This is a genomic window from Amycolatopsis sp. NPDC004747 (assembly GCF_053601335.1).
The window spans coordinates 339,634-452,559 of record NZ_JBSGBQ010000002.1 but is presented as its reverse complement, the minus strand read 5'-3'; the positions used below and the strand labels follow the sequence as shown (position 1 = coordinate 452,559).

Here is a 112,926-nt window from a genome sequence, read left to right as displayed (position 1 = left end):
GGCTTCTCGGCGGTGGGGATGCCGGGTGCCGCGCCGGTGACCAGCGTCGGCCGAGGGTTGCCGACCCGCGCGGCGAAGCCATCGTGCTCGAGGAGCCGACCCGCGTCCAGAGCGTCGATGCGGCCGCTGTCGTACCTCCCCGAGTATTTGACCACCACGCCGACCAGCAGGTTGGACGATTCGGAGAGCACCGGCCCGCCGGACAGGCCCACCCACTGGGTGCTCAGCTTGCCGCTCTGGTCGTAGACGTCCCGCGGTGCTCCGCCGCCCGGTAGCGTCAGCCCCAGATGTCCGGCGAAAGCCGTACCAGCATGAAGCTCCCACCAGTGTGGAGTGGGCTTCTTGTTGATCGCCGCGGCGTCGACCGCGGGATAACCCCACGTCTGCAGCCTCATCAGCGCCGTGTCCGCCACCAGGCCCCAAGGCCAGTTGGAGTAGGCGAGCGAAGACGAGTGAACTTCGACCAGGGCGAAATCGAGTTCCGGGTCTTTGAGCACGGTGTGAGCCGGAATCTCATCTTCGTCCACCAAGACCGTACAGTATTTGCCGGCGACGTGAAACGCGGTGAGGACCAAGTTGGCCTGGATCAGGAAACCGGTTCCGGTCAGTTCTCCACGTACTTGCACAACCCTTCGGGCAATGTGCTCGAATCCGCGTTCGGTCATCTGCCGAGCATGATCTGTTCTGGATCGGCGAGCGACATGTCACGCGGTTTCAGCTTGAGCCGGAGGCGGTGCGTGGCGGATCGCTCGTTCGCGCCGCTGCCGCCGACCGAAACCGCCCACATCTTGACATTGCCGTTCGCAGAGCGCGTTTTCTTGGCGACGATCTCCAGTTCGACCTCCACCGACTCCGGAACGAACCGGATCCGCTCGTTTTCGCCGGCGACCATTGCTTCCTGGAGTTCGGCGCGCAGCCGGGAGAGGGCGACCTCGAGCGACACACCGTATTCGTCCATCGCCAAAGGCTCGTCGAACTCAGTCTCGGTCATGCGCGAACTCCGTCCCTGGCAGACATCCGTAACCCGTACCCGTTACCGTCTCGAAAACGCGGGCTGGTGTTACAGCGAGTTCGCAACCGGGACAATCGGATCCCGGTGACAGCTCCACCGGCTAACAGTGGCCGGGTACGGTCAGGTCAGTCCCGGCGGTCCTCCGGCTCCACGGCCAGTTTCAGGCCGACTTCGACCAGCCGCCAGCCCAGCTGCTGCTTCCGCGTTCCCGGGTGGCGGCTGGGCCTCGCGCGGCCCGGTGGGCGGTTGCGCACGCCGTGGCGCAACTCGTTCTCTCGTTCGTGGACCAGGTCCTCGGCCATCAGAAAGTGCACCGGATCGCCCCCTGCGTCGATGTTCGGTGTCGGTGGTCCCATCGTCGCCGAGGGTGGCCGCCGGGGGCCACCGGTTTTCCGCACCGCGAACACAGGGTGATGGCCGGGCAGCGCCTAGACTCGCGGGATGGAGTCGACCTCGGTGGTGAACGCCGGCGAAGCGCTGTTCCGGCCGGTGCGCACCGGCAACGCCTTCGAGGAGACCGTCGAGCGGCTGCTGCAGGCGATCCGGCTGGGCGTCGTCGGCGCGGGGGAGCGGCTCCCGTCCGAGCGCGAGCTCGCCGAGCGGCTCGGCGTCAGCCGCGTCACGCTGCGCGAGGCCATCCGGGCGCTCTCCGACGCCGGTTACGTCGAGTCACGGCGGGGGCGGTACGGCGGCACGTTCGTGCACGACACCCTGCCCGCCCCGCCCGAGCCCGGCGGCAAGGTCGACTCCGTCGCGCTGGAAGACGCGCTGAGCCTCCGCTACGTCCTCGAGACCGGCGTCGCCGAGATGGCCGCCGCGCGGTCGCTGAGCCCGGCCGACCGGCAGCACCTCACCGGCACGCTCGCCGAGGCCGCCGGCGCGGACCTCGACGACTACCGCCGCAAGGACTCGCGGCTGCACCTGGCCATCGCCGAGGTGACCGCGTCCGGCTCGCTGACCACGGCGATGGCCGACGCCCGCACCCGCGTCAACCAGCTGCTCGACCGGATCCCCCTGCTCCCGCCCAACCTGGAGCACTCGAACGCCCAGCACGAGGCGATCGTCGACGCGATCCTGGCCGGTGACGCGCCCGCCGCGCGCCGGGCGATGGCGGAGCACATCGAAGGCACCGCCTCGCTGCTGCGCGCGTTCCTGTCCTGATTTCGACAGATTCAATCTTCACGGGATTCGAACAACCCTCCGCCGAACTTTCTCACCCGTCCGGCCGTCATCCATTCGTGACCTTGCCGACCGAAGAAACCGCGGAAGCAGCCGAACCCCGCCCGCCGAGGTGGCGCCGCGCCCGGCGCATCGCCGGCTGGACGTTCGGCGTCCTCGTCGGCGGCCCGCTGATCGCCTTCTGGGTCGCCTACCTCGTGCTCGACGTCCGCAGCCCCCAGGAGGTGCTCGCCGGGCTCGGCAAGACCGTCGTCCTGAAGTACGCGGACGGGTCCGAGCTGCTCAAGGTGATCCCGGCCGACGGCGACCGGACGTTCGTCCCCTACAGCCGGGTGCCCGCGAAGCTGCGGGACGCCATCATCGCCACCGAGGACCCGACCTTCTGGGACAACCAGGGCTTCGACCCGACCGGCATCGGCCGCGCGTTCCTCACCGGCGTCGGCGGCGGGTCGGGGATCACCCAGCAGTACATCAAGAAGTCCACCGGCGACGAAGAAGCCACCCTCTGGCGCAAGTTCGCCGAGCTCGTGCTGGCCACGAAGATCACCCAGGAACAGGGCAAGGAGCAGATCTTCGAAAGCTACGTCAACATCATCTCCTTCGGCCGCGGCACGTTCGGGCCCGCGGCGGCGATGAACGCCTACTTCGGCCGGAAGCTCGACGACTCGATCACCTGGAGCGAGGCGGCCTTCCTCGCCGGGATGATCCAGTCGCCTTCGGTGCACGACCCCGCCGCCTCGGGCGACCTCCACGCGGCCCGGCGCTGGCAGTACGTGCGCGACAAACTCGTCAGCCGCGGGTACGTCCAGGCCGGCGAGCCGATGGCCTACCCCGGTGCCGGGATCCAGCCGCCGTCGGAAACCCGCGCGGGCCGCGTCACCTACGACGAGTTCCACGTCAAGCAGCAGGTCCTGGCCGAGCTGGAGCAGGACGGGTTCCCGCTCAGCCGGCTCCAGCAGGGCAACATGACGGTCGAGACGACGCTGGACCGCAGCCGGCAGGACGCCGCGAAGAAGGCCCTGCGGGACAGGCTCGAGAAAGAGCCGAAGGAGTTCCGCGGGGCCGTCGTCGCGGTCGACCCGGCGTCCGGGGCCGTCCGCGCCTACTACGGCGGCGACCAGGGCGTCCGCGACTACGCTGGTACCTCGCACCCGCTCGGCACGGCGTTCCACCCGTTCACCCTCGCCGCGGCGCTGAGCCGCGGCTACGTCCCGGACCAGCCGATCCCGTCGCCGGCGAAGCTGGAGTTCCTCGGCGAGAACTTCCAGTACCCGGACGTCTGCGGACCGAAGTGCACCCCGCGGTCGGCGATGGCGGCCCACGCCGACGGCCCCTTCATCGGGCTCGCGAAGCGGCTCGGCCCGGAGGCGCTGAGCGACGCCGCCCGCCGCGCCGGCATCCCGGACGCCGTCGACGGCGTCCCCACCCTGCGGGAAAAGGACGGCTTCCTGATCGGGGCGGGCATCGCCATCGGCCGCTACCCGCTGCGGCCGCTGGACGTGGCCGGGGCGTACGCGACCTTCGCCGCCGAAGGCCGGCGTGCCACCCCGCACCTGGTCGCGAAGGTGCGCGACGAAAGCGGCTCGGTCGTCTGGGAACACCGGGACACCTCGAGCCCGGCCTTCGGCGACGACGACACGAGCCGCCGCGTCGCCGTCGAAGTCACCGAGACGCTCCGCACCGGCGGCGGCCCGGCCGCGCTGCGCACCGGCGAAGCCGAGCACGGCAACAGCCCGGACTTCCAGGACGCCTGGGCCGTGGGCTACACCCCGCAGCTGGCGACGGCGGTCTGGATCGGCTCCGACGACGAGCGGCGGCTCAAGGACGCGGCCGGCCGGAAGCTGACCGGCGACGTCGTCCCGGCCGACGTCTGGCGCGCGTTCACGGCGGCCGGGCGGCCGCCGCGCTGACTCACCGCACCAGCGCCAGCACGAACCCGTCGTGGCCCTTGCCGCCGACCGTCTGGACCGCGGTCGCGTCGATCCGGCCTTCGGTGGCCAGCAGGTCGAACATCTCGCGGACACCGCGGACGTTCGGGTCGTCGCTTTCCGGGTCGGTCACCCGGCCCTGCCGGACGACGTTGTCGACGACGATCACCGTGCCCGGCCGCGCCAGGGCCAGCGAGGCGCGCACGTAGTTCGCGAGGTTGGCCTTGTCGGCGTCGACGAACACGAAGTCGAACGGCCCCGTCAGCGTCGCCAGCGTGTCGAGCGCGGCGCCGACGCGGATGTCCACGACGTCCTCGCCGAAGCCGGCCCGAGTCAGGTTGGCCTTCGCGACTTCGGCGTGTTTCGGCTGGTATTCGCAGGTCACCAGCTTTCCGCCGGCCGGAAGGGCGCGGGCGAGCCAGATGGTGCTGTACCCGCCGAGCGTGCCGATCTCCAGGATCGTGCGCGCCCCGGCGAGCCGGGCCAGCAGGTGGAGCAGCTTGCCCTGGTTGGGGGCGACGGCGATCTGCGGCAGCCCGGCGGCGTCGGCGTCGGCCAGCGCCGAGTCGAGCACCGGGTCGGGGGCGAGCAGCGCGCCTTCGAGGTATTCGTCGACTTCGGTCCAGGTCTTGTCGGTCATGGCACCTCCACTGCCAATTTAGCCCTGATGGGATCATGCCGGTCGAAGAGAATTCCGGCGGAAAGGCAGGCATGGACGACTACCGCGTCGTCGCGGACGCCATCGCCGCCGACATCGAGGCCGGCCGCCTGCGCCCCGGTGACCGGCTCCCGCCGCAGCGCCGGTTCGCGCGGCAGCGCGGGATCGCCGGCTCCACCGCGGCCCGCGTCTACGGCGAGCTCGTCCGGCGCGGCCTGGCCGTCGGCGAGGTCGGCCGCGGCACGTTCGTCCGCGCGGCGAAACCACCGCCCGAACCCGCGCTCGCCGAACCCGGTGGGGCCCGCGTCGACCTCGAGCTCAACTTCGCCGTGCTGCCGGCGGAGTCGGCGCGGCTGGCCGGTGCGCTGGAACCGTTGCTGCGCCCCGACGTCCTGACCGCGGCCCTGCACCCGATCGGCGCCGCGGGCACCCGGGCGGCCCGCGAGGCGGCGGCCGGGCTGCTCGCCCGCGGCGACTGGCGCCCGGACCCGGCGGCGCTGCTGTTCACCGGCAGCGGCAGGCAGGCACTGGCGGCCTCGATCGCCGCGTTCGTGCCGGTGGGCGAGCGGCTCGCGGTGGAATCGCTGACCTACCCGGTGGTGAAGGCGCTCGCGACCCGGCTGGGCGTGGAGCTCGTGCCGATCGAGACCGACGAGTCCGGGCTGGTCCCCGAAGCGCTCGCCGCGGCCGGACCGGTGCGCGCGCTCTACGTCCAGCCGACGCTGCACAACCCGCTCGGCACGACGATGCCGCCGCGGCGGCGCGCCGAGCTCGCCGAGGTCGTCGCCCGGCTGGACCTGCCGGTGGTCGAGGACGGCATCTACACGTTCCTGCGCGACGAGGTCCGCCCCTTCGCCGCATACGCGCCGGAGCGCACCGTGTTCGTCGACAGCCTGTCCAAGCGGGTCGCGCCGGGCCTGACCGCAGGCTTCCTGGTGCCGCCTCCGGCCTGGACGGCCCGGCTGGCGTCGTCGGTGCGCTCGGGCGCCTGGGCCGCGTCCCGGTTCGCCGTCGAGGCGGCGACGCAGTGGATCGTGACGGGCACCCTGGCGGAGATCGAGGCGGCGAAACGCCGGGACGCGGCCGCGCGCGCGACCGTGGTGGCGGAGAAGCTGCCGGGCCTGCGCGGCGATCCGGCGTCCTACCACCGCTGGTGGGAGCTGCCGGAGCGGTGGCGGGCGGAGACGTTCGTCGCGGCGGCGGCCCGCCGGGGGATCGCGCTGTCCCCGGCGGCGGCGTTCGCGGTGCTGCCGGGCCACGCGCCGAACGCCGTCCGGCTCGCGGTGTCGGCCCCGCCGGTCGAGACGCTGGCTTCGGCGCTGGACGTCCTGGCCGGGCTGGCGAGCGGCAGCCCGGACGACCTGCTGGCGGACTGACAGCGCCTGCCAGTGGGGTGCCAGCTCCGTGTGCGGTCCGCGCCAGCGATCTTCGCCAGCCTTCGGGTGTCGCACTCCCAACCCGAAGGAGCTCCCATGCACGTCACGATCATCGGCGCCGGCCTCGGTGGCCTCACCCTCGCCCGCGTCCTGCACGTCCACGGCATCCCGGCCGTGGTGTACGAAGCCGAGTCCTCCCCGATGGCGCGGATGCAGGGCGGGATGCTCGACATCCACGACTACAACGGGCAGGTCGCCGTCGAGGCGGCCGGGCTCGTCGACGAGTTCCGAAGCCTGATCCTCGAGGGCAGGCAGGCGATGCGGGTGCTGTACCCGGACGGCACCGTGCTGGCCGAGCGGCCCGACGACGGCCGGGGCGGCCGCCCCGAGGTGCAGCGCGGCGAACTGCGGCGGATGCTGCTGGACGCGCTGCCGCCCGGCACCGTCCACTGGGGACACAAGGCGACGGGCGCCCGCACCCTCGGCGACGGCCGCCACGAGGTGACCTTCGGCGGCGGCGGCACGGTCGTCACGAACCTGCTGGTCGGCGCGGACGGCGCGTGGTCGCGGATCCGGCCGCTGCTGTCGGCGGCGAAGCCCGAGTACGTCGGCGAAGCCTTCGTTGAGTGCTACCTGTTCGACGCCGACACCCGCCACCCGGCCGCCGCGAAGACGGTCGGCGGCGGCTCGATGATGGCACCCGCCCCGGACCAGGGGATCCACGCGCACCGCGAGAGCGGGGACACGCTGCACACCTACGTGTCGCTGACCCGGCCGATGGCGTGGTTCGAGGCGATCGACTTCACCGACCCGGCCGCGGCCGCCGCGCGGGTGGCGGCGGAGTTCGACGGCTGGGCTCCCGAGCTCACGGCGCTGATCACCGACAGCGACGCCCCGCCGGTCCTGCGGCCGCACCACACCCTGCCGATCGGGCACCGCTGGGACCGGGTCCCGGGCGTGACGCTGGTGGGCGACGCGGCCCACCTCATGCCGGCCAACGGAGAGGGCGCCAACCTGGCCATGCTTGACGGCGCCGAGCTCGGGCTCGCGCTGGCCGCCCACCCCGGCGACGCCGAAGCCGCTTTCGCCGAGTACGAGCGGGCGATGTTCCCCCGCAGCGCGAAGGTCGCCGCCGAAGGCGCCGAATTCGGCGACCTGCTGGCCGGGGTGGCGAAGGAGGACACCGCGCGGGTGCTGCTCGACGCGTTCGCGGCGTTCACCGGCGCCGTGCGGGAGTCCTAGGGTGCGTACTTGCCGACGAAGCTGCCGCAGGTCACCACCCGGCCGGTGAGCCGGGCCTGGATCGCCTTCTCCAGGCCCAGGTAGTCGAACACCGGCGTGTCGGGCGGGATCGACTCCGGGACCGGGCCGCCGGTGGCGAGCGTCCGGATCGAGTCCGTCTCGAACAGGACCAGGTAGCCGCCTTCGCGGTTCAGCTCGTCCGCCTTCGCCAGCATGCGCTCGGGCGCGTCGCCGACGATCTCCAGTGGCAGCGGCCATTCCAGGGGGAACGGGTTGCGGAGGCCGAACGCCGGGTAGGCGAACGGGCTGTCCGGCAGGATCGCCGTCCGCGCGGCCGGGAAGCGGTCCAGGCAGCCGCGGATCTGCCGGACGAAGGTGAACGTCGAAGGGTTCGTGCGGATCCCGGCCATCGCCGGGGTGACCGCGCCGAGGTCCTCGGTCAGCCGGTCGTGGCCGAGGTCGAGGTAGGCCGCCTGGTCGTGGCGGGCGACGACGACCCAGCCGCAGACCGCCACCGCGGTCAGGCCGGCCGTCGCCGTCACCCAGCGGCGGACCGGCCGCGGGCGGGGCGGGACCAGGTCGCCCAGCAGCAGCAACGCCGTCAGGGCCAGGGTGCCGGTGAGCAGCGTCGGGGTGTCGTTGCCCCACGACAGGCTGGTCATGAACCCGGTCGCGAGCACGAGCAGGCCCGCCCAGGGGACCTGCCGCCGCACGGCCGCGTTCACCGGCACGCCGACCGCGACGATCCACCACAGGACGTCGGCCCAGCGCGAGGAGCCGGTGAACCGGCCGTCGACGACGGTCCACACCACCGCCGCGGCGCCGGCGAGCACCAGCACCCAGGACGCCACCCGCCCGATAGGCCCGAGCCGGTCGCCGGTCAGCCGGACGGCCAGCAGCACCACGGCGATCGCGGCGAAGAAGGCCAGCTCCCGCACGGGGGCCTTGGTCAGCACCTCCGGGTCGTCGAGCCACAGCCCGAGCAGCCGCTCGCCGTAGGCGGGCACGCCGCCGGTGAGCTGCTGGACCATCTCCGTGAAGCCGCCGCCGAGGCTGACCCACGTCACGTACGCCAGCCCGGGCGCGCCGAGCGCGAGCAGGTCGAGCACCAGCCGGACCGCGCGGCGCGCGCCCGCCCGCGTCGCCGGGTGCAGCAGCAGCCAGCCGACGCCGATCACCGCGGCCAGCACGAAGCTCTGCTTGACGAACACCGCGCAGCCGAGCAGCGCCAGCCCGCCGCGGCGGGCGAGGGCGTGCTCGCCGCGCAGGCCGGCGTCCAGTGCCCAGGCGCCGCACGCGGTGAGCGCGATGCCGTCCACGGTGTGCCAGGCCATCAGCGGGAAGGCGTTGAGGTTGATCAGCGACGCGGCCGCGACCAGCGCCGTCATCCCCGGGCCCCACTCGAGGACCCGGCGCCGGGTGACCAGCGTGGCGAACGCGATCGTGGCCACGATGATCTCGGCCATGGACAGGAAGCTGGAGCCGAAGAACAGCGGCATCGGCAGCGCGAAGTCGGCGACGTGCAGCACCGCGGACCCCAGCGGGCGGGCGGAGATGATGTCCGCGTGCGGGACTTCGCCGTGCAGCACGCGCCACGCCTGGGCGAGGATGAAGCCCTGGTCGGAGGGGTGGAAGCCGAAGCGGCCGACGCGGAGTTCAGTGGCCAGCGCGAGTGCCAGCACCCAGCCGGCGTGGATGCCCCAGCGCAGCCGCGGCCGGGCCGGTCTGCCGGGCGCCGGCGGGGTGGCGACGTGCGCCGGACTCGCCACGTCCACGCCCCGCCCGCCTTCCGCTCCCGATCACACCCGGGAAGCGATGGTAGCGGCGCGGTGCGCACCCGGCCCCGTGGACCGGTGCGAACGCCACCCCGGAAGCCCGGGGCGGCGTTCGCCGGACGTCACCCGAGGGTGCGTCTCGCGGTGCCGATCACGGCCGTTTTGTCGGTCGCGGCGCTGCGTTGCCCCGCGCTGGATACGCTGAATACCGGCATTCCGAACTCCCCAGTTGAAGCCCGTACGGGTGTACGGGACTGGCGCGAGGGTAGAAGTACCGTCGCCGGCGTGCCACCGTTTCGGCGGAATTCGCTCCGGATCAGGCACGACGGCGCCAGATCAGCCGGGTCACCGTCGCCGCGACCGACGACGGCGCGGACCGGCGGGGCAGGCCGCGTGCCTCGGGTGCGGACTCCGGCATCGCCCGGTAGGCCAGGTGCGCCGCCAACCGCGCGAGGCGGGGCGCGGCGAGCGTCGCCAGTTCGGCGGCGCGCCCTTCGGGGAGGCTGAGGATCTCCGGCCGTTCCTCGCACGCCTTCACCACCAGCGCCGCGGCCCGTTCGGGGCTGCTGGACGGGATCCCGCGGTAGCCGGTCGGCGCGATCATCGGCGTCCGCACCAGCGGCATCCGCACCGAGGTGAACGTGACGCCGTCCGAAAGCGTCTCGCGCCCGGCCGTCAGCCCGAACTCCTCGAGGGCCGCCTTCGACGCCAGGTAGGCCGAGAAGCGCGGGGTGTCGGTCTGCAGGCCCTGGGTCGTCACGTTGACGACGTGGCCGAACCGGCGCTGCGCCATCGACGGCAGGAAGCCGAGGATCAGCCGCACCGGCCCGAAGTAGTTGATCGCCATCGTGCGCTCGAAGTCGTGGAAGCGTTCGGTGGACAGCGCGACCGAGCGCCGGATCGACCGGCCGGCGTTGTTCACCAGCACGTCCACCGCGCCGTGGTCGCCGAGCACGTCCTTGACCAGCGCGTCGACGGCGTCGCCGTCGGTCAGGTCGCACGGGTACGCCGCGGCGGTGCCACCCGCGGCGAGGATTTCCGCCCGCACCTCTTCGAGCTCCGAAGCACGGCGGGCCACGAGGATCACCTTCGCGCCCTTGCGGGCCACGGCGAGCGCCGACGCGCGGCCGATCCCGGAGGACGCGCCGGTGACCAGCACCGTGCGCCCGGCCAGGCCGTGGGTGCGGCGCGCCCGGTCGGGGTCGAGGTGCGCCTGCCAGTACCGGTAGAGCGGCCCCGCGTAGTCCCGCAGCTCGGGGAGCTCGATGCCGCTGCCGAACAGCGCGGTCGTGGTGCGGGCGGTGTCGAAGTCGACGGCCATGGTCAGGTGCGGCAGCACGGCCAGTGGCACGCCGAGCTCCTCGAGCACGGCCGCGCGGGCGCCGCGGCCGCCGGGCACGCGGTCGATCCCGGCCGCGGCCGCGTGCGCGAGCCGGGTGCCCACCCGCCGGACCGCGCCGGACGGCCTCTTCGGCAGCACGGCCCGGATCACCGGACCGCCCGCGGCGCGCGCGAAGGCGTTGTAGACCGAGTTGAGCGGCTGCGGGCGCGCGGCGGCGAGGTGGTAGGTCGTCCCCGAAGGCGCGTCCCGGTGCATCAGGAACTCCATCGCCTCGACGACGTAGTCGACCGGCACCAGGTTCGTCGCGCCCAGATCGGGGGCGGCCAGCGGGAGCCGTCCGGGCAGGGCCGCCAGCCGCGAAATGGCGGGCAGGAAGTAGTAGGGCCCGTCGACCTTGTCCATCTCGCCGGTGCGCGAGTCGCCGACGACGGCCGAGGGCCGGTAGACGCGGAAGGGCAGGGACTGCTCGCGGACGAGCTTCTCGGCCTGGAACTTCGTCGCGTGGTAGGGCGAGCCGAAGCGCTGGCCGAGGTCGAAGTCGGTTTCGGTGAACCGCCCGGCGTGGTCGCCCGCCACGGCGATCGACGACACGTGGTGCACCAGCCCGGCTCGCGCGGCGGCGGCGAAGGCCAGCAGGTGGCGGGTGCCCTCGACGTTGGCGCGCCGGTTGGCGTCTTCGTCCGCGGTGAGGTCGTAGATCGCGCCGAGGTGGACGACGTGGTCGAGGTGGGGCAGCTGCGCGGGATCGGCGCCGAGCCGGGGTTCGGCGAGGTCGCCGAGCACCGGGTGCAGCTTGTCCGCGCCCGGCCGGTCATGGGCCAGGGCAGCCAGCCGCTCGCGGGACGTCTCCCGCACCAGCGCGTAGACCGCGGAGGTCTCCGGCCGCTTCAGCAGCCGCGCGACCAGGCGTTTCCCGATGAAGCCCGTCGCGCCCGTCACGAAGTAGGTCGTCATGGCCGGTCCCTTCTCGTCGGGGCCGACTCTAACCTACTGGAAAGTAGGAACGATAGTTGTCAGTGTTCCGAATCGTCCGCCGTCGCCACGACGGCATCCCGCAGGGCGGCCCGCAGCCGTCCGACGTCGAGCGGCCCGAGCACCGCCGCTTCGCCCGGCGGCGCGACCAGCACGACCTTGTCGTTGCTGACGAACACCGTCACGTCCCTGCGCCTGCCGGCCAGATCCCGGCAGCCGATCGACCACTCGCCCCGACTCATGGTCGCCGCCCTCGCTTCCTTGTCGCGGTCGTGCTCCGTGCGAGGGTGGGAGCGGACCCCGGCGGCGCTATGACGCGGGTTCACCCGATCTGCCTACTCGCGGGTTTTGTCTTGCGCTTTCCGGGTTTTCGGCGTAGTCCACGGGTCGTGGCGCGGCCGGTTCGGGAGTAGCGTCCGGATCAAGAGCCGTTTCTGGGAGGTATGGATGTCGGAACCGCGGAAGATCGTCATCGTCGGTGCGGGCCTCGGTGGGGCGTCCGCGGCGGCCGCGGTGCGCGAACGCGGTTACAGCGGCGAAATCCTGTTGCTGGGGTCGGATCCGCACCGCCCGTACGAGCTGCCGCCGCTGTCGAAGGGCGTGCTGCTGGGCAACGCCGACGAGCCCGACTGGGTGCACGAAGAGAAGTTCTACGCCGAGAAGGACATCAGCTTCAGCTCCGGTGTCACCGCAACCCGGATCGAGCTCGGCGCGCGCCTGGTGCTCGACGACGCGGGCGGCGAGCACCGCTACGACCGCCTGGTGCTGGCAACCGGCTCCCGCCCGCGCCTGCTGCCGGTGCCCGGCGGCGACCTCCCCGGGCTGTACACGCTGCGCACCCTCGACGACGCGCTCAAGCTGCGCTCGGCGTTCGCGGCGGCCGACCGCGTGGTGATCGTCGGAGCGGGCTGGATCGGCTCCGAAGCGGCCGCGGCGGCCCGCACGCACAACGCGGAGGTGACGGTCGTCGACCCGGTGCCGGTCCCGCTGGCGAACGTCCTGGGCGAGACGGTCGGCGGCGTGTTCCGCGACCTGCACGTGTCCCACGGCGTGCAGTACCGCCTGGGCGAGCAGGTCGCGGAGATCACCGGCGGCCCGGACGGCGTCCGCGGCGTCCGGCTGGGCAACGGCGACGAGATCACGGCGGACGTGGTCCTGATCGCGGTCGGCGCCGCCCCCCGGGTGGAGCTGGCCCACGCGGCGGGCCTGGAGCTCGCCGACGACGGCGGGGTGGCGGTGGACGCGGGCCTCCGCACGGCGGCCCCGGACGTGTACGCGGTGGGCGACATCGCGGCCCACTTCCACCCGCGGTACGGCCGCCGGGTCCGCGTGGAGCACTGGGCGAACGCCAAGGACCAGGGCGCGCACGTGGCGCAGAACCTGCTGGGCGAGAACGAGCCGTTCCTGGCTTCGCCGTACTTCTTCACCGACCAGTACGACCTGGGCTGCGAGTACCGGGGCCTGGCCGACCCGGCGTCGGACGAACTGGTGGTCCGGGGAGATTTGGCAGCCCGCGAGTTCACGGCGTTCTGGCTCCGCGACGGCGAAGTGGCGGCGGCGATGAACGTGAACATGTGGGACGACGGCGACGCACTGGGAGCCCTGGTGGACGGCCGCACGAAGGTGACGGCGGACCAGCTCAAGACGGCCGACCTGGCTTCGCTGGTGTAGGGCCGGCCAGCCTTCACAACCGGGCTGCGGGGTGGCGGCAACGCCGGCTCACCCGAGCCGCTCCCGCAACAGGCCATCAAGCCGCCGCCATGCGGGCGAAGACGCGTTGACCGCGCCCTGCACCAACGCCGGGATGGCGGAACCCCGGTCGTACGAAGGAAGTTCCGCGCCGTAGCGTGCCTGCGTGGCCGAAACGAGCCGGGAGGCCAAGGCGTCGACGCGCGGGTCACGCGGGTCGAGATCATGCACCCGGTCGTACTCGAGGACCAGCGAGAGCAGCGCCGGTTCGTCGAGCATCGCCGACTGGTCCCGGAAGTTCGTGCGCGCCGCTTCCGGCTGGGTGGCGAACACCAGCAGCCACAGGTCGCTCTGCAGCGTCACCCAGCGTTCGCTGAACCCGAGGCCCGGCAGCCGGCCGAGGTAGGCCACCACCTCGTCCGGCAGGGGTGACAACCGGCCGGAAGCCAGCTGCCGCAGCCGCGAGCGGGTGGCCTGCAGGGCGTCGATCCGCGCGGCGAGGTCGTCGTCGATCTGCCGGAGCGCCGTCGCGAGCCCGCCGCCGGAGCGGAGTTCGCGGATCCGGGCCAGCGGGACGCCGGCCTCGGCGAGCGTGCGGATCTTGATCAGCTCGACCGCGTCGGCGGCGCGGTAGCGGCGGTAGCCGGACGAGTCGCGCTCCGGCTCGGGCAGCAGCCCCTTCGCGTGGTAGACGCGGATCGTCTTGGCCGTCACCCCGACGTACCCGGCGAGCTGTCCGATGGTGAGCACCCGGCCATCCTCGCACTTGACCTTGCCCCAGGGGCAAGGTTGCACCCTGACCGCATGACCGATCACGAGACGCTGCGCGCGCTGGCCGACGAAGGCAACGAAACCGCCCTGGACCGGCTCGCCGACCTCGCCGACGCCCGCGGAGACGTCGAGGAGCTGAGCGAACTGCTGGACGAAGGCTGCGACCGCGCCGGCGAACTGCTCACCCGCCGCGCGGTCGCCGCGAAGGACCTCCTCGAGCTGCAGCGCATCGCCGACGCCGGCCACGAACCGGCCGGCGACGAGCTGGAGCGCCTCCTGTCCGGCAACAGCGGGCTCTAACCCGCCTTGCCGCTCACCAGGGCCGGCCGGGTCAACGTCAGGTAGGCCGCCATGGCCAGCACGGCGAACCCGGCCATGGTCGCGGCCATCGGCACCGCCGTCCCCGGCCCGCCGAGGCCGACCAGCGGTGTCGCCGCCGCGCCCACCACGAACTGCAGCACGCCCAGCAGCGCCGAAGCCGCGCCGGCCGAGCTGGAGTGGGCGGCCAGTGCCAGCGAACTCGCGTTCGGCATCACCAGGCCGAGGCTCGACACCAGCAGGAACAGCGACACCAGCAGCAGCGCCAGCGGCGCCCGGAAGAGCACCGAAGCCAGCACGGAAGCACCACCGGCCACGCCGAGCAGCAGGCCGGCGAACAGCAGCGAGCGTTCCCGGACCCGGCCGACCAGGCGGCCGTTGAGCTGGCCCGCCAGCACGATCCCGACGCCGTTCGCGCCGAACACCACGCTGTACTCCTGGGGGCTCAAGCCGTACACGCCCTGCAGCGCGAACGACGACCCCGAGATGTAGGCGAACATCGACGCGAACAGCAGGCCCGCCGCCAGCGCGTACCCCGCGAACGACCGGTCGAGCACCAGCCGCCCGTAGGTGCGCATCACCCGGCCGAGCCGCAGCGGGGACCGCGAAGCCGACGGCTCCGGCAGGAAGAACGCCACCACGGCCAGCAGCAGCGCGCCGAACGCCGTCAGCACGACGAACACCCCGCGCCACGACGTCCAGTTCAGCAGCTGGCCGCCGATCAGCGGTGCCAGGATCGGGGCCAGGCCGCTGACCAGCATCAACGTCGAGAAGAACTTCGTCATCGCGGTGCCGGAGAACAGGTCGCGCACGGTGGCGCGCGCGATCACGACGCCCGCGGCGGCGCCGAGGGACTGCACGAGCCGGGCCGCGACCAGCAGCCAGGCGTCCGGGCTCACCGCGCACAGCACCGAGCCCACCACGTACAGCACTAGCCCCACCAGCAGCGGGCCACGGCGGCCCAGCGCGTCCGACAGCGGCCCGAGCACCAGCTGGCCCAGTGCCAGTCCGGCGATGAACGCGCTGAGGGTCAGCTGGACCGTGCTGTCCGCCGCGTGCAGGTCGGCCGCCATCCGCGGCAGCGCGGGCAGGTACATGTCGATCGACAGGGGCCCGAACGCCGTGAGACCGCCCAGGACGAGGACGAACTTCAGCTGCGCCCGCCGGCTCGGCGCGGTACGTTCCGCCGTGGTGGTCATCCGCGTCCTTTCGTGCCCCCACCGGGGACCAGCGGGAAGAGCGCCGGTGCTATTCCGGCTGTGACCGGTGACACCCCGTGGTCGTCTGAGGGGGCACCGACACTGATCCGATCAATTTTGCGACCGATTCGGCGATGACTCTGGATCGGCGGTCACGACTGCGATATACATCGGATGTCTGGTCGGTGTTGCTTGTGAAGGGAAACATCCGTGCAGCTTGTGCGTCTCGGCGAGCCGGGAAGTGAGCGCCCGTTCGTGCGTGCCGATGATGGCACGACCTACGAGCTGGGCGGTCTCACCGCCGACATCGACGGCGGCTTCCTCGCCGCGGACGGGATCGCGCGCACCGCCGCCGCGCTCGCCGCGGGAGAGCTGCCGGAGGCCGACGTGGCCGGCCTGCGCGCCGGCTCGCCGATCGCCCAGCCGGGCAAGGTCGTCTGCATCGGCATGAACTACCGCCGCCACGCCGAGGAGACCGGCGCGACGCCACCGACCGAGCCGGTCGTCTTCATGAAGGCACCGGACGTCGTGGTCGGCCCCGGCGACGACGTCCTCATCCCGCGCGGCTCCACGAGCACCGACTGGGAGGTCGAGCTCGGCGTCGTCATCGGCAAGACCGCCCGCTACCTCGAAAGCGTCGAGGAAGCCCTCGACCACGTCGCCGGCTACGTCGTCTCCAACGACGTCTCCGAGCGGGAGCTGCAGTTCCGCACCGCCCAGTGGGACAAGGGAAAGTCCTGCGAGAACTTCAACCCGCTCGGCCCCGCGCTGGTCCCCGCGAGCGAGGTGCCCGACCCGCAGGACCTCGGCCTGCGGCTGTGGGTCAACGGCGAGAAGAGGCAGGACTCCTCGACCAAGGACATGATCTTCAGCGTGGCCGAGATCGTCCACCACCTGAGCCAGGTGATGGTGCTGCGGCCCGGCGACCTGATCAACACCGGCACCCCGGAGGGCGTCGCGCTCGGGCAGCCCGACCCGAAGCCGTACCTGCGCGACGGCGACGTGATCGAGCTCGAGATCGACGGCCTCGGGCGGCAGCGCCAGACCGCGAGGCAGGCCTGACCATGGCGAAGATCATCGGCATGGAGGTCCTCGACGTCCGCTTCCCGACGTCCAAGGAGCTCGACGGCTCGGACGCGATGAACCCCGACCCGGACTACTCCGCCGCCTACGTCGTGCTGCACGCCGACGAAGGCCCGGACGGCTACGGCCTCGCGTTCACCATCGGCCGCGGCAACGACGTCCAGGCCGCCGCGATCCGCGCGCTCGCCCCGCACGTCGTCGGCCGGGACGTTCCCGAGGACGCGGCCGCGCTCGGCGACCTGTCCCGCACGCTCGTCGGCGACTCGCAGTTCCGCTGGCTGGGCCCGGAAAAGGGTGTCGCGCACATGGCCGTCGGGGCGGTGGTCAACGCGGCGTGGGACCTCGCCGCCCGCCGCGCCGGCCTGCCGGTCTGGCGGTTCGCCGCGCGGATGACGCCCGAAGAGCTCGTGTCGCTGGTCGACTTCCGCTACCTGAGCGACGCGCTCACCGAAGCCGAGGCCCTCGACATCCTGCGCCGCGCGGAACCCGGCCGCGCCGAACGCGCCAAGCGGCTCGAAGAGCAGGGGTACCGCGCCTACAGCACATCTCCCGGCTGGCTGGGGTACGCGGACGCGAAGCTCGTGCGGCTGGCCGAGCAGGCCGTCGCCGACGGCTTCGAGATGATCAAGCTCAAGGTCGGCGGCAACCTCGAGGACGACGTCCGCCGGATGAAGCTCGCCCGCGAAACCGTCGGCGCGGACGTCCGGATCGCCGTCGACGCCAACCAGCGCTGGGACGTCTCCGCCGCGGTCACCTGGATGACCGCGCTCGCGCCCTACGACCCGTACTGGATCGAGGAGCCCACGTCCCCGGACGACGTCCTCGGCCACGCGGCGATCGCGAAAGCGCTTGCGCCGATCAAGGTCGCCACCGGCGAGCACGTCCAGAACCGCGTGGTCTTCAAGCAGCTGCTGCAGGCGGACGCCATTTCCGTGCTGCAGCTGGACGCCGCCCGCGTCGGCGGCTTCAACGAGAACCTGGCGATCCTGCTGCTGGCCGCCAAGTTCGGCGTCCCGGTGTGCCCGCACGCCGGCGGTGTCGGGCTCTGCGAGCTCGTCCGGCACCTGTCGATGTTCGACTTCGTGGCGGTGTCCGGCACCGACACCGACCGCACCATCGAGTGGGTCGACCACCTGCACGAGCACTTCACCGACCCGGCCGTCGTCGAGCGCGGCCGCTACCTGGCCCCGACCGCACCCGGGTTCTCCGCGCGCATGCACGACGCCACGCTGCGCCGCTTCCGCTTCCCGGACGGTCCCGAGTGGACGGAGACCGCAAGTGAGTGAATTCGAGGGCCTGGTGGCCGCCGTCACCGGAGGCGCCTCGGGCATCGGCAAGGCGGCCGCGGACCTGCTGGCCGAGCGCGGCGCGCAGGTGGCCGTGCTGGACCTGAAGCCGGGTGACGACGGCATCCGCTGCGACGTCTCTTCGGACGACGAAGTGCGCAGTGCGATCGACGCCGTCGTGGAGCGCTTCGGGCGCCTCGACATCCTGGTCAACAACGCCGGGATCGGCGCGCAGGGCGACGTCACGGGCAACGACGACGACGAGTGGCACCGCGTGTTCGACGTCAACGTCGTCGGCATGGTCCGGCTCGCCCGCGCCGCGCTGCCGCACCTCAAGAACTCGCCGTCCGCGGCGATCGTCAACACCTGCTCCATCGCGGCCTGGGCCGGCCTGCCCAACCGCGCGCTCTACTCGGCCACCAAGGGCGCGGTGCTTTCGCTGACCCTGGCCATGGCGACCGACCACCTGCCCGACGGGATCCGCGTCAACTGCGTGTGTCCCGGCACGGCGGACACCCCGTGGGTGGGCCGGCTGCTCGACGCCGCCGAAGACCCGGCGGCCGAACGCGCGGCGCTGGCCGCGCGCCAGCCGATGGGCCGGCTGGTCACCGCCGGCGAGGTCGCGAACGCCATCGCCTACCTCGCCAGCCCCCTCTCCGCCTCGACCACCGGCACCGCCCTCGCGGTCGACGGCGGCATGTACGGCCTGCGTCCTCGCGGCCCCGTGAACCACGACTGAAAAGACTTTCCGCCGTCATCAAGGAGGATGCTGTGCGCACGAAGGTGATCAAGGTGGCCGCCGTCGCCGCCTGCGGCCTGGTACTGGCCGCCTGCGGGTCCACAAAGGACAACGCGGCGGCGCCCGCGGCGGGTGGCGGCGCGGGCGGCAAGGTCGGCGCGACGCTGCCCCTGCTTACTTCGCCGTTCTGGCAGGCCTACAACAACTACGTGCCCAAGATGGCCAAGGAAGAGGGCGTCGACGTCCTCCCGACGGTCAACGCCGACAGCGACCCCGCGAAGCTGATCACCGACATCGGCACCTTCCTCAACCAGGGCGTCAAGGGCCTGGTCGTGACGCCGCTGGATTCCGCCGCCATCGTCGCCGGGCTCAAGCAGGCGGAGAACAAGGGCGTGCCGGTGGTCGCGGTCGACGTCGCCCCCGAAAGCGGCAAGGTCGCGATGGTGGTGCGGGCCGACAACAAGGCCTACGGCACCAAGGCGTGCGAAGCGATCGGCGAGAAGGTCAAGTCCGGCAAGGTCGTGCAGATCATGGGCGACCTGGCCTCGGTCAACGGCCGCGACCGCTCGGAAGCCTTCCGCGACTGCATGAAGTCCAAGTATCCCGGCATCCAGGTGCTGGAGATCCCGGCCGAGTGGAAGGCCGACAAGGCGTCCTCGGGGCTGGACAGCATGCTGACCGCGAACCCGGACATCAAGGGCGTCTACATGCAGGCCGGCGGCGTCTACCTGGCGCCGACCGAGCAGGCGCTCAAGCGCAAGAACCTGTTCTTCCCGGTCGGGGACCCGAAGCACATCGTGCTCGTCTCCAACGACGGCATCCCGCAGGAGCTGGCCGCGATCCGCGCCGGCGAGCTGGACGCCACGGTGTCCCAGCCGGCCGACGCGTACGCGAAGTACGGCCTGTACTGGCTGAAGAAGGCCATGGCGGGCGAGACGTTCAAGCCGGGCCCGACCGACCACGACAGCACCATCGTCGAGATCAGCCCCGGCGTCCTCGAGGACCAGCTGCCCGCGCCCGTCATCACCAAGGCCAACGTGGACGACAAGGCCCTCTGGGGGAACAACCTGTGACCGCGCTGCCCGCCGGCGAAACCGCCGTCCCGGTGGTCAGCGCGGTAGGCGTCGGGAAGCGCTACGGCCCGACCGTGGCGCTCCACGACGTGAGCCTCACCGTGCACCCCGGCGAGTCGCACGCGCTCGTCGGGCGCAACGGGGCCGGCAAGTCGACGCTCGTCTCCATCCTCACCGGCCTGTCCGCCACGGACACCGGGCACGTCGAGTTCGGCGGCGAGCCGGCCCCGCCACTGTCCAGACAGGACGAGTGGAAGGCGCGCGTCGCCTGCGTGTACCAGCACGCGATGGTCGTCCCGCAGCTCACCGTCGCCGAGAACCTGTTCCTCAACCGGCAGGCCGGCGGCGGGTTCTCGATCGGCTGGAAGTCGTTGCGGCGCAAGGCCCGCGATCTGCTCGACTCGTGGGACGTGCACGTCGACGTCGACACCCCGGCCGGGGACCTCTCGGTCGAGGACCGGCAGTTCGTCGAGATCGCCCGCGCGCTGTCCTACGGCGCCCGGTTCATCGTCCTCGACGAACCGACCGCGCAGCTCGACAGCCAGGCCATCGAGCGGCTCTTCGACCGGATGCGCCAGATGCAGGCGGGCGGGGTGACGTTCCTGTTCATCTCCCACCACCTGCACGAGGTGTACGAGGTCTGCCAGGCCGTGACCGTGCTGCGCGACGCGAAGCACGTGCTCACCGCGCCGGTCGCCGAGGTGGGCCGCGCGGAACTGGTCGACGCGATGACCGGCGAGCCCGGCGGCCTCTCGGTCCGTGACGCCGCTTCCCGCGAGGCGCTCGACGCGGAAGCCACGGAGATCCTTTCGGTGGACGGACTGTCCGGCGACGGCTTCCGGGACGTCTCGTTCCGGCTGCGTCGCGGCGAGGTCGTCGGGCTGGCGGGCAGCAACGCCAGCGGGAAACACCAGGTCGCCGAGACGGTCTACGGCCTGCGGACGCCGTCCGCGGGCACGATCCACGTCGACGGCTCGCCGTTGCGGCCCGGTGACATCCCGGCGGCGCTGCGAGCCGGGATCGGCTGCGTGCCCCGCGACCGGCACCACGAGGGCCTGGTCCTCGAGCACTCGATCGCCGACAACGCCACGATGTCCATCCTGGACAAGCTGGGCCGCGGCGGGATCGCTTCACCCTCGACGCGGTACGCGAAAGCGGCGCAGGCGCTGAAGGACTACGACATCGTGGCCGCGGGCGCCGACCAGCCGGTGTCGGACCTCTCCGGCGGCAACCAGCAGAAGGTCGTGCTGGCGCGGGCGCTGCTGAGCGACCCGCGGGTGGTCGTGCTGATCAACCCGACCGCCGGGGTGGACGTGAAGTCGAAGGAGGCGCTGCTCGCGGTCGTGGACCGGGTGCGCGCCGAGGGCAAGGCGGTGCTGATCGTCAGCGACGAGCTCGACGACCTGCGCCTGAGCGACCGGGTCCTGGTGCTGCGCGCCGGGGCCGTGGTCGCCGAACACCAGGCCGGGTGGTCCGACGGCGACCTCGTGGCCGACATCGAAGGAGTCGAGCTTTCGTGACCGACGTGATGACCTCTCCCACGACGCAGCTGCCCGCGCCACCGCGCCGGCGCAAGGCCGTCTGGCTGCGTGAACTCGCGCTCCTGCCCGCCCTGGTCGTGGTGTTCGTGATCGGCGGCCTGGTCGACGACACGTTCGTCGGCTGGAGCAACATCGTCAGCATCCTGACCGCGTCAGCGGCGCTCTCGCTGGTCGTGCTCGGCGAATCGCTGGTGCTCATCACCGGGAAGTTCGACCTGTCGCTGGAATCCACGATGGGCCTGGCGCCCGCGCTGGGCGCGATGGTGGTGATCCCGGCGGCTTCGGCCGGCTTCGGCGTCGAACTGCCCGCCGCGCTCGGCCTGTTGATCATCCCGCTGTGCGGGGCTTTGGTCGGGTTCGTCAACGGCTTCCTGATCGTGAAGCTGAAGCTGAACGCCTTCATCGTCACCCTGGCCATGCTCACCGTGCTGCGTGGGGTCCAGGTCGGCTCGACCAAGGGCAAGACGCTGTTCAACCTGCCGGACTCGTTCACGAACCTGGCGACGACGACGTTCGCCGGGCTGCCGATGTCGGTGTGGCTGGCGGCGCTGCTGTTCGCCGTGGCCGGCTGGGTGCTGCGCTACCACCGCGTCGGCCGCGCGCTGTACGCGATCGGCGGCAACCGCGAAGCCGCGCGGGCGGCCGGCGTGCGCGTCGACCGGATCGCGTGGGCGGTGTTCGTCGTCGCCGGGATCCTGGCGGCGATCGGCGGGCTCGCGTACACCGGGTACGTCGGGGCCTTGGGCGCGAACCAGGGATCCGGGATGATCCTGCAGGTGTTCGCGGCGGCGGTGATCGGCGGTGTCTCGCTCGACGGCGGCAAGGGCACCCTCGTGGGCGCCCTCACCGGCGTCCTGCTGCTGTCGTCGGTGTCCAGCCTGCTCAACTACGCGCACGTGACGGCGGAGTGGCAGGGGGCGATCTACGGCGCCATCATCCTGGTCGCGCTGATCATCGCCCGCTACGCGGGTGGAAAGCCCCAGACCTGATGGTCACGCCGTGATCATCGGATCACTGTCAGGAAGCAGCCGCGGCCGGCCCGTCGTCCGAATCGGGCACGGTCGGGTCGTCCGCGGTGCCCAGGGCGTTGCGCAGCCACTGCTCCACGCCGGCGACGTGCACGGTCGCCCACGAGCGGGCCAGCTCCGGCTCGCGCGCGGCGATGGCCTCGTAGATCGCCGTGTGCTGCTCGCGGGTCTTCGCGACCGCGCCCTCCTGCGTGAGACCGCGCCAGATCCGGGCGCGGGCGGTCGGGCCGGAGAGGCTGTCGAGCAGCGAGCAGAGCACCGGGTTGCCGGAGCCGTCGGCGATCTTGCGGTGGAACTGCAGGTCGTTGGCGACCAGCGCTTCCACCGTCGGCGAGTCCTCCAGCTCGCTGAGCAGCGCGCCCAGCTCCGCGATGTCGGCGTCGCTCATGTGCAGCGCGGCCAGCGCGGTCGCGGCGGGCTCGAGGATCCGGCGCACGGCCAGGAAGTCCAGCACGGTGTCGTCGCGGTGGAAGTCGACCACGAACGTCATGGCGTCGAGCAGCAGGTTGGGCTCGAGGCTGGTGACGTACGTGCCGTCGCCCTGGCGGACGTCGAGCACCCTGATCAGGCACAACGCCTTCACGGCCTCCCGCAGGGAACTGCGCGAAAGCCCGAGCCGCTGGGCCAGCTCGGCCTCCTTCGGCAGCCGGTCGCCCGGCGCCAGCTCGCCGGAGATGATCATGTCCTTGATCTTGTCGATCGCGACATCGGTGACGGGCATCGCGTCCGCCTTCCCTGCAACAGACCTCGGATGTTTCGGTGGTGGTCCCCAGCGTGCCATGTCCCGGCGGAGGAGGGGGCGATGACCCACCGGCGCCCACCGGAACGGGTGGCCCCGCACCCCCGGGCCGGACCCGGGCGTAACGGTCCCGCCCCGTTCCACGTCCTCGAAGACGACTGCTCCGGCGACGACACCGGCCCCGGAGGGGTCTGGGAACCGCCGGTGAAGGAGTGACCGCGTTGGAACTTCCCCTGTCCCCGCTGGGTCTCGGCTGCGCGCAGCTGGGCAACCTGTACCACGCGATCAGCGACGAGACGGCCGCCGCGACCGTCCGTCGCGCGTGGGACGAGGGCGTCCGCTACTTCGACACCGCACCGCACTACGGCCTCGGCCTGTCGGAGGCCCGGCTGGGCGCGGTCCTGCGTTCCTACCCCCGCGCCGAGTACGTGGTCTCGACGAAGGTCGGCCGCGTGCTGGAACCGAACCCCGGCGGCGCCGGCGACCGGGACGACCAGGGCTTCGCCGTCCCGGCGGCGTACCGGCGCCGGTGGGACTTCAGCCGCGACGGCGTTCTGCGGTCCCTGGACGACAGCTTGACCCGGCTCGGGCTCGACCGCGTCGACATCGTCTACGTCCACGACCCCGACGACCACTTCGAGGAGGCGGTGTCCGGGGCGTTCCCGGCGTTGCGCGAACTGCGCGAGCAGGGCGTGATCGGCGCGTTCGGCGCCGGGATGAACCAGACGCCGATGCTGGCCGAGTTCGTCCGCCGCACCGACCTCGACGTCCTGCTGGTGGCCGGCCGCTACACGCTGCTCGACCAGCCCGCGCTGGACGAGCTGTTCCCGCTGTGCGCTTCGCGGGACGTCCGCGTGGTGGTCGGCGGCGCCTTCAACGGCGGGATACTGGCGACCGCCGAACCGGGCCGGGTCTACGACTACGCCGAAGCGCCCGCGGAGCTGGTCGAGCGGGCCGGGCGGATCGCCGGGATCTGCGCGCGGCACGGCGTCGAGCTGCCGGAAGCGGCGCTGGCGCTGCCGATGGCGCATCCCGCGGTGGCGTCGGTGGTCGTCGGCGCGCACGATCCGGACCAGGTCACCGTGAACGCGCGGCGGGCGCGGGCGGTGGTGCCGCCGTCCTTGTGGACCGAGCTGGTCGACGCGGGCCTGCTGCGCGCCGACGTCGTCATCGCCGAAGGAGTCTCATGATCGACGCGCACCACCACCTGTGGGACCCCTCGCGGCGCGAGTACCCGTGGATGGCGGGGACGGCGATGGACCCGATCCGCCGTCCGTACACCGTCGACGACCTGCGCGCGGTGACCAAGGCGGCGGGCGTGCACGCGACCGTCCTGGTCCAGACGGTGTCTTCGGAAGAGGAGACGGCGGAGTTCCTCGCGACCGCGGCCGCGGAGCCGGTGATCGCGGGCGTGGTCGGCTGGGTGGACTTCACCGCCGCAGACGTCGCCGACCGGCTGGCGGCGCTCGACGGTCCCCTGGTCGGGATCCGGCACCAGGTCGAGGGCGAGCCGGACGACGACTGGCTGCTGCGCCCGGAGGTGGTCGCCGGGCTGAGCACGGTGGCCGCGGCGGGATTGGCGTTCGACCTGCTGGTCCGCCCCGCGCAGCTGCCGGCCGCGGCCGAGGTGGCGCTGCGCCTGCCGGAGCTGCGCCTGGTCCTCGACCACGCGGCGAAGCCCCCGATCGCGGCGGGGGAGTGGGAGCCCTGGGCGTCCGGCGTGGCCGCGCTCGCGGCGCGCGAAAACGTCGTGTGCAAGCTGTCCGGGCTCGTCACCGAAGCGGACTGGTCGGGCTGGGAGGTGGGGCACCTGCGCCGGTACGTCGACCACGTGCTGGACGTGTTCGGCCCGGAGCGCCTGCTGTTCGGCTCGGACTGGCCGGTGTGCGAACTGGCGGCGTCCTACGAGGTGGTCCTCGACGCGGCGATCGCCCTGACGGGCTCGTTGTCCGACGCCGAGCGCCTGGCCGTCTTCGAGCACAACGCGCGCACGGCGTACCGGCTGGACGCGGGCGGGGCCACCTCCTCCAGGGGGTAAAAAAGGTCACCCCGCCCGCCCGCCGGTGTGGTCTGCGTCAGAACTCGTCGTCGTGGATCATGCCGCGCAGCCGGGTCAGGGCGCGGTGCTGCGTCACGCGGACGTTGCCCGCGGAGATCCCGAGCGCTTCGGCGGTCTCGGAGGCCGAGAAGCCGACGGCGATGCGCAGGGTCAGGATCTCCTGCTGCACCCGGGGCAGGGAGGCGAGCAGCCGGCCGAGGCGGGCGCCGAGGTCGAGGTGCAGCGCGTGGCTCTCGGGCTCGTTGCCGGCCACGTGCGGGCTCTCCGGGAGCTCGGGGACGGGCTCGGAGCGGTCGCGGGCGACGGCGCGGTAGGCGTCGGCGACCTTGTTGGCCGCGATCGCGTGGACCAGGTAGAGGAAGGAGCCGCCGCGGTCCTGGTAGTCGGGCAGGGCCTTCAGCACGGCGAGGCAGACCTCCTGGGCGACGTCGTCGGCCGACAGGTAGGAGAGGTCGCGCCCGCCCATGCGCGCGCGGCAGTAGCGGACCACCACCGGCTCGATCATCTGCAGCAGCGAGTGGATCGCCGCCGGGTTGCCCTCGCCCGCGTCCTTGACGAGGGGGTCGAGGTCCTCCTTGGTGAGCCGGCCGCCCGGGCGGGGCAATGACTCCGGAGTGCGATAATCGCGAAGGCTGGAAGCGGATTCTTCGGTGGTCCTCGGCGGTGCTGTCATGGTCGTCTCCCCGGCCGACCCTCGACCGTCGCTGCCGGGGGTTCAACACTCCGTAACTGATCCATCGCAGATGCTCCGGTGGATCGGGGCCGATCTGCGGTCCGTGCGACGCAGGGTAATCGTAAGCACCTCCAGGCGGGTCAGTCCAGATTTCAACGACCAATACCCCGTTAGCAGTATCGACCGTGATGTTCCCGCGACCCGCGCCCGCACATTGCGATTAATCGGTTTCAGGATGTGCCGAGTTCACTCGTCAGTGGAAGACGACCACGGAAGCGGCCGTCATGGTCACGGCGAGCGACGCGATTGCGGGGAGCAAGGGGCTCGGCGGCCCTGGTTCGGTGGCGCGCAAGGCCCGTTCGCGGTGCCTTCCGATGGCTGCGAGCAGGGCAGATGTCGCGGCGGCGAGCAACACCGGGACCAGCGTGCCACCCCAATGGCGCTGGGCGGCGGAGTGCAGGAGCAGTACCGTGCAGGCGGCGGACGCCAGTGCGGTTCGCCGCCAGGCGAGCCCGGTGCGCTCGGCTTGGGCGCCGCCGGGGGTGGTCACGGCCGGATCTCGGCGGGTGTGTCGGTACTTTTGACGTCACGATAATCGCGAACCAGCGGTATTCGCGTCCGGCCCGGCCTCTCGTCCGGAGCAGGCCACGTGGCTCGGCGGGAAGGCCGGGCGGACGGGCCGTTTTTCCCGGCCGTCACCGTCCGCAGCCTTTCGTGTCACTCACGAGAGCACCAGCAGCACGGCCGCGGCGACGATGAGCGTCAGCAGGCCGCCGGTGAGCGCCAGGATCATCCGGCTCGGCGGCAGCGGCCGACCGGCTCGCATCGCGATCTGCACCCGCCGCCACCGCGGGTACGCGGTCGCGGCGAGGACGGCGGCCAGCGCGACGCACAGCCCGGCGAGCACCGCGCTCGCCGGGGCCGGCGACGGCACCAGCTGGTGCACCGCGACGCCGCCCGCGAGAAGGCCGAGGGCCGTGCGGAGCCAGGCGAGGAAGGTGCGTTCGTTGGCCAGCGTGAAGCGGTAGTCAGGTTCGGTGCCGCCCGCGTGGGGCTTGATGCCGTCCCGCTCGGTGTCATCCCGCTTCGTGTCATCCCGCTTTGTGTCGTCCCGCGCTGTCTCGTCCGAGGCCACGCCCGCAGACGCTAGCCGGTGTGGGCGGCCGCGGCCGGTCCGGTGCGGTGCGCGAAGACCCACCAGCGCAGCACGGCGAACCGCACGAACCCGCCGACCAGGCTGGCCAGCAGTAGCGTGCCGGTCTCCTCCCACGACGTCGGCCGGTCGACGAAGGCGTCGAGCAGCGCCAGCACGGCCGAGCCGTACCCGGCGTAGAAGGCGAAGGTGAGCAGGTCCTGCAGGTGCCGCTTCCCGGCGTTGCTCGGGCGTCCGGCGAAGGTGACGCGGCGGTGGAACTCGGTGTTCCCGACCGTGGTGAGCGCGATCGCGACCAGGTTCGCCACCTGGGAGCCGAGCTCGTCGCGCAGGAGGAGGAACAGAACGGCCTGGACGCCGGTTGTCACTACGCCGGCCACGACGTACCACGCGGCGTGCGTGCCGAGCTCGTGGTGCCGGTCCGGGTCGGTGGCGAGCAGCCGGTGGTCCGGTGCGCACCTGGTGGTGGCCATGATCCCAACCTACCTCGCGTTCACAAACTTGTGAATGTGTTAAACCGGTTGAAGGAATGTGATCCCGGTGACACCGCCGGGTTTCGCGGGCCGCCCGGCCGGGGTAGGTCACCGGCGACGGCAATTTCCCGATGGGCCAGGAGGGCCAGTGAGTGACCGTGACTCGGCCGAACCGCAGAGCTTGAGCCCCAGCGAGGCGCTGGACGAGGACGAACTGCGCGTGGACTCGCTCGAAGAGGGCATCGAGCCGCCCGAGCACTGGAGCGCCGCGAACCGCTACGGCACGACACCGCGGGAGATCCGCGAAGGCGAGCCGATGGACCAGCGCCTGGCCGAAGAGGTGCCGGACGCCGAACCGGAGCCGGTCCCGGAGCGCCCGCTCGCGGCGACGCCCGCGGCCGAGCTCGACGAGACGATCGAGGACGCGCCACCGGACTTCGAGCCGGTCGTCCCGGAGGAGTCGGTGCCTCGTCGTCACTCGAACCAGGGCCGCCGCGAGACGACGGACTACGCGGGCGAATCGGTGGCGGACGCCATTCGCGCGGCGCGGCAGGGCTGATCCGCTCAGACTGCACGTCCGTTCGGGGGCCCCTAGCGTGGGGAAAACATCGGACCGCGACGAAGGGAAGGCCGAAAATGCTGACCGTGACCGAAGCCGCCGCCGAGGCGATCACCGCGTTGACCAGCCAGGGCGAGGGGGAAGCCGGACTCCGCCTGGCGGTCCAGAACGCCGACGGCGAAAGCGCCCAGCTGGCGCTGTCAGTGGCCCCCGAGCCGGCGGAGGGCGACAGCGTGCTGGGTGCCGAGGAAGGCCCGAAGGTGTTCCTCGAACCCCAGGCGGCAGCGCTGCTGGACGACAAGGTGCTCGACGTCCAGGAGGACGAAGCGGGCGGCGTGGCGTTCGCGGTGCTGCCCCAGCACACGAGCTGACCGCGGCGGACGGGCCTTTCGCTCATCGGGTGCGGAAGGCTCGTTCGCTCGCGGGGCTCTAATCGCCGTTCTCCTGTCCCGCTTCGCTCCAGGGCGAATCGTGTGCCGTGGTCACCCGTCCTGCCAAGCGCGAACCAGCTCCGCGGCACGGGCCCGAAGCAACTCCGCCGCATGCTGCCGGGCATAGTCCAGCGAAGGCGCGTGGTCGATCAACGCGCTGCTCCCCACCACCCCCAGCCGCGCCAGGCCGGCCGCGTCCAGCTGGATCCGCCCGGCCAACGCCAGCAACGGCACCCCGCGCGGCCGCGCCCGGTCGGCGATTCCCGCCGGGGCCTTGCCGTGCAAGCTCTGCTCGTCGAGCGATCCTTCGCCCGTGATGACCAGATCCGCGCCTTCGAGCGCCGCGTCGACCCCGGTCAGTCCCGCGATCAGGTCGAACCCGGACTCGACCGACGCACCCAGGGCGATCGCCGCCGCCGCGACCCCGCCGCCCGCGCCCGCCCCCGGCACCCGGCTGACGTCCGGCGCGCCGCCCACCTGCAGCGCGTGCGCCCACCGCCCCAGGCCCTCGTCGAGCAGCGCCACCTCCGACGGCCCCGCCCCCTTCTGCGGCCCGAACACCGCCGCCGCGCCTTCCGGGCCCAGCAACGGGTTCGTCACGTCGGTCGCGACCGCCACCTGCACGCCGTCCAGCCGCTCGCGCACCGGGGTCAGCTCCGTCGACGCCACCCGCGTCAGCGTTCCGCCGCCCAGGCCGACGGGCGCGCCGAACGCGTCGAGCACGCCGGCGCCGAGCGCGCCCAGCATGCCGGCCCCGCCGTCGGTGCTGGCCGTGCCGCCGACCGTGAGCACGAGCCGCTTCGCGCCGTGCACCACCGCGTCCGCCAGGAGCTCGCCGACGCCCCAGGTGTGCGCGGCCAGCGCCGTCGCCGGCGAAGGATCGACGAATTCGATCCCGCACGCGCGCGCCGACTCGATGTACGCCGTGCCGTCCAGCACCGCGTACCGCGCCTTGACCTGTTCCTCGAGCGGCCCGCGCACCGACAGCCGCACGACCCGCGCGCCCGCGGCTTCCAGCACGTCCAGGGTGCCTTCGCCGCCGTCGGCGACCGGGCACGTCACGATCTCCGCCGCCGGCAGGGCATCGCGCACGCCGAGCGCGATCGCCTCCGCGGCCTCGACCGCGGTGAGACTGCCCTTGAACTTGTCGGGCGCGATGACGACCCGGGTCACGGCTTCACCTCCGTCAGCGGGGGACGCCCGGCGAGCACCGCCGCGACGTTGCGCGCGGCCAGCACGGCCATCGCGGTGCGGGTCTCGACCGTCGCCGAGCCCAGGTGCGGGCTGAGCACGACGTCGTCCCGGCCGAGCAGCCGCGGTTCGACCTCGGGCTCCTTTTCGAACACGTCGAGCGCGGCGCCGGCGATCTCCCCGGCTTCCAGCGCATCGGCCAGCGCGGCTTCGTCGACGACCGGGCCGCGGGTCGTGTTCACCAGGTACGCGCCCGGTTTCATGGCGCGCAACGCGGCGGCGTCGATCAGGTGCCGCGTCTCGGGCGTCAGCGGGCAGTGCAGCGAGACGACGTCCGAACGCGCCAGCAGCTCTTCGAACGACACGTACTCGGCGTCTGTGTCCTTTTTGGATCGTCCCGAGTAGACGACCGGCATCCCGAACGCCGATGCCCGGCGAGCCATCGCCCGCCCGATCTGCCCGAACCCGACGATGCCCATCGTCTTGCCCTGCAGCCCGGAGCCGAGCAGGAAGCCGAGGTGGAACGACCACGGCGTGCGCGAGCGCAGCAGCCGTTCGCCCTCGCCGAGGCGCCGCGTGACGGCCAGCAGCAGCCCGAAGGCGAGGTCGGCGGTGGCGTCGGTGAGCACGCCTGGCGTGTTGGTGACGACGACGCCGCGCGAAGCCAGCGCCGGGACGTCGACGTTGTCGTACCCGACCGCGACGTTCGCGACCACCTTCAGCCCGGGACCGGCGGCGTCGGCCAGCGCGCCGTCGAGCCGGTCGTGCAGCATCCCGACCACCGCCGACGCGCCGGCGGCGAACTCGTGCAGTTCCGCAGGCGTCAGCGGACGATCGGCGGGGGAGACCTCCACGTCACCTGCTTCGGCGAGGAGCTTCACCGCGTCGTCGGGAATCCATCGGGTCACCGCGATCTTGGCCACGACGACAGCCTAAATCACCCCACCGACAATTCACGCCACGCGCGTCAGCCGCACCACCGCACTCGCGTACCCGCTTCCCGGCAACGAGACGTCGAGCCCGTGGCTCAGCAGCACGGCCCCGTGGTGCACGACGCCGTCCTGATCGCGGTACTGCCCGGCCGGATCCAGCCCCGCGAGCCGCGGCGGGGTGACCGGCCGCGCGAACTCCGTGGGCCGTCGCCAGAAGAAGACGACCACGGAACCGCCCAGCACGTACTGCACCGCCGTCAGCGCCGCGACCGCCGGATCCGCCAGCCGGTACAGCGTGCCGTGCTGCACCACGGGCCGGATCTCCTTGTACAGCGCCACGAGCGACGCCGCTTCGGCCAGTTCGTCCGGGGTCCAGCGCGGCAGGTCGCCGCCCAGGCCGAGCACGCCCGCCATCGCCACGTGGAACCGGAAGCTCAGCGGCGCCTCCCGGTGGGTGGCCGGGTTCGGGCTGTCGGTCACCCAGGCCGACATCGTGCCCGCCGGGTAGAGCTGGCCGTAGCCGTGCTGGATGGTGATCCGGTCGGCGGCGTCGGTGTTGTCCGACGCCCAGATCTCGTCGGTGCGCGCGAGGATGCCGAGGTCGGTGCGCCCGCCGCCGCCCGCGCAGCCCTGGATCCGCAGGTCCGGGTGGTCGGCGCGCAGCCGGTCCAGGATCGCGTACACCGCCCGGATGTGGCCCACCCACAGCCGCTGCGCGTCCGGCCCGGCTTCGGGCCAGCCCGCCTCGGTGAACGCGCGGTTCATGTCCCACTTGAGGTAGTCGATGCCGTGCTCGCGGACCAGGCCGTCGAGCCACTTGTGGGCCCAGTCGGCGACGTCGGGGCGCGCGAAGTTCAGCACGAGCTGGTTGCGCAGCGTCGTGCGTTCCCGGTTGGCCATGTGCAGCACCCAGTCCGGGTGCGCGCGGTAGAGGTCGCTGTCCGGGTTGACCATCTCCGGCTCGACCCACAGCCCGAACTGCATCCCGTGCGCGTGGACCGCGTCGGCCAGCGGCCGCAGCCCGCGCGGGAAGCGCTGGTCGTTGGCGATCCAGTCGCCGAGGCCGGCCGAGTCGCCGGTGCGGGCGCCGAACCAGCCGTCGTCCATGACGAACAGCTCCGCGCCGAGCTCCGCGGCCGCCGCGGCCAGGTCGGTCTCCGTCTTTTCGTCGACGTCCCAGCCGGTCGCCTCCCACGAGTTGTAGACGATGGGCCGCAGCTCGCTCGCGTGCGGCTGGACGAACTCGCGGACGTACGCGTGCCACCGACGGCTGGTCCCGCCGAAGCCGTCGGCGGCGTAGAGCCCGGCGAACACCGGCGTCTCCCACGTTTCGCCCGGCTGCAGCCGCCAGCCGACGTGCTCGTGGCCGAACCCGCCGGTCCACGTGACGCGGCCGGTGTGCGTGCGCTCCACGGTGATCCGCCAGCTCCCGCTCCACGCCAGCGCACTGCTCCACACTTCGCCGTCGGTCTCGGTGGCATCGCCGTCGTCGAGCATCACCCAGGGGTTGACCTGGTGGCTGGAGGCCCCGCGGCGGCTGGTGAGCGTGGTTTCGCCGACCGGCAGCGGTTCGCGCAGCACGCGGTACTCGCCGTTCCACGCGCCGGAGGTGTGGCTCAGCCGCGCGCCTTCGCGCCGGGGGAGTGTCCACGACGCGGAATCCGTGCGCAGCAGGGCGATCGGCTCTTCCAGGCCGGTGTGCCGCAGCGACGTCCAGCGCTCGACGACGTCACCGCGAACGCGGTAGTGCAGGGACAGCTCGAGGGGGTAGTGCCGGTCGGCGAGCCGTACGACGAGCGTGTCGTCCTCGAGCGCGAAGCCCTCGTAACGCCACTCGAGCGCCGAAGTCCCGTCGGCGTACCGGACGGCCAGCGCCGAGACGCCGAAGAACGCGCCGCCCTCGGCCGGGAGTTCCTGCCGCTCGTCGCCGGGCTCGTCGAAGCTGCTGTCGGCCGGGTTGCGGCGCTCGGCGACCTGCGTGGCCTGGGCCAGCGTGAGCGGCAGGCCCCAGTGGACGTGCCGCGGGCGGTCGTCGGCGTCCAGCCGGAAGGCGTACGAGCTCTCGGGGGTGCGCAGCAGCCAAAGCCGGCGCGCGGGGTCGTGTTCGACGAGCGACATGACCGACAGCGTAGAGCCGACCAGCGGGAAAATAAATTCTTGACGAAGTTAATTAAATCTCCCTACTCTTCCGCCATGCCTCGCAGTGCACCGGCAAGGGCGCCGATCACCAGCCCCGCGGCCGCGACCGTGTTCACCACGGTCCTGACCGAAGGGCCGGTGTCGCGCGTCGACGTCGCTCGCCGGACGGGGCTGTCCTCCGCCGCGGTCACCAAGGCGGCCCGGCCCTTCATCGAAGCCGGCTACCTCGAAGAACTCGCCTCCGGAGGCCGCACCGCGCCGGGGGCGGGCCGCCCGGCGAACCCCCTGGCCATCCGGCCGGACCGCGAGTACTTCGTGGGCGTCAAGATCACCGGCGACGACCTGATCGGCGTGGTCACCGACCTGCGCGCCGACGTCCGGGCCAGCGCCCACCACGCACTGGCGAGCCACGACGTCGAGCACGTCGTCCGCGCCCTGGCCGACCTCGTCGGCGAGCTGCTGACCGGCGACCTCCGCGAGCGCGCCTACTGCCTGGGGGTCGCGGTGTCCGGCGACGTCGACCGCGCGTCCGGCGTGGTCCGGTACTCGCCGTTCCTCGGCTGGCGGGACGTCTCCTTGGCGGCCCTCCTCGAAGACGCCACCGGGCTGACCGTGACCCTGGAGAACGACGTGAAGGCCCTCGCCGTCGCCGAGCAGTGGTTCGGCGAAGGCGTCGGCGCGTCGTCGTTCGCGTTGGTCACGGTGGGGACGGGGATCGGCAGCGCGCTCGTGGTGCACGGTGACCTGGTCCGCGGCGCGCACGGCGTGGCAGGCGAGATCGGGCACGTCCCGGTCGCCGACGGCGGGCCGCCCTGCCACTGCGGTGGCCGCGGCTGCGTCGAGGCGATCGCGTCCACCGAGGCCATCCTGACCCTCGCTCGCGACGTCTCCGGAGAACCCGCCCTGACCATGGAAGACGCCGTGGCGCGCGCTCGCGGCGGTGACGAGCCGCTGCGGGAGGTCTTCGCCGGGGCCGGGCACGCGATCGGGCTGGGCCTGGCCGCGCTGGTCAACCTGTTCGGCCCGGAGCGGGTGGTCGTGTCCGGGGAAGGCGTCGCCACCTACGACCTGTTCGAGGACCAGATCCGCCGGACCTTCGCGGTCCAGGCGTTCGGCAGCGCCGCCCGGTGCGGCCTGGTGATCCGCCCGCTGCCGTTCGAGGAGTGGGCGCGGGGCGCGGCCGCCGTCGCCATCCAAAGTCTTTTCGTCGCCGAGAGCGTCTAAGGAGTGAGCCCTGTGAGCCCCATGAATCGTCGAAGCTTCCTGGTCGGTTCCGTCCTCTTCGCCGGTGGTGCCGCCCTCGCGGGCTGCACTTCGGACCCGCTGAACAAGAACGCCTCCTCTTCGGGGGCGAAGGTCACGCTGCAGCAGTGGTACCACGCGTACGGCGAATCCGGGACACAGCAAGCGGTCCAGCGGTACGCGCAGGAGTTCACCAAGGCCAACCCGGACATCGCGATCAACGTCAGCTGGATCGCCGGCGACTACGAGACCAAGCTCAACTCGGCGATGCTCACCGCGCAGGCGCCCGACCTGTTCGAGCTGGGCGACTTCCGGTACCAGAACGTCAAGAACGGCCTGCTCGCGCCGCTCGACGACGTGGTCGGGCCGGTCAAGGGCGACTTCAGCCCGGCCGCGCTGGACACGGTGACCGTCGACGGCAAGGTCTACGGCGTCAAGATGATCGACGACGTCATGATGCTGTACTACCGCAAGAGCGCGCTGCAGGCCGCGGGTGTGCAGCCGCCGCAGACGTTCGCCGAGCTGCTCGAAGCCACCCGGAAGCTGAACAACGGCAAGCAGAAGGGCCTCTACGTCGGCACCGACGGCGTCGGCGAGGCGGCGACGCTCCTGCTCTGGTCGTCCGGCGGCGACTTCTTCGACTCGAGCGGCAAGAAGGTCGCCTTCGCCTCGCCCGAGGCGATCGCCGCGATCGGCGGGCTCAAGCAGCTGCACGACACCGGCGGCCTGCTCCAGGGCTACCCGACCGACTGGTCCGACCCGGGCGCGTTCGCGAACGGCGCCACCGCCATGCAGTGGGGCGGCCTGTGGTCGCTGCCGGACATCAAGAAGGCACTGGGCGACGACTTCGGCGTCGTCGCGTGGCCGAAGTTCGGCGACGCGGGCAAGCAGGTCGCCCGCGTCGGCGGCTGGTACCAGCTGGCCAACGCCAAGAGCCAGAACCTCGACGCCGTCAAGAAGTACCTCGACTGGCTGTGGATCAAGAACGCCGACCTGCAGAAGGACTGGTGCGTCAAGTACGGCTTCCACATCCCGGCCCGCAAGGAGGTCGCGGCGCAGACGACCGAGTTCTCCAGCGGGCCCGCGAAGGACGCCGTGACGATCTCGCAGCAGTTCGGCAAGTCCTACTCGGGGCTGTGGAACAAGGCTTCGGCGACGCTGTTCCTGCAGGCCGCGACGAAGATCGCGAACGGACAGGCCGACCCGGCCGCCGAGCTCGGCGACGCGGCGAAGAAGGCGCAGGCCGAAGTCGACAAGCAGCTGGCATGACCGCCGTGGTGGAGGCGCCGGCGGCCTCGGTGGCGCCCGCGAAGAAGCGTCGGCGGCGTCGCGACTGGCGGGCGATCGGCGCGTTCGCGGTGCTCACCGGGCCGGTCGTGGTCGGGCTGGGGCTGTTCAAGTACGTCGCCATCGGCTGGAGCTTCCTGCTCAGCTTCAACGACGCCCGCGGCACCATCACGCTCGGGAACTGGATCGGCTTCGGCAACTACGCGTTCCTGCTGGGCGACGACGCGTTCCTGACATCGTTGACGACGATCGCGGTCTTCACGGTCTTCATCGTGCCGATCACCTTCGTCGCTTCGCTCGGTCTCGCGGTGCTGATCAACAGCATCAAGCGGGGCAAGGCGTTCTTCCGGACGGTGTTCCTCATCCCGGCCGCGGTGTCCTATGTCGTCGCGGCGCTGGTGTGGAAGATGGCGCTGTTCAACGGCCTGCCGTCGGGGGTCGCGAACGTCGTCGGCGGGCTGTTCGGCGCCGACCCGGTGCCGTGGCTGTCGACGACGAGCCCGCCGGTGTACTGGGTCGCGGTCGTCACGCTGCGGCTGTGGCTGCAGGTCGGGCTGTACATGATCCTGTTCCTGGCCGGGCTGCAGGCGATCTCGCCGTCGCTGTACGAAGCCGGCGAGCTGGACGGCACGACGAAGTGGCAGGCCTTCCGCTACATCACGCTGCCGCAGCTGCGGAACACATCGGTGGCGGTGCTGCTGCTGATCCTGATCGCCGCGTTCCAGGCGTTCGACGAGTTCTACAACCTCTTCGGCACCGGGCTTTCCGGCACGGCGACCGCGCCGGTGAAGCCGCCGCTGGTCTACCTGTACGACTCCGCGCTCGGCGACCAGAACTACGGTGTCGGCTCGGCGGGTGCGTTCCTGCTCACCGTGATCATCGTGGTGATCACCCTGCTGCAGGGCCGGTTCGTCGGCTTCGGGAAGAAGGACTGATGGCCGTCCTGCCGGTGTCGCGGAAAGCGCCGAAGTACGTCCTGGCCTCGGTGCTCGCGGTGGTCTTCCTGCTGCCGTTCTACATCATGCTGCGCAACGCGCTGATGACGCGGCAGCAGGTCAGCTCGCCGGACTGGGCGTGGCTGCCGGACCCGCTGTCGTGGGTGAACTTCGGCGACCTGTTCGCCGACGCGTCGGTGCCGATGGCGCACGCTCTGTGGAACTCGTTCCTGGTCGCGGTCGTCACGGCCCCGGTCGGCACGCTGTTCGGCTCGATGGCGGGCTACGCGCTGGCCCGGATCAACGTGCCCGGACGGCGTTTCGTCTTCACCTACGTGCTGGTCACGCTGATGATCCCGCAGTCGGTGACGTTCGTGCCGACGTTCGTCGTCGTCGGCTCGATGGGCGGGGTCAACACCGAGTGGGGCATCATCGCGCCGAACCTGTTCAGCGCGTTCACGGTCATCCTGTTCCGCAACTTCTACCTGCGGTTCCCGGCCGAGATCGAGGAGGCCGGACGGCTGGACGGGCTCGGCTACCTCGGCGTCTACCGGCGCCTGGTCCTCCCCAGCTCGGGCAGCATGATCGCCTCGCTCGGCGCGCTGATGTTCATCGAAAGCTGGAACGCGTTCCTGTGGCCGCTGGTGATCGGGCAGGACCCGTCGTCGTGGACCGCGCAGATTGCGCTCTCGACGTTCCTGACCGCGCAGTCGGTCAACCTGCCGGCGCTGTTCGCCGGCGCGCTCGTCACCATCGCGCCGCTGGTCGCGATGTTCCTGGTCGCCCAGCGGTTCATCGTCCGCGGGATCGCGGCGAGCGGGCTCAAGGAGTAGGTCCCCCTTACCGAGGAGTGTTCGATGAAGCGCCTCCTTTCCGTTTTCCTCGCCGTGCTCGGGCTTTTCTCCGTGGTGGTCCCCCCGGCCGACGCGCGGACGCCGTTCGCCGAGCCGTTCATGGGCTGGAGCAGCTGGAGCCTGGAGTCGTCGACCCGCGCGGGTTACGGCACTTCGTGGCTGAACGAGTCGCACATCCGCGACGCGGCTTCGGCCATGGCGTCGAAGCTGAAGCCGGCCGGCTACACCTACGTCAACATCGACTCGGGCTGGAACGCTTCGCAGGCCTGGGTGTTCCACACCGACGTCAACGGCATCCCCGACCCCGATCCGACGCGGTTCCCCTCCGGGATCCCGGCGCTGGCCGCCTCCGTGCATTCGCTCGGGCTCAAGCTCGGCCTGTACGCCGTGACCGGGCTCGAGAAGGAGGTCTACGACAAGAACGCGCCGATCCTCGGGACGTCGTGCCACGCGCAGGACATCGCGTACCGGCCGCTGACGCCCTCGAACGGCTGGGGCGGCAACTGGAAGGTCGACTTCACCAACCCGTGCGCGCAGAAGTACTACGACTCGATCGTGGCCCGGTTCGCGTCCTGGGGCGTCGACTTCGTCAAGGTCGACGGGACCACCGCGGACAACGTCGCCGACATCGCGGCCTGGTCCAGGGCGATCGACCACTCGCGGCGGCCGATGTGGCTGACGGCGAGCGCGTGGCCGGTGCCGCGGTCCATCGGCTCTTCCCTGGCGCCGTACGCGAACGGCGTGCGCGTCGACACCGATGTCGAGTGCTACTGCGAGACGGTGTCCACCTGGGACAGTTCGGTGAAGGCGCGGTGGGCGGACCTGCCCGCCTGGCTGGGCGTGTTCGGGCCGCAGTACCGGCCGGACCTGGACTCGATGCCGATCAGCAACAACACGGGGTCCGGCATCCAGGACGGGATCTCCGACGTCGAGCGGCAGAGCGTGATGACGTTCTGGTCCATGGCTTCTTCGCCGCTGTACGTCGGCGGGGACATCTACTTCCTGGACGCCTCCGCGGTGTCGATCCTGACGAACCCCGAGGTCATCGCGGTCGACCACGCCGGTTCCTATCCGACGCGGGTGGCCGGTGGCGAGCACCAGGTGTGGACCAAGCGTGCTCCGGACGGCCGGACGTACGCCGCCGTCTACAACCTGGGTGCGACGCCGGCGGACATCACGGTGGACTTTCCCGGGGCGCGGCCGGTGCGTGACCTGGTCGCGCGCACGGACCTCGGGCGGTTCCGGGGTTCGTGGACGGCCACCGCGGTGCCACCGCACGGCTCGCGGCTGGTCCGGATCGGCTGACGTTCTTCCCGAAGGGGGCTTTTTCCGCCTGAGCGGGCGGGAAAAGTCCCCTTCGACGTGCGTACGTCATCCATTGGGTGGAAGACACCTGGTCGGGCCGCCGGTCACCGTGCTATGTTCGGTTGCAGAACGAGTGTGCGTGATGCGAACGGATTCGGAGCGTGGGATGGCGGAGCTGCTGTCACTGGAGGAGGCCGTGGCCCGGCTGGTGCGCGACGGCGACACCGTCGCGCTCGAAGGGTTCACGCACCTCATCCCGGTCGCGGCCGGGCAGGAGATCATCCGGCAGCGCAAGCGTGACCTCACGCTGGTGCGGATGACCCCGGACATCGTCTACGACCAGCTGATCGGCGCCGGCTGCGCGCGGAAGCTGATCTTCTCGTGGGGCGGCAACCCGGGTGTCGGCTCGCTGCACCGGTTCCGCGACGCCGTCCAGCACGACTGGCCGGTACCACTGGAGATCGAGGAACACAGCCACGCGGGCATGGCGAACCGGTACGTGGCCGGCGCGTCCGGCCTGCCGTTCGCGGTGCTGCGCGGCTACACGGGCACCGACCTCCCGGCGCAGACGGCCACGATCAAGCCGATCACGTGCCCGTTCACCGGCGAGAAGCTGACGGCGGTCCCGGCGCTGAACCCGGACGTCGCGATCATCCACGCGCAGCGCGCCGACCGCGACGGCAACGTGCAGATGTGGGGCATCACGGGTGTCCAGAAGGAAGCGGTCCTGGCGGCGAAGCGCTCGATCGTGACGGTCGAGGAGATCGTCGACGAGCTGGAGCCCCGCCCGGGCGCGGTGGTCCTCCCGGCGTGGGTGGTCACGGCGGTGGCCGAGGTGCCGGGCGGCGCGAAGCCGTCGTACGCGGCGGGGTACTACGAGCGGGACAACGGGGCGTACCAGGCGTGGGACAAGGTCGGGCGCGATCGCGAAGAGTTCACGAAGTGGCTGAACGAGCTGACCGGGGTGAAGGCATGAGCGCGGAGTACTCCGCCGACGAAATGATGAGTGTCGCGGCGGCCCGTGCCCTCGGCGACGGCATGTCCTGCTTCGTCGGCATCGGCCTCCCGAGCAAGGCGGCGAACCTCGCCCGCCGGGCGCACGCGCCGAACCTGACGTTGATCTACGAATCCGGCTGCCTGGGCGCCAAGCCGTCCCGCCTGCCCCTGTCCATCGGCGACGGCGAGCTGGCCGACACGGCGGACGCGGTGATCAGCGTCCCGGAGGTGTTCAACTACTGGCTCCAGCCGGGCCGCATCGACGTCGGTTTCCTGGGCGCGGCCCAGCTGGACAAGTTCGGCAACATCAACACGACGGTGATCGGCTCGGACTACCGAGACCCGAAGGTGCGCCTCCCGGGCGCGGGTGGCGCCCCGGAGATCGCGGCCTCCTGCGGCGAGGTGTTCATCGTCCTGCGTCAGAACCCCCGGGCCTTCGTGGAGAAGGTGGACTTCGTGACATCGTTCGGCCACGGAACCGGCAAGGGCGACCGAGAGCGCCTGGGCCTCCCGGGCCGCGGGCCGACGCTGGTGGTCACCGACCTGGGCCTCCTCCGCCCCGACCCGGAGACGGCGGAGCTCACCCTGACCGAGCTCCACCCGGGCGTGGAGCTGGACCAGGTCATCGCGGCCACGGGCTGGAAACTGAAGGTGGCGGCCGACCTGAAGACCACCCCGGCGCCGACCGAGCAGGAGCTGACGGTCCTCCGAGACCTGGAGAAGGCCAGCACATGACCACCCCCGGCGGGCGGCTGCCGTGGCAGGGTGAGCCGATGACCACCAGCGGCCCGCGGCCCTCGTCACGAGCGATCCCCGCCGCGCCGAACCTCCTCCTCCCGACCACCCCGCCGACCCGGAAGGCGAGCGCATGACCGACGTCTACATCCTCGACGCGATCCGCACCCCGTTCGGCCGCTACGGCGGCGCGCTCGCCGGCGTCCGTCCCGACGACCTCGCCGCCGGCGTCCTCAAAGCACTCCAGCAGCGCAACGACCTCGACCCATCCACAGTGGACGAAGTCACCCTCGGCGACGCGAACGGCGCCGGCGAGGACAACCGCAACGTCGCCCGCATGGCCGCCCTCCTCGCCGGCTGGCCGACCACCGTCCCGGGCAGCACCGTCAACCGCCTCTGCGGCTCCGGCCTCGACGCGGCCATCCAGGCCAGCCGCGCGATCCAGACCGGCGACGCCTCCCTCGTCGTCGCCGGCGGTGTCGAGTCCATGACCCGCTCACCCCTGGTTATGCCGAAGCCGGAGAAGGCGTTCCCCGCCGGCAACCAGACCCTCTACAACACCGCCCTCGGCTGGCGCATGGTCAACCCGAACATGCCCGCCCAGTGGACGATCTCCCTCGGCGAGTCCACCGAGCAGCTCGCCGAGCGCTACGGCATCGGCCGCGACGAGCAGGACGCCTTCGCCGCCCGCAGCCACGTCAACGCCGCCAAGGCGTGGGACGAGGGCTTCTACGACGACCTGGTCGTCCCGGTCGAGGGCGTCGACCTGACCCGCGACGAAGGCATCCGCCCGGACTCCAGCCCCGAGAAGCTCGCCAAGCTGAAGCCGGTGTTCCGCAAGGAAAACGGCACCGTCACGGCCGGCAACGCCTCCCCGCTGAACGACGGCGCCTCGGCCCTCCTCCTCGGCGACGAAGCGGCCGCGAAAAACCTGAACAAGGCCCCGCTTGCCCGCATCGCCGGCCGCGGCGCGGCGGGTGTCGACCCGGACGTCTTCGGCATCGGCCCGGTACGCGCCGCGGAGATCGCCCTCGAACGCGCCGGTATCGGCTGGGACGACCTGGCCGCGGTCGAGCTCAACGAGGCCTTCGCCGCGCAGTCGCTGGCCTGCCTGCGCGACTGGAAGGACCTCGACCCGGAGATCGTCAACACCCACGGCGGCGCGATCGCCATCGGGCACCCGCTCGGCGCGTCCGGCGGCCGGATCCTCGGCACCCTGGCGCACGACCTGCACCGCCGCGGCGGGGGCTGGGGCCTGGCCGCCATCTGCATCGGCGTCGGCCAGGGCCTGGCCGTCGTCCTCGAAGGCCGGTAAAGGAGAACAGCAATGGCCACTCCGACCGAATTCAGGCTGCCGCGCTATGGGGAAGACCCCGAAGGCACCCACCCGCCCCTCGACTCCGCCGGCTACCGCTCCACCGCGCTGCGGCACCCGAAGCAGGACCTCGTCCTGCTCCCGCAGATGCTGACCGAGGTCACCGGCCCGCTGCTCGGCCCCGGCCGCCTCGGCGAGCACGACAACGACCTCACCCGGCAGCACGCCGGCGAACCGCAGGGGCAGCGCATCATCGTCACCGGGCGGCTCCTCGACGGCGATGGCCGTCCGGTGCGCGATTCGCTCGTCGAGATCTGGCAGGCGAACGCGGGCGGCCGCTACCGGCACACCGGCGACCGCTGGCCGTCCCCGCTCGACCCGAACTTCGACGGCGTCGGCCGCACTCTGACCGACAGCGACGGCCGCTACACCTTCACCACCATCAAGCCGGGTGCGTACCCGTGGAAGAACCACGACAACGCCTGGCGCCCGGCGCACATCCACTTCTCGGTGTTCGGCTCGGCGTTCACCCAGCGGCTGGTCACCCAGATGTACTTCCCGGACGACCCGCTGTTCTCCCAGGACCCGATCTTCAACTCGATCCCGGACGAGAAGGCCCGGCAGCGGATGGTCTCGCGCTACGACCACGACATCACGCAGGCCGAGTGGGCGCTGGGGTTCCAGTTCGACATCGTGCTGCGCGGGCGCGACGCGTCGGTGTTCGAAGAGGAAGAGGACGAGGACGAATGACCAAGCTGCTGCCCACCCCTTCGCAGACCGTCGGCCCGTACCTCTCGATCGGGCTGCCCTGGCCCGACGGACCGTACGTCGTGCCCGAGGGCACGCCGGGCGCGTTCTGGATCCGCGGGACCGTCCGCGACGGCAACGGCGACCCGGTCCCGGACGCCATGATCGAGACCTGGCAGGCCGACACCGAGGGCGGCTTCCGCCACCCGGACGACCCGCGCGGCGCGGCGAACGGCGAGTTCCGCGGCTTCGGCCGCTGCCCGACGGAGACCGACGGCACGTACGGCATCCTCACCCTGCTCCCGGGCGTGGTCCCCGGCGAGGGCGGCGCCGTGCAGGCCCGGCACATCGACGTCTCGGTGTTCGCGCGCGGCCTGCTGAACCGGGTCGTCACGCGGATCTACTTCGAGGATCAGGACAACACGGCCGACCCGGTGCTGGCGACGGTCCCGGAGGAGCGGCGCGGCACGTTGATCGCGGCGAAGACCGAGGACGGCTACCGCTTCGACGTCCGGCTGCAGGGCGACGGCGAGACCGTCTTCTTCCGGGTGTGAATGCCGTGAAACCGCACTGGGTCTCAGATGGTCCCGAGGACGGGCCGGTGGTCGTGTTCGGCGGATCCCTCGGCAGCGACCTGCGGATGTGGGAGCCCCAGGTCGCGCCGCTGGCCGAACGCGGGTTCCGGGTGGTCCGGTACGACACGCGCGGGCACGGCGCGTCGCCGGTCCCGCCGGGGCCCTACGAGCTCGAAGACCTGGGTGCCGACGTCCTGGAGCTGCTCGACGAGCTCGGCGCCGAGCGGGTGCACCACGTGGGCCTGTCGCTCGGCGGCATGACCGGGATGTGGCTGGGCATCCACGCACCGGAGCGGATCGCGAGCCTGGTGCTGTGCTGCACGTCCGCGAAGCTCGGCCCGCCGTCGATGTGGGCGGAGCGGGCCCGCACGGTCCGCGCCGAAGGCACCGCCGCGGTGGCCGAGGCGGGGGTGACCCGCTGGCTGACGCCGGGGTACCGCGAACGCCACCCGGACCGGGCCGAGTTCCTCCGCGCGATGATCGCGGCGGTCCCGGCCGAGGGCTACGCGGCCTGCTGCGGCGCCATCGAGCGGATGGACCTGCTGGCGCTGCTCCCGAAGATCACCGCGCCCACGTTGGTCGTCGCGGGCGCGGAAGACCCGGCGACGTCGCCGGCCGAGCACGCGCGGCCGATCGCCGAGGGCATCCCCGGCGCGCGGCTGGAGGTCGTGGCGGACGCCGCGCACCTGGGCAGTTACGAGCAGCCGGGGGAGTTCACCCGGCTGATCCTGGACCACTTGGAGCGAGGGTGACGGACCGTCACGAGCAGGGCATGAAGGTGCGGCGCGAGGTGCTCGGCGACGAGCACGTGGACCGCGCGGTCGCGAGCACCACGGACTTCAGCCGCCCGTTCCAGGACTACATCACCGAGGGCGCGTGGGGTTCGGTGTGGGCCCGCGACGGCCTGGACCGCCGCACCCGCAGCTGCGTGACGCTGGCGGCGCTCACCGCGCTGCACGCGCACAACGAGCTGGCGATGCACGTCCGGGCGGCGGTCCGCAACGGGCTGACGGCGGCGGAGATCGGCGAGGTCCTGCTGCACACGGCGGTCTACGCCGGTGCCCCGGCGGCGAACGCCGCGTTCGCCATCGCCCAGCGCACCCTGGCCGAGCTCGGTGAGCCGAGCGCCCTGCCCGCCGACGCCGGATAGGGTGCCGGGCATGGACGTGACGAGGCCGCCGATCGACGTCCGGCTGGACGGCGAACCGGCGCACCGCGGTGCCCACCACGTGCAGTCGCTGGAGCGCGGGCTGGCCGTGATCAAGGCGTTCCACGCGGGCGCGTCCGAGCTGACGTTGAGCGACGTGGCCCGCGCGACGGGCCTCACCCGCGCGGCGGCGAGGAGGTTCCTCCTGACCCTGGCCGACCTGGGCTACGTCCGCACCGACGGCAAGTACTTCTCGCTGACGGCCCGGGTGCTGGAGCTGGGCTACGCGTACCTGTCGAGCATGACGCTGCCGGAGGTCGCCCAGCCGCACCTGGAGCACCTGTCGGCGAGCGTGCACGAGTCGAGCTCGGTCTCGGTGCTGGAGGGCACCGACATCGTGTACGTGGCGCGGGTGGCGGTGTCCCGGATCATGACGGTGAGCATCAACGTGGGCACCCGCTTCCCGGCGTACGCGACCTCGATGGGCCACGTCCTCCTGGCGGGCCTCACCGACGCGGACCTCGAGGCGTACTTTCGGGTGGCGAGGCTGGACCGCTTGACCGACCACACGGTGACGGCCCCCGCCCACCTGCGCACGGAGCTGGCCAAGGTGGCCGGCCAGGGCTGGGCGATGGTGGACCAGGAGCTGGAGGAAGGCCTCCGATCGGTGGCCGCCCCGATCCGCGACCGCACGGGCCGCGTGGTGGCGGCGGTCAACCTGTCGACCCACGCAAGCCGCACGACGGCGGAGTCGGTGCGGAAGGACCTCGTACCCCCGCTGCTGGAGACGGCCCGCGCCATCGAGGCGGACCTGGCGGTCGGCGCCCCGCAGAGTGCCCGTGGCTGAGCTGCCCGTTGCCGGGCTCCTTCTCGCCGCCGGGGCCGGGCGTCGCTTCGGCGGCCCGAAAGCCCTCGCCCAGGTCGACGGGGAACCGCTCGTCCTCCGTGCCCTCCGCACCCTCGCCGCCGCCGGGTGTGCGCCGGTGGTGGTCGTTGTCGGGGCCGCCGCGGAGCAGGTCCGCGCCCTGCTGCCCGATTCCGCCCAAGCCGTCCTCGCCGAAGACTGGGCCACCGGCATGGGCGCCTCCCTGCGCGCGGGCCTCGGCTCCCTCGGCGGAACCGACCGGGCCGCCGCGCTCGTCCACCTCGTCGACCTCCCGTGGGTCGGCGCCGACATCCTCACCCGCGTCACCGCGCACGCCGGGCCCGAAACCGTCGCCCGCGCGGCCTACGACGGCGTCCCCGGCCACCCCGTGCTGCTCGGCCGCCGCTGGTGGGGCGAGGTCGCGGAAAGCGCCCGGGGCGACCGCGGCGCCCGGGACTGGCTCGCCACCCGCGAGGACCTCACCCTCGTCGAGTGCGGTGACCTCGGCAGCGGCCGGGACGTCGACCGCCCCGGTGATCTGGCGGGCCCGGCCTGAGCACCTACGATCGACAGCGTGACGGACTCGCCCGAAGAACTCGCCGCCGCGCTCGAAGCGACCGGCTACCTCGCCGATGACGGGCTCGCGACCGCCGGCTTCCTCGCCCTGCGGATGGGGCGCCCGCTCTTCTGCGAAGGCGAGCCCGGTACGGGCAAGACGTCCCTCGCCCTGGCCCTGGCCACCGCGCTGGAGCGGCCGCTCGTCCGCCTCCAGTGCCACGAAGGCATCGACGCCGCCCAGGCCCTCTACGAATGGGACTTCCCGCGCCAGCTGCTGCACCTGCGCGCGCTCGAGGCGGCCGGCGACGGGCACCTCGACGTCGAGGCCGCGGAGCGGTCGCTCTACACCGAGCGCTTCCTGCTGGCCCGGCCCCTGCTGCAGGCCCTGATCAGCGCCCCGTGCGTCCTGCTGATCGACGAAATCGACCGCGCCGACGACGAGTTCGAAGCCTTCCTGCTGCAGCTGCTCGACGAGCACGCCGTGACCATCCCCGAGTACGGCGAAGTCCGCGCCGAGCACCCGCCGTTGGTGGTCCTCACGTCCAACCGGACCCGCGAGGTGCACGACGCCCTCAAACGCCGCTGCCTGTACCACTGGCTCGAACACCCGGACCTGGTGCGGGAGGTGGAGATCCTGCGCCGTAGGATCCCGCGGGTAAGTGCAGCTCTGGCTCGGCAAATCGCTGAAGCGGTGCATCGGCTCCGTGAAATGGACTTGCTGAAACCACCGGGAGTGGCGGAGTCGCTCGACTGGGCGCGGGCTCTCCTGACCCTTCAGCGTGACGAGCTCGATGCGGCAACGGCGGCGCGAACACTCGGGGCCGTCCTGAAATACAGCGAAGACCTCGACCGGGTCAGGGCCAAACTCGACGCCTTGTTCGCCTGATCGCCCGGTCGGGGGGCCGGTTGTGGTCGAAGCGAGGGAGAACCTGCGGATGAGCGTGGCGGAGACGACGGGAACGAGGCCGCCGTCCGAGACCGAGCCGGATCGGCCGGGGCCGCCCGGGCCGGCGACCGCGCGGCGGGAGTGGCGGGGGAAACTCGCCGCGGTGGCCGCGGTGCTGGGCGGCACCGCGCTGATCGCCGTGCACGCCGCCCTCTACGGCCACTGGCTGATCGACGACTCGGCCATCACGTTCGCCTACTCGCGCAACCTGGCCGACGGCTACGGGCCGGTGCTCCAGCCCGGTGCCGCGCCGGTCGAGGGGTACTCCAACCCGACCTGGATGGTCCTGATCGCCCTCGGCAAGCTCGTCGGCCTCTTCGACCACGGCACGCTCTTCGGCGTCAACGACCAGATCCTCTTCCCGAAGGCGCTCGCGCTGCTCTGCTGCGCCGCCATCCTCGTGCTGTTCTACTTCGGAGCGAAGGTGCTCAGCCGCCGGCCGGCGCTGATCACCTTCGCCGCCGGGGCCGCGCTCGCCGCGATCCCGTCGTTCGTCATCTGGTGCTTCTCCGGGCTGGAGAACTCCTTCTACGCGCTCAGCGTCGCCGCGCTCGCGGTGGTGATCGTCCGCGCGGTCCACCGCGGCCGGTTCCTCGACACCCAGGTCGCCGTCGGCACCGGGCTGATCGCCGTGCTCGCCGCGCTGACCCGGCCCGACGGGATCATCTACGCCGGCGCGTACCCGATCGCCGTGCTGCTGTTCCTCAAGCGGGACCTGCTCGGCCGCAGCGTCCGCGCGGTCGTCCTCTCGGTCGCCGCCTTCGCCGTCCCGTACGGCGCCTACCTCGTCTTCCGGTGGTTCGAGTTCGGCCGCCTGGTCCCGAACACCGCCGTCGCGAAGGGACAGGAGCCGCCGACGCTCGAGGACCTCGCGCGGCCCGGCGAAATCGTCTCCTACGTGGGTTGGCTGATCGTCGCGGTCGCCGTCGCGTGCCTGGTGCTGCTGATGGTCCGGCCGTCGCGGCTGCGCACCGGGCTGGTCGCCCTGATGGTGCCGTTCGGGCTCACCGTGGCCGCCTACATCGTGCTCGAGTTCGACTGGATGGGGCAGCTGCGGTTCGCCACGCCGGTCTGGACGCTCGGCGCGTTCGGCGGCGCGATCGTGGTCGTCGAGGCACTGGCCGCGGCCCGCCTGCGCGGCCGGATCGTGCTCGCCTGCCTGCTCGTGGTGGCGCTGGTCAGCTCGGTGAGCGGGCTCTACGACCAGGGCACGTCCTACCGCGCGAACGTCAAGACGGCGTTCTGCATCGTGGCCGAGCGCGACGCCCGGACCATCAACGGCCTCGCCGACATCCTGAAGCTGCCCGACTCGGCCCAGGTCGGCCTGATCGACCTCGGCGGGACGTCGCTGGGCAGCCGCCTGCGGGTGCTCGACCTGGCCGGCCTTGGCTCCAAGCAGGTCGCCGACTACCTGCACGAGTCCGATGTGACGGGGGTCCGCAACTACGTCTTCGACCAGGCCAAGCCTGAGCTGGTCACGTTCATCGGCTCGTGGATCACCACGCTGGGCTTCGACCAGGACCCGCGGTTCGAGCGCGAATACGCGACGATCTTCGTCAACCCGCCGATCGGGAACCTGACCGTCGATTCGCGCAACTGGGTCAGCTACCACGTCCGGCGCGACCTGATCGACGACGCGAAGCTCGCGGAACTCAAGGCGTACACGCAGAAGACGCTGCCGCCGCTGCTGGAGCTCAACAAGACGGCGGGGCTGCGCGGCTGCGCGAACATCCAGCCCGGCTTCAAGACCACCGCCTGACCGCAGTACCCCCGGCGCCCGCCTCGACTGTCTACAAAGGACAGGCGAGGCGGGCGTTTTAATTGCGTTGCCGCTCCCGGCGGACTCGGGCATCCTTTCTCTCAGCACAGCACGCCACACCGAGAGGAGGAGATCGTGACCCGACGGCAAGCCCGGAACCTCTGCGGCGCGATCTCCCGCGTTCGCTGAAATTCCCTTTTCTTTCCGAAAGCTCTTCGCGCCCACCCGCCGCTACCTTGGGTCGGCCGCGGCGAAGAGCGCGGTCTGCGCGCCCGTCCGGGGAGGGACGTGTGCGCAGACCGCCCTTGTCCCGGTAGCTCAGCTGGACAGAGCGCGGCACTACGAATGCCGAGGTCCGAGGTTCGACTCCTCGCCGGGACGCCGACAGTGCCCATGCGAAAACAGGCGCACAATGGAGACATGACCACGGTCTCCGACCCCGTCGCGGGGTACGTCGGGTTCGCCGCGGCGTTGCGCGAAGCCGGCGTGGCGTGCGACGCGCACCGCGTGCAGGCGTACCTCACCGCCGTGGCCGAGATCGACGTCGCGGAGCCCACTCAGCTGTACTGGGCCGGGCGGCTGACGCTCTGCTCCAGCCCCGACGACCTCCCGTGCTACGAAGAGGCCTTCAGCCAGTGGTTTTCGATCGAGACGACCACCCCGCGCCGCGCGAAGGCGGCCGCCCCCAAGAAGGCCAGGATCGCCCCGCTCGCCGCGGCCGAAGGCGCGGACGGCGAGGGCGGCGAAGGCCACGACCAGCTGAAAGTCGCCGCCAGCGCCCACGAAGTCCTGCGCCACCGCGACCTCGCCGAACTCACCACCGCCGAACGCGAACACCTCCGCGAGCTGCTGGCCACGCTGAAGCCCGTGCTCCCGAAGCGCCCGGCCGCCCGGCGGACGCCGTCACGGCGCGGGCGGCTCGACCCGTCGCGCACGCTCCGCGCCATGCTCGCCCGCGGCGGCGAACCCCTCAAGCTCGTGCACGCCCGCCGCGGCCGCCGGCCCCGGCGGGTGGTGCTGCTCATCGACGTCTCCGGCTCGATGAGCCCGTACGCCGACGCCCTGCTGCGGTTCGCCCACGTCCTGACGCGGTCCGCGCCGCCGTCGGTCGAGGTGTTCACCCTCGGCACCCGGCTCACCAGGGTGTCGCGCCAGCTGCGCCAGCGCGACCCCGAACGCGCGATGCTCGCGGCGGGCTCGGCGGTGCCGGACTTCGCCGGCGGGACCCGGCTGGGGGAGACGCTCCAGGCGTTCCTCGACCGCTGGGGCCGGCGTGGCGTGGCGCGCCGCGCGGTGGTCACGGTGTTCTCCGACGGCTGGGAACGCGGCGACACCGGCCTGCTCGGCGAGCAGCTCGCGCACCTGCGCCGGCTCGCGCACGCCGTATTCTGGGTGAATCCGCACGCCGGCCGCGCGGGGTACGCGCCCGTCCAATCGGGCATTGTCGCCGCGCTGCCCCACATCGACCGGCTGCTGGCCGGGCACACCCTGGCCACATTGGAACGACTGCTCGGGGAGATTTCCGATGCGTGACGTACTGGACGACGTGTTCCGCCGCTGGTCGGCGGGAGAGACCGTGGGGCTCGGCACCGTGGTCGCCACCTTTTCCTCGGCGCCGCGCGCGCCGGGCGCCGCGATGGTGGTCGCGCCGGACGGCACCGTTGCCGGCAGCGTGTCCGGCGGCTGCGTCGAAGGCGCGGTCTACGAGCTCGCGCAGGAGGTCGTCGCCGAGCGCAAGCCGGTGCTGCAGCGCTACGGCGTCAGCGACGACGACGCCTTCGCGGTCGGCCTGACCTGCGGCGGGATCATCGACATCTACGTCGAGCACGTCGACCGCGAGTCGATGCCGGAGCTCGGCGACGTCGTCGCGTCGGTGCGCGGCGGCGAGCCGGTCGCGGTCGTCACGATCATCGAGCACGAGCGGGAGGGCCTGGTCGGCGAGCACATGATCGTCTGGCCGGACCGCACCGCGGGCTCGCTGGGCTCGTCGCGGATGGACGACGCGGTGGCCGACGACGCGCGCGGCCTGCTGGCCAGCGGCCGCACCGGCACCCTGCACTACGGCCCGGACGGGCAGCGCCGCGGCGAGGGGATGGCGGTGTTCGTCAACTCCTTCGAGCCGCCGCCCCGGCTGCTGGTCTTCGGCGCGATCGACTTCGCCGCCGCGATGGCCCGCATGGGCGCCTACCTCGGCTACCAGGTCACGGTCTGCGACGCGCGGCCGGTGTTCGCCACCACCAGCCGGTTCCCGGACGCGCACGACGTCGTCGTCGACTGGCCGCACCGGTACCTGCAGGCGGAAGCGGACGCGGGCCGCATCGACCAGCGGACGGCGATCGCGGTGCTGACCCACGACCCGAAGTTCGACGTGCCGCTGCTGGAGGTCGCGCTGCGCCTGGACGTCGGGTACGTCGGCGCGATGGGGTCCCGCAAGACCCACGACGACCGGTTCGCGCGGCTGCGCGAGGCCGGGATCACCGAGGCGGAGCTGGAAAGGCTGTCGTCGCCGATCGGTCTCGACCTCGGGGCGCGCACGCCGGAGGAGACGGCCGTGTCGATCGCCGCGGAGATCATCGCGCTGCGGTGGGGCGGCGGCGGCAAGCGGCTCGCGGAGCTCTCGGGACGCATTCACGGCTGACTCATCCACATGGCCGACAAAGTTCACCCATCCGGAACTCCGCACATACGGAGTTGCCGGCCTGCGTCGGCACGCAGCTGCGGAACAGGTAGTTGAACGTGTGACATCAGGGCTTGAAGGCGCGAAGGTCGCGTAGCACGCTCGGGGTCTGTGAGCCCGATCACCCTCGGGCAGGCCGTTCCCGAACCGGCTTTTGGAGGCCTGATGCGCATCACCGTCACCGTCGACGGGACGAAGTACACCGACGAAGTCGAACCCCGCACCCTCCTCGTGCACCACCTACGGGAAAAACTCGGGAAGGTCGGCACCGTCGTCGGCTGCGACACCAGCAACTGCGGCGCGTGCACCGTCCACCTCGACGGGCACAGCGTGAAGTCCTGCTCCGTGCTGGCCGTGCAGGCCGACGGCTGCGAGGTCACCACCGTCGAGGGCCTCGCCCGCGACGGCAAGCTGCACCCGGTGCAGCAGGCGTTCCACGACAACCACGCGCTGCAGTGCGGCTTCTGCACGCCCGGCATGATCATGCAGTCGATCGACCTGCTGGCCGACAACCCGGACCCGGACGAGCAGGCCGTCCGTGAGGGCCTCGAAGGCAACCTCTGCCGCTGCACCGGCTACCAGAACATCGTGCGCGCGGTCCGCGACGCGGCGAAGCACATGAGCCCCGGCGCCGGGCCCGAAGCCGAGCGGATCGCCGAGAACAAGCACGTCGGCGTGGGTGGTGACTGATGACCGCCACGATCGAACCGGAGGTCGGCAAGTCCCGCCGCCGCAAGGAGGACGAGCGGCTGATCACCGGCCGCACCCGCTGGACCGACAACATCACGCTGCCCGGCCTGCTGCACATGGCCGTGCTGCGCAGCCCGTTCGCACACGCCAAGATCGTCTCGATCGACACGGCCGCGGCGAAGAGCGCGCCCGGCGTCATCGCCGTCTACACCGCCGCGGACCTGGACCCGGACGGCGCGGTCGGCATGCCCTGCGCGTGGCCGATCACGCCGGACATGAAGGCGCCGCGTCGCCCGGTGCTCGCCGCCGGAACGGTCAACTTCGCCGGTGAAGGCGTCGCTGTCGTCGTCGCGCGTTCGTCCGCCGAAGCGCACGACGCGCTGGAGGAGATCGACGTCGAGTACGACGAGCTGCCGGTCGTCCTCGACATGGAAGCCGCGATCGCCGACGGCGCCCCGCTGGTCCACGAGGACCTGGGCACCAACACGAGCGCGGTCTGGAAGTTCGACTCCGCCGAGGCCGGCACCGGCGGCAACGTCGAGGACGCGATCAGCTCGTCGGAGGTCGTGCTCAAGCGCCGCTTCCGCCAGCAGCGGCTCGTCCCGGCCTTCATGGAGCCGCGCGCCTGCGTCGTCGACCCGACCGGCACCCAGATCACCATGTGGTCGGCCACGCAGATCCCGCACATCCTGCGCGTGATGTCGGCGCTGACGCTCGGCATCCCCGAGCACAAGCTGCGCGTGATCGCCCCGGACGTCGGTGGCGGCTTCGGCGGCAAGATCGGCGTCCTGCCGGAAGAGATGATGTCGCTGCTGGTCGCGCAGAAGCTCGGCAAGCCGGTCAAGTGGAACGAATCGCGGTCGGAGACGATGCTCGCCGCGCACCACGGCCGCGACCAGATCCAGGACATCACCATCTCCGCGACCCGGGACGGCCAGGTCACCGGCCTCAAGGTCGAGCTGCTGGCCAACCTCGGCGCGTACAACGGCCTGGTCGGGCCGGGCGTGCCGATCCTCGGCGCGTTCATGTTCAACGCGATCTACAAGATCCCGGCGTACCACTTCGCGTGCACCAACGTGTACACGACGACGACGCTGACCGACGCCTACCGCGGCGCCGGGCGTCCGGAAGCGACGTTCGCGATCGAGCGGATCATGGACGAGCTCGCCGTCGAGCTGGGCATGGACCCGATGGAGCTGCGCGAGAAGAACTGGATCAAGCACGAGGAGTTCCCGTTCACCACGGTGTGCGGGCTGACCTACGACTCCGGCAACTACGAAGCCGCCACCGAGAAGGCCAAGCAGCTCTTCGACTACGACGGCCTGCGCGCCGAGCAGGAGAAGCGCCGCGCGTCGAAGGACAAGGTCCAGCTCGGCATCGGCATTTCGACGTTCACCGAGATGTGCGGGCTCGCGCCGTCGCGGGTGCTCGGCTCGCTGGACTACGGCGCGGGCGGCTGGGAGTACGCCTCGATCCGGATGCTGCCCACCGGCAAGGTCGAGGTCACCACGGGCGCGTCCGCGCACGGCCAAGGCCACGAGACGGCGTGGAGCCAGATCGTCGCCGACCAGCTGGGTGTGGCGTTCGAGGACGTCGAGATCCTGCACGGCGACACGCAGTCGTCGCACAAGGGCATGGACACCTACGGGTCGCGCTCGCTGGTGGTCGGCGGGATCGCGATCGTCAAGGCCGCGGAGAAGGTCGTGGCCAAGGCCAAGCCGATCGCCGCGCACCTGCTCGAATGCGCGGAGGACGACCTCGAGTTCGCCGGCGGCAAGTTCACGGTGAAGGGCACCGACACGTCCACGACGCTGGGTGACGTCGCGCTCGCGGTGTTCGCGGCGCACAACCTGCCCGACGGGGTCGAGCCGTCGCTCGACTCGGACGCGACGTTCGACCCGGAGAACTTCTCGTTCCCGCACGGCACGCACCTGTGCGCGGCCGAAGTGGACACCGAGACGGGCCGGATCAAGCTGCGCTCGTACGTCTGCGTCGACGACGTCGGGGTCGCGGTGAACCCGCTGATCGTCGAGGGCCAGGTGCACGGCGGGCTCGCGCAGGGCATCGCGCAGGCGTTGTTCGAAGGCACCGAGCACGACGAGAGCGGCACGCTGACGACCGGCACGTTCGCCGACTACCTGCTGCCGTCGGCGGCCGACCTGCCCTCGTTCACCACGGATCGCACGGAGACGCCGTCGACGACGAACCCGCTCGGCGCCAAGGGCGTCGGCGAGGCGGGCACCATCGCGTCCACCCCGGCGGTGGTCAACGCGGTGATCGACGCGGTGCGCCACTTCGGCGTGAACGACATCGAGATGCCGCTGACCCCGATGCGGGTGTGGCACGCCATCCAGCACGGCACCACCGACGCGGGCGGCCCCGGCCGTGCCGAGGCCGGCGGCGGTCTGGGCTCCATCGACGCTTCCGGAGGTGCGCAGTGATCCCGGCTCCGTTCGACTACGTCCGCCCGTCCACGGTGGACGAAGCGGTGCAGGCGCTGGCGGCGGCGGGCGAGGACGCCAAGGTGCTGGCCGGCGGGCAGAGTCTGCTGCCGGTGCTGCGGATGCGCCTCGCGGCGCCGACGACGCTGATCGACCTCGGGCGCGTCGCCGAACTGCGCGGCGTCCGCGAGGAGGGCGCCGACCTGGTGATCGGGGCGATGACCACGCACTACGACGTCCAGCGGGACGCGTTGGTGGCTTCGCACGCGGCGCTGCTCAAGGAGGCCACGGACACGGTGGCCGACCCGCAGATCCGCCACCGCGGGACGTTGGGCGGCGCGATCGCCCACGCCGACCCGGCAGGCGACCTGCTGGCGCCGGTGCTGGCGCTGGAGGCGTCGCTGGTGGTGGCCGGACCCTCGGGGCGGCGCACGGTGCCGGCCGCGGAGTTCTTCCGCGACCTGTTCACCACCGCGCTGGCGCCGGACGAGCTGCTGGTCGAAGTCCGCATCCCCAAGCACACCGGGTGGCGGGCGCACTACGAGAAGTTCAACCGGGTCGCCCAGGCGTGGTCGATGGTCGCGGTCGCGGTCACGGTCCGCACGGAGGCGGGCGTCATCGAGGAGGCGCGGGTCGCGCTGACGAACATGGGCTCGACCCCGGTCCGGGCCTCCGGTGTCGAGGCGGCCCTGGTGGGTGTCCAGGCATCGGCGGAGGCGATCACCGCGGCGGCATCGCACGCGGCGGAGGGCACGAACCCGCCGGTCGACAGCAACGCGGACGTCGAATACCGCCGTCACCTGGCCCAGGTGCTGACGGGCCGCGCAATCGCCGCGGCGGCCGGCGCCTGAGGCACCCCGGTTCGTCACCCTGGCCGTCACCCCGGTGGCGGCTAGGGTGGGCACCGGCCCGTCCGTTTTCAGGAAGGAGGTCGGCCCGTGCGGCTCGACCACGAATTCACCGTCCCGGCTCCGATCGGCGAGGTCTGGCAGGCGGTCGTCGACCCGGAGCGCGTCGCCCCGTGCATGCCGGGCGCCACGCTGACCAAGGTCGAAGGCGACAGGTTCAGCGGAACGGTGAAGGTCAAGCTCGGGCCGATTTCCCTGCTGTACAAGGGGAACGGCGAGTTCCTCGAGAAGGACGAAGAAGCCCGCAAGGTGACGATCAAGGCATCGGGCAAGGATTCCCGCGGAGCGGGCACGGCGGCGGCAACGGTGACGCTGACGTTGACGGAGACGGACGGCGGAACCCGCGGAGCGGTGGCCACCGACCTGGCGATCACGGGCAAGCCGGCCCAGTTCGGCCGCGGGTTGATCAGTGAAGTGGGCGGCAAGATCCTGGACACGTTCGCGGGGTGCTTGTCGGGCAAGCTGGCCCCGTCGGAGGAGGCGGCACCCGCGAAGACCGCCCAGGCAGGGGGTGCGGCTGGGGCTGCGGCCCCGGCTGGGGCCGCGGCGAAGGGCGCTCCGGCTGAGGCTGGCGCTGCGGCGAAGGGTGCTTCCGCTGGAGATGCCCCGGCGCAGGGAACTCCCGCGAAGGGCGCCCAGGCAGGGAAGGCCGCGGCTGCCCCCGCGGAGGCGGCCGCCGCCGCACCGGTGGCCGAACCGGCCGCGGAGCCGGTAGCGGACAAGGGCGCGCCGGCGGCTGGGCCGACGGCCACCTCCGAGCCGGTGGCCAAGCCGCAGCCGGCGGTCAAGCCGGCGCCGACCACCCCGGAGATCAACACCGAGCCGAAGGCCAAGCCGGCCGACCGCCCGGCGTTGCACAGCGTCCCGGCGCCCCCGGAGACCGAGGCGATCGACCTGCTCGACTACGCGGGGCAGTCGGTGCTCAAGCGGGTGGTCCCAGTGCTGGTCGCGATCGCTGCGGTGGTCGGCTTGGTGGCGATCGTCCGCGCCCTGCGCAAGTAAGCCGGCTCCCCGAGGACGGCTCCAGGCCGGGTCTCGGCGGCGATTCACGTGCGGAGCGCGTGAGCCGGCTCGCGCCGAGGCCCGCTCGGTGCGCCCCGGTGGCGATCGGCTGTGCGTGCGTTGCCGTGTCCACGGTCGTGATCCGCTCCCAAGGCGCTGAGCTGCGTTTTTCTACCCTGTGCGGGTCTTTGGGCCGGGGTGTCGCGCGCAATTCGCCCGGACTGGCGACGCGCGTCGCCGGAACGGCTACGCTGGGCTACCTGGTCGGCCGAACTTCGCGCAAGGGGTACGTCACGATGCCGGTTCGTCACGTCTGTGACCTCGGCTCTTGAGAGCGCAGGCCGCCGTGCGCCGGGAAGCGCTTTCCACCTGGCCGGGCTGGCCTGCGCGATGGGTGATGTGGGGCGGGGCGAAGACCCGCTGGATCGCCTATGCCCTCGGCTGCGAACTGCTCGCCGTCGTCGCCACCGGGACCGCGCTGGCCACCGGGTTCGGCGGCCCGGTGCGTCCGGGGTGGTTCGCCGTGCTCGTCGCTCTTGGCGTGGCGCAGGCCGAGATGTCGCGCCGCATCGAACGGTTGCGGCGGTGGATGAGCGGGCAGACGCACATCAACGTCACCTCCGTCTGGTACCTCGCCGGTGTCGTCCTGCTCCCGCCGGCGTGGGTGGCGCTGCTGGCCGTCGTGCTCTACACGCACCTGTGGGTGCGAGTGTGGCGACAGGTCCGTACGCGACCCGCACACCGCTTCGTGGCCAGCACGGCTTGGGCGATGCTCTCCTGTTTCGCTGCTTCCTCCGTTCTCGCGATGCTGGGGCTGCACGGGACGCCGTTGCAGACGCCGCGCGGGTTGTTCGCGCTCTGCCTCGCGGCCGCGGTGTTCGAGCTGGTGAACATCGGCCTCGTAGCGGCCGGCATCTACCTGTACACCAGCCAGCGTTCGGCGGCCGACCTGATCGGCACCTGGGAGGACAACGCGTTCGAGCTGGCGACCCTCTGCTTGGGCGGGCTCGCCGCCCTGGCCCTGGTCGAGCAGCCGGTGCTGGTGGTGTTCGTGGTGGCGCCGTTGCTGCTGCTGCACCGGTACCTGCTGTTGAAGCAGCAGCTTCAGGTCGCGGCCGTCACGGACGAGAAGACCGGGCTGCTCAACACCGCGGGCTGGCACGAATCCGCGACACGCGAGCACACCCGCGTGCAGCGCCGCGGCGCCGGCGGGGGCTTCGCGGTGCTGATGATCGACCTGGACCACTTCAAGCGGATCAACGACACGTACGGCCACTTGACCGGTGACGACGTGCTGGCGGCGGTCGCGGTGGCGATCTCCGGTTCGGTACGCCAGGGCGACACGGTGGGCCGGTTCGGCGGCGAGGAGTTCGTGGTGCTGCTGCCGGGCATCGGCCGCGCGGACGTGCTGGCGATCGCCGAGCGGGTGCGGGTGGCGGTGGGTGAGCTGAACGTGGTCATTTCGACGGGTTCGGGAACGGTCCGGGTGAGTGGCCTTTCGGTGTCGATCGGGGTCGCCCGGCACCCGGACGCCGGGCCGACGCTCGACGACGTCCTGCGCACCGCCGACGCGGCGCTGTACCGGGCCAAGGAGGCCGGCCGGAACCGGGTTGCAGTCTGAGTCGGTGCGGGTGTTGTGGTGGCTCGCGTCGGCGGGGCGGAGCGTGGGTGGCGGAACTCGGCCGACGCTGGATCGGTGGCCGTTGCGAAAGGCGGGGCGGGACCGGGCTGCGTTCCGAGTCGGGGTGCTGTGGTGGCCCGCGTTGGTGGGTTGGCGGTGAAGGGTGGGTGGCGGCACTCAACCGCAACCGGATTGGCCGCCGCTGTGATGTACGGCGCGAAATATGCCGCCGCCGACGTCGTTGCACTGCTTATGAGCGGCGCGGATCACGAGACGGATGTGGTGGTCGTCGGGGCCGGGCAAGCCGGGTTGTCCGCTGCCTATCACCTGCGGCGGGCCGGGTTCGCCAACCGGAGCGGGTTCGTTGTGCTCGACCACGGGAAACGGGCCGGTGGTGCCTGGCAGTACCGGTGGCCTTCGCTGGTTCTCGGCAAGGTTCACGGCATCCACGACCTCCCCGGGATGGCTTTCGGCACCCCGGACGTGACGCGCCCGGCCTCCGAAGTCGTCTCCGAATACTTCGCGCGCTTCGAAAGCGTTTACGACCTTCCCGTTCTCCGGCCCGTGGACGTCCAGTCCGTGACGCGGGCGGGGGACCGGCTGATCGTCGCCAGCCCCGCCGAATCCTGGGCCGCGCGGGCCGTCATCAGCGCCACCGGAACCTGGGACCGGCCCTTCTGGCCGCGCTATCCCGGCCAGGAGACCTTCGCCGGGCGGCAGCTGCACACCGCCGACTACGCCGGACCCGAGGACTTCCGCGGCCTGCGGGTGGTCGTGGTCGGCGGTGGGGCGTCCGCCGTTCAGCTGCTCATGGAGTTCGCCCCGCTCGCCCGCGCGACGGCCTGGGTCACGCGCCGGCCGCCCGTGTGGCGCGACGAACCCTTCAGCGAGAACTGGGGCCGCAACGCCGTCGCCAAGGTCGACGAGCGGGTGCGGGCCGGGCTCCCGCCCGAAAGCGTTGTCAGCGTGACCGATCTGGCCGTGACACCCGAGGTGCGGGCCGCCCGGGCCGCCGGCATCCTCGACCGGCGGCCGATGTTCGAGCGGATCACGCCCGCGAGTGTCGTCTGGGCGGACGGCGAGCGGTTCGACGCCGACGTGATCCTCTGGGCCACCGGCTTCCGCGCGGCGATCGATCACCTTGCGCCGCTGCACATCCGCGAACCCGGTGGTGGCATTCGCATGGACGGCACGCGGGTGGTGCTCGAGCCACGCCTGCACCTCGTCGGGTACGGGCCCTCGGCGAGCACGGTCGGCGCCAACCGGGCCGGCCGGGCCGCGGTGGCGGAAATCCGGAAACTGCTGCGGTGAAGGTCTTCGCCGGACGGTGCCGGCCTGGGCGGTAGGCGTCATGCAATCCAAGCTACCGAACATTTGTGCGAACACCATCGCTGGATCGGGTGATCATCGGAAGCCGTTGCCCCGCAACGGAATCCTCAGGTAAGCGCCATCCCCGGCACGCGGGCCCGGATCGCCGCCATGGTCGCCTCGTCCGAGACGCCCTGCCAGTCGTACCGCGGCGTGTAGGGCGCCGTGAGAGCGCGCACGTCGTCCTCGCTGAGCGAGACGTCCAGCGAAGCCACGGCGTCGTCGATCTGCTCGATCGAACCGGCGCCGACCAGCGGAGCCGTGACGACCGGCTGCCGGTGCAGCCAGGCCAGCGCGATGGACGCGCGGCTCACGCCATGGGCCGCCGCCACCTTCCCGACCGCCTCCACGATCGCGCGGTTCGACGCCTCTTCCGCCGGCGAGTACAGCAGGTCCGCATACGCCCCGTCGGTGCCGGACCGGGCCGTCGACTTCGCGTCGTCCCAAGCGCGCGCCAGGCGGCCGCGGGCCAGCGGGCTCCAGACGATCGTGCCGACGCCCTCGTCCAGGCACAGCGGGATCATCTCGCGTTCTTCCTCGCGCGCCAGCAGGTTGTAGTGGTCCTGCATGGACACGAACCGCGCCCAGCCGTGCTGCTTCTGCAGGTGCAGGGCCTTGGCGAACTCCCACGCGAACATCGACGACGCGCCCAGGTACCGCACCTTGCCGGCCTTGACCAGGTCGCTGAGTGCTTCGAGGGTCTCTTCCAGCGGCGTGTCGTGGTCGTTGCGGTGGATCTGGTAGAGGTCGACGTAGTCGGTGTCCAGCCGCCGCAGCGAATGGTCGATTTCGGTCATGATCGCCTTGCGGGAGAGCCCGCGGCCGTTGGGGCCGGGCCGCATCGGGTGCCGCAGCTTGGTGGCGATGACGACGTCGTCGCGATCGGCGAAGTCCTTGAGCGCGCGGCCGAGGATCTCCTCGCTGGACCCGTTCGAGTACATGTTCGCGGTGTCGAAGAAGTTGATGCCCGCCTCGAGGGCGTGCTTGATCAGGGGCCGGGCCTGCTCCTCGCCGAGCGACCAGACGGGGTGCCCCCGATCGGGCGAACCGTAGCTCATCGCGCCGATCGCGACGGGGGAAACGTCCAGGCCGGTGGCGCCGAGCTTCACGTAACGCATGGGTACTCCTGACTTGCGGAGGATTCTCCGGATGTAACACCGAAACTAGCGGAGGATTCTCCGCATGTCAACGATGAGGCATGATCGGGGGATGACCGAGGGGACGTACGGCACCCAGCGCAAGGCCGCCGCGCGCAACCGCGTCGCGATCATCGAGGCCGCTCACGAGCTGTTCGCGCAGAACCCGCTCGTGCCGCTCAGCGAGGTCGCGAAGCGCGCCGGCGTCGGCGCCGGGACCCTCTACCGCCACTTCCCGACGCGCGAGGACCTGATCCTCGGCGCCTACCAGCACGACATCGAACGCCTGACGGCCACCGCCGACGACGTGCTGGCCCGCCACGCGTCCGCGAAGGCCGCGTTCGTCGAGTGGTTCGAGACGCTGTCGGCCTACATCCGGATCAAGCACGGCCTCGGGGACGCGCTGCACAGCGCCGCGGCCCAGGAGCTGATCAGCGCCTCCTGGGCGCCGGTCAGCGCGGCGGTGAAGAAGCTCGTCGACGCCTGTGTGGCCGAGGGGACCATCGCGCCCGGGCACGACCCCGCCGACATCGTCATGCTGATGAGCTTCCTGTGGCGCGTGGCGAACGACGACGACGGTGCCGCCCAGGGGCGCCGGTTGATCGCCGCCGTCTTCCACGGGCTCCAAGCGCCGCCGCAGCCCGCCTGAGCGGATCCCGGGGCACGGGGCAGTATGCCGGTCACCGGCACATCCGCTGAGCAGCGCAAACCGTGAAAAACTCACCCTCTTGACCGATTCAAGGGCAAGACAAGTCTTGTCAGCTTGATCGGAGCCTCGTTACAGTCCGCTTTGTTAGGAAACTTTCCTAACAGTTTCACCGAAGTTCACCGACGCCGCAGCCCACCCGCCACCGCCAGGCCCGAAGGAGCGCGACGTGCCGTCGACCCGACTACGTCCCTTAGCCCGACTCACCCCGGTGCTCGCCGCCGTGGTGCTGCTGCCATCCGCGATCGCCGCGGCCGCCACCACGGAGGCCGCCGACGTCCTGCTGTCTCAGGGAAAACCCGTCGCCACCTCGACGGTCGAAAGCTCGTCGTACACCGGCGCCAAGGCGGTCGACGGCAGCACCACCACCCGCTGGGCCAGCGCCGAAGGGGCCGACCCGCAGTGGCTGCGGATCGACCTCGGCCAGACCGCGACCATCCACCGCGTCCTCCTCAACTGGGAAGCCGCGTACGCGAAGAAGTACCGCATCGAGGTCTCCGACGACGGCACGTCGTTCACCACGGCCGCCACCGTCGACACCGGTGACGGCAAGATCGACGACCTCGGCGGCCTCGGCGCACGTGGCCGTTTCGTGCGCTTCGTCGGCCTCACCCGCGGCACGAGCTACGGCTACTCCTTCTGGGAGATGCAGGTCTTCGGCACCACGGACTCCTCCGGCGACACCCAGGCGCCGAGCATCCCCGCCGGCCTCGCCGCGGGCACGGCGACCGCCACCAGCGTCCCGCTGAGCTGGAGCGCCGCGACCGACAACGTCGGCGTCACCGGGTACGACATCCTGCGCAACGGCACGGTCGTCGCCACCAGCGCGACGACCTCCTACACCGACAGCGGGCTCACCCCGGCCACGAGCTACACCTACGCTGTCCGCGCCCGCGACGCCGCCGGGAACGTCTCGGCCGCGAGCGCGCCGATCACGGCCAAGACCGCCGCCGGGAGCGCGGGGTTCGTCCTCGCCGCGGCCGGCGACATCGCCGAGCAGTGCACCGCGAGCAGCTCCAGCTGCGTCCACCCCAAGACCGCCAAGCTCGTCGAGAACATGAACCCCGCGGCCGTGATCACCATGGGCGACAACCAGTACGACGAACCCACCCTGTCGGACTTCAAGAACTACTACGACAAGACCTGGGGCAAGTTCAAGAACATCACCCACCCGATCCCGGGCAACCACGAGTCCTACTCCAAGTTCACCGGCTACGAGCAGTACTTCGGCGCCATCGCCAAGCCGCAGGGCCAGCGGTACTACAGCTGGGAAATGGGCAACTGGCACTTCATCGCCCTCGACTCCAACGACTTCGTCACCCACGACGAGTTCGCCGAGCCGCCCCAGATCACCTGGCTGAAGCAGGACCTCGCCAACAACAAGAAGGGCTGCGTCGCCGCGTACTACCACCACCCGCGGTGGAGCTCCGGTGACCACGGCGACAACACCGACAGCACCGAGCTGTGGAACCTGCTGGTGGCCAACAAGGTCGACCTCGTGCTCAACGGCCACGACCACGACTACGAGCGGTTCGTGCCGCAGAACGCCGACGGCAAGGCCGACGCGAGCGGCCCGGTCGAGATCGTCGGCGGCAGCGGCGGCGCGAACCTCTACGACCTGAGCCCGGCGCACCCGACGACCGCCAAGCTGCTGAAGACCTTCGGCGTCCTGAAGCTGTCGATGACGGACACGTCGTTCCAGACGCAGCTCATCGGCGTCGACGGCAAGGTCCTCGACAACAGCCCGACCTACACCTGCCACTAGGAGGCACGGGCATGTACATCGCGGCAAGCCGGACCTCGGACGCGGCGTCGGGAACCGACCGCAAGCCGGCGCTGAAGCGGGTGTCCGCCAACGTGCTGGCGCTCGGGATGGTCAGCCTGGTCACCGACGTCTCGTCGGAGATGGTCACCGCCGTCCTCCCGCTCTACCTGGTGCTCGGCCTCGGCCTGAACCCGCTGCAGTTCGGGCTGCTCGACGGGCTCTACGCCGGCGCCACCGCGGTCGTGCGGGTGCTCGGCGGGCACCTCGCCGACCGGTGGCGGCGGCTCAAGGCCGTCGCCGGGTTCGGGTACGGCTTGTCCGCGGTGTGCAAGCTCGGCCTGGTCGCGGCCGGTTCGTCGGTCACGGCCATCGGCCTGGTCCTCGCCGCCGACCGCACCGGCAAGGGGCTGCGCACCGGCCCGCGCGACGCGCTGATCTCGCTCAGCAGTGAGCCGTCGGCCCTCGGCCGGTCGTTCGGGGTGCACCGGGCGCTGGACACCGTCGGGGCGTTCCTCGGCCCGCTGGTGGCGATGGCGGTGCTCGCGCTGAGCCTCGGCAGCTACTCCAGCGTGTTCTTCACCAGCTTCTGCATCGCGGCCATCGCCGTGCTGCTGCTGGTCCTGTTCGTCCGCGACCGGCCCGGTGCGGTCGACCGGGCCGCGGTGTCCGCACGCGCCGCCCTGGGTCTCCTGCGGCAGCGGGACTTCCGGCGGGTCGCGCTCTGGGCGGCGCTGCTGGGCCTGGTGACGGTCGGCGACTCGTTCGTCTACCTCGTCCTGCAGCGCCGCTGGGAGATCGCGGCGACGTACTTCCCGCTGCTGCCGCTGGGCACCGCCGGGGTCTACCTGCTGCTGGCCGTCCCGCTCGGCAAGCTCGCCGACCGGGTCGGCCGCTGGCCGGTGTTCCTCGGCGGGCACGCGGCCCTGTGCCTGGCCCTGGTGCTGCTCTGCGGCCCGGTCCACGTGGCGCTCCCCGTCGTCGCGCTCGGCTTGCACGGCGTGTTCTACGCGGCCACCGACGGCGTCCTGATGGCCGCGGCGGGCCCGCTCGTCCCGGCCGGCCTGCGCGCCACCGGGCTGGCCGTGGTGCAGACGGGCCAGGCCGTGGCCCGGATGCTCTCTTCGGTCCTGTTCGGACTGGCGTGGACGCTGTGGGACCTGCGGCCCGCGGTGGGTGTCGCCGCGGGCTGCCTGGCCGCCGTCGCCCTCGCCGCCGCCTTCGCGAAACCGGTGCGCCCGTGAAGAAACTCGTCCTCGCCCTCGCCGGTACGGCGCTCCTGGTCGCCGCCGCCGTCACCTACACGGTCGGCGCCCGCCACGACACGGCGGACGCCGAACCCGCCGCCACGTTGTCCCTGGCGCCCGGGCAGCTGCTGTTCCGCGACACCGCCACCGGTCGCGTCGGGGCCGTGCCGCTCCGCGAAACCACGGCGAAACCGCAGCTCAGCGCCCTGAAGTGCGACCGGTTCGCGGTGGCGGGGCAGACCGCGGTGTGCCTGGCCGTCCGGCCCGGAACGCTCCCGGCGATCACCGACGTCCTGGTCCTCGACGACCACCTCGCCGTCCGCCACACCGAAACCCTGCCGGGCACGCCGAGCCGCGCACGCGTCTCGCCGGACGGCAAGCGGGTCTACTGGACGCTGTTCGTCACGGGCGACTCCTACGCGCAGACCGGCTTCTCGACCCGCGCCGGCCTCTACGAAACCGGGACCGGACGGCTGGTCAAGACGATCGAGGAGCTCCCGGTCTTCGTGGACGGCGAGCGCTACTTCGCCTCCGACGTCAACTACTGGGGGATCACCTTCGCGCCCGACGGCAACCGCTTCTACGCCACTCTCGGCAGCAAGGGCAAGACGTACCTGGTCGAAGGCGACTACGGGCGCTACCGGGGCAAGACTCTCCGCGAGAACGTCGAATGCCCTTCGCTGTCCCCGGACGGCAAGCGGGTCGCCTTCAAGAAGAAGGTCGGCGACGGCGTCTGGCGGCTGGCCGTCCTGGAGCTGGCGAGCGGGCGGGAAACCGAACTCGCCGAGACTCGCAGCGTCGACGACCAGGCGCTCTGGCAGGACGACCGGACGGTGCTGTACGGGCTGGACAACGCCGTGTGGGCGGTCCCGGCGGACGGCTCCGGCGCGCCGCGGCGGCTGGTCGGCGGGGCCGCGTCGCCGGCCGTCACGGGGTGAGGCCCACCGCCGCGAACAGGGTCCGGACGCAGAGGTCGCGCAGCTCGTCCTGGGTGATCTTCGGCTGGTCGAGCCAGTCGAGGAGCACCGTCGCGACGAAGGTCAGCCAGCCGCGGACGGCGAGCCGGGAGACCTCGGTGACGTCGGTCAGCCCGGACAACGCGGTGAGGATGCGTTCGGCGTTCGCCGCCATCCCGGCTTCACGGATCTCGAGGATCTCCCGGTCGGCGCCGCCGGTGGCGCGGTGCACGATCCGGTAGCCGTCGGGGTGCGTGCGCGCGAACTCGAGGTACACGTCGAGGCCGGCCCGCAGCTGTTCCACCACGGGCAGCGCGGGGTCCGGCTCGCTCATCGCCAGCAGCTGGTCGCGCTGACCGCGGACGATCTCCGCGAAGAAGTCCTTCTTGGTGGGGAAGTAGTGGTACAGCAGGCCGCGGGAGACCTGGGCGATCTCGGCGACCTCCTCGATCGACACCTCGTCGTACGGCCGCTTCGCGAACAACCCGGCGCCGATCCCGAGAAGCTGCTCGCGCCGCTCCTGCGTGCTCAGCCTCGTCCGCATGGGCCGACCTTACTTGACACGGGTTCAGCAGCGGGGGATCGTGGCCCCTATTGGAACCGGGTTCAATAGGGGGCGCCGTGGACACCACCGGGATGCCGCACCGGCCGGGCCGGCTGCCGCTGATCGGCGACGTGATCGGGGCGAACCCCCGCACGCCGCTGCAGGACACCGTGCGCCTCGGCAAGCGGCTCGGGCCGGTCTTCACGCGCAAGTTCTTCGGGTTCGAGGTCGTCTTCGTCGCCGGAACCGACCTGGTGACCGAGCTGAACGACGAGACGAAGTTCGGCAAGCACGTCGGCCTCGGCGTGGAGCAGCTGCGGGCGCTGGGCGGCGACGGCCTGTTCACCGCGCACACGCATGAGCCGAACTGGCGGCTGGCGCACGACATCCTGCAGCCGGCGTTCTCCGCCGAGGCGATGCGCCGCTACCACCCGGTGATGCTGGAGGTCACCCGCGAGCTCGTGGCGGCCTGGGACGTGGCGAGCGGCCCGGTCGACGTCTCCGCCGACATGACCCGGCTGACCCTGGAGACGATCGGCCGGGCCGGCTTCGGCTACCGGTTCGGCTCCTTCGCGCGGGCCGAGCCGCACCCGTTCGTCACCGCGATGATCCGCGCGCTGCGGTACGCGCAGCTGCAGAACGTGAAGCTGCCGTTCGTCCGGCGCGCGATCGCCGGGACGAGGAAACAGAACCGGGCCGACCTCGCGCTGATGACCGGCCTGGTCGACGAGGTCATCGAACGCCGTCGTCAGGACGGCGAAGAGAGCCGAGACCTGCTCGGGCTGATGCTCACCGAAGGCCACCCGGCGACCGGGGAGCGCCTGGATCCGGTGAACATCCGCAACCAGGCGATCACGTTCGTCGTGGCGGGCCACGAGACGACGTCCGGGGCGCTTTCGTTCGCGTTGTACTACCTGACGCGCCACCCCGAGCTGTTGGAGAAGGCCCGCGCCGAAGTCGACGCGGTGTGGGGCGACCGCGAGCCGGCGTTCTCCGACGTCGCGAAGCTGCGTTACGTGCGTCGCGTGCTCGACGAGGCGTTGCGGCTCTGGCCGACCGCACCCGGCTACTTCCGCGAAGCACGCTCCGACGTCGTGCTCGGCGGGAAGTATCGGATGCGCAAGGGCGACTGGGTGATCGTGCCGCTGCCGCTCCTGCACCGCGACCCGGCGGCCTGGCCGGACCCCGAGGTGTTCGACCCGGACCGCTTCGAGCCCGCCGCGGTGAAGAAGCGGCCGGCGCAGGCGTACAAGCCGTTCGGGACGGGCGAGCGCGCCTGCATCGGCCGCCAGTTCGCCCTGCACGAGGCGGTGCTGGCGCTGGGCGTGGTGCTGCAGCGCTATGACTTCGAGGTCGATCCGGGGTATGAGCTGAAGATCGTGGAGTCGTTGACGCTCAAGCCGAGCGGGTTCACCCTGCGGCCGCGGGTGCGGGCTTCGGCGGGAGCCGGAAATGTCGGTGCTCTTCGGTAGAGTGGAAAACGGGGGCGCCCCGCGGGCCCTGCCTTCGCGACACCGGCCGCCCCGGCTGCCCCGGCCGCTCGCGGTCAGGAGCCGAGGTAGCGGACCTGACCGCCCTTCCCCCGCTCGTAACCCTCCCGGCCCGCCAGGTGCTCGGGCACGCCGACCTCCCACCACGCTCCGGCCTCGGTCCAGGTCGATGGCTGCGTCTTCACCACGACCACCGCCGGGCGCTGCTCCGCGGCCGCCGCCTCGCGGGCCGAGGTGTACGCCGAACGCAGCGAGTCCACTGTGGATGCCGTGAACACCACGCATCCCAATGATTCCGCGTGGCGGGCGAAGTCCACCCGTGGCGGCGAAGCGTGCGAAGTCGTGCAGTCGGCGTAGAAGTTGTTGAACGGCTTGCCGCCCTGGCCCTCCTGGAGGCGTGCGATCACCGCGTACCCGTCGTTGTCGCAGACGACCGCCACGAACGGGTGGCCGGCGAACGCCGCCGAGAACAGTTCCGAGTTCAGCATCAGGTACGAGCCGTCGCCCAGCAGGGTCGTCACCAGGCCCGGGTGGGCGATCGCCGCGCCCCACGCACCCGAGAGTTCGTAGCCCATGCAGGAAAAGCCGTACTCGACGTCCATCGAGACCGCACCGGAACCGCGCCAGCCGCCGATCAGCTCGCCCGGCAGGCCGCCCGATGCCGTCATCACGTAGTCCTCGGCCGCGGAGACGTCGTTGACCACGCCGACCACCTGCGCGTACGACGGCTGCTCGGCCGGCGAAGAGCGCAGCGAGTCGATGTGGGCGTCCCAGGACGCCCGCTCGGCGGCGGCTCGTGCGGTCCACGACGGGTCCACCCGCCAGCTCTCCAGCTGGGCCGCGAGGTCCGCCAGGCCCGCTTCGGCGTCCCCGACGACCGACAGCGCCCCGTGCTTCACCGCGTCGAACCGGGCCGCGTTGAGCGACACCAGCCGGACGCCGGGGGAGAAGACCGTCCAGGACGCCGTCGTGAAGTCCTGCAGGCGCGTCCCCACCGCGAGCACCACGTCCGCCGCCGCCGCGACGACGTTCGCCGACGTCGAGCCGGTGATGCCCAGCGGCCCGGCGTGCAACGGGTGCTCGTGCGGCACCAGCGTCCGGCCCGCCGTCGTCTCCACGAGCGGGATGCCGTGCCGCTCGGCGAACTCCAGCGCGCGCTGCCCGGAACCGGAGTACCGGACGCCACCGCCGAGCACCATCAGCGGCCGTTTCGAAGAACGCAGGACCCCGGCCGCTTCGGTGACCGAACGCCGGTCCGGGCGCGGGCGCAGCGGCCGGTGCGTCACCGGCTCGAACAGCGCCTCCGGGAAGTCGTACGTCTCGGCCTGGACGTCCTGCGGCAGCGCCAGGGTCACCGGGCCCGCGTCGGCCGGGTCCGTGAGCACCCGCGCGACCTGCGGCAACGTCGAAACCAGCTGCTCGGGCCTGGTGATCCGGTCGAAGTAGCGCGAGACCGCGCGGAAGGCGTCGTTCACCGTCGCGGTCGCGTCGCCGAACGGCTCGATCTGCTGCAGCACCGGGTCCGGCGCCCGGTTGGTGAACGTGTCGCCCGGCAGCAGCAGCACCGGCAGCCGGTTCGCGTGGGCGACGCCGGCCGCGGTCACCATGTTCAGCGCACCGGGCCCGATCGACGACGTCACGACGCCGACCTGCCGCCGGTGCGTGGCCTTGGCGTACCCGACCGCGGCCAGCGCCATGCCCTGCTCGGTGTGCCCACGCCAGACCGGGATGTCTCCGCGGTGCTCTTCCAGCGCGGTGCCGAGGCCGAGCACGTTGCCGTGCCCGAAGATCGCGAACACGCCGGGGAACAGCGGGACTTCCGCGCCGTCCAGGGTTTCCGAGCGCTGGGCGAGGATCCAGCGGACCAGCGCCTGAGCCGTCGTCAGCTTCACTGCACACGCCCCTCGTGACTCGTGACGGGACAACGCGGGTCCAGCTCCTGCGTTGCCCACGTATCGCGGACCCAGCCGTGCGCGGGGTCGTCGCAGAACGCCATGGACCGCTCGTCGGCCGGCCCGGCCAGGACGTTCAGGTAGTACATCGGGTAGCCCGGCGCGGCCACGCACGGCCCGTGGTAGCCGCGCGGGATCAGGAAGACGTCGTGGTCGCGCACGGCCACGTCCTCGTCCAGCTCGCCGTCGCCGGTGTACGTCCGGTGCAGGCCGAAGCCCTCGCGGGACGGCGTCACGCCGTCGCGGCCGGCGATGCGGAAGTAGTAGATCTCTTCGTTGACGACCTCGCACTCGGTCGCCTCGTCGTGCTTGTGCGGCGGGTACGACGACCAGTTGCCGCCCGGGGTGATCAGCTCGCACGCGTTCAGCTTGTCGGCGTGGTCCCACACCCCGGGCACGCCGAAGTTGGTCACCTGCCGCGTCGCCTGCCCGGCGCCGCGCACCTCGACCGGGACGTTCTCCGCGGGGCCGTACCTGGCCTCCAGACGGCGGGTGCAGCGCGCCATCGGCAGCGCGACCTCGAGACCGTCCCTTGTCGACAACTCGACTTCGGCCTCCCGGGGCACGTAGGCGAAGTCCGTCACCCTCGTGAAGACCGACTCGCGGCCGCGCAGTTCGAAGACCTGCCCGTCGACGCGGACCGTCGCGGACCCGGCCAGCGGCAGCACGAAGGCCTCGAACTCGCCGGTGTGCAGGATCCGCGTCTCGCCGGGGGCCAGGGAGAGCACCCGCAGGCCGGAGTAGCGCCACCCGGCGGTGTCCGGGGTCAGCCGGACCGGGTCGGCGTCGTCGGACAGTGTCCCGAGCGGACGGTGCAGCTTGCTCACTTCGCGGCCTCCAGTACCGTTGCGGCGGCTTCGACGGCGGCTCCGGCGTTCCCGCCGAGCCGGGTGTGGCCCAAGACCAGGCCGCGGACGACCCCGTGCGACAGCGTCCCGTCCGGTGGCAGGCCGCCGAGCACCACCGGGAGCGTCGTGGCGTCCAGGACGGCGGCCGAGCTGGTGGGTGGCAGCTTCAGCCAGGTGTGCGCCGAGGTCGCCCCGAGGCCGGACGCGATGGTGACCGCCCGCGCGAGCGACGCCGGGTCCTCCGGCAGCTCGATCATGGCGATCAGGCCGTACGCGGCCAGCTCGGTGACCGCGTCGGCGCAGGCCTGCAGACCCGGGGTGGTGTCGGCCGGGCGCAGGAGCAGTTCACCGCCGTCCAGCCCGCAGTCGACCAGCGTCCGGGCGTCGTAGCCGGTGAACCTCATCGTCCCGAAGACGACCTTGTCGTGCAGCGCACCGAGCAGGAGCAGCTCCTCGACGACGTCCGGGGTGCCGAGGACGCCGTCGACGGCCGGGTTGGCCAGCGCGGTCAGCAGCCGCTCCAGCAGCGTCCGCCGGTCGAGCCGGTCTTCCTGGTCGGCGGCGACCAGGAAGAGCGTTCCGTTGTCCGACAACAGCTGCGGACGCCGCTTGCGGGTGGCGTACGCCTGCCGGACCGCGCCCGGGTTCGTGGCGCGGACGTGCAGCAGTTCCTTCCAGCGCTCGTCGGTGAGGATCACAGCAGCGCCTCGATCTCGCCGGCGCTCGGCATCGCGTCGGCGCAGGCCAGCCGGGACGCGACGAGCGCGCCCGCCGCGTTCGCGTACTCCGCGATGCGCACCGGGTCCCAGCCCGACAGCAGGCCGTGGATCAACGCCCCGCCGAAGCCGTCGCCGGCACCGAGCCCGCAGACGACCTCGACGCGCTGCGGCGGCACGGTCGACCGCCCCTCCGGCGTCGCCACCAGGACACCCTCGGCGCCCTTCTTGATCACGGCCAGGTGCAGCCCGCGCGCCAGCAACCGGTCCGCGGCGGTGTCGGGATCCGCAGTGCCGACGGCGACCTCCACCTCGGTCCGGTTGCCGACCGCGACGGTGACGTGGTCGAGCATCCCGCCGATCTCGGTCCGCGCGCTTTCGACGTCCGGCCAGAACATCGGCCGGTAGTCCAGGTCCAGGACGGTGTGGTCACGCCGTCCGCGAGCCTCGAGGATCTTCCGCTGGGTGGCTCGTGCGGGCTCGGCGGACACGCCGGTGCCGGTGACCCACAGCAGCGGCACCGACTCGACGACGTCCCAGGGCACGTCCTCGTCGGTCAGCGTCAGATCGGGGGCGATGGGGGAGCGGTAGAACAGCAGCGGCGGGTCCGCGGGCGGGTTCAGCTCGCAGAACACCACCGGTGTCTGCAGATCCGGCGCAGTGCCGACGAACTCCGGCGAGACGCCGAAGCCTTCGAGGGCCTGCCGGACGTAGTCGCCGAAGCCGTCCGGGCCGACCTTGGTGAGCACCGCCGCGCGCCGGCCGAGCCGCGCGGCGGCGACCGCGACGTTGGTCGCGGTCCCGCCGAGCGACTTGGCGAACGTGCTGACCCCGGCCAGCGGGACGCCGCTCTGTTCCGGGTAGAGGTCGACGCCCACCCGGCCGATCGTCAGGGCCTCCGGACTCACGCCTTTTCCACCTGCCGCAGCTCGTGTTCGAGGGCTTCCAGTTCGGCACCGCCCGCCATCTGCCGGGTCAGCTCGTTGATGTCGATCTCGGACTTCTCGTAGTGCCCAAGCGCGGCACCCCGCTTGAGCAGCAGGAACCGGTCGGCGACCGGGTAGGCGTGGTGCGGGTTGTGCGTGATCAGCACGACGCCGAGCCCGCGATCCCGGGCCTGGGCGACGTACTTCAGCACCACCCCGGCCTGCTTGACGCCCAGCGCGGCCGTCGGCTCGTCGAGGATCAGCACCTTCGCGCCGAAGTACACCGCCCGCGTGATCGCCACGCACTGGCGCTCACCGCCCGAGAGCGTCCCGACCGGCTGCTCGACGTCCCGCAGGTCGATGCCCATGTCGGACAACGCCTTCTTGGTCGTCTCGCGTCCTTTGCGACGGTCGAGCATCCGGAACGGGCCGAACCCGGTCGTCGGCTCGGAACCGAGGAAGAAGTTCCGCCAGACGCTCATCAGCGGCACCACGGCGAGGTCCTGGTACACGGTCGCGATGCCGCGATCCAGGGCTTCGCGCGGTGAGGAGAACCGCACCGGCTCGCCCTCGACCAGGAACTCGCCCCGGTCGTGCTGGTGCACCCCGGCCAGGATCTTGATCAGCGTGGACTTCCCGGCGCCGTTGTCGCCGAGCACGCAGGTCACCTCGCCGGCATTGACCACAGTGGACACACCGCGCAGTGCGATCACGCTGCCGTAGGTCTTCCCGATGTCGCGGACTTCCAGCAAGGTCATCGGCGTACCCTCTCCGCGCGGCGCCGGAAGGCGTTGTTGACCAGGACCGCGGCCAGCAGCATGACGCCGAGGAACAGCATGAACCAGTCGCTGTTCCACTGCGCGAACACGATGCCCTGCCGCGCCATGCCGAAGATCAGCGCGCCGATCGCCGCGCCCGCCGCCGAGCCGAACCCGCCGGTGAGCAGGCAGCCGCCGATCACCGCGGCGATGATGTACTGGAACTCCAGCCCGATGCCCTGGTTCGCCTGGACGCTGGCGAAGCGCAGGATGTTGATCGAGCCGACCAGCCACGCGCCGAGCGCGGTGCCCATGAACAGCAGGATCTTCGTGCGCACCACCGGTACGCCGACCGAGCGGGCCGACACCTGCGACCCGCCGACCGCGAAGATCCAGTTGCCGAACCGGGTCCGCACCAGCAGCCACGCGGCGATCGCCGTCACGACGATCCACCAGACGATCGAGGACTGGAACTCCGTGCCGCCGATGTCGAACGTCGAGGCGAACAGCCCGCCGGCCGACTCGTAGCCGCTGGTCGAGCGCATCCCCGACACCTGGACGGTGTTGGTGACCAGCCGCGTCACGCCGAGGTTGAGGCCCTGCAGGGCGAGGAACGACCCCAGCGTGACGATGAAGCTGGGCAGGCCGGTCTTCATCACCAGCCAGCCGTTGAAGGCGCCGACGCCGAGCGCGAACACCAGCGAGGCCAGCAGCGCGAGCCAGACGTTCCAGCCCGCCTGCGTCGCCAGGATCGCGGTGACCAGCGACGTCGACGCCGTCATGACGCCGGCGGAGAGGTCGAACTCGCCGCCGACCATGAGCAGCGCGACCACCACGGCCATGATGCCCAGCGTCGAGGAGTCGTCCAGCCAGGTCGCCACGCCCAGCGGGCTGAGGAACTGGCCGGTGACCACGGAGAAGAACGCGAAGACGAGTACCGCCCCGAGGAGCGCGCCGATCTCGGGCCGGACGACCAGGCGGTCGACCAGGCTCTTCTGCGCGACGCGCTCGTCGGGCTGGGCTTGGATCGCTGCGGTCATCGCGTGCCGCGCTGCGCGTACGGGGCGATGGTGTCGATGTTGGTCTTGTCGACGAAGCCCGGGCCGGTCTGGACGGGCTTGCCACCGCCGATGGTGTTGCCGTTTTCCTTGTACAGCTTGAGGAACACGATCGGCAGGTAGCCCTGCTCGTACTGCTGCTGGTCGACGGCGAAGAGGATGCTGCCGTCCTTGATGGCCGCGACGACGTCGGCGTTCAGGTCGAAGGTGGCCACCTGGGCCTTGGAGCTCGCTTCCTTCGCCGCGGCGACGGCGCGGGCGGCGACCTGGGAGTTCAGCGCCAGCACCGCGTCGATCGACGGGTCGGACTGCAGGGCGCCGCGGATCCGGGCCTGCGCGTCGGTCGGGTTGGAGATGTCGACCTGCAGCGTGGTGACGTTGCCGAAGGTCTGCTTCGCGCCGTCACAGCGCTGGTTCTGGCCGATGTTGCCGGCCTCGTGGATGACGCACAGCAGCTTCGTCTTGCCCGCCGCCTTGAGCCGCTGGCCGGCACCCTGGCCGGCGAGGCCCTCGCTCTGCCCGACGTGCGCGATCGCGCCGAACTGGGCGCTGAAGTCCTCGCCGGAGTTGATGGTGATGACCGGGATGCCGGCCTTCACCGCGTTCTGGATCGACGTCTGCAGGGCCTGCGGGTTCGCCATCGAGACGACCAGGCCGCCGACCTTCTGCGCGACCGCGTTGTCGATCAGCCGGGCCTGGTTGCCCGGGTCGCCGTCGGAGAAGTAGTCGACGCCGACGTTCAGGTCCTTGCCCGCCTGCTCGGCGCCGTTCTTCACGACGTTCCAGAAGGCGTCGCCGGCGCTGCCGTGCGTGACCACGGCGACCTTGAGCGGGCCGCCCGCGCTCGGCGCGGCGGCCGGCGAGCTGGAGCTGCTCTTGGCGTTGTCGGCGGTGGGACCGCTGCAGGCGGACAGGACGAGCCCGGCGGCGGCGATCGCCGCCACGCCGGCCAGCTTCTTGAAAGACAACACAGTCACTCCTTTGGGACCAGGTTTCAGAGGGAGTCGGTGATCATCGCGAGGTGGGCCAGGCTGCGCTCGGTGTCCCGCCGGGGTAGGTCGTCGGGGCTCTCCGCGCCGAGGGCGGTGTCCTGTTCGAGGACGTACCAGCCGTCGTAGCCGGCGGCCTGGACGGAGCGCACCATCGCCGCCACGTCCACGTCGCCCTCGCCGAGCGGGGTGTACATGCCCCGCCCGACCGCGTCGGTGTAGGCCAGCCGTCCCGCGCGGACCTCGGCCGCCAGGTCTTCCCGGACGTCCTTGAGATGCACGTGCCCCACCCGTTCGGGATACCGCTTCGCCAGCGCCACCGGATCCGTCCCGCCGATCATCAGGTGCCCGGTGTCGAGGCACAACCCGAGATCGGAGTCGGCGAGGAAGCGTTCGACCTCGGCCTGCTGCTCCACGTGCGTCCCGACGTGCGGGTGCAGCACCGTGCGCAGGCCATGGGCGGCGGCGATGTCGCGGATCTTGCCTGCCGTCTCGACGAGCGTCGCCCATTCGGCGTCGCTCAGCTGCGGACGGTCGTCGTAGCCGTCGAGACCGGTCGCGGCGGCGAGGACCAGGACGTCACCCCCGCAGGCGGCGAAGAGCGCGGCCGACTCCTCGGCTTCCTTGAGGGCACTTTCCTGGTTCTCGTGCAGGACGACGGCGAGGAAGCCGCCGACGAGCGTCAGGTCGTGGCCGGCCAGCAGCTCGCGCAGGGCGGCCGGCTCGCGGGGCAGGTACCCGGGCGGGCCCAGCTCGGTGGCTTGGACGCCGAGGGCCGCCATCTCGCCGAGCACGGTCGCCGCGTCCAGCACCCGGCCCCAGCCCGGGACTTCGCAGACGCCCCAGGAGATCGGGGCGGCGGCCACGCGGATCGTCGCTGTCACAAGGGGCCTCCGTTGGTCCGTTGGAGCGCTCTATTGATTAGAGCGCTCTAATCTTGTAGCGTCCGTCACAGCAAAGTCAAGGCCGAGTTTTCCGAGATCAGGGGAGGTGCTCCTCATGCGTCCGACCATGGAGGACGTCGCCGCGCGGGCGGGGGTTTCCCGCGCGCTGGTCTCGCTGGTGATGAACAATTCACCGAAGGTCTCCGAGGCGCGCCGCACGGCGGTGCTGCGCGCGGCCGAGGAGCTCGGCTACCAGCCGCACGTGATGGCGCGGTCGCTGGCCAGCCGGACGTCCACCGTGCTCGGCGTGATGGTCAACGACCTGCGCAACGCCTTCTTCGCCGACATCGTCGAGGAGCTGGACGCCGCCGCGCAGGCGGCGGGGTTCGACCTGATCCTCAACACCGGCGGCCGCAGTCCCACGCGCGAGTGGAACGCCCTGCACAACCTGCTTTCCTTCCGCCCGGCCGGGATCGTCCTGCTCTCCCCGGTCGTTCCGGCGGCGTCGATCCAGGTCGCGGCCAAGCAGTGCCCGGTCGTCCTGGTCTCGCGGACGATCCGGTCGTCCATAGTGGACACGGTGAACGACGACGGCGAGGCGGGGGCCGCGCTGGCCGTCGACCACCTGGTCGGCCTCGGGCACCGGCGCATCGCCCACCTCGACGGCGGTGGCGCGGCCGGGGCGGCGCAGCGGCGGCGCGGGTTCGAGTCGGCGATGCGGCGGCACGGGCTGGAGCCGATCGTCGTGCGCAGCGAGCACACCGACATCGGCGGCGAGAACGCCGTGCGGGAGCTGCTGGCCGAGTACGGGCGTCCCGAGCTGCCGACCGGGTTGGTCGCCGGCAACGACTTCAACGCCGTGGGCGCGATGTCGGCGCTGGAAGAGGCCGGGCTGCGGGTGCCGGAGGACGTTTCGGTGGTCGGCTACGACAACACCTCGCTCGCCGCGCTGCGCCACCTTTCCCTGACCACGGTGGACCAGCCGCGCAAGGACATGGCGCGGCTGGCGTTCGAAGCGCTGATCGAGCGCGTCCGCGGGGAGCGCACGGAGTCGGTCCGGCACCTGCTGCACCCGTCTCTGGTGGTCCGGGCGACCACCGCACAGATTTCTGCGACAGGAGGAGCTTGACGATGAGGTTGGGACTGGCGGGCACCGGCCGGATCGGCACCGCGCACGCGGAGACGCTGAAGGGGTTCGAGGAGGTCGAGTCGGTCGTCGTGGCCGACGTCGACACCGCGCGGGCCGCCTCCGCGGCCGCGAAGCTCGGCGTCGAGTCGGCGTCCCTCGAGGAACTGTTCGCCGCGGGGCTGGACGGCCTGGTCGTCACGGCGGCCACGGACGCGCACCCCGGCCTGATCATCGCGGCGGTCGACGCGGGCATCCCGGTGTTCTGCGAGAAGCCGGTGGCCGCGGACATCCCGGGCACCCTGGCGGTGATCGACCGGATCGGCGCGTCGGACGTGCCGGTCCAGATCGGCTTCCAGCGCCGCTTCGACGCCGGCTACGCGGCGGCCCGGGCGGCGGTCGCGTCCGGCGAGCTGGGCTGGCTGCACACGCTGCGGGCGACGACGTTCGACCCGGCGCCCCCACCGGCGGAGTACGTCGCCCACTCGGGTGGGTTGTTCCGCGACTGCGGCGTCCACGACTTCGACATCATCCGCTGGGTGAGCGGCCGCGAGGTCGACGAGGTGTACGCGATCGGCGCGAACCGCGGCGAGCAGTTCTTCGTGGACGCGGGCGACGTCGACACGGCGGCGGCCACGCTGACCCTGGACGACGGAACGCTGGCCACGGTGTCCCTGACCCGCTACAACGGCGCGGGCTACGACGTGCGGCTCGATGTGCTGGGCTCGGTGTCGGGTGTCGTGGTCGGGCTGGACGACCGGGCGCCGCTGCGGTCGGTGGAGCCGGGGGTGGCCCCGCTGCCGGGGCCGGCGTACCCGGGGTTCATGGAGCGCTTCCGCCCGGCGTACACGACGGAACTGAGGGCGTTCCTGGACGTCGTCGCGGGCCGGGCGCCGTCGCCGTGCGGGGCGGCGGATGCGTTGGAGGCGTTCTACATCGCGGAGGCCTGCGAGGTTTCCCGGCGGGAACGGCGGCCGGTGAAGCTGGCGGAGGTCCGCCGGTAGCCGGAGGGCGAAATCCGTTCGCGCGGGCGGGTGACGGCGGCGATGATCCGGGCATGATCGTGCTGACTCCGCTGGACGAGGCCGCCCTGGTGCGGCTGCTCGAAACCGCCGAAGCCGGGGCCGATCCGCTGGACGTCATGCCCCCGGTCGACGGCCCGCCCGGCTGGACACCCGCGCGCCGCGAGGCGTTCCTGACTTTCCACCGAGCCCGGTCCCTCGACCCGGTGACCGCGGTGGAACGCACCTGGGTGATCGACGCCGACGGCGTCGCGGTCGGCGCGGCCCGCCTGGAACCCCACGGCGACGCGGTCGAGGCGGGCATCTGGCTGGCCCGGGACGCCCGCGGCCGTGGGATCGGCAAGCAGGTGACGGCGTTGCTGCTGGCCGAGGCCAGTGCGAGCGGCGCGGCGGGGCTCATCGCCTCGACGACCGCGGGCAACGTCCGCGCCCGGTCGCTGCTCGCCGGGATCGGCGCGGCACTCACCATCGACGGGGACGAGGTGGCCGCGGACCTGCGGCTCGGCCGGCGCGGATGACCGCCGAGCCGCAGGCGCACCTCAGGCGAGCTCGAGCGTGGGCCGGTACATCTCGATCCAGTGGTAGAGGTCGAGCAGCCGGTCCAGGCCGACGCGCGCCGCCGGGGGCATCGCGGCCGGGTCCACTTCGGACACCCGGTGGGCCCAGGTGCGGTCGACCAGGTCGAACACCGTGTGGTCCGGCTCGGCCAGGACCTCCTTGACCTGCTGCTGCAACGCCGCCGCGTAGCCCGGGTCCTGGGTCGAAGGGTACGGGCTCTTCACCCGCTGGGCCACCGAGTCCGGCAGGACGTGCGAAGTGGCGTGGCGCAGGAGGCTCTTCTCGCGCCCGTCGAACGTCTTCAGCGACCACGGCGTGTTGTACACGTACTCGACCAGCCGGTGGTCGCAGAACGGCACGCGGACCTCCAGGCCGACCGCCATCGACGCGCGGTCCTTGCGGTCGAGCAGCATCCGCACGAACCGGGTCAGGTGCAGGTTGCAGATGGTCCGCATCCGCGCCTCGACGGCCGACTCGCCGTCCAGGTGCTCGACCCCGGCGACCGCCGTGGCGTACTGGTCGGCGATGTAGGACTCGACGTCGAGCTTCTTCACCAGCTCCGGCGTGTACAGCGTCGAGCGCTCGTCCATCATCGACGTGCGGAACGCCAGCCACGGGAACGTGTCGGCGTTGACCGCCTTCTCGTCGTGGAACCAGCGGTAGCCGCCGAACACCTCGTCGGCCGACTCGCCCGACAGCGCCACCGTCGACTCGGCGCGGATCGCCTTGAACAGCAGGTACAGCGACGTGTCCATGTCGCCCAGGCCGGCCGGGATGTCCCGCGCGCGCAGCACCGCGCGGCGCACCTCGGGGTCGGTCAGCTCGGCCGGGTTCAGCACGACGTCCTTGTGCGCGGACCCGACCAGGGCGGCGACGTCGCGGACGAACGGCGAATCGGCCGTGTCGCGCATCTCGTCCGGCTTGAAGTTCTCCTCCTGGCCGAAGAAGTCGACGGAGAACGTCCGCAGCCGCTCGCCCTGCTCGGCCAGGTGCGCGGCCGCGAGCCCGGTGACGGCGCTGGAGTCGAGGCCGCCGGACAGCAGGACGCAGCGGGGGACGTCGGCGACGAGCTGCCGGTGCACGATGTCGGTCATCAGCTCGCGGACGCGGGCGACCGTGGTCTCCTGGTCGTCGGTGTGCTGCTTCGCGTCCAGCTTCCAGTACGTGCGCGTCCGGATGCCTTCGCGGGACACGGTGACGAGCGTGCCCGGCTCGACCTCGCGCATGTCCTTCCACAGCGACCAGCCCGGCCGCTTGGTGAAGCCGGCGAGCTCGCGGAAGCCGTCGAGGTCGACGACCTTCTTGGCCAGCGGGTTCGCCAGGATCGCCTTCGGCTCGGAGCCGAACAGCACACCGTCGGGCGTGGGGTGGTAGTAGAACGGCTTGATGCCCATCCGGTCGCGGATCATCACGAGCCGCTGGTCGCGCTCGTCCCAGATGGCGAAGGCGTACATGCCGTTGAGGTGGTCGACGACCTCGTCGCCCCACTGCAGGTAGCCGTGCAGCACCACTTCGGTGTCGCTGTCGGTTTCCCACTTGTGGCCCAGCTTGGTCAGCTCTTCCTTCAGCTCGGTGAAGTTGTAGGCCTCACCGCTGTAGACCATGGCCACGTCGCCGTTCGGCGTGTGCACCGTCATCGGCTGACGGCCGCCGGGCAGGTCGATGATGGCCAGGCGCCGATGGCCCAGCGCCACGTGCGTGCGCACCCACGTCCCCGAGTCGTCCGGCCCGCGGCAGGCCATGGTCCCCGTCATCGCGTCGACCACGTCCTGGCGGCGGGTGAGGTCGGCGTCGTAGGAAACCCAGCCGGCGATACCGCACATAGGTGATCCCCTCTCCCAAGATTTGCTTAGCCGATACAACTATCGGTAACACAGGTGTAACACGCCCTGGAGATCTTGTCTGCCCGAATTGCACTTTCCGCACTTGTTCGGTCACGCGGTGTGTCGTGAGTCACTGACCAACTGCATGTCGTGACATTGCGGCAAACGTTTGCGTGACCGCCGCCACCAGCCGTCAAGACGGCGTAAACGGGTGTCAGGAACGCATCAAGAGGCCATCAGCCGCGGGCCGGAACGGCGTCCCGGAACCGCACAGTGAACGTCGTCCGGTCACCGAACCCGGTGACCCGTCTTGAGAGGTGCCTGTGGCCGACTTGCTCTACGCCGTGCTCCTGATCGGCGTTTTCGTGGTGCTCGCGCTGGCGCTGCGCGGACTGGAGAAGCTGTGAGCGGCGCGGGATCGGTGGCCAACGTCGTCGGCGGACTGCTGGCGCTCGGCCTGCTCGTCTACCTCTTCATCGCACTGATCAAGCCGGAGAAATTCTGATGCGTCCCGACGTGCTTTTCCCCGCGGAGGGGCTGAAATGACCGACACGACGGCCGGGCTCATCCAGCTCGGCCTGCTCCTCGCCGCGCTCGCCGTGGTCTACAAACCGCTCGGCGACTACCTGGCGCGGGTCTTCTCCACCGAGAAGCACCTGAAGCTCGAGAAGGGCCTCTACAAGCTCTTCCGCGTCAACCCGGACTCCGAGCAGCGGTGGCCGACCTACGCCGCGGGCGTGCTCGGCTTCTCGTTCGTCTCGGTCGTCCTGCTCTACCTGCTGCAGCGCCTGCAGCCGCTGCTGCCGTGGAACCTCGGCCGCGGCGCGGTGAGCCCCGGCGTCGCCTTCAACACGGCGATCTCGTTCGTCACCAACACGAACTGGCAGTCCTACGTCCCCGAGACGACGATGGGCCACTTCGTGCAGATGGCCGGGCTGACCGTGCAGAACTTCCTGTCGGCGGGCGTCGGCCTGGCCGTGGCCATCGCGGTGACGCGCGGGTTCGTCCGCGCGAAGACCGACCGGCTCGGCAACTTCTGGGTCGACCTCACCCGCGGCACGGTCCGCGTGCTCCTGCCGATGGCGTTCGTGTTCGCGCTCGTCCTGGTCGCGCTGGGCGTCGTGCAGAGCCTCAAGGCCGGCGTCGCCGTGGCGAACCCCGACGGCAGCCACGGCACCATCGCGCTGGCCCCGGCGGCGAGCCAGGAGGCGATCAAGGAGCTGGGCACCAACGGCGGCGGCATCTTCAACGCCAACTCCGCGCACCCGTTCGAGAACCCCAACGCCTGGACGAACCTGATCCAGCTGTTCCTCATCCTGGTGATCCCGGTCAGCCTGACCCGCGCGTTCGGGACGCTGGTCGGCAACCGCCGCCAGGGGTACGTCCTGCTGAGCGTGATGAGCCTGCTGTGGGCGGCTTCGCTGGCGCTCATCTGGTTCTCCGAAGCCAAGGCGGACAACCCGGCCGCGCTGGCCGCGGGCGCGAGCATGGAAGGCAAGGAACAGCGGTTCGGCATCGGCTCGACGTCGATCTTCGCCGACACCACCACGGGCACCTCGACCGGCGCGGTCAACGGCGCGCACGACAGCCTTTCAGGGCTCGGTGGCGGAGGTCCGCTGCTGAACATGCTCTACGGCGAGATCTCGCCCGGCGGCGTCGGCACCGGCCTCTACGGCATCCTCGTCATGGCGATCATCGCCATGTTCCTGGCCGGCCTGATGGTCGGGCGCACACCGGAGTACCTGGGCAAGAAGCTCGGCAGGCGCGAGGTCACCTGCGCGGCGATCGCGATGCTGGCGATGCCGACGGTCGTGCTCCTCGGTTCCGGGATCGCCCTGCTGCTGCCGGGCACGGCGGGCGCGCTCGGCAACTCCGGCGCGCACGGCCTGTCCGAAATCCTCTACGGCTACGCGTCGACCGGCAACAACAACGGCAGCGCGTTCGGCGGCCTGACCGCGACGAGCGACTGGTTCCAGTCGTCGTTCGCCGTCGCCATGGCGTTCGGCCGGTTCGTGCCGATCCTCGCCGTGCTCTGCCTGGCCGGTTCGCTGGCCACCCAGCGGAAGGTGCCCGAGACCGCGGGCACCCTGCCCACCACCGGGCCGCTGTTCGCCACCCTGCTCACCGGCACGGTGGTGCTCGTCGCGGCCCTCACGTTCATCCCGGCGCTCGCGCTCGGGCCCATCGCGGAGGCACTCGCATGACCGTCACCGAAGAACGCCCCCAGGTGACTCCCGCCGAACCGGCCGGGCGCGTCGGCGCCGGCGTCTTCAGCCCGCGCCAGCTCTGGACGTCGCTGCCCGAGGCGTTCCGGAAGCTCAACCCGAAGCACCAGCTCGGCAACCCGGTGATGTTCGTGGTGTGGGTCGGCTCCGCGCTCACCACGGTCTTCGCCGTCACCGACCCGAGCGTGTTCACCATCCTGATCGCGGTCTGGCTGTGGTTCACGGTCCTGTTCGCGAACCTCGCCGAAGCCGTCGCGGAAGGGCGCGGCAAGGCCCAAGCCGAAAGCCTGCGGCGGTCGAAGAAGGAGACCGTCGCCCGGCGGCTCACCGAGACCGGCTCCGAGGAGCAGGTCCCCGGGGTCGAACTGAAAGTCGGCGACCTGGTGGTCGTCGAGGCGGGCCAGGTGATCCCGGGCGACGGCGACGTCGTCGAAGGCATCGCGACCGTCGACGAGTCGGCCATCACCGGCGAGTCGGCCCCGGTCATCCGCGAGTCCGGCGGTGACCGCAGCGCCGTCACCGGCGGCACGACCGTGCTGTCCGACCGGATCGTCGTGAAGATCACCACCAAGCCGGGCGAGTCCTTCGTGGACCGCATGATCGCGCTGGTGGAAGGCGCTTCGCGGCAGAAGACGCCGAACGAGATCGCGCTGACGATCCTGCTTTCGACGTTGACGATCATTTTCCTGCTCGCCGTCGTGGCGCTGCAGCCGATGGCCCGCTACTCCGGCTCCGAGCAGTCCGTGATCGTGCTGACCGCGCTGCTCGTGTGCCTCATCCCGACGACGATCGGCGCGCTGCTGAGCGCGATCGGCATCGCGGGCATGGACCGCCTGGTGCAGCGCAACGTCCTGGCGACGAGCGGCCGCGCGGTCGAGGCCGCGGGTGACGTCTCGACGTTGCTGCTGGACAAGACCGGCACGATCACCTTCGGCAACCGCCGCGCCACCGAGCTGATCCCGGTCGGGTCGTCCACCCCGGACGAGCTCGCCCGCGCCGCCCGGCTGGCCAGCCTGGCCGACGAGACCCCCGAGGGCCGCAGCGTCGTCGAACTCACCGAGGCCCACGCGGACCGCGACGAGCACGGCGAGTTCGTCCCCTTCACCGCGCAGACGCGGATGAGCGGCCTCGACATCGGCGATCGACGGATCCGCAAGGGGGCGGCTTCAGCGGTCCGCGCGTGGGTGCGCGACAACGGCGGCGACTTCCCCGAGGAGACCGAGCGGGTGGTCGACGAGATCAGCGCCCAGGGCGGCACTCCGCTGGTCGTCGCCGAGGACACCGTGGTGCGCGGCGTGATCCGGCTGTCCGACGTCGTCAAGCCGGGCATGAAGGAGCGCTTCGCCGAACTGCGCTCGATGGGCATCAAGACGGTGATGATCACCGGCGACAACCCGCTCACCGCCAAGGCCATCGCCGCGGACGCCGGCGTCGACGACTACCTCGCCGAAGCCAAGCCCGAAGACAAGATGGCGCTCATCAAAAAGGAGCAGGAAGGCGGCCGGCTGGTCGCGATGACCGGCGACGGCACCAACGACGCCCCCGCGCTCGCGCAGGCCGACGTCGGCGTCGCGATGAACACCGGCACCTCGGCCGCCAAGGAAGCCGGGAACATGGTCGACCTCGACAGCGACCCGACGAAGCTGATCGAGATCGTCGAGATCGGCAAGCAGCTGCTGATCACCCGCGGCGCGCTGACCACCTTCAGCGTCGCCAACGACCTGGCCAAGTACTTCGCCATCCTGCCCGCGATGTTCACCGGCATCTACGCCCAGCTGGGCGGCCTGAACATCATGCACCTGGCCACGCCGAAGTCGGCGATCCTGAGCGCGGTCGTCTTCAACGCGCTGATCATCGTCGTGCTCATCCCGCTGGCCCTGCGCGGCGTGCGGTACAAGCCGTCGTCGGCCTCGGCCCTGCTGCGCCGCAACCTGCTCGTCTACGGCCTCGGCGGGATCGTCAGCCCCTTCCTCGGGATCTGGCTGATCGACCTGCTCGTGCGCCTCATCCCCGGAATCGGGTGAACCCGTGAACACACTCGTCAAACAGACCTGGGCCGGGCTGCGCGTCCTGCTCGTGATGACCGTCCTGCTCGGGGTCCTCTACCCCCTGGCCGTGTGGGCCGTCGCCCGCATCCCCGGCCTGGAGGGCAACGCCGAGGGCTCGCTCGTGACGCAGAACGGCCAAGCCGTCGGGTCGACGCTCATCGGCGTCGACCCGGTGCCCGCCGACCCGGCGCACGACCCGTGGTTCCACACCCGCCCCTCGGCGCTGGCGAAGGACGCGCTCGGTCCCGGCGACCCGTCGACTTCCGGCGCGTCCAACAAGGGCCCGTACAACGAGGACCTCGTGAAGACCATCGGCGAGCGCAAGGACGCCATCGCCCAGCGCGAAGGCGTGACACCCGATCAGGTACCGCCGGACGCGGTGACGGCGTCGGGCTCGGGCCTCGACCCGGCGATCAGCGTGGCCTACGCCGACCTCCAGGCCGCACGGGTCGCGAAGAACACCGGCCTGCCCCTCGACCGGGTGAAGCAGCTGATCGAGCAGAACACGAGCGGGGCCGGGATCGGCGTCCCCGGGGTGAATGTGCTCCCGCTCAACTTGGCCGTGCGCGCCGCGGCCGGAGGGGCACACTGACACCGTGACCACGGAGAACGGGAAGCCGCGCCGGGGAGAACTGAGGATCTACCTCGGCGCGGCTCCGGGCGTCGGCAAGACCTTCGCCATGCTCGGCGAAGCACGGCGGCGCCTCGACCGCGGCACCGACGTCGTCGTCGGGCTGGTGGAGACGCACGGCCGCGAGAAGACCGCGGCGCTCCTCGACGGCCTCGAGACCGTCCCGCGGCGGCACACCGAGCACCGCGGCCGCACCTTCGACGAGATGGACGTCGACGCCATCCTCACCCGCACGCCCGAGGTCGCCGTCATCGACGAGCTCGCGCACACCAACGTGCCGGGCTCGCGCAACGCCAAGCGCTGGCAGGACGTCGAGGAGATCCTCGACGCCGGCATCGACGTGCTGTCCACGGTCAACGTGCAACACCTGCAGAGCCTCAACGACGTCGTCGAGCGGATCACCGGCGTCACCCAGCAGGAGACCGTCCCGGACGAGGTCGTCCGCCGCGCCGAACAGCTGGAACTGGTCGACATCACGCCGGAGGCGCTGCGGCGGCGGCTCGCGCACGGCAACGTCTACCCGGCCGAGCGGATCGACGCCGCGCTCGGCAACTACTTCCGGCCCGGCAACCTGACCGCCCTCCGCGAACTGGCGCTGCTCTGGGTGGCCGACCAGGTCGACGTCGCCCTCCAGCGCTACCGCGCCGAGCAGCGGATCACCGACACGTGGGAGGCGCGCGAACGCGTCGTCGCCTCGATCACCGGCGGCCCGGAGAGCGAGACGCTCATCCGCCGGGCCAGCCGCATCGCCGCCCGCGCCGGCGCCGAGCTGCAGGTGCTGCACATCCTGCGCGGCGACGGCCTGGCCGGGATCGGCCCGGCCGCGATGGCCCGCTGCCGCAAGGTCGCCGAGGAGGTGGGAGCGACGTTCCACACGGTCGTCGGCGACGACGTGCCGGCCGCCCTGCTCGATTTCGCCCGCGGGGTCAACGCGACCCAGCTCGTCATCGGCACCTCGCGGCGCTCCCGGGTGGCCCGGCTGTTCGACGAGGGCATCGGCGCATCGGTGGTCCGCCGGTCGGGGCCGATCGACGTGCACATGGTCACCCACTCCGAGGCGGGCGGGCGGCTGCGGACCGGGCTGGCCGCGAGCCCGCTCGGGCTCTCGCGGCTGGTGACGGGCTGGGTGCTGGGCATCGTGCTGCCGGTGCTGGTCACCCTCGTGGGCGTCTTCGTCCCGAGCGGGCTCGACTTCGCCACCGACGTCATCGCCTACGTCCTGGTCACGGTCATCGTCGCCCTGGTCGGCGGCCTCGGGCCGGCACTGGCCGCGGCCGTGCTCGGCGCCGGGCTGCTCAACTTCTTCTTCACGCCGCCGCTGTACACGCTCAACGTGCACACCCCGCAGAACCTGGTGACGCTGATCGCGATGGTCGTGGTCGCGGTGCTGGTCGCGCTGGTCGTCGACCAGGCCGCGCGCCGGGCCGCGCAGGCGGCGCGGGCCCGGACCGAGGCGGCGCTGCTGGCCTCCTACGCCCGGACCGTGCTGACCCACACGAACCCGATCGAGCGGCTGCTGGCGAAGGTCCGCGAGAACTTCGCGCTGACGTCGGTGACGCTGCTGGAGAAGCAGGACGGGGCGTGGCAGTGCGTGGCGACCGCGGGGGAGCACCCGTGCGCCGACCCGGACGAGGCGGACGCCGACATCGCCGTCACCGCCGACGTCCACCTGACCCTGCGCGGCCGGGCCCTGCCCGCGGCGGACCGGCGGGTGCTGGAAGCCGTGGCGGGGCAGGCGTTCCTGGCCCTGCGGCAGCAGCGGGCCGCGGCCGCGGCGGCGCGCGCCGAGCGCAAGGCCGAGGCGACCGAGCTGCGCACGACGTTGCTCTCGGCCGTCGGGCACGACCTGCGGACGCCGCTGACGTCGATCAAGGCGTCGATCGGCAGCCTGCGTGCGGCCGATCTGAATTTGTCCGAAGAGGACACCGCGGAACTGATGGAGGCCATCGAGCTGTCCGCCGACCGGCTGGCCGGCCTGATCGACAACCTGCTGGACTCGTCGCGGCTGGCCACCGGGGCGGTCCGCCCGCACCTGCGCCCGGTGGGCTACGACGAGGTCGTCGCGCACGCGCTGTCCAATGTGGATAATTCGGACGACGTCGTGGTGGCGGTCGACGACCAGCTCCCGGCGGTGCTGGCCGACCCCGGTTTGCTGGAACGGGTGGTGGCGAACGTGCTGGACAACGCGCTGCGCCATGGCGCGGCACCGGTGTCGGCCCGGGCCAGCGCGCACTCGGGCCAGGTCGAGCTGCGGATCGTCGACCACGGCAAGGGGTTGCGCAAGGGGGCGGCGGATTCGGCGTTCGCGCCGTTCCAGCGGCTCGGCGGCGACCGGGACACGACGCCGGGCGTCGGGCTCGGGCTGTCGGTGGCGAAGGGGTTCACCGAGGCGATGGGCGGCACGATCCGCGCCGAGGACACCCCGGGCGGCGGGCTCACGGTCGTGGTCTCGCTGCCCGCGTTCAGCGTGGCGTACGAAGAGGAGGGGGTGCGATGAGCGACCCGGGCGCCACCGTGCTGGTGGTGGACGACGAGCCGCAGATCGTGCGGGCACTGCGGATCAACCTGACCGCCCGCGGCTACAAGGTGATCACCGCGCACGACGGCACGGCCGCGCTGAAGGCCGTGGCCGAGACCAAACCGGACGTGGTGGTGCTGGACCTCGGCCTGCCGGACCTCGACGGCACGGAGGTGATCGCGGGCCTGCGCGGCTGGACGACGGTCCCGATCATCGTGCTGTCGGCCCGCGGCGACTCGGCGGACAAGGTCGAGGCCCTCGACGCGGGCGCCGACGACTACGTGACGAAGCCGTTCGGCATGGACGAGCTGCTGGCCCGCCTGCGCGCGGCGGTCCGCCGCTCGGCGGTGGCGGGTGCGGACGGCGCGGACGCGGTGGTGGACACGGCGTCCTTCAGCGTCGACCTGGCGGCGAAGAAGGTCCGCCGCCACGACGGCGAGGAGGTCCACCTGACGAAGACGGAGTGGGGCGTGCTGGAGCTGCTGGTCCGCAACCGCGGCCGGCTGGTGGCGCAGAAGCAGCTCCTGCACGAGGTGTGGGGCCCGTCGTACGAGACCGAGTCCCACTACCTGCGGGTGTACCTGGCCCAGCTGCGGCGCAAGCTGGAGCGGGAGCCCTCCCGGCCCCGGCACCTGCTGACCGAACCCGGGATGGGGTACCGCTTCGAGGTCTGACCGCCGCGACCGCGGCTAGAACCAGAAGGTCGGCTGCTCGATCCCGAACCGCAGCTTCGCGTACCGCTTGGAGGCCGCGGCCGAGAAGTAGATGTGCTGGGCCGCCGCGTGGAGGTCGCGGAAGCAGCGCTGCAGCGGCTGGTCCGCGTGCAGTGCGCCCGCCCCCGCGTAGCCGAACGCGATGTCCACCGCGCTCAGCGAGGCGTGCATCGCCTGCTGGGTCGCCAGCAGGAACTGGCCGCGCTGCCGGACGTCCGGGACGTCGCCCGCGCACGCGGTGTCCCACAGCTGCCCGAGTGCCTCGAAGACGAACGCGCGCGCCGACCGCAGCCGGCCTTCGGCGCGGGTCAGGGCGAGCTGGACGTCGCCGTCCTCGGCGATCGGGCCCGGGCCCGGCGGGCGGAACTTGGCCGGCGCGAATCCGGTGAACTCGTCCAGCGCGCGCCGGGCGATGCCGAGCGGGACGCCCGCCATCAGCGTGCCGACGAACGTGAAGAACGGGAGCCGCCACAGCGGGCCGTCGTGGCGCGCCGGGTTGGTGAACGGCGAGATCGTGTGCTCCGCGCGCACCACCGCGTCGATCTCGACGTCGTGGCTGCCGGTGCCGCGCAGGCCGGTGACGTCCCAGTTCTCGACCACCCGCACCTCGGCGGCCGGCACCGCGGCGAGCCGCCAGTCGCGCGGGTCGCCGCCGGCGAAGCCACCGTTGAAGAACAGGTCGGTGTGCGGGCTGCCGCTGCAGAACCCCCAGCGGCCGGCGAGGGTGAACTTGCCGTCGCCGTCCGGGGTGAGCCTGCCCATCGGCGCGAACACGCCGCCGCCGATCGGGGCCGGCGTGCCGGCGACGAGGCCGGCCGCGACGGCCGGGTCCAGCCAGGCGAGGAACGCCGAGCCGTTGCCGATGGTGATCGTCCAGCCCGCGGAGCCGTCCGCCCGCGCGAGCTCTTCGATCGTCTCGACGACCGTGGCGGGCGGGAGCTCCTGCCCGCCGAGCGCCCGCGGCGTCGCCAGGTGGAAGAGCCCGGCTTCGCGGGCCCGCTCGACGAGGTCGCGGGGCAGCGTCTGCAGCCGTTCGGCTTCGACGGCCCGCGCGCTCAGCTCGGGCGCGAGCTCCCGCGCGGCGGTGACGGCGTCGGTGGTGGCTTGTTCCATCATGGTCAGCGCCCCCTCAGGGTGTCATGATAGATGCGTATCTATTTGATAGAGGAGTCTCTACCTAAATGGACGGCCCTGTCAAGCGCCGGTACGACACGTCGCGGCGTCAGGAGCAGGCGCGCGAGAACCGCCGCCGGATCCTGGCGGCGGCGTCGGAGCTGTTCCGGGAGAAGGGGTACGCGGGCACGGCGATGCCCGAGGTGGCGAAGGCGGCCGGGGTCGCCGTGCAGACCGTCTACAAGGCGTTCGCCAACAAGGCCACGCTGCTCAAGGCCGTCTTCGACGTCACGGTCGCCGGCGACGACGAGGACGTCCCCATCGCCGGCCGTGACTTCATCGCCGAAATCCGGGCCGAGCCGGACGCGGCGCGGAAGATCGAGCTGTACTTCGGTCACCTGGCCGGCACCGCGCCCGCGGTGTTCCCGGTGCAGCTGCTGGCCCGCGACGCGGCCGCCGCCGACCCCGCGGCCGCCGAGGTGTGGGTGCAGATGCGGCAGGAGATGCTGACGGCGATGACCTACTTCTCCGCCGAGCTGCTGGGCACCGGGCAGGTCAAGCCCGGCCTGGGCGCCGACGACGTCCGCGACATCCTGTGGACCTACCACGGCCCCGAGCAGTACGAGCTGCTCTGCCTCGAGCGCGGGTGGTCCCCGGAGCGCTACGGGAAGTTCCTGCGCGACGCGACAGTCGCGGCCCTCCTGGCCCAGGTCTAAGCGCCACAGCCTAAGCGCCACAGCCGTGGGGCACTTGGCGTTAGGCTGTGGCGCTGGTGCCGGTCGTGCTCGACGACGGGGCGCCGGCCGAGCTCGAGCCGCCGCCGCTGGCCGTGGTCGTCGTCGTGGGCGGCGTGACCGGGGTGGTCGGCGTCGTGGTCGGCGGCTTCTCCGACGTCGGAGGAGTCGAGGTCGGCGGTGTGAACGGGGGCGTCGTGGCCGGCGGCGGGTTGCCGCCGGTGTCGATGCGCGGCGGCGGGGGCGGCGAAGGCTGGGTGACGACCGTGGTGGTCGTCTTGCCGTCCGGGCTCACCGACACGACGGTCGTCGGCGCGCTCGGCGACGTCGGGTTCGACGTCGCCGGAGCTCCGCTGGAGGTCGCCGGGTCGCTCGGCGACGGCGTGGCCGGCAGGGTCCGCACCCCGGCCGGGACGGTGCCTTGGCCGCCGGGGCCGCCCGTGCCGCCCGCGGTCGAGGCGGTGCCCGGCCCGGCCAGCTCGGCCACGGCGGCGAACGCGGTCGCGACGACCAGTCCGGCCACCCCGAGCACCACGTACCCGGTGCGGTTCGGTTTGCTGCTCTTGGGCGGCGCGGTGTCGATCCTGGTGATCCGAGAGCTCGAATCCGGCCCGTCGGGGCGGGGCATACGGGGCTCCTTGGGGAATTCGGGGAGGGGGCACAGCTCGGAGTGACACAGCCTTGAAGTGACACAGCCTTGAAATGACACAGCGAGGTCGTGGATCGGGGGCGCTGGTGCGGATGGAGCAGTGCGCCCACGGCGGGGGAGTGACCTCGGCGGGGAGGTTATCACCGGCGTGCGGGTATTCGCCCAGGTAGTGGCCTTGATCCGTTACTGTGCGCGGTCGGTTGACCCGGAAGGGATGTAGTGCGTGAGTGAGGAAGAAACCCACACCCGGCTGACGGCGTGGGTCCGCGGCCGGGTTCAGGGCGTCGGTTTCCGCTGGTGGACGCGCAGCCGTGCGCTGGAACTCGGCCTGGTCGGGAGCGCGAGCAACTTGGCCGACGGGCGTGTCGAGGTGATAGCGGAGGGTAGTCGCGACCACTGTCAGCGGTTGTTGTCCGCGTTACGGTCGGGAGAATCACCCGGAAGTGTGGAGCACGTCGCCGAGCGCTGGTCCGACCCGAAAGGGGGGCTCAGCGGGTTCGTCGAGCGGTAGGCCGGGCCTTGGTCCGTCCGGGGCCGGTGTGGCTCGTGGTGTTGCTGAGGCCGCTGCGGGTGTGCTAGGCGCGCCGAGGAGGGGGCGCGTCCGGCGGACCCCGGGCGCCCCCAGGTAGCCTGGGACGATTGAACCGCCAGTACCCGCGGCCAGAGGGGTCAGCACCACGTGCACCTGAAAAGCCTGACGCTCAAGGGCTTCAAGTCCTTCGCCTCGGCCACCACGCTGCGCTTCGAACCCGGCATCACCTGCGTGGTCGGGCCGAACGGCTCGGGCAAGTCCAACGTGCTCGACGCGCTGCGCTGGGTCATGGGCACCCAGGGCGCCAAGGACCTGCGCGGCGGCAAGATGGAGGACGTCATCTTCGCCGGCACCGCGGGCCGCGCCCCGCTCGGCCGCGCCGAGGTCACCCTCACCATCGACAACGCCGATGGCGCGCTCCCGATCGAGTACTCCGAGGTCTCGATCACCCGCCGGATGTTCCGCGACGGCGCGAGCGAGTACGAGATCAACGGCGACCGCTGCCGCCTGATGGACGTCCAGGAGCTGCTCTCGGACTCCGGCATCGGCCGCGAGATGCACGTCATCGTCGGCCAGGGCCAGCTCTCGGCGATCCTCGAGTCCAAGCCCGAGGAGCGCCGCGCGTTCATCGAAGAGGCCGCGGGCGTCCTCAAGCACCGCAAGCGCAAGGAACAGACCCTGCGCAAGCTGGCCAACATGCAGGGCAACCTCGACCGCCTCGGCGACCTGACGACCGAGCTGCGCCGCCAGCTCAAGCCGCTGGGCAAGCAGGCCGAGATCGCCCGCAAGGCCCAGTCGGTCCAGTCCGAGCTGCGCGACTCCCGCCTGCGCCTGCTCGCCGACGACCTGGTCACCCAGCGCGACGCGATCGCGCGCGAAGAGGCCGACGAGAAGACCGCCCGCGCGCGCCGCGCCGAAGTCGAGCAGACCCTCGAGATCGTCTCGGCCGAAGAAGCCGAGCTGGAAGCCTCGCTCGCCGAGGACGCGCCGCTGCTGCAGACCGCCCAGGAGACCTGGTACAAGCTGTCCGCACTGGCCGAGCGCCTGCGCGGCACCGTCCGCCTCGCCATCGAGCGCCAGCGGCACCTCTCCGCCGACGTCGCGGCGAACACCGGCGGCCGCGACCCCGAGGAGCTCCTCGAAGAGGCCGAGCGCGTCGCCGAGCAGGAGGAAGAGCTCAACGAGGCCGTCATGGAGGCCCGGGAGCTGCTCGCCCAGACGGTGTTGCGGCGCGAGGACCTCGAACAGCGCGTCCAGGCCGCCGAGCGCGCGCACTGGGCCGCCGTCCGCGCCATCGCCGACCGCCGCGAGGGCATGGCCAAGCTGACCGGCCAGGTCGAAGCCCTGCGCAGCAAGAACGGCGCCACCACCGACGAGATCGACCGGCTCAGCGTCTCCATCGAAGAAGCCGCCGAGCGCGCCGAGATCGCCGTCGAAGAACTCGAGATGGCCCAAGCCGAAGGCGGCGCGGAGGAATCCGACGACGCCGGCCTGATGGACCGCCACGACCGCGCGGTCGAGGCCAACAACGCCGCCAAGGCGCGGGTCGAAGAGCTGGTCAAGGCCGAACGCGCGGCCGAGCGCGAGATCGCGTCGGAGAAGGCGCGCGTCGAGGCGCTGTCCATGGGCCTCAAGCGCAAGGACGGCGCGGGTGCGCTGCTCGGCGCGTCCCACGAGCTGCCGGGCCTGCTCGGGTCGGTGGCCGCGCTGCTCACCGTCGAGCCCGGGTACGAGGTCGCGCTCGCCGCGGCGCTCGGCCCGGTCGCCGACGCGATCGCCGTCGCGGGCGGCGAAGACGCCCTGCGTGCGTTGAAGTACTTGAAGGAGACCGATTCCGGCCGCGCGGGCATCCTGCTCGGCGGCCCGGAGTTCACCGTGGACACCTACGCGTGGCCGTCGCTGCCGGAAGGCGCGCGCTGGGCCCGCGAGGTCGTCACGGCGCCGCCGCAGCTGCGCCCCGCGGTCGAGCAGGCGCTCGAGAAGCTGGCCATCGTCCGCGACCTCGACGCGGCCCGGCACCTCGTGGCGGTGCACCCGGACGTCCGCGCGGTCACCGCCGAGGGCGACGTCTTCGGCGCCCGCTGGGCGATCGGCGGGTCGGGCAAGCGCGAGAGCGTGATCGAGGTCCAGGCCGCGGTCGACGAGGCGGCCGAACGGCTGCGCCTGGCCGAACGCTCGCTGGAGCGGTACGCGGCCGAGCTGGAAGGCGCCCGTGCCGAGCAGCAGGCGCGTCGCGAAGAGGTTTCCCAGGCCAAGGACGCCCTCGGCGAGGCGAAGGTCCGGAAGGCGCGCTCTTCGGAGCGGCTCAGCCGGCTGCAGCAGGCCACCCGCCAGGCGCAGGCCGAGGTCGAGCGGCTGTCCGGGCAGCGCGCGAAGGTCGAGCAGAGCCGCGTCCAGGCGCTGGCCCAGCTCGCCGAGCTGGAGGAGCGCCTCGCCGCCGTCGCCGAGCAGCCCGTCGAGGACGACCCGGACACCGCCGAGCGCGACGCCGCCGTCGAGGAACTGGCCGTCGTGCGGCAGGAGGAGATGGAGGCGCGGCTCGCGCAGCGCACCTCCGAGGAGCGCGCCCGCAGCATCGCCGGCAAGGCCGAAGGCCTCCGCCGCGCCGCGCACGCCGAGCAGCAGGCCCGCGAACGCGCCGAGCGCGCCGCCGCGGCCCGCAAGCGCGGCGCCGAGATCGCCAACGCCGTCGTCAACGCCGGCGAGCTCGCCCTCGAGCGCATCGAGCACTCGGTGCAGCGCGCGGCCGCCGAGCGCGACCAGGTCCAGGCCCGCCGCCAGAGCCGCGAGCAGGCGCTGACCGGTGTCCGCGCCAAGGTCCGCGAGCTCACCGGCGAGCTGGAGAAGCTGACCGACGCCGTGCACCGCGACGAGGTCCTGCGCGCCGAGCAGCGGCTGCGGCTGGAAACGCTGGAAGCCAAGATCGCCGAGGACTTCGGCATCGGGCTCGAGGACCTCGTCCGCGAGTACGGCCCGGACGTCCCGGTCCCGCCGAGCGCGGGCGAGATGGCCGAGTACGAGGCGGCCAAGGACCGCGGCGAGGACGTCACCCCGCCGCCGCCGATGCCGTACGACCGCGACACCCAGGCCCGTCGCGCCAAGCGCGCCGAGAAGGACCTTTCCCTGCTGGGCAAGGTCAACCCGCTGGCCCTGGAGGAGTTCGCGGCGCTGGAAGAGCGGTACAAGTTCCTCTCCACGCAGCTGGAGGACCTCAAGGACACCCGCAAGGACCTCGAAGCCGTCATCAAGCAGGTCGACGAGAAGATCCTCGAGGTCTTCGCCTCGGCGTACGCGGACGTCGCCCGCGAGTTCGAGACGGTGTTCGGCGTGCTCTTCCCGGGCGGTGAGGGCCGGATGGTCCTCACCGAGCCGGACGACCTGCTGGCCACCGGCGTCGACGTCGAGGCGCGCCCGCCGGGCAAGAAGGTCAAGCGGCTTTCGCTGCTGTCGGGTGGCGAGAAGTCGCTGGTCGCGGTGGGCATGCTGGTCGCGATCTTCCGCGCCCGGCCGTCACCGTTCTACGTGATGGACGAGGTCGAGGCGGCGCTCGACGACACCAACATGCGCCGGCTGATCGGGCTGCTGGAGCAGCTGCGCGACTCCTCGCAGCTGATCATCATCACCCACCAGAAGCCGACCATGGAGATCGCCGACGCGCTCTACGGCGTGAGCATGCAGGGCGACGGCATCACGAAGGTGATTTCGCAGCGCCTGCGCACGACCGAGGAAGAGCCGGTCCCGGTCAGCTGACCTCGTCCTCACGCGGAGCGGGGCGGTCTTCGCCTCGCGCGCGGGGCTCGTAATGCCTGAGGTCGCTGCCCATCCACTGCACGTCGCCGACCCGCGGCCGGCGCCCGCGGGGCGTGAGCATGCCGCGCTTGACCCCGCGCTTGCGGTCGGACCGGTCCACGACCAGCGCGATGACGAGCACCACGGCCAGGACCGCGCCGAGCCCGATGAAGAACGCCATGCGAAACCCCCTGCTCTCCCGGGTTAAGGCTACGGGGGAGCAGGGGGAAGGACCCGCGGTTTTCAGCCGGCGACCCAGAAGGCGTAGTCCGCCGAGTACCGGACCGCCGTCTGCGCGCCCTCCGTGCACGCGCCGGCCGGGGCGACGCCGCCGCGGGTGTTCAGGCGCTGGACATACGTCACCTTGCCGAAGATCCCGTCGCCGGTGTTGAGGTTGGCCTTGAGCAGGACCTCGGGGATCGCGTCCTTGCGCGGCGAGGTCGCCACCGCCGCCGCGCCGACCGTGCTGCCGTCCACAATGGACGTCCAGACCGGGCCCTTGCTGTGCAGGGCCACCGGTTGTCCGTGCTTCGACAGGACCGCCGCGGGCTGGATCAGCGCCCACGCGCCGTTCGTGCAGCCGTAGATCTGCACGCCTTCGGCCGGGTAGGTGGCCACCGGGTGGTTGCCCGCCGGGACCTTGATCGCGTCCGGCACCTTCGAGCCGGCCGGGGTGGCCGAAGCCGTCGCCGCGCCGCCGACCAGGAGGGCACCCACCGCGAGCGCCACCGTCATCCGCTTCATGGAATCCACCTTCGAAATCCTCTCCCGCCGCTTTTCGGCGGGCTCCCGCAAATGGACACGGGCGCCCGCCGGAAACGGTTCAGGAGAATCAGGCGGCGCGGACCTCCTCGGCCTTGCCCGCGGCTTCGGCCTCGGCCGCCTTCGGGTCCGGCGTGCGGTGCCGCAGGGACAGGAGGCCGCCGACGACCAGCGTGATGACCACGCCCATCAGCGTGTACCACGGGTAGGCGAGCGCGACCTTGTCCCCGGCCGCCTTGCCGAAGTCGACGCCGATCAAGCCGCCGGTCTTCGCGTTGAACTTCACCCCGAGGATGACGAACGCCATCACCACGACCGTGACGACGAACGCGACGATCGCGTCCACCTGCCGCGCCTTCTTGATCAGCAGGCCGAGCAGGAACGAGCCGAGCAGCGCGCCGTAGGTGTACCCGGTGATGGCCAGGCCGAGCTCGATCACCGAGTTCTTCGTGGTCGAGAACAGCGACGCGAACACCGCGAACACGACCGCCCAGATCAGCGTCCACATGCGACCGTGCTGCAGCAGCTTCGAATCCTCCGGCGAGCGCTTGGTGAACCGCTGGTAGAGGTCGGCCACGGTGGACGTCGAAAGCGCGTTGAGCGCCGACGCCAGCGCGCCCATGGTCGAGGCCAGTACCCCGGCGATGAGCAGGCCCGAGACGCCGACCGGCAGGTCGTCGATGATGAACCGCGAGAACACGTCGTCCGGGCTCTGCAGCCCCAGCTGCGCCACCGGCTTGCGGCCGTTGAACACCCACAGCATCGCCCCGACCAGCAGGAACAGCGCGAACTGCACGGTGACGATGACGCCGCTGCCGATGAGCGCCTTCTGCCCGTCGCGCAGGCTGCGCGTGGCCAGCAGCCGCTGCGCGATGAGCTGGTCCGCGCCGTGGGAGGCCATCGACAGCGCCGCGCCGCCGAGCACCGCCGTCACGAACGCGTACGGGCTGGTCAGCAGGTTCTTCGTGAAGTCGACGAGCATGAACTTGCCGTCCGCGGACGCCTGCGTGGCCCAGTCGGCGGGCAGCTTGTTCAGCAGCACGATCGCGGCCACCGCGGCGCCGCCCAGGTACAGCGACAGCTGGATGACGTCGACCCAGACGACCGCCTTGATCCCGCCGATGTAGGCGTAGACCAGCGTCAGTGCGGTGAGGATGACGACGATCACCCAGTAGTCGAGGTGGATGCCGTAGTGGCCGAGGATCACCTTGATCGGGATCGCGCCGGCGAACAGGCGCACGCCCTCGGCGAGCAGCCGCGTGATCACGAACGTCACCGACGCGGTGCCCTGCAGCCCGGAGCCGAACCGCTTCCCGAGGAAGGCGTACGCGCTGACGAGGTTGCCCCGGAAGTATCGCGGCAGCAGCACGAACGCGGCGACCGTCCGGCCGATGATGTAGCCGAAGGCCAGCTGCAGGAACAGGAACGCGTTGCCGAAGACCAGCCCGGGCGTGCTGATCACGGTCAGCGTCGAGGTTTCGGTGGCCACCACCGACAGCATCACCGCACCCCACGGGAGGCTGCGTTCGCCGACGAAGTAGTCGGCCGCCGACCGTTGCCTGCGGCCGACGAGCACGCCGATCAGCGGCATCGCCGCCAGGTAGATCACGATGATGGCGAGGTCAACACCGCGCATGGATCACTCCTACCGTCATCCGGACTTCTCCGCGACTCGCAAGCGGGTCACGGCGCCCCCCAGCGGGGCGGGAAGGATCAGGGGGCCGTCGCCCGGGACCAGCGCGCCGAGCACGCGCGGCCCGCGGGCACCGGTCGCCGACGGCACGGTACCCGGCACGCCGCACCAGGTCAGCCAGCCCAGCAACGCCGTCAGGTACGCCTCCTTGCCGGCACCGGGCAGGCCGAGGTCGTCGCTGGTCTTGACCACCGCGTCCGGCAGGGCGCGGACCAGCGCGGCCATCAGCGCCGGGTTCGCGACGCCGCCGCCGGAGGCGATGACGGTGGCGACGCCGTGGCGGCGGCACTGGTCGGCGACGGTGACGGCGGTCAGCTCGGTCAGCGTCGCGAGCAGGTCGCCGGGCTCGACGCTGTCCAGGCCGGCCAGTGCGCTGTCGAGGAAGCCCGCGTTGAAGTGCTCCTTGCCGGTGGACTTCGGCGGCGCGGCGGCGAAGTAGGGGGCGGCGAGCAGCCGGCCGAGCAGGTCCCGGCGGACCGAGCCGCTCAGGGCGAGGCGGCCGTCGACGTCGCTGCGCTGCCCGCTCACGCGGTGGGCCGCGAGGTCGAGCAGGGCGTTGGCGGGGCCGGTGTCGTAGGCGATCACCGGCCGGTCCTCGGCGACGACGGTGATGTTCGCGATGCCGCCGAGGTTGAGCGCGGCGACCGGCCGTCCGGTGTCCTCGGCGAGGCCGCGCAGCCACAGCTGGTCGAGCGTGCTCGCCAGGGGCGCGCCGTGGCCGCCGGCGGCGACGTCCCGGGCCCGCAGGTCGGCGACGACCGGCAGCCCGGTGCGCTCGGCGATCCAGGCGGGCTGGCCGAGCTGCAGGGTGCCGCGGACGTGGCCGTTCTCGACCCAGTGGAAGACCGTCTGGCCCAGTGACGCGACCAGGTCCGCGCCGCCGCCCAGCTCTTCGGCACCGCGCGCGGCGGCGTCGGCGAACGCCTGGCCGACGCCGGTGTCGAGCCTGGTCAGTTCGCCGGCGGTGCACGGGTTCGGCGGCAGCGCGGCGAGCAGGGCTTCGCGCAGGGGCTCCGGGTAGGGGATTTCCAGCTCGCCGAGCGGCGTCAGGACGACGGTGCCGTCCTCGGCGTGCAGGTCGGCCGCGGCCACGTCGACGCCGTCGAGCGAGGTGCCCGAAATCAGGCCGATCACCCGGAAACCGTGGCTCGTGCTCATCCCCATCCGGAGGGGTTTAGTGGAGGCTCCGGTGTGACGCAACCCACTCGGTGAAGTCTTGGCCCAATCGGGATCTAGGTGGTGATGAATTGCCTGGGCGGACGGGGTGTCCGGGGCGGGGGAGCGCGGATGAAAGGATGGGTCCGTGTCGAGCACCTGGTTCCTGTTCGTAGTCGTCGCCGTCGTCGTCCTGGTCGCCCTGCTGGTGACCGGCCTGCTGATCGCGCGCAGGCGGCGGATCAGCCTGGACGCCCAGCGCGAGGTCGAGGCGAAACCGAAGGGCGGTTCGTACGCGGCCAGCGGGGGCATCGCGCTCGCGCCGGGCGGCACGGCCGAGGCCGAAGCCCCCGAGCACCCGGTCGAGGACCGGCCGGAGGTCGACGGCCAGCCCGCGGTGGGCGACGACGCGGCGGTGCCCCGCGACTCGGCTCAGCGCACGGTCCGGGACGTCAAGCTGCCGGACGCCGAGGTCGTCGAACCGGCCCCGGCCGCCGAGGAGATCGAGCCGGCGACCGGCCGGATGGAGCGGCTGCGCGGCCGGCTGTCGAAGTCGCGCTCGGTGTTCGGGACGAGCCTGCTGGGCCTGCTCGGCGCCGGCGACCTCGACGAGGACTCCTGGCAGGACGTCGAGGACACGCTGCTGATGGCCGACCTGGGCGCGGCGACCACCAACCAGATCGTCGAGCGCCTGCGCGACGAGCTTTCCCGGCGCGCGGTGCGGTCGTCGGCGGAGGCGCGCGAGGTGCTGCACGAGGTGCTGACCGCCCAGCTGTCGACCGACGGCCACCGCGCGGTGCGGGCGCTGCCGCACACCGTCGACGGCCGCAAGCAGCCGGCGGTGGTGCTGGTGGCGGGGGTCAACGGCACGGGCAAGACGACGACCACCGGCAAGCTCGCCCGCGTCCTGGTGGCCCAGGGCGGAACGGTGCTGCTGGGCGCGGCGGACACGTTCCGCGCGGCGGCGGCCGACCAGCTCCAGACATGGGCCGAGCGCGTGGGCGCGGAGGTCGTCCGCGGCAAGGAGGGCGCGGACCCGGCAGCGGTGGCCTTCGACGCGGTCAAGCGAGGCGTCGACACGGGCGTGGACGCGGTCCTGGTCGACACGGCGGGCCGCCTGCACACGAAGACGGGCCTGATGGACGAGCTGGGCAAGGTCAAGCGCGTCGTGGAGAAGCAGGCGAAGGTCGACGAGGTACTGCTGGTCCTCGACGCGACGACGGGCCAGAACGGGCTCATGCAGGCCCGGGTGTTCGCCGAGGTGATCGACGTGACGGGCATCGTCCTGACGAAGCTGGACGGGACGGCCAAGGGCGGCATCGTGTTCCAGGTCCAGAAGGAGCTGGGGGTGCCGGTGAAGCTGGTCGGCCTCGGCGAGGGGCCGGACGACCTGGCCCCGTTCGAGCCCGGTGCCTTCGTGGACGCCCTGCTCGGCTAAGCGAGTAATGCGTGACTCGGTTGGTGGTCGGGCGAAGCCCAGAAATCATGGAGCTGGGTGGTCATCCCGTCGCCTGAGGCCGTCAAATCACTTTGAGCCGGGCCCGCAACCCGAAGACCAACACGAGATGACAGCGCAAGCTTGCGGGCCCGGCTCAAAGTGATAGGCCTCAACCAGGCGACGGGATGACCACCCAGCGGCCCACCTCCAGAAGGCGAGGTGGCAGCGGTAGGTGTGGTCATCCCGGAGCCTGCCGGTCCGGCGAGGACATGCTTTTTCTTCCAAGCCGCGGCAGAGCGGGAACAGCCGGGTAACCGCAGCCATCGCGCTTCGGAGGTGAACAGGATTGTTCACCAACCGGACTTACACATCACTCGTCCAGGCGGTCCCGCTGACGACCCAGGCCCGGGCCGTCAGCGGGATCGAGCCGTCCGGGTCCGCCGGCAGGCGGCTGCGCAGCAGCTCGCGGATCCGGTCGCGGTCGGCCTGCGGCAGGGTGGCCAGGTACGACGGCGCCGGTCCCTGCGCGCCGAGGAACGGCTGCCAGTAGTCGTCGAAGTCGGCGAACACCGTCGGGATCTTGATCTCGCCGACGGACACCCCGGTGAAGCCGGCTTCGGTCCACAGCCGGCCGAACGGCTCCGGGCGGCACAGCGTGAACCGGCGGCCCTCGTCCAGCTCGGCGACCTTCTCCGGGTCGAGCTCGGCGGCCGCGTCCCAGAAGCGGCGGATCAGCTCCATGCCTTCGGCGAGGTCCCAGACGTACGCGGCGGCCGAGCCGCCCGGGACGGTCACCCGCGCGATCTCCGCGGCCGCGCGGGCCGGCTCGGGGACGAAGTTCAGCACCAGGCCCGACACCACCACGTCGAAGCGGTCATCGGCGAAGGGCAGCGAGCGCGCGTCGGCGACCTCGAACGACGCCCGCGGGTCGGTCACGCTCGCGCGAGCCGTCTTCAGGAACCCCTCGGACGGGTCGACGCCGACGACTTCGGCGGGGTCGCCCGCGCTCAGCACCGCCGACGTCAGCGCACCCGTGCCGCAGCCGACGTCGAGCCAGCGCCGGCTCGCCGGCACGTCGAGCTGCCGGACGAACGTCTCCGCGATCCGGCGGCTCCACCGTCCGATGTAGGCCTCGTACGCGTCCCCTGACTGCCACATGCCCCGAGTACAGCACAGAACCCGCTGGTCAGCCGTCGGCCAGAGCACCCGTCGCGGTGTGGCCCGCCGCCGTCGCGCGGCGGAGGAACCCGGCGATCAGCGCGAGCTCCTCCTCGCTGTAGCCCGCGCAGAGTTCGTCCATCGCGGAGTTCATCCCGGCGTAGAGCCGGAACAGCTCCCCGTTGCGGCCGCGGACCGCGCGCACGGCGACCGAGCGCCGGTCGGCCGCGTCGGGATTGCGCTCCCGGACGATCCAGCCGCCCTTCTGCAGCCGGTCGAGGATGCCGGTCAGCGTCGCCGGGTGCAGCCCGGCGCGCCGGGCCAGCGCGCTCGGGCCGAGCGGGCCGTGCCGGGCGATCAGCTCCAGGCACTCCAGGTCGACGTCCTTGAGCGCCAGCTGGGCGCTGACCTGGTGGTTCAGCAGCGCGAGCTGGTTGCGCAGCTCCCGCAGCGCGTCCTTCACCGCCACGGTCGACCGGCGGTGCGCTCCCGAACTCATCCGACCCTCGTATCAGTTGGTGGGCAGCAGCCTAACGGCCGAGGGTGCCCGACGGCGGTGCGGCGGGCGGTGAAATCGTGGACCCTGATTCGTACGCCGGGAAGAAGGAGTGGAATGGGAAAGGTCACGGCCACCGCGGAGCGCACCATCGACGCCCCGGCCGACAAGGTCCGCGCGCTCGTCGCCGACTACGCCGAGACGCGGCCGAAGCTGCTCACCGAGCACTACCGCGACTACCAGGTGACCGAGGGCGGCGTCGGCGCCGGCACCAAGGCGGGCTGGAAGCTGCAGGCGACCTCCAAGCGGGTGCGGGACGTCAAGGCGACCGTCACCGAGCCGGCGCCGGGGACGCTGGTCGAGACCGACGCGAACTCCAGCATGGTCACCACGTGGACGGTCACCGAAGCGGGTGAACGCAGTGTGGTGAAGATCGAGACCACGTGGGACGGTGCCGGTGGGATCGGCGGCTTCTTCGAGAAGACCTTCGCGCCCGGCGGGCTGAAGAAGATCTACGACGGCGTCCTCGGGAAGCTCGCCGAGATTGTGTGACAGCGGCGCGAGGCGCCTCCGCTGAGGGTGGCGGTGGGGAAGAAGGTGGGGTGTGCCGCCTCACAATCGGAATCTACGCCCCGGTTAGCTGGTTGCATCGGGTGGAATCCGGGGCGTCTGCCCCGCTTCGAGACTTGAAAGGATCCGACGATGAGCACGGCGACCGAAATCCGGCTGGCTTCGCGACCGGAGGGCGTTCCCACGCACGACAACTTCGAGATCGTCGACACCGAGGTGCCTTCGGCGGGCCCGAACCAGATCCTGGTGCGCAACCTGATCATGAGCGTCGACCCGGCGATGCGCGGCCGGATGCGGGACGTCAAGTCCTACGCGCCGCCGTTCCAGGTCGGCGAGGTCATGAGCGGCGGGGCGGTCGGCGAGGTCGTCGAGTCGAACGTCGACGACGTCAAGGTGGGCGACCACGTGCTGCACCAGGCCGGCTGGCGCACCCACGCCGTGCTGGACGCGGGCCGGTACGTCAAGGTCGACGGGGCCGCGGCGCCGCTGTCGACCTACCTCGGCGTGCTCGGCATGCCGGGCCTGACCGCCTACGCGGGCCTGCTGGAGTCGGCCGAGTTCAAGCCGGGCGACACCGTGTTCGTCTCCGGCGCGGCCGGTGCCGTCGGCTCGCTGGTCGGGCAGCTCGCGAAGCTGAAGGGCGCCAAGCGCGTCATCGGCTCGGCCGGTTCGGCGGAGAAGGTCCGCCACCTGGTCGACGACCTCGGCTTCGACGCCGCCTTCAACTACAAGGACGGCCCGGTCGCCGAGCAGCTGCACAAGGCCGCGCCCGAGGGCATCGACGTCTACTTCGACAACGTCGGCGGCGAGCACCTCGAAGCGGCGATCGACGCGATCACCGTGCACGGCCGGATCGCCGTCTGCGGGATGATCTCCACCTACAACGCGACCGAGCCGACGCCGGCGCCGCGCAACCTCACGCAGGTCATCGCCAAGCGGCTCACCATCCGCGGCCTGCTGGTGCTCGACCACTGGGGCCTGCAGCAGCAGTTCGTCACCGAAGTCGCCCCGCTGGTCAACTCCGGCGAGATCAAGTACTCGGAGACGTTCGTCGACGGCATCCGCAACGCGCCCGAGGCGTTCCTCGGCCTGCTTTCGGGCGCCAACACCGGCAAGATGCTGGTCCGGATCGCGGACTAGAAGCGTTCGGCCAGTTCGGTCAGGGTCGACGCGGTGTAGGTGGGCGCGGGCGAGCCGGGCAGCGGGTGGACGCCGGGACGGGTGAGCAAGGCCGTCTCGAGCCCCGCCGCCTGGGCGCCCGCGATGTCCCAGTCGTGCGCGGCGATCATCACCGCTCGCGCCCCGGGGTAGGCGGCCGTGACCTGCCGGTACGGCTCCGGGGCGGGCTTGAGCCTGCCGACCTGCTCGGCCGAGAAGATCCGGTCGAGCAGCGGCGCCAGCCCGGCGTGCAGCAGCTGCGCCTCGGCGGTGGCGAGCGGCGAGTTCGTCAGCGCGACGAGGGTGTGACCCTGTTCGCGGAGCTTCGCCAGGCCGGCTTCGACGTCCGGGTGGGCGGGCAGGCTGCGCAGTCCCTCGCCGACCTTCGAGAGGTCGACCTCCCGGCCGTGCCGCGCGGCGACCTCGATGGCGGCGTCGCCGGCGATGCCCGCGAAGTCGCGGTAGCCGCCGGTCGCCGTCACCGTGAGCACGGTGTGGATGGCCAGGCCGAACCATTCGCGCCGGAGCTCGGGGCCGCCGACCAAGGCGTCCATCGGGGAGAGGTCGAGCAGGGTCTCGTTGACGTCGAAGACGCACAGCATGAGATCAGTATTGCCCCGTCAGCGCCCGGTGGTCGAGGCGCGCGTCCAGCTCGGCCGCCGAGACCGGCAGGTCGATCCGGGCACGCCGGAGCCGGCCCACGACCGGCGGTGGGCGCGGCGGTCGGTCGCACGCTCCTCGCTTTCGGGTCGCTGACGTAGTTGTTCGCGGCGATCCGGCTGGGGCCGCCCGGCTGCCGGCGCCTTCGGCGATGCGGCGTGTGCCGCATCGCCTTGTCCGGCTTGGTGACCGCCGGGCTCAGTACTGCTCGGTCAGCGCCCGGTGGTCGAGGCGCGCGTCCAGCTCGGCCGCCGAGACCGGCAGGGCCATCTGGTCCCGCATGATCGTGCCCAGCGACGGCAGCGTCGAGCGGTCCGGCCACGTCTCCGGCTGCCACAGCGACGACCGCAGGAACGCCTTCGCGCAGTGCATGTACAGCTCCTGCACTTCGACGACCACCGCGAGCCGCGGCCGCTTGCCCCGCACCACCAGCGAGTCGAAGAACGGTGCGTCCGACACCAGCCGCGCGCGGCCGTTGACCCGCAGCGTCTCGTTCATCCCCGGCACCAGGAACAGCAGGCCGGCGTGCGGGTTGTCGACGATGTTGCGGAAGCTGTCGACCAGCTTGTTGCCCGGCCGGTCGGCCAGCACCAGTGTCTTCTCGTCGAGCACCAGCACCGAACCCGCCGGGTCGCCGCGCGGGGAGACGTCGCAGCTGCCGTCCGGTGCCGAGGTCGCCAGCAGCACGAACGGCGAGTGCGCGATCAGGTTCCGCGCGTGCTCGTCGATCCGGTCGATGACCTTCCGCTGCGTCAGCTCGGCCGCCTCGCCGACGATCTCGCGCAGTGCCTCGTGTGAGTCGATGATCCCCATGTCCCCAAGCTAGCGGTCGCCACCGGCGATCCGGCCCGCGATGGCGACCCGTGCGGCCTCGGTGGACTTGCGCACCACCAGGTCCGTCGAATAGCCGTGCTTCACGAAGACGCCGTCGAGCTGGAACGTGCCGTAGCCGTGTGCCTGGGTGAACAGCTGCTCCATCAGCTCCAGCGCGGTCGCCGGGTCCGGGGCGACGGTCAGGCAGCGGAACAGGAACTCGTCGGTCAGCCGGCGGGTCTGCTCGTGCAGCCCGACGTGCTCCGGCCCGTGCAGGCCTTCGGCGTAGATGACGTTCATCCCCGCCCGCCGCTCGATCAGGTACCGCGTGTACGCGCCCGCGGCGGCGGCCAGCGCGTCCGCGGGGTCCGGGTGCTCCGCGGCCGCGTCGGCCACGCGGTCGGCGAGCTGGCAGGCGATGTTGCCCGCCACTTCGGCCAGCAGGCTCTCCCGGGAGGCGAAGTGCCGGTACGGCGCGCCGGGGCTGACCTTCGCCCGCCGCGCGACCTCGGCGACCGAGAAGCCTTCGAGGCCCTGCTCGGCTATCAGGTCCAGGGAGACGCGCACGAGCTCGCCGCGGAGGTCGCCGTGGTGGTACTTGCCGCCCATGACCTGGATCACATCTCTCGTTCGAAATATGTAAGAGGCCTCTTACGTAGGACATGTATGAGACCTCTTACAACGACGGTACTTGAACTTGGAGGGTTCCATGAGCACCACCACGCACGCCATCGCCGTTCCGGCGCCGGGCGCGCCGCTGGCGCCGACCACGATCGAGCGCCGTGACCTGCGTCCCGACGACGTGCTGATCGACATCGCCTACGCCGGCATCTGCCACAGCGACATCCACCAGGCCAAGGAGGACTGGGGCCAGGCGATCTTCCCGATGGTCCCGGGCCACGAGATCGCCGGCGTCGTCGCCGCGGTCGGTTCGGACGTCACGAAGTACCAGGTCGGCGACCGCGTCGGCGTCGGCTGCATGGTCGACTCCTGCGGCGAGTGCGAGTACTGCCTGGCCGGCACCGAGCAGTTCTGCGTCAAGGGCAACGTCCAGACCTACAACGGCGTCGGCTTCGACGGCGAGAACACCTACGGCGGCTACAGCAACCAGATCGTCGTGAAGGACGCCTTCGTCTGCCGCATCCCCGAGGGCATCGACCTCGACGTCGCCGCGCCGCTGCTGTGCGCGGGCATCACCACCTACTCGCCGCTGCACCACTGGGGCGCCGGCCCCGGCAAGAAGGTCGCCGTGATCGGCCTCGGCGGGCTCGGGCACATGGGCGTCAAGATCGCCGCCGCGATGGGCGCCGAGGTGACCGTGCTGAGCCAGAGCCTCAAGAAGCAGGAGGACGGCCTCAAGCTCGGCGCGAAGGACTACTACGCGACCAGCGACGAGTCGACGTTCGAAACGCTCAAGGGCAAGTTCGACGTCATCCTCAACACCGTGTCGGCCAAGCTGCCGGTGGACGCCTACCTGAGCCTGCTCAAGGTCGGCGGCGCGATGGTCAACGTCGGCGCCCCGGGCGAGCCGCTGTCCTACAACGCCTTCTCGCTGCTGGGCGGCAACAAGGTGCTGGCCGGCTCGATGATCGGCGGCATCGCCGAGACCCAGGAGATGCTGGACTTCTGCGCGGAGCACGGCATCGGCGCGGAGATCGAGACGATCTCGGCGGACAAGATCAACGAGGCCTACGAGCGCGTCGAGAACTCCGACGTCCGCTACCGGTTCGTCATCGACGCCAAGACCATCGGCGCCTGACCGCCACGCACGGCAACCGGGTCAGAACACCACGGTCCGGTTGCCGTGCACCAGCACGCGGTTCTCCAGGTGCCAGCGCAGGCCGCGGGCCAGCGTCACCTTCTCGATGTCCCGGCCCTTGCGGACCATGTCCTCCACCGAGTCGCCGTGGTCGACGCGGATGACGTCCTGCTCGATGATCGGGCCCGCGTCGAGGTCCGCCGTCACGTAGTGGCAGGTCGCGCCGACCAGCTTCACCCCGCGCGTGTGGGCCTGGTGGTACGGCTTCGCGCCGATGAACGACGGCAGGAAGCTGTGGTGGATGTTGATCGCCCGGCCCGCCCACTCGCGGCACAGGTCCGCGGGCAGGATCTGCATGAACCGGGCCAGCACCACCGCGTGCGGGTCGTGCTCGTCGACCAGCTTGCGCACCTGCTCGAACGCCGCCGCCTTGTCCCCGGCGGCGAACGGCACGTGGTGGAACGGGATGCCGTGCGCGCGGGTGATGTCGGCCAGCGAGTCGTGGTTGCCGATCACCGCGGCGACGTCGACGTCGAGCTCCCCGGAGGCGACCCGGCCGAGCAGGTCGTACAGGCAGTGCCCGGCCTTGGAGACGAGGATCACCGCGCGGCGCCGCTCGCCGGTGTCGCTGACCCGCCAGCTCGACTCGGCCGACAGCTCCGCGGCCACCTCGCCGAAGCGGGCGCGCAGCTCCGCGGCGTCAAAGGGCAGGGAGTCGGCCCGGACCACCTGGCGGGTGAAGAACCAGCCCGTGTCCGGGTCGGTGTGGTAGGCCGCCTCGACGATCCAGCCACCGTGCTCGGCGAGGAACCCGGAGATCCGGGCGATGATGCCGGTGCGGTCGGGGCAGCCGAAGGTGATGACGTAGCGGCGTTCGGGAGCGGTCACCCGGACATTCTCCCCCGCGCTGGTCAGACGGCCGGGAGCCGGTCCCCGCTGATCGCCGCCCGATGAGGGCGGCCGTACAGCGCCCGGTAGACGTCGTCGGCGGCGCCGGACACCTCGGTCGCCGGGGTCCCGACGGTCCACGTCCGCTCCGGCGTCGTGATCCGCACGCCGATGGTGAGGCCGCGGCGCGCGAGGAGGAACGTGAGGAACTCGTCGATACCGTCGTTGGCGAACTCGGGGGAGAAGCGGGTCTCCGGAGCGTCGGCGAGAGCGGATTCGGCGTCGAGCCGGTGGATCGCCGTTTCGTGGGCCATCCGGCGGGTCCACGGCGTGTCCGGATGGCGCACCAGGGCTTCGCGCAGGGCCAGGCGCTGGCCGTCCCACCACCCGAGCACGTCCTCCCAGCCCGTCGGCGGCTCGGGCCGTGGCGGCAGGCCCATGGCCAGGCTGGTGGCGGCGCAGTGCGCGAGCGAGATGTGCGTCACCAGGTCATGGACAGTCCACTCCGGACAGTTCGGCACCCTGGCCGCCGGACCGGCCGCGAGGGCCGCCCGCTTCAACGCGTCCGCGTGCACGTCGATCGCTTCGAGCATGGACCGACCGTATCCGTCGCCCGGCCTCGATGGCCAAGACCAATCCCAGGCCGAGACCGAAGGACAACAGCAGGCCCTTCGCCGGTTCGTCGGCGAAAGCGGCGCCGCCTGCCAGGCCGATCAGCACGCTGTACCCCGCCCAGAGCGCCGCACCGGCGGCGTCGAGCACGACGAACTTCGGCAGCGGGTAGCCGAGGCTGCCGTTGGCCAGCGCGCTGGCGACCCGCCCGCCCGGCAGGTAGCGGGCGGCGACGATCAAGAGCCCGCCGTTGCGGCGCACCTGGTCGCGGGCCCACTCGTACCGGCGGCGGCCGTCGGGCCCGCGCTGCAGCCGCGCGATCGCCCGCGGTCCGGCGGACCGGCCGGCGGCGTACCCGAGGCAGTCGCCCGCCCACGCGCCCGCGGCCGCCACCGCGGCGAGCAGGGTGAGCCGCGCGGGATCGGGCCCGAGCAGGACGGCGACCGTGACCACGGTGGTCTCGCTGGGCATGAACGGCAGCAGCGCGTCCAACCCGGACACGGCGAAGACGAGCACCCACAGCCACGGCGAGCCGAGCGTGCCGCGCAGCAGCTCGGTGACCTGCCCCAGGAGTTCCACGGCTCAATGGTGATCACCGCAGGTCACTTCGGGGTGACGCAGCGGGGGTGACCCGGTGAACGTTCACCCGGGGGCGACCGACGTCCACGGGACGGTCAGCTCGCCGAGGCGGATCCGGGACGGCGGGCCCAGCACCGGCCACCCGCGGGCGATCAGCAGCCGGACGGTTTCCAGCCACCTCGACCGCACGCCGAACGCCTGGTGCGGGGCCGCCGTGGCCCAGCAGGCGTCCAGCGACGACAACAGCTCGTGGACGCGTTCACCGGGCACGTTGCGGTGGATCAGCGCCTTCGGCAGCCGCTCGGCGATCGTCGACGGGCGGTCCAGCCCGGCCAGCCGCATCGACAGCGTCAACGAGACCGGCCCGGCCGCCGACACCAGGACCCACGTCGACAGCCGGCCGATCTCGTCGCAGGTGCCCTCCACCAGGAGGCCCTCGGCGGGCATCGAGTCCAGCACCAGGCGCCACGCGCCCGCGACCTCGTCCTCCGCGTACTGCCGGAGCACGTTGAACGCCCGCACCAGCACCGGTCGCGTCCCGGCCAGCTCGAAGCCGCCGCGCCGGAAGTCCAGCCACGGTGGCGACGCGGCGGGCAGCGCGGCGGCGACCCGCACCGGATCCAGCTCCAGGCCGAGCACGCGGACGTCCGGGCGGACCCGGCGCAGCCACCGCGCCAGCTCGACCGTCGTCACCGGGGAAGCGCCGTAGCCGAGGTCGACCACCAGCGGGGAACCGGTGGCGCGCAACAGCCGGGACGTGGCCGGGGCGGCCGCGATCCACCGGTCGACCCGGCGCAGGCGGTTCGGGTTGGTCGTGCCGCGCGTCGGCGCGCCGACCGGGGTCAGCTTGCTTCGGTGAGCCACTTCGCCGTGAATTCGGCTTCGCGCTCCAGCAGCTTGACGACCTGCTCGGCGATCACGCTCTCCAGCTTCCCGCCGAACAGCGGGATCCGGACCGTCACCTCGCCGCTGATCCGCAGCACCGTCTTGTCCCCGTTGGCCAGCAGCGCGGTCCGCGCGCTGATCTCGCCGGGCACACCGCTGACCTCGACGGTCGCGTTGCCCTGCCGTCCGGTGCCGTCGTTGCTGACCCGCCAGGTCTGCGTGCGGGTCACCCGCAGGTCGCCCTTGTGCAGCGTCCGGACCGCCTGCGGCAGCTTGTCCGCGCTGATCCCCTGCCGCAGCGCGTACCGCAGGTCCGTGCCGGACACCTCGTACGACAGCAGGGCCGCGTCGTGCCCGCCGATCTCCGCCAGGCGGGCCCGCAGCGCGTCTTCGCCGGCGACGGCCGCGTACGTGGACGCGACGTCGGCGGCGAACTCGGCGCGGTGCTCGATCCGGGATCCCATGAGCCGGACAGTACCGTCAGACGCGTGAACTCCGCCCGAACTCCCGCCCTCCCGAAGCTCGCCGCGTACACCACGCTGCGCCTCGGCGGCCCGGCCCGCCGCTTCGTCAGCGTCGTGACCAGCGAAGACCTCCTCGCGACCGTCCGCGAGGCGGACGCGGCGGGCGAGCCGGTGCTGCTGCTCGGCGGCGGCTCCAACCTGGTGGTCGGCGACGCGGGGTTCGACGGCACGCTGGTCGAGGTGGCCACCACCGGCTGGCGGCGTGACGGCGATCACGTGGAGGTCCAGGCGGGCCAGAACTGGGACGCCTTCGTCGCCGCGCTGGTCGAGGCCGGGCTGGGCGGGCTCGAATGCCTCTCCGGCATCCCCGGCAGCGTCGGCGCGACACCGATCCAGAACGTCGGCGCCTACGGCTGCGAGGTCGCCGAGTCGATCGTCTCGGTGGAGCTCTACGACCGCGTGACGCGCGAAGTGCGCACGCTCAAGGCGGACGAGCTCGGCTTCGCCTACCGCACCAGCGTGCTCAAGGGCACCGACACCGGCGTCGTCCTCTCGGTGCGCTTCGAGGTCCGCGAAGACGGCCTTTCCGCGCCCATCCGCTACGCCGAGCTGGCGCGCACGCTCGGCGTCGGGATCGGCGCCCGCGTCCCCGCCGCCGAAGCGCGCGAAGCCGTGCTCAAGCTGCGTCGCGGCAAGGGCATGGTGCTCGACCAGGACGACCACGATACGTGGAGCGCCGGCTCGTTCTTCACCAACCCGATCGTGCCGAGCGCCGAAGCTCCGGCGGTGCTCGAGCGGATCACGTCCGTCGCCGGCGCCGAGGTGCCGCAGTACCCGGCCGACGGCGGCGTCAAGCTGTCCGCGGCCTGGCTGATCGAGCGCGCCGGCTTCGCCAAGGGGTACCCCGGACCGGGGAACCGCGTTTCACTGTCGACGAAGCACACGCTCGCGCTGACCAACCGCGGCGACGCGACCACGGAGGACCTGCTGGCACTGGCGCGCGAGGTCCGCGACGGCGTCCACGCGCGGTTCGGCGTCCGGCTGCACCCCGAACCGCTGTTGATCAACTGCGTGATTTGAGCCGAATCGGGCAACCCGTACGTGTGTAGGGCGTCTTGTCGACAAAGACTGTTCCCACCTGATCGGCTGGTCTTTGCCATCCGGCGGGTAACGTCGAGCGGGTCACCAGCGCTAAGGGCTTGTGCCCGCTGGTCGGCGGGGGATTTCGGGAGGTTTCGGTGATCGAACGGCGTACGGTCTTCAAGGCTGCCCTGGCGGCTGGGGCCGCATTGGTCGCCGCCGCGTGTTCCAGCGAGACGGGCGGTACGGCCAAGCCGACCGGTGCCAACAGCGACGGTGAGGGTGGCGGCGCGCAGCCAGTGGCGAAGATCACGGCCGAGCCCGCGGCCGACGCCAAGGACGTCCCGGTGCTCAAGCCCGCCGTGCTGAAGGTCGCCGACGGCAAGCTCAGCGAGTGCAAGCTGAGCGCCGACGGCGGCAAGGAGGTCAAGGGCGACCTCTCGCCGGACGGCCTCACCTGGACCAGCTCCGAGCCGCTCGGCTACGGCAAGACCTACACCTACGCCGCCAAGGCCACCGGCAGCGACGGCAAGCCGGTCGAGTTCAAGGGCACCTTCACCACGATCAACCCGGCCACGCAGGTGCGCGCCACGCTCAACCCGGCCGACAACCAGACGGTCGGCGTGGCCATGCCGATCAGCGTCAAGTTCGCGTCGGCGGTCAAGGACCGCAAGGCCGTCGAGAAGGCCCTGTCCGTGAAGACGGACAAAAAGGTCGAGGGCGCCTGGGGCTGGCTGTCCGACAGGCAGGTCGACTACCGGCCGAAGGAGTACTGGCCGGAGAACATCACGGTGAACGTCGAGGCGAAGCTGTACGGCGTCGACCTGGGCGGCGGCGCGTACGGCAAGGCCGACGTCACCACGAAGTTCAAGATCGGCCGCAACCAGGTGGTCAAGGTCAACACCCCCGACCACCAGATGCGCGTCTACCGGGGCGGTGCCCAGGTCAAGAGCTACCCGTGCGCCAACGGGCTGGACGCCGAGGTCGACCGCAACACCCCGAACGGCACCTACATCATCATGACCCGCGAGCCGACGGCCGTGTTCGACAACGCCCGCTACGGCTACACGAACGTTAACAAGAAGTGGGCCTGCCGGTTCTCCAACCACGGCGAGTACATCCACGAGAACCAGGACAACGCGGCCAACATCGGGAAGAACAACAACTCCCACGGCTGCGTCAACCTGCTCGAAGCCGACGCCAAGGACTACTTCGACTCGGCGATGATCGGCGACCCGGTCGAGATCACCGGCTCGAAGCTCGGCCCGCCGATGGCCTCGGACGTCAAGGACTGGAACTACAGCTGGGCGGCCTGGCAAGGGCTGGGTGCGAAGTAGCCCGTGCGCACCGAAGTCGTCGGGCACGGCGGGGTCCGGCTCGGCCTGCGGGTCGAGGGTGAGGCGAACAGCAGGCCCATCGTGTTCGTGCACGGCTGGGCGCAGTCGGCCCGGTGCTGGGACGCGCAGCTCGCCGACCCCGCGCTGACCGAGCGGTTCCGCCTGGTCGCGATGGACCTGCGGGGCCACGGCGCCTCCGACGTCCCGGTCACCGGGTATGACGACCCGCACGTCTGGGCCGACGACCTCGCCGCGGTGCTCGACTTCGCCGGCCCGGACGCGATCGTCGTCGCCTGGTCCTACGGCGGCCTGGTGGTCACCGACCACATCCGGGTGCACGGCACCGCACGGCTGCGCGGGCTCGTGCTCGTCGGCGCCATCACCGAGATCGGCCGTGACCGGCCGGGCGGGCGCGTCGGCTCCCTGATGCGCGAGCACATGCGGGCGATGCTTTCCGACGATCCGGACATCGCGGTCCCCGCCCTGACCGCGTTCAGCCGCGGGATGGCCGCCGGGCCGGTGCCCGGCGCGCAGGCCCAGGCCCTGCTCGGGGCTTCTCTCAGCGTGCCGCCGTCGGTCCGCTCGGCGCTGTTCCGCCGGGACGCCGGCAGCGAAGACGTGCTGGCCGGGATCGACAAACCGGTCCTCGTCGTGCACGGCACGGCCGACCGCGTGATCGAGCCCTCGGTGGCCGAAGACGCCCTCGGGAAGATTCCGGGTGCCGTCGGACGTTGGTTCGTTGACGGGGGGCACGCGCCCTTCGCCGAGTCCGCGGCCGAGTTCGACGCGGTGCTCCGGCAGTTCGCCGAGGAATGCTGAAGCAGGAGAAGTGACAGGGTGACCAGCAACATCCGAAGGTTCCGGGCTGCGTCTCCTGGGGCCAAGCCCCAGACCCCAGCCGGGGGGCAAGCCCCCCTGGACCCCCCGAAAGCCGGGGGTCCGCGCCGGATCGCGGTGCTGTCCGTCCACACCTCGCCACTGGAGCAGCCCGGGACCGGCGACGCCGGCGGGCTGAACGTCTACGTCAGCCAGACCGCGACCGAGATGGCCCGCCGCGGCGTCGAAGTCGAGGTCTTCACCCGCGCGACCGCGTCCGGCCAGCCGCCGGTGGCCGAGCTGGCGCCCGGCGTGACCGTGCGGCACGTGCCGGCCGGCCCGTTCGAGCCGCTGGGCCGCGACGAGCTGCCCGCCCAGCTGTGCGCGTTCACCTCCGGCGTGCTGCGCACCGAGGCCTTCCACGAGCCCGGCCACTACGACCTCATCCACTCGCACTACTGGCTCTCGGGCCAGGTCGGCTGGCTCGCCCGCGACCGCTGGTCCGTGCCGCTCGTGCACACCGCGCACACCCTGGCGAAGGTGAAGAACGCCGCCCTCGCCGAGGGCGACAAGCCCGAGCCGCGCACCCGCGTGATCGGCGAGGAGCAGGTGGTCGC

110 protein-coding genes and 1 tRNA gene (2 of these 111 cut by a window edge) are annotated in these 112,926 nt (G+C 71.7%); 68 read left to right on the top strand and 43 right to left on the bottom strand.

The window, feature by feature from the left end:
• From ACWEGE_RS04505 to ACWEGE_RS04495, 3 genes are all read right to left on the bottom strand, one after another.
• Nucleotides 1-665, bottom strand: partial view of a trypsin-like peptidase domain-containing protein gene (locus tag ACWEGE_RS04505; protein WP_449659013.1) — the start only. The gene continues 1,384 nt to the left of window position 1, outside the view; 665 of the gene's 2,049 nt are visible here — the first part of the coding sequence; the start codon lies at nt 663-665; its stop codon lies off the left edge, out of view.
• Nucleotides 662-991: a trypco2 family protein gene (locus ACWEGE_RS04500; protein ID WP_449659012.1), complete on the bottom strand. Its 330-nt coding sequence runs from the start codon at nt 989-991 to the stop codon at nt 662-664. Before ACWEGE_RS04500 ends, ACWEGE_RS04505 begins: the two co-directional genes overlap by 4 nt.
• A 146-nt stretch (nt 992-1,137) precedes the next feature.
• On the bottom strand, nt 1,138-1,326 hold the full coding sequence (locus ACWEGE_RS04495; RefSeq protein ID WP_449659011.1) for a hypothetical protein: 189 nt from the start codon (nt 1,324-1,326) through the stop codon (nt 1,138-1,140).
• A gap of 127 nt (nt 1,327-1,453) precedes the next feature.
• Here ACWEGE_RS04495 and ACWEGE_RS04490 point away from each other — a divergent pair, with 127 nt between their 5' ends.
• Together ACWEGE_RS04490 and ACWEGE_RS04485 are read left to right on the top strand one after the other, a co-directional pair.
• Nucleotides 1,454-2,173, top strand: coding sequence for a FadR/GntR family transcriptional regulator (locus tag ACWEGE_RS04490; RefSeq protein ID WP_449659010.1), 720 nt, complete (start codon nt 1,454-1,456; stop codon nt 2,171-2,173).
• A gap of 77 nt (nt 2,174-2,250) precedes the next feature.
• Nucleotides 2,251-4,101, top strand: a complete 1,851-nt coding sequence (locus ACWEGE_RS04485; protein WP_449659009.1) for a transglycosylase domain-containing protein — start codon at nt 2,251-2,253, stop codon at nt 4,099-4,101.
• A 1-nt stretch (nt 4,102) separates the two neighbouring features.
• On the opposite strand, the gene ACWEGE_RS04480 is transcribed toward ACWEGE_RS04485, so the two are convergent.
• Nucleotides 4,103-4,759, bottom strand: coding sequence for an O-methyltransferase (locus ACWEGE_RS04480; RefSeq protein WP_449659008.1), 657 nt, complete (start codon nt 4,757-4,759; stop codon nt 4,103-4,105).
• 71 nt (nt 4,760-4,830) lie between these two features.
• Here ACWEGE_RS04480 and ACWEGE_RS04475 point away from each other — a divergent pair, with 71 nt between their 5' ends.
• Both ACWEGE_RS04475 and ACWEGE_RS04470 read left to right on the top strand, forming a co-directional pair.
• The gene (locus ACWEGE_RS04475; RefSeq protein WP_449659007.1) at nt 4,831-6,153 is read left to right on the top strand and encodes an aminotransferase-like domain-containing protein; all 1,323 of its coding nucleotides are present in this window, start codon (nt 4,831-4,833) and stop codon (nt 6,151-6,153) included.
• A gap of 96 nt (nt 6,154-6,249) precedes the next feature.
• Nucleotides 6,250-7,395: an FAD-dependent oxidoreductase gene (locus ACWEGE_RS04470; RefSeq protein ID WP_449659006.1), complete on the top strand. Its 1,146-nt coding sequence runs from the start codon at nt 6,250-6,252 to the stop codon at nt 7,393-7,395.
• On the opposite strand, the gene ACWEGE_RS04465 is transcribed toward ACWEGE_RS04470, so the two are convergent.
• The 3 genes from ACWEGE_RS04465 to ACWEGE_RS04455 all read right to left on the bottom strand — a co-directional run bounded on the left by ACWEGE_RS04465 (nt 7,392) and on the right by ACWEGE_RS04455 (nt 11,726).
• Nucleotides 7,392-9,170, bottom strand: a complete 1,779-nt coding sequence (locus ACWEGE_RS04465; protein WP_449659005.1) for a hypothetical protein — start codon at nt 9,168-9,170, stop codon at nt 7,392-7,394. The genes ACWEGE_RS04470 and ACWEGE_RS04465 overlap by 4 nt on opposite strands.
• Nucleotides 9,171-9,486: 316 nt before the next feature.
• Entirely contained in the window at nt 9,487-11,466 is a 1,980-nt protein-coding gene (locus ACWEGE_RS04460; protein ID WP_449659004.1) for an SDR family oxidoreductase, read from the bottom strand.
• Nucleotides 11,467-11,525: 59 nt separating this feature from the next.
• A complete protein-coding gene (locus tag ACWEGE_RS04455; RefSeq protein WP_449659003.1) occupies nt 11,526-11,726 on the bottom strand; it encodes a hypothetical protein in 201 nt (66 codons plus the stop codon).
• A gap of 205 nt (nt 11,727-11,931) precedes the next feature.
• Here ACWEGE_RS04455 and ACWEGE_RS04450 point away from each other — a divergent pair, with 205 nt between their 5' ends.
• A complete protein-coding gene (locus tag ACWEGE_RS04450; protein WP_449659002.1) occupies nt 11,932-13,155 on the top strand; it encodes an NAD(P)/FAD-dependent oxidoreductase in 1,224 nt (407 codons plus the stop codon).
• A gap of 48 nt (nt 13,156-13,203) precedes the next feature.
• On the opposite strand, the gene ACWEGE_RS04445 is transcribed toward ACWEGE_RS04450, so the two are convergent.
• Nucleotides 13,204-13,923 (bottom strand): MerR family transcriptional regulator, encoded by a 720-nt coding sequence (locus ACWEGE_RS04445; protein ID WP_449659001.1) that lies wholly within the window; start codon nt 13,921-13,923, stop codon nt 13,204-13,206.
• 54 nt (nt 13,924-13,977) lie between these two features.
• Here ACWEGE_RS04445 and ACWEGE_RS04440 point away from each other — a divergent pair, with 54 nt between their 5' ends.
• Entirely contained in the window at nt 13,978-14,244 is a 267-nt protein-coding gene (locus tag ACWEGE_RS04440; RefSeq protein ID WP_449659000.1) for a hypothetical protein, read from the top strand.
• On the opposite strand, the gene ACWEGE_RS04435 is transcribed toward ACWEGE_RS04440, so the two are convergent.
• Nucleotides 14,241-15,461, bottom strand: coding sequence for a multidrug effflux MFS transporter (locus ACWEGE_RS04435; protein ID WP_449658999.1), 1,221 nt, complete (start codon nt 15,459-15,461; stop codon nt 14,241-14,243). The two genes, ACWEGE_RS04440 and ACWEGE_RS04435, sit on opposite strands and share 4 nt — an antisense overlap.
• A 210-nt stretch (nt 15,462-15,671) precedes the next feature.
• On the opposite strand from ACWEGE_RS04435, the gene ACWEGE_RS04430 reads away from it, so the two are divergent.
• From ACWEGE_RS04430 to ACWEGE_RS04405, 6 genes are read left to right on the top strand one after another with little or no spacing between them, the layout of a single operon-like run.
• Nucleotides 15,672-16,523: a fumarylacetoacetate hydrolase family protein gene (locus ACWEGE_RS04430; RefSeq protein WP_449658998.1), complete on the top strand. Its 852-nt coding sequence runs from the start codon at nt 15,672-15,674 to the stop codon at nt 16,521-16,523.
• A 2-nt stretch (nt 16,524-16,525) separates the two neighbouring features.
• Nucleotides 16,526-17,830 carry an enolase C-terminal domain-like protein gene (locus ACWEGE_RS04425; RefSeq protein ID WP_449658997.1) on the top strand — a complete coding sequence of 435 codons (1,305 nt, stop codon included), beginning with the start codon at nt 16,526-16,528 and terminating at the stop codon, nt 17,828-17,830.
• Nucleotides 17,823-18,569, top strand: a complete 747-nt coding sequence (locus ACWEGE_RS04420) for an SDR family NAD(P)-dependent oxidoreductase (RefSeq protein WP_449658996.1) — start codon at nt 17,823-17,825, stop codon at nt 18,567-18,569. The genes ACWEGE_RS04425 and ACWEGE_RS04420 overlap by 8 nt, the downstream gene beginning before the upstream one ends.
• Nucleotides 18,570-18,601: 32 nt before the next feature.
• Nucleotides 18,602-19,642, top strand: a complete 1,041-nt coding sequence (locus ACWEGE_RS04415; protein WP_449658995.1) for a sugar ABC transporter substrate-binding protein — start codon at nt 18,602-18,604, stop codon at nt 19,640-19,642.
• Nucleotides 19,639-21,162 (top strand): sugar ABC transporter ATP-binding protein, encoded by a 1,524-nt coding sequence (locus ACWEGE_RS04410; RefSeq protein ID WP_449658994.1) that lies wholly within the window; start codon nt 19,639-19,641, stop codon nt 21,160-21,162. Before ACWEGE_RS04415 ends, ACWEGE_RS04410 begins: the two co-directional genes overlap by 4 nt.
• Nucleotides 21,159-22,172, top strand: a complete 1,014-nt coding sequence (locus ACWEGE_RS04405; protein ID WP_449658993.1) for an ABC transporter permease — start codon at nt 21,159-21,161, stop codon at nt 22,170-22,172. The genes ACWEGE_RS04410 and ACWEGE_RS04405 overlap by 4 nt, the downstream gene beginning before the upstream one ends.
• Before the next feature lie 28 nt (nt 22,173-22,200).
• Here ACWEGE_RS04405 and ACWEGE_RS04400 read toward each other — a convergent pair whose 3' ends face one another.
• Entirely contained in the window at nt 22,201-22,932 is a 732-nt protein-coding gene (locus tag ACWEGE_RS04400; RefSeq protein ID WP_449658992.1) for a FadR/GntR family transcriptional regulator, read from the bottom strand.
• Between the two features lie 239 nt (nt 22,933-23,171).
• Between ACWEGE_RS04400 and ACWEGE_RS04395 the strand changes: the two genes are divergently transcribed.
• Nucleotides 23,172-24,140 carry an aldo/keto reductase gene (locus tag ACWEGE_RS04395; RefSeq protein ID WP_449658991.1) on the top strand — a complete coding sequence of 323 codons (969 nt, stop codon included), beginning with the start codon at nt 23,172-23,174 and terminating at the stop codon, nt 24,138-24,140.
• Nucleotides 24,137-24,988: an amidohydrolase family protein gene (locus ACWEGE_RS04390; protein WP_449658990.1), complete on the top strand. Its 852-nt coding sequence runs from the start codon at nt 24,137-24,139 to the stop codon at nt 24,986-24,988. Before ACWEGE_RS04395 ends, ACWEGE_RS04390 begins: the two co-directional genes overlap by 4 nt.
• Nucleotides 24,989-25,025: 37 nt before the next feature.
• On the opposite strand, the gene shbA is transcribed toward ACWEGE_RS04390, so the two are convergent.
• The 4 genes from shbA to ACWEGE_RS04370 form a co-directional block, all read right to left on the bottom strand.
• Nucleotides 25,026-25,682: an RNA polymerase sigma factor ShbA gene (shbA, locus tag ACWEGE_RS04385; protein WP_449658989.1), complete on the bottom strand. Its 657-nt coding sequence runs from the start codon at nt 25,680-25,682 to the stop codon at nt 25,026-25,028.
• Between the two features lie 253 nt (nt 25,683-25,935).
• Nucleotides 25,936-26,232 carry a DUF202 domain-containing protein gene (locus ACWEGE_RS04380; protein ID WP_449658988.1) on the bottom strand — a complete coding sequence of 99 codons (297 nt, stop codon included), beginning with the start codon at nt 26,230-26,232 and terminating at the stop codon, nt 25,936-25,938.
• Nucleotides 26,233-26,403: 171 nt separating this feature from the next.
• Nucleotides 26,404-26,742: a YidH family protein gene (locus tag ACWEGE_RS04375; protein ID WP_449659084.1), complete on the bottom strand. Its 339-nt coding sequence runs from the start codon at nt 26,740-26,742 to the stop codon at nt 26,404-26,406.
• A gap of 86 nt (nt 26,743-26,828) precedes the next feature.
• Entirely contained in the window at nt 26,829-27,308 is a 480-nt protein-coding gene (locus ACWEGE_RS04370; RefSeq protein WP_449658987.1) for a GtrA family protein, read from the bottom strand.
• A gap of 148 nt (nt 27,309-27,456) precedes the next feature.
• Between ACWEGE_RS04370 and ACWEGE_RS04365 the strand changes: the two genes are divergently transcribed.
• Entirely contained in the window at nt 27,457-27,867 is a 411-nt protein-coding gene (locus ACWEGE_RS04365; protein ID WP_449658986.1) for a hypothetical protein, read from the top strand.
• A 77-nt stretch (nt 27,868-27,944) separates the two neighbouring features.
• Entirely contained in the window at nt 27,945-28,238 is a 294-nt protein-coding gene (locus ACWEGE_RS04360; protein ID WP_003070074.1) for an iron-sulfur cluster biosynthesis family protein, read from the top strand.
• Between the two features lie 111 nt (nt 28,239-28,349).
• Here the strand turns inward: ACWEGE_RS04360 and ACWEGE_RS04355 are convergent, their stop codons facing one another.
• The 3 genes from ACWEGE_RS04355 to ACWEGE_RS04345 are packed head-to-tail and all read right to left on the bottom strand — an operon-like array spanning nt 28,350 to nt 32,539.
• Entirely contained in the window at nt 28,350-29,471 is a 1,122-nt protein-coding gene (locus tag ACWEGE_RS04355; RefSeq protein WP_449658985.1) for a glycerate kinase, read from the bottom strand.
• Nucleotides 29,468-30,412, bottom strand: coding sequence for a 2-hydroxyacid dehydrogenase (locus ACWEGE_RS04350; RefSeq protein ID WP_449658984.1), 945 nt, complete (start codon nt 30,410-30,412; stop codon nt 29,468-29,470). The genes ACWEGE_RS04355 and ACWEGE_RS04350 overlap by 4 nt, the downstream gene beginning before the upstream one ends.
• Nucleotides 30,413-30,442: 30 nt before the next feature.
• Nucleotides 30,443-32,539 carry an alpha-galactosidase gene (locus ACWEGE_RS04345; RefSeq protein WP_449658983.1) on the bottom strand — a complete coding sequence of 699 codons (2,097 nt, stop codon included), beginning with the start codon at nt 32,537-32,539 and terminating at the stop codon, nt 30,443-30,445.
• Between the two features lie 75 nt (nt 32,540-32,614).
• On the opposite strand from ACWEGE_RS04345, the gene ACWEGE_RS04340 reads away from it, so the two are divergent.
• The 26 genes from ACWEGE_RS04340 to ACWEGE_RS04215 all read left to right on the top strand — a co-directional run bounded on the left by ACWEGE_RS04340 (nt 32,615) and on the right by ACWEGE_RS04215 (nt 58,476).
• Nucleotides 32,615-33,784 (top strand): ROK family protein, encoded by a 1,170-nt coding sequence (locus tag ACWEGE_RS04340; protein ID WP_449658982.1) that lies wholly within the window; start codon nt 32,615-32,617, stop codon nt 33,782-33,784.
• Nucleotides 33,785-33,805: 21 nt separating this feature from the next.
• On the top strand, nt 33,806-35,071 hold the full coding sequence (locus ACWEGE_RS04335) for an ABC transporter substrate-binding protein (protein WP_449658981.1): 1,266 nt from the start codon (nt 33,806-33,808) through the stop codon (nt 35,069-35,071).
• Nucleotides 35,068-36,024: a carbohydrate ABC transporter permease gene (locus tag ACWEGE_RS04330; protein ID WP_449658980.1), complete on the top strand. Its 957-nt coding sequence runs from the start codon at nt 35,068-35,070 to the stop codon at nt 36,022-36,024. The genes ACWEGE_RS04335 and ACWEGE_RS04330 overlap by 4 nt, the downstream gene beginning before the upstream one ends.
• On the top strand, nt 36,024-36,857 hold the full coding sequence (locus ACWEGE_RS04325) for a carbohydrate ABC transporter permease (RefSeq protein ID WP_449658979.1): 834 nt from the start codon (nt 36,024-36,026) through the stop codon (nt 36,855-36,857). Before ACWEGE_RS04330 ends, ACWEGE_RS04325 begins: the two co-directional genes overlap by 1 nt.
• Before the next feature lie 24 nt (nt 36,858-36,881).
• Nucleotides 36,882-38,183: a glycoside hydrolase family 27 protein gene (locus ACWEGE_RS04320; protein ID WP_449658978.1), complete on the top strand. Its 1,302-nt coding sequence runs from the start codon at nt 36,882-36,884 to the stop codon at nt 38,181-38,183.
• 166 nt (nt 38,184-38,349) lie between these two features.
• Nucleotides 38,350-39,159, top strand: a complete 810-nt coding sequence (locus tag ACWEGE_RS04315) for a CoA transferase subunit A (protein ID WP_449658977.1) — start codon at nt 38,350-38,352, stop codon at nt 39,157-39,159.
• The gene (locus ACWEGE_RS04310) at nt 39,156-39,914 is read left to right on the top strand and encodes a CoA-transferase subunit beta (protein WP_449658976.1); all 759 of its coding nucleotides are present in this window, start codon (nt 39,156-39,158) and stop codon (nt 39,912-39,914) included. The genes ACWEGE_RS04315 and ACWEGE_RS04310 overlap by 4 nt, the downstream gene beginning before the upstream one ends.
• Entirely contained in the window at nt 39,911-40,051 is a 141-nt protein-coding gene (locus ACWEGE_RS04305; protein ID WP_449658975.1) for a hypothetical protein, read from the top strand. Before ACWEGE_RS04310 ends, ACWEGE_RS04305 begins: the two co-directional genes overlap by 4 nt.
• Entirely contained in the window at nt 40,048-41,229 is a 1,182-nt protein-coding gene (locus ACWEGE_RS04300; RefSeq protein WP_449658974.1) for a thiolase family protein, read from the top strand. Before ACWEGE_RS04305 ends, ACWEGE_RS04300 begins: the two co-directional genes overlap by 4 nt.
• Nucleotides 41,230-41,241: 12 nt before the next feature.
• The gene (gene pcaH, locus ACWEGE_RS04295) at nt 41,242-41,979 is read left to right on the top strand and encodes a protocatechuate 3,4-dioxygenase subunit beta (RefSeq protein WP_449658973.1); all 738 of its coding nucleotides are present in this window, start codon (nt 41,242-41,244) and stop codon (nt 41,977-41,979) included.
• Nucleotides 41,976-42,530, top strand: a complete 555-nt coding sequence (gene pcaG / locus ACWEGE_RS04290; protein WP_449658972.1) for a protocatechuate 3,4-dioxygenase subunit alpha — start codon at nt 41,976-41,978, stop codon at nt 42,528-42,530. Before pcaH ends, pcaG begins: the two co-directional genes overlap by 4 nt.
• Nucleotides 42,527-43,303 carry a 3-oxoadipate enol-lactonase gene (gene pcaD / locus ACWEGE_RS04285; RefSeq protein WP_449658971.1) on the top strand — a complete coding sequence of 259 codons (777 nt, stop codon included), beginning with the start codon at nt 42,527-42,529 and terminating at the stop codon, nt 43,301-43,303. Before pcaG ends, pcaD begins: the two co-directional genes overlap by 4 nt.
• Entirely contained in the window at nt 43,300-43,701 is a 402-nt protein-coding gene (gene pcaC / locus ACWEGE_RS04280; RefSeq protein ID WP_449658970.1) for a 4-carboxymuconolactone decarboxylase, read from the top strand. Before pcaD ends, pcaC begins: the two co-directional genes overlap by 4 nt.
• A gap of 10 nt (nt 43,702-43,711) precedes the next feature.
• Nucleotides 43,712-44,545 carry an IclR family transcriptional regulator domain-containing protein gene (locus ACWEGE_RS04275; RefSeq protein WP_449658969.1) on the top strand — a complete coding sequence of 278 codons (834 nt, stop codon included), beginning with the start codon at nt 43,712-43,714 and terminating at the stop codon, nt 44,543-44,545.
• Complete coding sequence (locus ACWEGE_RS04270) at nt 44,538-45,119, top strand: nucleotidyltransferase family protein (RefSeq protein ID WP_449658968.1); 582 nt, start codon at nt 44,538-44,540, stop codon at nt 45,117-45,119. The genes ACWEGE_RS04275 and ACWEGE_RS04270 overlap by 8 nt, the downstream gene beginning before the upstream one ends.
• Before the next feature lie 18 nt (nt 45,120-45,137).
• Nucleotides 45,138-46,007 carry an AAA family ATPase gene (locus tag ACWEGE_RS04265; protein ID WP_449658967.1) on the top strand — a complete coding sequence of 290 codons (870 nt, stop codon included), beginning with the start codon at nt 45,138-45,140 and terminating at the stop codon, nt 46,005-46,007.
• Between the two features lie 22 nt (nt 46,008-46,029).
• On the top strand, nt 46,030-47,826 hold the full coding sequence (locus ACWEGE_RS04260) for a hypothetical protein (RefSeq protein ID WP_449658966.1): 1,797 nt from the start codon (nt 46,030-46,032) through the stop codon (nt 47,824-47,826).
• Between the two features lie 307 nt (nt 47,827-48,133).
• A tRNA-Arg gene (locus tag ACWEGE_RS04255) sits at nt 48,134-48,207 on the top strand.
• Nucleotides 48,208-48,246: 39 nt separating this feature from the next.
• Complete coding sequence (locus tag ACWEGE_RS04250) at nt 48,247-49,359, top strand: vWA domain-containing protein (protein ID WP_449658965.1); 1,113 nt, start codon at nt 48,247-48,249, stop codon at nt 49,357-49,359.
• Nucleotides 49,352-50,464, top strand: coding sequence for an XdhC family protein (locus tag ACWEGE_RS04245; protein WP_449658964.1), 1,113 nt, complete (start codon nt 49,352-49,354; stop codon nt 50,462-50,464). The genes ACWEGE_RS04250 and ACWEGE_RS04245 overlap by 8 nt, the downstream gene beginning before the upstream one ends.
• Nucleotides 50,465-50,668: 204 nt before the next feature.
• Nucleotides 50,669-51,193: a (2Fe-2S)-binding protein gene (locus ACWEGE_RS04240; protein ID WP_091306596.1), complete on the top strand. Its 525-nt coding sequence runs from the start codon at nt 50,669-50,671 to the stop codon at nt 51,191-51,193.
• Nucleotides 51,193-53,634 (top strand): xanthine dehydrogenase family protein molybdopterin-binding subunit, encoded by a 2,442-nt coding sequence (locus tag ACWEGE_RS04235; protein WP_449658963.1) that lies wholly within the window; start codon nt 51,193-51,195, stop codon nt 53,632-53,634. The genes ACWEGE_RS04240 and ACWEGE_RS04235 overlap by 1 nt, the downstream gene beginning before the upstream one ends.
• Entirely contained in the window at nt 53,631-54,485 is an 855-nt protein-coding gene (locus ACWEGE_RS04230) for an FAD binding domain-containing protein (RefSeq protein ID WP_449658962.1), read from the top strand. Before ACWEGE_RS04235 ends, ACWEGE_RS04230 begins: the two co-directional genes overlap by 4 nt.
• An 87-nt stretch (nt 54,486-54,572) precedes the next feature.
• The gene (locus ACWEGE_RS04225; protein ID WP_449658961.1) at nt 54,573-55,544 is read left to right on the top strand and encodes an SRPBCC domain-containing protein; all 972 of its coding nucleotides are present in this window, start codon (nt 54,573-54,575) and stop codon (nt 55,542-55,544) included.
• A gap of 397 nt (nt 55,545-55,941) precedes the next feature.
• Nucleotides 55,942-57,165 carry a diguanylate cyclase gene (locus ACWEGE_RS04220; RefSeq protein WP_449659083.1) on the top strand — a complete coding sequence of 408 codons (1,224 nt, stop codon included), beginning with the start codon at nt 55,942-55,944 and terminating at the stop codon, nt 57,163-57,165.
• A 252-nt stretch (nt 57,166-57,417) separates the two neighbouring features.
• Nucleotides 57,418-58,476, top strand: a complete 1,059-nt coding sequence (locus tag ACWEGE_RS04215) for an NAD(P)-binding domain-containing protein (RefSeq protein ID WP_449659082.1) — start codon at nt 57,418-57,420, stop codon at nt 58,474-58,476.
• A gap of 125 nt (nt 58,477-58,601) precedes the next feature.
• Here ACWEGE_RS04215 and ACWEGE_RS04210 read toward each other — a convergent pair whose 3' ends face one another.
• Nucleotides 58,602-59,651: an aldo/keto reductase gene (locus ACWEGE_RS04210; RefSeq protein ID WP_449658960.1), complete on the bottom strand. Its 1,050-nt coding sequence runs from the start codon at nt 59,649-59,651 to the stop codon at nt 58,602-58,604.
• A gap of 91 nt (nt 59,652-59,742) precedes the next feature.
• Here ACWEGE_RS04210 and ACWEGE_RS04205 point away from each other — a divergent pair, with 91 nt between their 5' ends.
• From ACWEGE_RS04205 to ACWEGE_RS04190, 4 genes are all read left to right on the top strand, one after another.
• A complete protein-coding gene (locus ACWEGE_RS04205; RefSeq protein WP_449658959.1) occupies nt 59,743-60,318 on the top strand; it encodes a TetR/AcrR family transcriptional regulator in 576 nt (191 codons plus the stop codon).
• Nucleotides 60,319-60,586: 268 nt separating this feature from the next.
• Nucleotides 60,587-62,140 (top strand): discoidin domain-containing protein, encoded by a 1,554-nt coding sequence (locus ACWEGE_RS04200; protein WP_449659081.1) that lies wholly within the window; start codon nt 60,587-60,589, stop codon nt 62,138-62,140.
• Between the two features lie 11 nt (nt 62,141-62,151).
• On the top strand, nt 62,152-63,381 hold the full coding sequence (locus ACWEGE_RS04195) for an MFS transporter (RefSeq protein ID WP_449658958.1): 1,230 nt from the start codon (nt 62,152-62,154) through the stop codon (nt 63,379-63,381).
• A complete protein-coding gene (locus tag ACWEGE_RS04190) occupies nt 63,378-64,322 on the top strand; it encodes a hypothetical protein (protein WP_449658957.1) in 945 nt (314 codons plus the stop codon). The genes ACWEGE_RS04195 and ACWEGE_RS04190 overlap by 4 nt, the downstream gene beginning before the upstream one ends.
• Here ACWEGE_RS04190 and ACWEGE_RS04185 read toward each other — a convergent pair.
• Nucleotides 64,312-64,884 carry a TetR/AcrR family transcriptional regulator gene (locus ACWEGE_RS04185; RefSeq protein ID WP_449658956.1) on the bottom strand — a complete coding sequence of 191 codons (573 nt, stop codon included), beginning with the start codon at nt 64,882-64,884 and terminating at the stop codon, nt 64,312-64,314. The two genes, ACWEGE_RS04190 and ACWEGE_RS04185, sit on opposite strands and share 11 nt — an antisense overlap.
• 77 nt (nt 64,885-64,961) lie before the next feature.
• Here ACWEGE_RS04185 and ACWEGE_RS04180 point away from each other — a divergent pair, with 77 nt between their 5' ends.
• Complete coding sequence (locus ACWEGE_RS04180; RefSeq protein ID WP_449658955.1) at nt 64,962-66,356, top strand: cytochrome P450; 1,395 nt, start codon at nt 64,962-64,964, stop codon at nt 66,354-66,356.
• A gap of 74 nt (nt 66,357-66,430) precedes the next feature.
• Here the strand turns inward: ACWEGE_RS04180 and iolD are convergent, their stop codons facing one another.
• The 8 genes from iolD to ACWEGE_RS04140 are packed head-to-tail and all read right to left on the bottom strand — an operon-like array spanning nt 66,431 to nt 74,505.
• Nucleotides 66,431-68,266, bottom strand: a complete 1,836-nt coding sequence (iolD, locus tag ACWEGE_RS04175; protein ID WP_449658954.1) for a 3D-(3,5/4)-trihydroxycyclohexane-1,2-dione acylhydrolase (decyclizing) — start codon at nt 68,264-68,266, stop codon at nt 66,431-66,433.
• On the bottom strand, nt 68,263-69,153 hold the full coding sequence (iolB, locus tag ACWEGE_RS04170; protein ID WP_449658953.1) for a 5-deoxy-glucuronate isomerase: 891 nt from the start codon (nt 69,151-69,153) through the stop codon (nt 68,263-68,265). Before iolB ends, iolD begins: the two co-directional genes overlap by 4 nt.
• The gene (locus ACWEGE_RS04165) at nt 69,150-69,872 is read right to left on the bottom strand and encodes a Cgl0159 family (beta/alpha)8-fold protein (protein WP_449658952.1); all 723 of its coding nucleotides are present in this window, start codon (nt 69,870-69,872) and stop codon (nt 69,150-69,152) included. Before ACWEGE_RS04165 ends, iolB begins: the two co-directional genes overlap by 4 nt.
• The gene (gene iolC / locus ACWEGE_RS04160) at nt 69,869-70,798 is read right to left on the bottom strand and encodes a 5-dehydro-2-deoxygluconokinase (RefSeq protein ID WP_449658951.1); all 930 of its coding nucleotides are present in this window, start codon (nt 70,796-70,798) and stop codon (nt 69,869-69,871) included. Before iolC ends, ACWEGE_RS04165 begins: the two co-directional genes overlap by 4 nt.
• Nucleotides 70,795-71,574: an ATP-binding cassette domain-containing protein gene (locus tag ACWEGE_RS04155; RefSeq protein WP_449658950.1), complete on the bottom strand. Its 780-nt coding sequence runs from the start codon at nt 71,572-71,574 to the stop codon at nt 70,795-70,797. Before ACWEGE_RS04155 ends, iolC begins: the two co-directional genes overlap by 4 nt.
• On the bottom strand, nt 71,571-72,614 hold the full coding sequence (locus ACWEGE_RS04150; protein ID WP_449658949.1) for an ABC transporter permease: 1,044 nt from the start codon (nt 72,612-72,614) through the stop codon (nt 71,571-71,573). The genes ACWEGE_RS04155 and ACWEGE_RS04150 overlap by 4 nt, the downstream gene beginning before the upstream one ends.
• On the bottom strand, nt 72,611-73,603 hold the full coding sequence (locus tag ACWEGE_RS04145; RefSeq protein WP_449658948.1) for a sugar ABC transporter substrate-binding protein: 993 nt from the start codon (nt 73,601-73,603) through the stop codon (nt 72,611-72,613). Before ACWEGE_RS04145 ends, ACWEGE_RS04150 begins: the two co-directional genes overlap by 4 nt.
• A 23-nt stretch (nt 73,604-73,626) precedes the next feature.
• The gene (locus ACWEGE_RS04140) at nt 73,627-74,505 is read right to left on the bottom strand and encodes a TIM barrel protein (RefSeq protein WP_449658947.1); all 879 of its coding nucleotides are present in this window, start codon (nt 74,503-74,505) and stop codon (nt 73,627-73,629) included.
• Nucleotides 74,506-74,620: 115 nt separating this feature from the next.
• Between ACWEGE_RS04140 and ACWEGE_RS04135 the strand changes: the two genes are divergently transcribed.
• From ACWEGE_RS04135 to ACWEGE_RS04125, 3 genes are read left to right on the top strand one after another with little or no spacing between them, the layout of a single operon-like run.
• Nucleotides 74,621-75,634: a LacI family DNA-binding transcriptional regulator gene (locus tag ACWEGE_RS04135; RefSeq protein WP_449658946.1), complete on the top strand. Its 1,014-nt coding sequence runs from the start codon at nt 74,621-74,623 to the stop codon at nt 75,632-75,634.
• Nucleotides 75,635-75,636: 2 nt separating this feature from the next.
• Entirely contained in the window at nt 75,637-76,635 is a 999-nt protein-coding gene (locus tag ACWEGE_RS04130; protein ID WP_449658945.1) for a Gfo/Idh/MocA family protein, read from the top strand.
• Between the two features lie 53 nt (nt 76,636-76,688).
• Complete coding sequence (locus ACWEGE_RS04125) at nt 76,689-77,171, top strand: N-acetyltransferase family protein (RefSeq protein ID WP_449658944.1); 483 nt, start codon at nt 76,689-76,691, stop codon at nt 77,169-77,171.
• Between the two features lie 21 nt (nt 77,172-77,192).
• Here the strand turns inward: ACWEGE_RS04125 and asnB are convergent, their stop codons facing one another.
• Complete coding sequence (gene asnB, locus ACWEGE_RS04120) at nt 77,193-79,034, bottom strand: asparagine synthase (glutamine-hydrolyzing) (RefSeq protein ID WP_449658943.1); 1,842 nt, start codon at nt 79,032-79,034, stop codon at nt 77,193-77,195.
• A gap of 403 nt (nt 79,035-79,437) precedes the next feature.
• Between asnB and kdpF the strand changes: the two genes are divergently transcribed.
• The 6 genes from kdpF to ACWEGE_RS04090 are packed head-to-tail and all read left to right on the top strand — an operon-like array spanning nt 79,438 to nt 87,130.
• On the top strand, nt 79,438-79,539 hold the full coding sequence (gene kdpF / locus ACWEGE_RS04115) for a K(+)-transporting ATPase subunit F (protein ID WP_176172230.1): 102 nt from the start codon (nt 79,438-79,440) through the stop codon (nt 79,537-79,539).
• A 37-nt stretch (nt 79,540-79,576) separates the two neighbouring features.
• On the top strand, nt 79,577-81,238 hold the full coding sequence (gene kdpA / locus ACWEGE_RS04110) for a potassium-transporting ATPase subunit KdpA (RefSeq protein ID WP_449658942.1): 1,662 nt from the start codon (nt 79,577-79,579) through the stop codon (nt 81,236-81,238).
• Nucleotides 81,235-83,283, top strand: coding sequence for a potassium-transporting ATPase subunit KdpB (gene kdpB / locus ACWEGE_RS04105; RefSeq protein WP_449658941.1), 2,049 nt, complete (start codon nt 81,235-81,237; stop codon nt 83,281-83,283). Before kdpA ends, kdpB begins: the two co-directional genes overlap by 4 nt.
• Before the next feature lie 4 nt (nt 83,284-83,287).
• Nucleotides 83,288-83,899: a potassium-transporting ATPase subunit C gene (locus ACWEGE_RS04100; RefSeq protein ID WP_449658940.1), complete on the top strand. Its 612-nt coding sequence runs from the start codon at nt 83,288-83,290 to the stop codon at nt 83,897-83,899.
• A gap of 4 nt (nt 83,900-83,903) precedes the next feature.
• Nucleotides 83,904-86,435 carry a DUF4118 domain-containing protein gene (locus ACWEGE_RS04095; RefSeq protein WP_449658939.1) on the top strand — a complete coding sequence of 844 codons (2,532 nt, stop codon included), beginning with the start codon at nt 83,904-83,906 and terminating at the stop codon, nt 86,433-86,435.
• Nucleotides 86,432-87,130: a response regulator gene (locus ACWEGE_RS04090; protein WP_191310371.1), complete on the top strand. Its 699-nt coding sequence runs from the start codon at nt 86,432-86,434 to the stop codon at nt 87,128-87,130. Before ACWEGE_RS04095 ends, ACWEGE_RS04090 begins: the two co-directional genes overlap by 4 nt.
• Nucleotides 87,131-87,145: 15 nt before the next feature.
• On the opposite strand, the gene ACWEGE_RS04085 is transcribed toward ACWEGE_RS04090, so the two are convergent.
• Nucleotides 87,146-88,285: an acyl-CoA dehydrogenase family protein gene (locus ACWEGE_RS04085; protein WP_449658938.1), complete on the bottom strand. Its 1,140-nt coding sequence runs from the start codon at nt 88,283-88,285 to the stop codon at nt 87,146-87,148.
• A 65-nt stretch (nt 88,286-88,350) separates the two neighbouring features.
• On the opposite strand from ACWEGE_RS04085, the gene ACWEGE_RS04080 reads away from it, so the two are divergent.
• From ACWEGE_RS04080 to smc, 4 genes are all read left to right on the top strand, one after another.
• The gene (locus ACWEGE_RS04080; protein WP_449658937.1) at nt 88,351-88,998 is read left to right on the top strand and encodes a TetR/AcrR family transcriptional regulator; all 648 of its coding nucleotides are present in this window, start codon (nt 88,351-88,353) and stop codon (nt 88,996-88,998) included.
• A gap of 47 nt (nt 88,999-89,045) precedes the next feature.
• On the top strand, nt 89,046-89,690 hold the full coding sequence (locus ACWEGE_RS04075; RefSeq protein ID WP_449658936.1) for a hypothetical protein: 645 nt from the start codon (nt 89,046-89,048) through the stop codon (nt 89,688-89,690).
• A 198-nt stretch (nt 89,691-89,888) separates the two neighbouring features.
• Nucleotides 89,889-90,176, top strand: coding sequence for an acylphosphatase (locus ACWEGE_RS04070; protein ID WP_364273937.1), 288 nt, complete (start codon nt 89,889-89,891; stop codon nt 90,174-90,176).
• 168 nt (nt 90,177-90,344) lie between these two features.
• Nucleotides 90,345-93,947 (top strand): chromosome segregation protein SMC, encoded by a 3,603-nt coding sequence (smc, locus tag ACWEGE_RS04065; protein ID WP_449658935.1) that lies wholly within the window; start codon nt 90,345-90,347, stop codon nt 93,945-93,947.
• On the opposite strand, the gene ACWEGE_RS04060 is transcribed toward smc, so the two are convergent.
• From ACWEGE_RS04060 to ACWEGE_RS04045, 4 genes are all read right to left on the bottom strand, one after another.
• Nucleotides 93,940-94,167 carry a hypothetical protein gene (locus ACWEGE_RS04060; protein WP_449658934.1) on the bottom strand — a complete coding sequence of 76 codons (228 nt, stop codon included), beginning with the start codon at nt 94,165-94,167 and terminating at the stop codon, nt 93,940-93,942. The two genes, smc and ACWEGE_RS04060, sit on opposite strands and share 8 nt — an antisense overlap.
• A 62-nt stretch (nt 94,168-94,229) precedes the next feature.
• The gene (locus tag ACWEGE_RS04055; RefSeq protein WP_449658933.1) at nt 94,230-94,730 is read right to left on the bottom strand and encodes a DUF3455 domain-containing protein; all 501 of its coding nucleotides are present in this window, start codon (nt 94,728-94,730) and stop codon (nt 94,230-94,232) included.
• 88 nt (nt 94,731-94,818) lie between these two features.
• Nucleotides 94,819-96,384 carry a sodium:solute symporter gene (locus tag ACWEGE_RS04050; RefSeq protein WP_449658932.1) on the bottom strand — a complete coding sequence of 522 codons (1,566 nt, stop codon included), beginning with the start codon at nt 96,382-96,384 and terminating at the stop codon, nt 94,819-94,821.
• Between the two features lie 15 nt (nt 96,385-96,399).
• On the bottom strand, nt 96,400-97,605 hold the full coding sequence (locus tag ACWEGE_RS04045; protein ID WP_449658931.1) for an anhydro-N-acetylmuramic acid kinase: 1,206 nt from the start codon (nt 97,603-97,605) through the stop codon (nt 96,400-96,402).
• Nucleotides 97,606-97,744: 139 nt separating this feature from the next.
• On the opposite strand from ACWEGE_RS04045, the gene ftsY reads away from it, so the two are divergent.
• Nucleotides 97,745-99,034 (top strand): signal recognition particle-docking protein FtsY, encoded by a 1,290-nt coding sequence (gene ftsY / locus ACWEGE_RS04040; RefSeq protein WP_449658930.1) that lies wholly within the window; start codon nt 97,745-97,747, stop codon nt 99,032-99,034.
• A 363-nt stretch (nt 99,035-99,397) separates the two neighbouring features.
• On the opposite strand, the gene ACWEGE_RS04035 is transcribed toward ftsY, so the two are convergent.
• Together ACWEGE_RS04035 and ACWEGE_RS04030 are read right to left on the bottom strand one after the other, a co-directional pair.
• A complete protein-coding gene (locus tag ACWEGE_RS04035) occupies nt 99,398-100,192 on the bottom strand; it encodes a class I SAM-dependent methyltransferase (RefSeq protein WP_449658929.1) in 795 nt (264 codons plus the stop codon).
• Between the two features lie 28 nt (nt 100,193-100,220).
• Complete coding sequence (locus ACWEGE_RS04030) at nt 100,221-100,691, bottom strand: MarR family transcriptional regulator (RefSeq protein ID WP_449658928.1); 471 nt, start codon at nt 100,689-100,691, stop codon at nt 100,221-100,223.
• Between the two features lie 114 nt (nt 100,692-100,805).
• Here ACWEGE_RS04030 and ACWEGE_RS04025 point away from each other — a divergent pair, with 114 nt between their 5' ends.
• Both ACWEGE_RS04025 and ACWEGE_RS04020 read left to right on the top strand, forming a co-directional pair.
• Nucleotides 100,806-101,240 (top strand): SRPBCC family protein, encoded by a 435-nt coding sequence (locus ACWEGE_RS04025; protein WP_449658927.1) that lies wholly within the window; start codon nt 100,806-100,808, stop codon nt 101,238-101,240.
• A 150-nt stretch (nt 101,241-101,390) separates the two neighbouring features.
• On the top strand, nt 101,391-102,398 hold the full coding sequence (locus ACWEGE_RS04020) for an NADP-dependent oxidoreductase (protein ID WP_449658926.1): 1,008 nt from the start codon (nt 101,391-101,393) through the stop codon (nt 102,396-102,398).
• Here the strand turns inward: ACWEGE_RS04020 and ACWEGE_RS04015 are convergent.
• The 3 genes from ACWEGE_RS04015 to ACWEGE_RS04005 form a co-directional block, all read right to left on the bottom strand.
• The gene (locus ACWEGE_RS04015) at nt 102,395-103,018 is read right to left on the bottom strand and encodes an HAD family hydrolase (protein WP_449658925.1); all 624 of its coding nucleotides are present in this window, start codon (nt 103,016-103,018) and stop codon (nt 102,395-102,397) included. The two genes, ACWEGE_RS04020 and ACWEGE_RS04015, sit on opposite strands and share 4 nt — an antisense overlap.
• 256 nt (nt 103,019-103,274) lie before the next feature.
• A complete protein-coding gene (locus tag ACWEGE_RS04010; protein ID WP_449658924.1) occupies nt 103,275-103,889 on the bottom strand; it encodes a pyridoxamine 5'-phosphate oxidase family protein in 615 nt (204 codons plus the stop codon).
• Nucleotides 103,890-103,898: 9 nt separating this feature from the next.
• Entirely contained in the window at nt 103,899-104,498 is a 600-nt protein-coding gene (locus ACWEGE_RS04005; protein WP_449658923.1) for a TetR/AcrR family transcriptional regulator, read from the bottom strand.
• A gap of 100 nt (nt 104,499-104,598) precedes the next feature.
• Between ACWEGE_RS04005 and ACWEGE_RS04000 the strand changes: the two genes are divergently transcribed.
• Nucleotides 104,599-105,648 (top strand): NAD(P)-dependent alcohol dehydrogenase, encoded by a 1,050-nt coding sequence (locus ACWEGE_RS04000; RefSeq protein WP_449658922.1) that lies wholly within the window; start codon nt 104,599-104,601, stop codon nt 105,646-105,648.
• A 21-nt stretch (nt 105,649-105,669) separates the two neighbouring features.
• On the opposite strand, the gene purU is transcribed toward ACWEGE_RS04000, so the two are convergent.
• From purU to ACWEGE_RS03975, 5 genes are all read right to left on the bottom strand, one after another.
• Nucleotides 105,670-106,536 (bottom strand): formyltetrahydrofolate deformylase, encoded by an 867-nt coding sequence (purU, locus tag ACWEGE_RS03995; protein WP_449658921.1) that lies wholly within the window; start codon nt 106,534-106,536, stop codon nt 105,670-105,672.
• Between the two features lie 23 nt (nt 106,537-106,559).
• Complete coding sequence (locus ACWEGE_RS03990) at nt 106,560-107,021, bottom strand: maleylpyruvate isomerase family mycothiol-dependent enzyme (protein ID WP_449658920.1); 462 nt, start codon at nt 107,019-107,021, stop codon at nt 106,560-106,562.
• Nucleotides 107,022-107,025: 4 nt separating this feature from the next.
• Nucleotides 107,026-107,727: a DedA family protein gene (locus ACWEGE_RS03985; RefSeq protein WP_449658919.1), complete on the bottom strand. Its 702-nt coding sequence runs from the start codon at nt 107,725-107,727 to the stop codon at nt 107,026-107,028.
• A 63-nt stretch (nt 107,728-107,790) separates the two neighbouring features.
• Complete coding sequence (locus tag ACWEGE_RS03980; protein ID WP_449658918.1) at nt 107,791-108,591, bottom strand: class I SAM-dependent methyltransferase; 801 nt, start codon at nt 108,589-108,591, stop codon at nt 107,791-107,793.
• Nucleotides 108,570-109,076 carry a DUF2505 domain-containing protein gene (locus ACWEGE_RS03975; protein ID WP_449658917.1) on the bottom strand — a complete coding sequence of 169 codons (507 nt, stop codon included), beginning with the start codon at nt 109,074-109,076 and terminating at the stop codon, nt 108,570-108,572. The genes ACWEGE_RS03980 and ACWEGE_RS03975 overlap by 22 nt, the downstream gene beginning before the upstream one ends.
• A 24-nt stretch (nt 109,077-109,100) precedes the next feature.
• Between ACWEGE_RS03975 and ACWEGE_RS03970 the strand changes: the two genes are divergently transcribed.
• The 4 genes from ACWEGE_RS03970 to mshA form a co-directional block, all read left to right on the top strand.
• Nucleotides 109,101-110,156: a UDP-N-acetylmuramate dehydrogenase gene (locus tag ACWEGE_RS03970; protein WP_449658916.1), complete on the top strand. Its 1,056-nt coding sequence runs from the start codon at nt 109,101-109,103 to the stop codon at nt 110,154-110,156.
• 158 nt (nt 110,157-110,314) lie between these two features.
• Nucleotides 110,315-111,493, top strand: coding sequence for a L,D-transpeptidase (locus tag ACWEGE_RS03965; protein WP_449658915.1), 1,179 nt, complete (start codon nt 110,315-110,317; stop codon nt 111,491-111,493).
• Between the two features lie 3 nt (nt 111,494-111,496).
• The gene (locus tag ACWEGE_RS03960) at nt 111,497-112,312 is read left to right on the top strand and encodes an alpha/beta fold hydrolase (RefSeq protein WP_449658914.1); all 816 of its coding nucleotides are present in this window, start codon (nt 111,497-111,499) and stop codon (nt 112,310-112,312) included.
• 96 nt (nt 112,313-112,408) lie between these two features.
• On the top strand, nt 112,409-112,926 hold the 5' end (the start) of the coding sequence (mshA, locus tag ACWEGE_RS03955; RefSeq protein WP_449659080.1) for a D-inositol-3-phosphate glycosyltransferase. The gene runs 778 nt beyond the window's last position; only the first 518 of its 1,296 coding nucleotides appear in the window; the start codon lies at nt 112,409-112,411; the stop codon falls past the right edge of the window.

Coding starts and splice junctions, on each gene's coding strand:
- ACWEGE_RS04500 (WP_449659012.1), bottom strand. CDS start 991: ATGACCGAGACTGAGTTCGACGAGCCTTTGGCGATGGACGAATACGGT.
- ACWEGE_RS04455 (WP_449659003.1), bottom strand. CDS start 11,726: ATGAGTCGGGGCGAGTGGTCGATCGGCTGCCGGGATCTGGCCGGCAGG.
- ACWEGE_RS04470 (WP_449659006.1), top strand. CDS start 6,250: ATGCACGTCACGATCATCGGCGCCGGCCTCGGTGGCCTCACCCTCGCC.
- ACWEGE_RS04030 (WP_449658928.1), bottom strand. CDS start 100,691: ATGAGTTCGGGAGCGCACCGCCGGTCGACCGTGGCGGTGAAGGACGCG.
- ACWEGE_RS04210 (WP_449658960.1), bottom strand. CDS start 59,651: ATGCGTTACGTGAAGCTCGGCGCCACCGGCCTGGACGTTTCCCCCGTC.
- ACWEGE_RS04345 (WP_449658983.1), bottom strand. CDS start 32,539: ATGTCGCTCGTCGAACACGACCCCGCGCGCCGGCTTTGGCTGCTGCGC.
- ACWEGE_RS04310 (WP_449658976.1), top strand. CDS start 39,156: ATGAGCGCGGAGTACTCCGCCGACGAAATGATGAGTGTCGCGGCGGCC.
- ACWEGE_RS04220 (WP_449659083.1), top strand. CDS start 55,942: ATGTGGGGCGGGGCGAAGACCCGCTGGATCGCCTATGCCCTCGGCTGC.
- ACWEGE_RS04195 (WP_449658958.1), top strand. CDS start 62,152: ATGTACATCGCGGCAAGCCGGACCTCGGACGCGGCGTCGGGAACCGAC.
- ACWEGE_RS04055 (WP_449658933.1), bottom strand. CDS start 94,730: ATGAAGCGGATGACGGTGGCGCTCGCGGTGGGTGCCCTCCTGGTCGGC.
- ACWEGE_RS04335 (WP_449658981.1), top strand. CDS start 33,806: ATGAATCGTCGAAGCTTCCTGGTCGGTTCCGTCCTCTTCGCCGGTGGT.
- ACWEGE_RS04015 (WP_449658925.1), bottom strand. CDS start 103,018: ATGCTGTGCGTCTTCGACGTCAACGAGACCCTGCTCGACCTCTCCCCG.
- ACWEGE_RS04330 (WP_449658980.1), top strand. CDS start 35,068: ATGACCGCCGTGGTGGAGGCGCCGGCGGCCTCGGTGGCGCCCGCGAAG.
- ACWEGE_RS04130 (WP_449658945.1), top strand. CDS start 75,637: ATGAGGTTGGGACTGGCGGGCACCGGCCGGATCGGCACCGCGCACGCG.
- ACWEGE_RS04045 (WP_449658931.1), bottom strand. CDS start 97,605: ATGGGGATGAGCACGAGCCACGGTTTCCGGGTGATCGGCCTGATTTCG.
- ACWEGE_RS04275 (WP_449658969.1), top strand. CDS start 43,712: ATGGACGTGACGAGGCCGCCGATCGACGTCCGGCTGGACGGCGAACCG.
- ACWEGE_RS04315 (WP_449658977.1), top strand. CDS start 38,350: ATGGCGGAGCTGCTGTCACTGGAGGAGGCCGTGGCCCGGCTGGTGCGC.
- ACWEGE_RS03975 (WP_449658917.1), bottom strand. CDS start 109,076: ATGGGATCCCGGATCGAGCACCGCGCCGAGTTCGCCGCCGACGTCGCG.
- ACWEGE_RS04080 (WP_449658937.1), top strand. CDS start 88,351: ATGGACGGCCCTGTCAAGCGCCGGTACGACACGTCGCGGCGTCAGGAG.
- ACWEGE_RS04235 (WP_449658963.1), top strand. CDS start 51,193: ATGACCGCCACGATCGAACCGGAGGTCGGCAAGTCCCGCCGCCGCAAG.
- ACWEGE_RS04090 (WP_191310371.1), top strand. CDS start 86,432: ATGAGCGACCCGGGCGCCACCGTGCTGGTGGTGGACGACGAGCCGCAG.
- ACWEGE_RS04490 (WP_449659010.1), top strand. CDS start 1,454: ATGGAGTCGACCTCGGTGGTGAACGCCGGCGAAGCGCTGTTCCGGCCG.
- asnB (WP_449658943.1), bottom strand. CDS start 79,034: ATGTGCGGTATCGCCGGCTGGGTTTCCTACGACGCCGACCTCACCCGC.
- ACWEGE_RS04060 (WP_449658934.1), bottom strand. CDS start 94,167: ATGGCGTTCTTCATCGGGCTCGGCGCGGTCCTGGCCGTGGTGCTCGTC.
- ACWEGE_RS04035 (WP_449658929.1), bottom strand. CDS start 100,192: ATGTGGCAGTCAGGGGACGCGTACGAGGCCTACATCGGACGGTGGAGC.
- kdpA (WP_449658942.1), top strand. CDS start 79,577: ATGACCGACACGACGGCCGGGCTCATCCAGCTCGGCCTGCTCCTCGCC.
- ACWEGE_RS04025 (WP_449658927.1), top strand. CDS start 100,806: ATGGGAAAGGTCACGGCCACCGCGGAGCGCACCATCGACGCCCCGGCC.
- ACWEGE_RS04475 (WP_449659007.1), top strand. CDS start 4,831: ATGGACGACTACCGCGTCGTCGCGGACGCCATCGCCGCCGACATCGAG.
- ACWEGE_RS04360 (WP_003070074.1), top strand. CDS start 27,945: ATGCTGACCGTGACCGAAGCCGCCGCCGAGGCGATCACCGCGTTGACC.
- ACWEGE_RS04480 (WP_449659008.1), bottom strand. CDS start 4,759: ATGACCGACAAGACCTGGACCGAAGTCGACGAATACCTCGAAGGCGCG.
- shbA (WP_449658989.1), bottom strand. CDS start 25,682: ATGACAGCACCGCCGAGGACCACCGAAGAATCCGCTTCCAGCCTTCGC.
- ACWEGE_RS04010 (WP_449658924.1), bottom strand. CDS start 103,889: ATGGGGATCATCGACTCACACGAGGCACTGCGCGAGATCGTCGGCGAG.
- ACWEGE_RS04340 (WP_449658982.1), top strand. CDS start 32,615: ATGCCTCGCAGTGCACCGGCAAGGGCGCCGATCACCAGCCCCGCGGCC.
- ACWEGE_RS04155 (WP_449658950.1), bottom strand. CDS start 71,574: ATGACCTTGCTGGAAGTCCGCGACATCGGGAAGACCTACGGCAGCGTG.
- ACWEGE_RS04425 (WP_449658997.1), top strand. CDS start 16,526: ATGGCGAAGATCATCGGCATGGAGGTCCTCGACGTCCGCTTCCCGACG.
- ACWEGE_RS04450 (WP_449659002.1), top strand. CDS start 11,932: ATGTCGGAACCGCGGAAGATCGTCATCGTCGGTGCGGGCCTCGGTGGG.
- pcaH (WP_449658973.1), top strand. CDS start 41,242: ATGGCCACTCCGACCGAATTCAGGCTGCCGCGCTATGGGGAAGACCCC.
- ACWEGE_RS04185 (WP_449658956.1), bottom strand. CDS start 64,884: ATGCGGACGAGGCTGAGCACGCAGGAGCGGCGCGAGCAGCTTCTCGGG.
- ACWEGE_RS04125 (WP_449658944.1), top strand. CDS start 76,689: ATGATCGTGCTGACTCCGCTGGACGAGGCCGCCCTGGTGCGGCTGCTC.
- ACWEGE_RS04305 (WP_449658975.1), top strand. CDS start 39,911: ATGACCACCCCCGGCGGGCGGCTGCCGTGGCAGGGTGAGCCGATGACC.
- kdpB (WP_449658941.1), top strand. CDS start 81,235: ATGACCGTCACCGAAGAACGCCCCCAGGTGACTCCCGCCGAACCGGCC.
- ACWEGE_RS04050 (WP_449658932.1), bottom strand. CDS start 96,384: ATGCGCGGTGTTGACCTCGCCATCATCGTGATCTACCTGGCGGCGATG.
- ACWEGE_RS04085 (WP_449658938.1), bottom strand. CDS start 88,285: ATGATGGAACAAGCCACCACCGACGCCGTCACCGCCGCGCGGGAGCTC.
- ACWEGE_RS04240 (WP_091306596.1), top strand. CDS start 50,669: ATGCGCATCACCGTCACCGTCGACGGGACGAAGTACACCGACGAAGTC.
- ACWEGE_RS04135 (WP_449658946.1), top strand. CDS start 74,621: ATGCGTCCGACCATGGAGGACGTCGCCGCGCGGGCGGGGGTTTCCCGC.
- ACWEGE_RS04435 (WP_449658999.1), bottom strand. CDS start 15,461: ATGACCACCACGGCGGAACGTACCGCGCCGAGCCGGCGGGCGCAGCTG.
- pcaG (WP_449658972.1), top strand. CDS start 41,976: ATGACCAAGCTGCTGCCCACCCCTTCGCAGACCGTCGGCCCGTACCTC.
- ACWEGE_RS04205 (WP_449658959.1), top strand. CDS start 59,743: ATGACCGAGGGGACGTACGGCACCCAGCGCAAGGCCGCCGCGCGCAAC.
- ACWEGE_RS04300 (WP_449658974.1), top strand. CDS start 40,048: ATGACCGACGTCTACATCCTCGACGCGATCCGCACCCCGTTCGGCCGC.
- ACWEGE_RS04390 (WP_449658990.1), top strand. CDS start 24,137: ATGATCGACGCGCACCACCACCTGTGGGACCCCTCGCGGCGCGAGTAC.
- ACWEGE_RS04000 (WP_449658922.1), top strand. CDS start 104,599: ATGAGCACCACCACGCACGCCATCGCCGTTCCGGCGCCGGGCGCGCCG.
- ACWEGE_RS04215 (WP_449659082.1), top strand. CDS start 57,418: ATGAGCGGCGCGGATCACGAGACGGATGTGGTGGTCGTCGGGGCCGGG.
- ACWEGE_RS04460 (WP_449659004.1), bottom strand. CDS start 11,466: ATGACGACCTACTTCGTGACGGGCGCGACGGGCTTCATCGGGAAACGC.
- ACWEGE_RS04245 (WP_449658964.1), top strand. CDS start 49,352: ATGCGTGACGTACTGGACGACGTGTTCCGCCGCTGGTCGGCGGGAGAG.
- ACWEGE_RS04005 (WP_449658923.1), bottom strand. CDS start 104,498: ATGGGCGGCAAGTACCACCACGGCGACCTCCGCGGCGAGCTCGTGCGC.
- ACWEGE_RS04250 (WP_449658965.1), top strand. CDS start 48,247: ATGACCACGGTCTCCGACCCCGTCGCGGGGTACGTCGGGTTCGCCGCG.
- ACWEGE_RS04400 (WP_449658992.1), bottom strand. CDS start 22,932: ATGCCCGTCACCGATGTCGCGATCGACAAGATCAAGGACATGATCATC.
- ACWEGE_RS04150 (WP_449658949.1), bottom strand. CDS start 72,614: ATGACCGCAGCGATCCAAGCCCAGCCCGACGAGCGCGTCGCGCAGAAG.
- ACWEGE_RS04325 (WP_449658979.1), top strand. CDS start 36,024: ATGGCCGTCCTGCCGGTGTCGCGGAAAGCGCCGAAGTACGTCCTGGCC.
- ACWEGE_RS04440 (WP_449659000.1), top strand. CDS start 13,978: ATGACCGATCACGAGACGCTGCGCGCGCTGGCCGACGAAGGCAACGAA.
- ACWEGE_RS04370 (WP_449658987.1), bottom strand. CDS start 27,308: ATGGCCACCACCAGGTGCGCACCGGACCACCGGCTGCTCGCCACCGAC.
- ACWEGE_RS04320 (WP_449658978.1), top strand. CDS start 36,882: ATGAAGCGCCTCCTTTCCGTTTTCCTCGCCGTGCTCGGGCTTTTCTCC.
- ACWEGE_RS04020 (WP_449658926.1), top strand. CDS start 101,391: ATGAGCACGGCGACCGAAATCCGGCTGGCTTCGCGACCGGAGGGCGTT.